Below are 113674 nucleotides of genomic sequence, written 5' to 3'. Positions count from 1 at the left end.
GCACATCGCTGGGTGGTGGTGAGACGACGCGCAATTCGTTGATCAATGAGCCGGTGATCACGCTGGATGACCGCGACGACACCCGAACAGATATTTTGCACGAATATTTTGTGGCCCCTGACAGGTTTCCCGATTTTCTGACGCTGTGCCGCGACGTGATCCCGTCGTCATACCAAGAGTTCTTGAACGTCACGCTGCGGTTCATCAATACCGACAAGGAAAGCTGGCTGTCTTATGCCACGGTTCCCCGCATCGCCGCTGTCATGTCGTTTTCTCAGGAAATGACCGCGCGGGCTGAGGCGGACATGGCGCGTATGACCCGCGATCTGGTGGACGGGATCATCGCCATTGGCGGCGCGTACTATCTGCCATATCGCCCACACCCCACCGTTGCGCAACTGGAACGCGCCTATCCCCGCGCTGCTGCATTTGCCGCCGCCAAGCGTGCCCTCGACCCTGACATGATCTTTCGAAACAACCTTTGGGACAGCTATCTGGAGCAGCTATGACCACTTTGCAAAAAATCGCGATCGGCTATTTTCTGGCCCTGATGGGGGCCGCATCGCTGAACTATATTCCCGGTCTGACCGATGCTGAAGGCCGCGCTTTCGGCATCTTTGCCCTCGATATATTTGATGATGCGCTGCATGTCGCCTCGGCGCTTTGGGCGCTGGCCGCTGCTTTGATCTCGCATCGTGCATCGCGGATGTTTCTGTTGATCTTCGGCGCGCTTTATCTGGGCGATGGGGTGTTCGGGTTCTTCACCGGCTATGGTTATCTTGACCTTGGCATCTTCACCAACGCTTCAGAGGGGATGTCGTTCACGATATTCCGTATCCTTGCGAACCTGCCGCATATCGCACTTGGCGGCTTTGCCCTGTTGTCAGTCTGGAAGCTGGACCGCGCATGATCCGTCGACTGGGCAAATGGCTGCTGCGGATTGCGATCAGTGCGGCCTTTTTGATCGCAGCATTGCTTTTGCCTGTGGCGTGGGTCGAATTTGGCTGTCGTGGCGACACGGTCGAAAACAGCTATACGTCCCTTTTGCCCCCGGAACATCACCGGGCAGAGGCGCGTACATTGCTGACCTATCCCGAATGGCACATCGTGCACGCCTATGACGATTATGCGCGGGTGATCCAAACGGACGATCCGCATGATTTCGGCTATTTTCGCGCCGTGCGCACCTATTGGTCGTCGCTTTGTGCCTTGAAGAAACAGGCAGCGTCACATTGGGGTGTGGATGGCGAAACGAAACAGCTGGTCTATGTGATCGGTGTCAGCTTTACCGCCGAACTGGCGTTAAAAGCTGCATATGAAGAAACCATAGGACGCGTTTTCACCCTTTTGCGTGGGTCAGTACACGCACCGCTGGATGATCTGTCTGCAAGCCAGGCCGCCGATTACGCTGCATTTTTGCAGCAAGTGCCGTGGTACAAATGGGATTTCGACGGTGATCGTTCCGCGCTATATCTTGCCGCGACGGATGCCTTGCGTGACCGTGAACGCCGCTTTGCGCTGGGCGCTGAATATGGGGCCAAAGCCGCCTATGCGGGGGTGATTTCTGCGGCTGTTGCCGCGACGGGTGCCGATGAATTGACCCTGCGGATGATTGTCACAGGGCCTGACCTTCGTTTCCTGAACGGCTTGGAGGGCATTGCCGTCATCGGGCGAACCGACAAGGGTACGGAAATCGAAACGATCCGGTACCGTGCGTTGACGCGGCTCTTGGCGGTTATGGCAGGACGCGGTGTGGATGTTGTTGAAATGGCAGGCAATGACGACATCATGCTGACTGTAATTTCCGACCAAGCCATAATGAACGGTGCAATTTTCAGCTTTGCACGGCAAGGATACAGGGATTATCGGCATTTGTTATTGGTCAAGCTGCCGGACCTGATGGATCAGTTGCGCGCGATTGCGGCGGGTCCCGCGCAATTGGAATATGTGCATGATTACTAAGATTGTCCTGACAGGCTTTGCCGTTGTGATTGGATGGCTCGCTGTTTTGGCAGGTGTCATGCTGGTATCCGACGCGGCACCTGCTGCATTGGTCATGTTCCCTGACCCCACGTTTCTGAACGACCTGCCACAAGGGGTGGCGATCCTGTCTCAGAACGCGGTCAGCGTGACTTTGATCAGCGAAATGAGCGGGTTTGGTGCGGCACTCTACCGCGCAGGCGCAATTGTCGTCCTACCGGCAGGACTTTTGGGGTGCGTGCCCTTGACTTCCTGAGCCTCAAAAGGTGTACCTGCCACGAGAAATTTCAGCCCTCGAAGGGGACCCGCCATGCACGCCTATCGCAGCCAAACCTGTGCCGAATTGACCAAGGAAAACGTGGGCGACACCGTCCGCCTGTCGGGTTGGGTTCACCGTGTGCGCGACCACGGTGGCGTTCTGTTTCTTGACCTGCGCGACCATTATGGCATCACCCAGGTGATCTGCGATGCCGACAGCCCAGCCTTTGTCGAGCTTGAAAAGGCGCGGTCCGAATGGTGCATCCGCGTCGACGGCACCGTCAAGGCACGCGACGAAAGTCTGGTGAACCCCAAGCTTCCCACCGGGGCGATCGAAGTTTACGCCAGCGATATCGAAGTGTTGGGTGCGGCGGCCGAGCTGCCGTTGCAGGTCTTTGGTGATCAGGAATATCCAGAGGAAACGCGCCTGCGTTATCGCTATCTCGATCTGCGCCGCGAAAAGATGCAGGCGAATATGGTCCTGCGGTCTGACGTTGTCGCCTCTATGCGCAAGCGGATGTGGGATGCAAAGTTCCGCGAATTCCAGACCCCGATCATCACCGCCAGCAGCCCTGAAGGCGCGCGTGACTTTCTGGTGCCTTCGCGCCTGCATCCCGGTAAATTCTATGCGCTGCCGCAAGCCCCTCAGCAGTTCAAACAATTGCTGATGGTCAGCGGCTTTGACAAATATTTCCAGATTGCGCCCTGTTTCCGGGACGAAGACCCACGCGCCGACCGCTCGCCCACTGACTTTTACCAGCTTGATCTTGAGATGAGCTTTGTTACCCAGCAGGACGTGTTTGACACGATCCAGCCGGTCATTGGCGGTATCTTTGAAGAGTTCGGCGGCGGCCGTAAAGTGGATCAGGATTGGCCACAGATTTCTTACAAGGACGCGGCCCTTTGGTATGGCTCGGATAAACCAGACCTGCGCAACCCGATCAAAATGCAGGTTGTCAGCGACCATTTCGCAGGGTCCGGGTTTGCGATCTTTGCAAAGCTGTTGGAGCAAGAAGGCACCGAAATTCGTGCCATTCCCGCACCCACGGGTGGCAGCCGCAAGTTCTGTGACCGGATGAATGCCTTTGCGCAAAAAGAAGGGCTGCCCGGCATGGGCTATATCTTTTGGCGTGAAAAGACAGCAGATGCAGTGGCACAGGAACTGGGCATCAGCGTCAAAGAGGCGCAAGCCAAGCTGAAATCCGGTGAGGTCGAAGGCGGCATGGAGGCAGCAGGGCCTTTGGCCAAGAACATTGGCCCTGAACGTACCGAAGCCATCCGCGAACAGCTTGGTCTGAATGTGGGTGATGCGGCGTTCTTTCTTGGTGGCAAGCCAAAAGCGTTTGAAGGCGTTGCTGGCCGGGCACGCAATGTCATTGGTGAAGACCTGGGCCTGACCGATAAAAACCGCTTTGCCTTTGCGTGGATTGTCGATTTCCCGATCTATGAAAAGGACGAGGAAACCGGCAAGATTGATTTTGAACACAACCCGTTTTCCATGCCACAGGGCGGGATGGACGCATTGCAGGGTGATCCGCTTGAGGTGCTTGGGTATCAATACGACCTGGCATGCAACGGGTATGAGTTGGTGTCCGGCGCGATCCGAAACCACAAGCCGGAGATTATGTTCAAGGCCTTTGAAATAGCAGGCTACGGTGAAGAGGAAGTGCGCAAGCGCTTCGGTGGGATGGTTAACGCATTCCAATACGGTGCGCCGCCCCACGGCGGATGTGCGGCTGGGATCGACCGGATTGTGATGTTGCTTGCCGATGCGGATAACATTCGCGAGGTCATTCTGTTTCCGATGAACCAACGCGCCGAAGACCTGATGATGAACGCACCAAGTGATCCGAGCACCGATCAATTGATGGAATTGGGTCTGCGGGTGATCCCACAGGAATAAGCAAGAAGGGCCGCGGTGAAGCGGCCCTTTTTTTGTTAGTCTTCCAGACTGTCTTTGCGTTTTTTGTCGATCAATCCGCGTTCTTCTTTTTTTCGCGCCTCGAAACGCGCGCCGTACCCTTCGATTTCGCTGGCGTCGATTACTTCTTGGGCCCGTTTGAAGACATCTTTTTCTTCTTCTTCCATGTGATGTTCGTAATCATGCTTCAGCGTTTTGAACCGGGTCAGCCAGCCGGAAGATGACATATCCATTTCGTGCAATTCTTCCATGATATCATCAAGTTGCTGGTGCTCATGAACAGAATGGCGCGCAGCATCCTGGCCCCAGGTCTTAGAAATCAGTTTGGAATAGAATGTTTCTTCTTCTGCTGCGGCGTGAGATTTTACATCGTGGTAAAAACTGTCCCATGCTTCTCGGCGCTCTTTGCTGTCGCCGCTGGTCTCAGCGATCTGATCCAGCAGTTTGCGATGTTTGTCATGGTCGTCTTTGATGGCGTCATAAATTGATGGCATGCGGTTTCCTTTCAGCTGCGTTGCTGGAAAACGCCTTCCTCTTTGATCGGTTCCATCATACGGAGGACAATGGCCAGGAATTTAGCACCCACTGCAAATCAGAATTGAAAATATGGGAAGTGGAAGCGCCGGACGCTTGATATTCGGCTAGGGCGCGCAGGCAGTGTTTTAGGTGTCGCTTATGTCAGCTACGAAATAATTGCCCATGTTTGCTACAAGGCCGCCGTCACCGGCGTGAAATGATGCGATGATTACAATGGCAAGTCCGACAAGGGATGCGGTCAGCACAATCCAATCAACTCTAAAGTCACAGTATGCTTCTTTGCAGAAACGCAGCATTTCGGGACCAGACATCGTTATTCCACTTCGACACGAACCCCCGTTCCCATTTGATAGAGGATTGCCATAAAATATGGCACCAATTGGGAAGCGGCGTGCCAGAACTCTGACTTTTTAGATTGGCGTGATCGGATGAATAGGGCTTGGCGGTCTCGGGGCATGCCCCTAACGTGATGTTATGAATAGGAATACAACATCTGACCGCCCAGTTGGCGCGCCCGTACGGGACTGGACGCCGCCAGCCATGCCGTCTGGCGAAATCCTGAACGGGCGCTACGCCCGTTTGGAACCACTGACGGCTGAGAAACACGCGGCCTTGTTGTTTCGCAGCTTTGATGGCCATGACCATATTTGGGATTACATGGCGGACGGGCCGTATTCGTCCGCGTCGCAGTACCACCGCTGGGTCCGAGATAATGCGGGGCTTTCTGATCCACTTTTTTACGCCATCCGCAATCTTGAGACCGATTGCTGGGAAGGGGTTGCAAGTTATCTGCGCATTGCACCCAAAAGCGGTTCTATCGAGGTTGGTAGCATCAGTTACAGCCCTGCATTGCAACGGACGCGTGCCGCGACCGAGGCGATGTATCTGATGATGAAATGGGCATTTGAGGCTGGATACCGTCGCTATGAGTGGAAATGCAACGCGCTCAACGCACCTTCGCGGCGGGCCGCACAGCGACTGGGCCTCAGTTTTGAGGGGGTGTTTCGACAGGCGCTGGTGATCAAGGGTCGCAATCGTGACACCGCCTGGTTTGCCGCCATCGACAAAGAATGGCCCGCGCTGAGGGAGGCCTTTGAAGCCTGGCTGTCACCCAGTAATTTTACTCCGGAAGGGGTTCAGATTGAACGCTTGGGTGATTTGACAGGACTGGTGCGGGCGACAAGCGACCCAACGCTTTAAACTCCACATCTGCTCGTGCTGCTCGGTGTAGTCAAATAGCGATTTTTTGGGCCAACCTGTTTTGGATCATTCCAGCGATTGCCGCCGCTTCAGAGCCTGATGGCTGGCCAAGCGCGCGTTTGGTGGCGAGCGCCTGCGCCGCTTGTTCAAGGCCTTCGTCGCGGGCGGAACGGGCAACGCCGCTTAGAAATTGTGCCACGTAATCCAATGCGTGTTCATCAGGCGGGTCGTCCAGCACATCGGCAATATGGGCTATGTCATCCTGATAGGCGATCTTGTCGGGAACGACCAATTCATCAGTGATTTCGCGGGGGCCTGTGGGGCGGCGGTCCGCGGGCAACAGGGCTAGAATACATTCTTGAAACGTCGCGATTGACGTTATGGGTTTGGCCAGAAATCCATCTGCACCCGCCGCCAATGCATCACCCTCAAGATGGCCGTCACCGGACATTGCCAAAATGGCTTCTACGCGTGGTTGGCATTCCGTTAATTCAGCAATCAGATCGACACCATTCCCATCCGGCAACCCCAGATCCACGATGACAACCGACGGGCGATAGACCTGCAAATGTCGCCGGGCAGAGCGCAGGCAATCCGCACGCCTGATCCGCGCACCCGAGCGCAGGCAGAGCAATCGCATCGCCTCGCAAGCAAATCGGCTGTCTTCGACAACCAGAATTGTAAGCCCAAGCAAGGGGCGCGCAGCGGTGGGCGCGGGGATGTTCGCCGCAAACGGGTCTATGGTATCCATCAAAGCCTCCAACATCTTTTAACGGACCCATGGTTACGCGGTGTTGGCTAACAGCAGGTTAATGTGACGCATTGCCCTTGGTGGCTCTGCTCGCCATAAGCAGCTTTGCAAAACAACGGAGCATTATGATGATCGGACGCCTTAATCATGTGGCCATCGCCGTGCCAGACCTTGACGCGGCAGCAGACCAATACCGCAACGCGCTGGGTGCGAAAGTTGGCGCGCCGCAGGACGAACCAGACCACGGCGTCACGGTGATCTTTATCGAATTGCCCAATACCAAGATCGAATTGCTCTATCCTTTGGGTGAAAACAGCCCAATCCAAGGGTTTCTGGAAAAGAACCCGTCGGGTGGTATTCATCACATCTGCTATGAAGTCGACGATATTATTGCCGCCCGTGATCATCTGAAATCAACGGGTGCGCGTGTATTGGGGACGGGCGAACCCAGAATTGGCGCGCATGGCAAGCCGGTGCTTTTCCTGCATCCCAAGGATTTCAACGGTGCCTTGGTCGAGTTGGAAGAGGTTTAGGGTATGGGTGTCGTCTCTGGTCTCGTTTTGTTTGCAATCATCTGGTTCATGACATTCTTTGTTGCGTTGCCGATCCGGGTGCAGACCCAAGGCGATCTAAAGGACGTGGTGCCGGGGACCCATGCGGGCGCGCCGGAACATCATCACCTTAAGAAAAAGGCGCTGTGGACCACGTTTGTCGCGGTGATTCTGTGGTGCATTATCGCGGGGATCATCCTGTCTGGCTGGATCAGCGTGGACGATATTGAGCGTTGGCTTCACCCTGTGGCAACAAGTGGAACAAGTGGGTAAACGTCGCAGCCCCCAAAATCGGGATCAGCAAGTTCAAAAGCGGTACAGACAGCGGCATCGCCATTAGAATACCGGCCAGCCAGATGGTGCCAAAGTTCTCGCGCCGCAACGCCTTGGCGCGTTTGCGCCCGACCCGTCGGATCGCGGCCATCGTGTAGTATTCACGGCCAAGCAAAAATCCGTTCAGCGCCCAGAAAATGAATATCGCGGCTGGGGCAAAAAGCAGGTAAAGCACAATCGCGAGCAGGTTTGCCCCGATCAGCACGCCCAGAAAATTCACCGTATCACGCAGGGCATCGCCAAAGGATGTCCGGTGTGCAGGCGGCAGATCGGGATAGTGTACGCCCTCAACCGCATCCGCGACGTCATCCAGAAACATCGACGTGATGGCAGAGGCAACCGGCACCATCAAAAAGATCGACAGGAAGGCCAGCAGAAATGCGGCCCCCCATGAAAGCAGGTCATTCAACCATCTGACTTCGCCCAAAACAGGCAGCCACGCCTCTTCCGGGGTGACCCACTCGATAAACCACGAAAACCCGGCAGTCGCGCCGATCAACAGCGCCAAGGACAGGCCAATACCGATCAAAAACACCCGGCGAAACTGTGCGTCTGACAATTGTCCCACCGCCAAGCCAAAAGATTGCAATATCACTGAGATACCCATGATGTGATGCTTTCGAGGTCTGGACGGGGGCGTTCGGGCGGGTGCGATGTTTCGGTGCCGATATGAATGATCCCGGCAATGCGTTCGTGATCCTCAAGCGCCAGACCGTCCCGCATGAACCCGCGATCATGCGCGGGCCAACCGCTGAGCCAATTGGCCCCCCATCCGGCGGCAAGGGATGCGTTCAGAAGTGAAAGGCAGACCGCCCCAGCAGAGTAGGTTTGTTCCAAAGGGGGAATTTTCTCGGACGGTTTTTGCACTTCGACTACAACCACCGCCAAATTACCCTGATCAAATTGATTGCGGCCTTTTTCGATCTGTTCAGCTGCGTGACCCAGTGCCGCACCACGGGTTTCCACAACGCCAGCCAGCCGCGCCATTGCGCCGCGTTCCAGAACGATAAACCGCCAAGGTTCCAATTTTCCGTGGTCCGGGGTTCGAGCCGCAGCGGTCAGCAATAGCAGTAAAGCGCCACGGTCAGGGACCGGTAATCCCAACGTTTTGGCAGGGCGCGACCGGCGGGTTTGCAAAAACAGCAAGGCATCAGGATTGGGGTCAGGCATGGGATATCTCAGTGGTTCAGTTGATTTGCCATATCGTCAATTGACTGCCGCAGGAAGGCATCAAAAGCGGGTGTCGGTTGCCGGTTGTCATGCGCAACGGCAAGTGGATCACCGGCATCAATCGCACTGCCCGCCAAAGTCGCGATTGTTGCATGTCCGCAAAATGGCACATAGGCCTCGGAATAACCGCCCTCATGCACCAAAACCAATTTTCCATCACATAGGCGTTCAGCGGTCTGTTTGATCCGTTTGGTCATCTGCGCAAAGGTTTTCACCGTGGCTTGCATCCGCGCCAGCGGGTCAATGATTGCGGCGTCAAAGCCGCAGGCGACAATGATCATATCAGGCTTGAATGCTTCAATCGCGGGGATCACGATGCGGTCCATTGCGTGCAGATAGGCGGTGTGGCCAGACCCTGCATGCATCGGCAGGTTGATGTTGTATCCATCGCCCGCACCCTTACCCCGGTCAGCCAAAGCGCCGGTATCAAGGGGATAATTCCCCTCTTGGTGCAGCGAAATCGTCAGGACGTCATCACGGTCATAATAGATCGCTTCGGTCCCGTTGCCGTGGTGCACATCCCAATCCAGGACGGCCACGCGCTTGGCCATCCCTTTGGCCTGCGCCGCTTCAATCGCGATCGCGATATTGGCCAAGAGGCAGAAACCGTTGGGAAAATCAGGCAGGCAATGATGCCCCGGTGGCCGGCAGAGCGCATAGGCGTTATGCAGCTCACCGCTCGCGACGGCATCCACGGCGGCAACAGCCAGACCTGCAGACAGGGCTGCAATTTCGTACCCCCCCTGGGCAAAAGGCGTGCGGAGGCCCAGTTCGCCGCCGCCCCCATCTGACAGGCGTTTGAATTCATCCAGATAGGACGCAGGGTGCACCCGCTCCAGCGCCTCACGAGGAGCCATTTCAGCGCTGCACACGTCCAGATCGCGGATCAATCCGGTGACGTCCATCAGGTTCTTCAATCGCCGCTTGGTCTCGGGGTTTTCTGGCAGGCCTCCTGCGGCCAAGGGCTGCACCAGACCACCGATGGGCATGGTAAAGGTGTAATTGCCGCCCGCGTGCCAAAAGCACTTCTCGTCCCAGAAAAAACCCGTTGCCATGATGGGGTGCCCTTTGTTGCTTGCTGAGGAAACTGGCCCAGAGGGGGATGATTGTCCATGGCCCCAAATGGCGTCGGTATAACGTCGGTTTTTCTGCCGGTGCACCTATGTCCTAAGAAGCTTCGGCCAGCAGCGCGGGAATATCGAGCCGATCATTCATCATGGCGAGGTTTCCGTCCGCATCCCGCGGCCAGTCGGCGGGCGCGCGATCTCGGTAAAGCTCGACACCATTTTGATCTGGATCGCGCAGATAGATCGCCTCGCTGACGCCATGATCTGCCGCCCCGTCCAAAGGGATACCTGCATCCAAAACGCGCCCAAGAACCGTCGCGAGGCTGGCGCGATCAGGATACAGGAACGCCGCGTGATAAAGCCCGGTGTGCCCTGAGGGCGGTGGCGTGGCACCGGCACTGTCCCATGTGTTCAGACCGATATGATGGTGGTACCCCCCGGCACCCAGAAACGCAGCTTGTTTGCCGTACTGCTGTGTCACCTCAAAGCCGAGGACATCGCGGTAAAAAGCAATTGCGCGGTCAAGGTCAGAGACCCTGAGGTGCACGTGACCGACTTGAGGATGGGCAGAGGTCATAACAAATTCCTTTCGATGATCCGGCAAAAGATGCCCCTGGGTGCGCAATCTGTCGAGTCGCACAGATGCAGGTCTCATGTGCAATGCTGCAAGGTTCAGTCAGCGGCAAAGCCCCTGTCAAGCGCGCGCCACCCGGCAAGGGCCAGCATCAGTGCCCCAACTGCGGCCGTCAGAAACGGTGCAGTCAGTGCGGCGTCGCGCGCCAGCGTGCCTTCGGCAATGCGCACGATAAGACCGGAAAGCAGCAATCCAACAGGCATCATGCCCCACGCCAGCAACCGATAGAGACTGTTGACCCGACCAAGCAGGGCATCGGGTATCTTGCGTTGGCGGTAAGACACGGAAACGGTGTTCCAGACCAGCCCGGTAAATTCAAACGCTGCAAGAACAACGGCGAGTGCAATCGGGCCGGGCGCATAGGCGATGCCGAGAAAGGCCGGGAAGGATGCGAGCAACATCCACTGGGCTGTCCGCTTTGGCCCAAGTCGGGTGATGACCGCATCGCCCCACCAACCGCCGGCAATGCCGCCCAGTGCCCCGGCGGCCAGGATCAGACCATAGGCGCGGGCATCAAGACCCAGATTTTCCTGCACATGCAGGACCAGGGCAATCATCACCATCTGAAACAATAGGTTCCACACCCCGGTGATCCACGCCAGCGACCGAAGCAATTGCGCGCCCCAGAGAAATTGAAACCCCTCTTTCAATTCACGCCGCCAATTGCGCGTCTGGGTTGGCGCAGGCTGAAACTGCCCTGCGATGCCCAGTACAAGAAAAACGGAAGCGACATAGGCAAGCGCCCCGACGGCGAAGGGCAGCGGCAAGGCTGCGGCAATCAAAAACGCCCCCAATGCGGGGCCGAGCAATGCGTTGCCGACCAGTTCGACGCTCCACAGCCTGCCGTTGGCTTTTTCCAAACGGTCCTGTGGCACCAGCGCGGGCAACATGGTCTGCGCCGCATTGTCTCGGAACACTTCGGCAATGCCGACAATCGTGGCAGCGGAAAGGATGGCGATATAAAGACCGGGTTGGGTCAGCGCTGTTGTCGGCGGTGCCAGCGGCACAGCAGTCCAGATTGCAACAGCCGCAAAGGCAAATGCCACACCGCGCAGCATGTCCATGCGCAGGATCAGCAATCGGCGGTCGACGCGGTCGGTGATGACGCCCGCCGGGATGGCGAAAAAAAACCAAGGGAGCCGCAGCGCGACGGCGACCAGCGCGATCAAAAGCGGGTCACGTGTCAGCAGGGAGGCCAGCCATGCCCATGCCACAGTCGCTATGCCATCTGCTAGGTTGGTCAGGCCAGATGCAGCGACAAAACGGGCGAAAGCGGTTGTGGTCATGGCGGAGGATTTTCCAAACGGTTCAACCCGATTTGGCTGATCATTCGGAGCGGAGGTCAAGGGGGAAAGCGCCAGAGATGTTTGGAAATTCTTGCGGGATGATGGGGCGATCAATCGTCATCCAAGGTCGGCTTTGAGCCCACACTGTGAATTCAGTTTTCTCGCTGCGTGCGCTCGCAGAGACATCGTCGCTGCGATCCCGCGAAAACTGCCGCTACAGCGCGGCGAGATAAACCGCCGTTCAGGCAAGGCACAGCGCGACGATAGCAATAATGGTGCAGATTTCGGACAGAGAAAATCGCTCTCAAAGGAGCTATCCGGTGGTCGGCAGACCTTAGACTTCACCCAACGTTTGGTATGGTTTGTACTTCAATTCTCAGGCCATTACGTCTTTCAGAATTACTATCTTGTTTTTACCGAAAACGCTTGCACAGGGTCAAATCGCTGTCGATAAACACCGAACCATGTTTGACGCTTCACTTGCCCGGGATACCAAGACCGCAAAGGCCGTTCTTGAAACACCTATTCGCAATGGCCTCGATCATGCCTTTTCGGCGATGACAGATAGCAATACATAAAGGCAGACTACAAAAGATAGTAAGTCTGAGATCGTTCACAATCCGAAGCGGCTGTAGGCCTCGTTGGGCACCTCGTGACGCTGCATTTCGCAGCGAATTTTGTTGTCAAACCAGGCCTCGATTTCAGCATTGCGAACAGGACTATCCTGCTTTGGATCGTCGTTCAGATCGTAAAGACGGGTATGGGTCTCTGCAAACCCCCCGCCTTGCATCGGCGGCCGCTTGGCATCCTTGAGCGCGGGAACCTTCAGGAGCGGTGCACCCTTGGTGAAGTCAAATCCGCGCACCAATTCAGCGTGCTCCAACTCGCGAACCTCAAACAGGCTCGTCGAATGCATCGGCATCAATGTATATTCGAAAATCGGCTGATCTTCCATGTCCTCTGGGTAAAGGAAATAGGTGTGATTGCCGTCAGTCGCATTAATCGCCCCGCCAAAGACGCCGAACAACGCAAGATCACGGATCTCCTCAGCCTCTCCGTTCAAAAGCGGCAACATCGATTTGCCTTGCGTGTGTTCGCAGGCCTCCAAGTCAAACAGGTCCAACAGCGTCGGCGACAGATCAATGGCTTGCGTTAGGGCTGAGACCCGAGTGTCCCATGAATCAGGCTTGCGGGCGTCATGGATCATCAAAGGAATATGCGCGATCTCGTTAAAGAACGGCATGCGCAGCTTGCCCCACCATTCATGCTCACCCAACATGAACCCGTGATCCGTGGTCAACACGATCGACGTGTCCTCCCACATGTCATTGGCATCGAGGTAATCCATCAAACGGCCAAGCTGTTGGTCACAAAACGCCACAAGCGCCCCATAGTTCGCGCGTACTTCCGCGATCTCATCGGCAGTGTCGTCGGACGAATTTCGATATTGTGGCCATGTGTAAATCGGACCAGTGTAATCGGCCCTAAATTTCTCGCGAAAGCTTTCGGGTGCGGCAAAAGGTTCGTGCGGATCAAAACATTCAAGCTGTAAAAACCAACCATCTTCTTTGCCGTTCATATCAAGGAAGTTCAGCGCCGCGTCAAAACATTGATGGATTGGGAAATCCTTGTCGGCCTTGAGCGTTGTCTCGTTGATCATACCCTGCACACGTTGGGTCGAGCGCGCGCCACCAAACTGGCGTTCGTGATACATTTCGCGAAACCGCTCCATAGGAGGTTTGACCATCGCCACCCATGCGTCGCTTTCCTGTCCACGGATGAAATCGTAAGTATTGAAGCGGTTGTGATACGTGGCACCGCCGTCTTCGAAGTAGTGATTATGATCGGACGTGAGATGCGTATAGACCCCATTTTCCCGCATCTTGACCACAAAGCTGTCGTCAAAAGGCTCTAACGGCCCCCAACTGCGGTGCAGGAAATTCAGACGCCCGGTGTGCATATCGCGACGCGCAGGCATACAAGGCATGGATCCAATATAGTGCTTGTCAAAAACGGTACATTTTTCCGCGAGCCTGTCGAAGTTTGGTGTGTCAATGGATCCGCCATAAGTGCCAAGCGCAGAGCGGTTGAGTGAGTCAAATAGAACGAAGATTGTGCGCATGATTTTAGGCCCTTTGACATCTTTGGTCTCAAATGGAGGCGTGGCGAGCCCATGCCCGCCACACCATCTTTGATCTACTCTGCAGCTGCAAAATCAATGACGGATTGGGCAAAACCGGCCGGCCATGCCTCTCCGTCAAAGGTTTCGATGACAGAGGCCTGCACGGATGCAATGAAGGCTGCCTTCTCTTCATCGGTCAGCTCGACAATGGTCATGCCTTGTTCCTGAAGTTGCTCGATGAGCCCCGCTTCCATTTCCATCCCCAGCTCTTGGGCGTAATCCATGGCTTCGGTCAGCGCACGCGTGACGGCTTCTTGGTCCTCCGCTGACAACTTTTGCCAGCTTGCTTCATTTACGACGACTGGCGCACTGGCGATCTGGTGATCAGTCCGCACCAAAGTGTCCTGCACCTCATAGAACTTATTCGCCCAGATTGTCGGCAGCGGATTTTCTTGCCCATCGACAACATTTTGGCTCAGCGCTTGGAACAGCTCGGGGAACGGAACTGGTGTTGGGTTTGCACCCAGACCGGACACCACGGCCAAAGCCATCGGGTTTGGCACCGCGCGCAGCTTGATTCCTGCCATATCGGCTGGGCTGCGTGGCTGAATACCGTTGAGCGTTACGTTTCGCACGCCTTGATAGCTGTTGCCGATGATCCGAAGCTGCGCTTCGTCAAGAAGGCGCGCATTCCACTCCCCGCCGAATTCCGGCGCCGCGACCAAACGCAGATGATCGTCATAGCTGTCAAAGAAATAGCCCGCCAGAAACACAGACATTTCCGGTACCACATCAGACAGGATCGGGTAGCTTGGCTTACCCAAGTCGATGGCACCTGTCAGCAACTGGTTGAACATCTCGCGGTCGTTGCCCAAATGGCCGCTATCGAACAACTCGATCGCAACGCGGCCATCGGTATAATCCGGGACCAACTCGGCAAATCGGGCGAAACCCATGCCGCGTGGCTCGTTTGGTTTGTCGACGTAGCCGAGCTTGAGCGTGATATCTTGCGCAAAGGCCTGCGGCACGGCGACCGACATGGCCAGAACTGCGCTGATTGCGATTTTTTTCAGAAACATGGTTTCCTCCCTATTTTTAGTTTCCGGTTCAAAGCCCGAAGGCCCTTGGAAGTGTCATGATGATGGCTGGAAACAGCACCATAATCACGAGGCTGATAATCAGTGGGATAAGGAACGGCGCAACGGCGAGAGACACACGGCTAAGCTTCCAGCCGGTGATGCCACGCATGACAAAAAGTGACAGTCCGATGGGCGGCGTGAATTGGCCAAGCATGATGGAAAACACGACACAGACACCGAAGTGGATCGGGTCAATGCCGAATTGCCCGATGGCGATAGGTGTCAGCATCGGTGCAAGGATCAGGATCAGGATCGCGTTCTCGATGATTGCGCCAAGCAGCAGCATCAGAAGGATGACGAACAACATGAACGTCCATCCCGAAGAGAATGTCGTTGAGGACCAGCCGGTGATCATCTGGGGCAAGTGCGCGTCCGTCAAAACCCACCCCAGCAGCAGCGCTGTCGCGATCAGGTAAAGCAGACGCGACGTTTCCGTCACCGATTCATATAAGACCGCATATAGGCCCTTAAGGCTCAGCCTGCGGTAGATCACGAAGGACACAAACAAAATCCAAAGCACGGCGGCGGTCGCGGCTTCTGTGGCGCTAAACACCCCCGACAACATGCCGCCAACAATCAACACAGGCGTCAACAATGCAGGAAGGGCGCCAAAGAAAGCGCGTGCAAAATTGGTCCACCCATCCCAGCTATTGTCGACATAACCGTCGCGCTTGCCGATGAAATAGACATAGACCATCAACGCGCCCGCGATGAGGAAGGCAGGCAAAATACCACCCACAAACATGCCCGTGATCGACACCCCTGACGCCACGCCGAAAATCACCATCGGCAGGCTGGGCGGCAACATCGGACCCAAGGCAGACGATGCCAGCGTTACCCCCACCGAGAAATCGGGATCGTACCCTTTGCGGGTCATGGCCTTGTATTCGATCTCTCCCAGGCCTGCGACATCTGCCAAAGCCGACCCGGACATGCCAGAAAAGATAAGGCTGGACGCGATGTTTACATGACCAAGTCCACCCGGAATGCGCCCGACAATTCGCAAAGCAAAATCAAAGATTTTGTCGGAGATGCCAGAGGCGGTGGTGATCTTACCGGCAAGCATGAATAGCGGTATCGCCAGCAACGTAAAATTCGCCATCGAGAACGAGATTTTCTGTGCGACCAGCGAGAGCGGAATGCCTTCAACAAAGAGGTAAAGCATCGACACAAGGATTGCCGAAAACGCAATCGGAAAGCCCGCGAACAGCAAGATCAGTTTGAGCGCCAGAAGATAGAGGATAAGGTTATCCATCGGTTTTACCCTGCAGCAATTTGATGCGGCCGATGATGTGGCCGACGGAATAAAAGGCCATAATTGCCGAGGCAATCGGCGCGATAATGATGATGTTACGGATTGGCCAGCGTAGCGCGGGCAGCTTGTCAAAACGCATCGACTGATACAGGTCCCAACCGGATTTCACCATCAGGACAAGGACAATCAGAACTGCAAAGTCAAACGCCAGACGGATACCCGCAACCACACGCGGCGGCACCCATTCGTCCAACATCTCGACACGCAGGTGCGTATCGCGGCGATGGACACCAATTGCGCCGATGAAAACCATCCAGATCAAAAGATGCGCCGCCAATTCTTCCGTCCATTGCAGTGGCGCGTTCAGAGCATAGCGTGTGACAACTTGTGTCACTGTCAAAGCGACAAAAACCACGAGCAGCCCTGCACCGATGATGAACTCAGGCATGCGCCGCGGGATCGTCGTGTCGATCAGCGGACCGTGATGATCTTCGTTGTCCATAGTCCCCCCTGTGACTGACAAAGAGTCAGCCGATCCCCGTGCTCAGAGGGTAAGGAAACTATATGGATATGAAAAACGAATTATTGTAACATTATGCTTAACCATTTGGTTGTGCGAGGTTGGATATGGGTAAGTTTCTGAACATTCGGCTGCGGCATATGCGGGTCTTTTTAGAGATTCTGCGCAAAGGAAGTCTTGTGAGTGCCGCCGGTTCTTTGAATGTCACGCCTGCAGCAGTCTCAAAATCCCTGCGCGAGTTGGAGGCAGAGCTTGGTGTGAGGCTTCTGGAGCGCAGCAAAAAAGGTGTCCGTGCGACCGCTGCCGGAGAACGCTTTCATCAACATGCCACTGAAAGCCTGTTGTCTTTCAATCGGGCTATTTCCGCCGTCGAAGAGCCCGAACAACGGCAACATCGGTTGCGCATTGGTGCCCTGCCAACGGCGGCGGGCTCTATCGTGCCAAATGCTCTCAAGGAATTATTCGGGCCTGACGAACGCGCCAATGTCGACGTGGTCACCGGCCACTACGAAGACCTTGCCGCCGCGCTTCGTGCTAGTGAACTGGACTTGATCGTCGGCAGGATCATCACCCGTGACACCGTCGGCCTCTCGTTCGAGCAATTATATGAGGAAAGCGTTGTTGCGGTCACGGCGCCCTCTCACCCCCTCTTTCAAACGGATGCACTTGATGTAACGGACCTGTCGAAATATCCAATTATCGTGACGCCTGTTGGGTCAACTGTGCGCGACAGCGTCGACAGCTTCTTTTTTGCCCATGGTATCAAACCGACGGCGCTCATCATTGAGACATTTAGCGACGGTCTGGCCCGCAATTTTTCAGCAATAACAGAGGCGATCTGGTTCGCCCCCGCAGGTCTGGTCGCGCAGGATCTTAAACGTGGAACACTTGCGAAATTGTCGATAGATCACGGCTCGCTTAAGACGATCATCGGATTGACCACGCGCACCAACGAAGCGCTGTCAGGTTCTGCCCGGCGTTTTGCCGACTTGCTTCGGCAGCTTGCTCATCAGACCGGAGGAGGTTGAATCATTTATTTGGATTTTCGTTTTGTTGGGCCCTCAATATGTGGTTTGAGTGCAATTATTGGGACGGTTTCCGCTAAAGTAACACCACTCACAACCGACTGCTTTGCCCGCGTCGCGATCAATGGAATGGACCGCCACGAGCTGTCGATTGGATATCCACCAAGAACGCTAAATTTAAACGGCTGCTTTGACGACATTGACCAAATCAAAGAGGTAAACCTGCCGCAACTGCGAAGAAATGCTGCGTGAGCAATAGCTACACCTGCACAAGTCCGCGTCGTCTAAGGTTTGTCGCATCTTCAATGACTGCTTTTGACTTGGGCCGCGCTGCGAATGGTGCCTCGGGCGGGTCATGGCTATTTTCTGCGACACAGCGGCAAATGACTACAGGTTTTCCATCGCTGCCAAAGTATGCGCCAATCCCAGCCGGATGTGTGTTTCGAGCGTGGCCTTGGCCTTTGGGATGTCCCGTGCAAGGGCGGCTTCAAACATCAACCTGTGTTCATCCACGGCGACAGCGCCACGATAGGTCAGCACAAGCATCTGATACCGCAGGTATTTGTCAAAGATCGTGCCATGTAGCGCCAGCAGATTCTCGGAATTACATGCACGGATCAGGGCCTGATGGAATTCCCAGTCATAGCGTTTCCACACCTCTTTTTGCGATTTGTCACCATCCAGCATCTTCTGTTCGATCAGGTGCAATTTGTGGTGTGCCGCGACCAGATTTCCTTCCCAGTCGGCATCCCCGCAGGCGATTGACGTCTCAAGCGCCGAACACTCCAGCAAGATGCGCAGCTCCGCAATCTCGGTCAGGTCATCCGCTGAAACAGGACGCACGAAGAAGCCGCGTTGTTCGGCTGCTTGCACGAACCCTTCGCTGGCAAGGCGATTGAGGGTTTCGCGCAATGTCGAGACGCTGGCAGAATAACGATCCCGCAACCCGTCGAGTTTCAGCTTCGATCCCGGAACGAGTTCACCAAAGATGATGTCTTGCTTGATCCGCTCATAGGTGCTTGCCCCGACGGTTGGAGAAGATTGGGACATGCCGTGCCTCATGAGTTGCGTGTTTTGCAGATGGTAACACGATCATCCGATATTCCTCAACAAGTGATAAAATAGGGGGATAATAAAAATCTCATATATTATTGCGAATCTGTTAAACTCTGCTAGCCTATGTCAAATTTGAAGAATGAGGAACAGATGGCGCAGCCAAAGAAATTAGCGGTCGTAGGGGCCGGCCTTGTGGGGCAGCGCCACATCGCAGCGATCAGTCAAGTGGACGGGGTTGACCTTGCTGCTGTGGTGGAACTCGGCGCGACGGAACAACCAGTGCCTGTTTTCAAATCACTCAGTGAAATGTTTGATGCCGTTGCGGTCGATGGCGTGATTTTGTCAACGCCAACGTTGTTGCACGTCGAGGGTGCGATGGAGTGCGTCCAGCGAAGCGTTCCAGTACTGATCGAAAAGCCATTGGCGGCCTCGGCAGATGATGCGCAGGAGCTCATTGTTGTTGCCCTCCGCAATGGCGTGCCAATTTTGGTGGGGCATCACAGGCGGCACAATCCGATCATCCAAAAGGCCGCACAACTCATTAAGGACGGGGCCATCGGGCAGGTCCGCGCGGCCCAGGTGACATGCTGGTTTTACAAGCCGGATGACTATTTTGACGCCGCACCTTGGCGTAAAAAGGCGGGTGCGGGGCCGATTTCTGTCAATCTTGTGCATGACGTCGATTTGATGCGTCACTTTCTGGGCGAAGTTGTCACGGTTCAGGCGCAAATGGCGCCGTCCCTGCGCGGGTTTGAAAACGAGGACCTTGCCGCCGCCGTTCTGCGGTTCGAAAGCGGAGCGGTCTGCACGATAACTGTGTCCGACAGCGTGGTGTCGCCATGGAGCTGGGAGCTGACATCACGGGAATATCCAATCTATCCGGCCACAAACGAATCTTGCTACCTAATCGGTGGCTCTGAGGGGGCCTTGTCGATTCCCGACATGCGGCTTTGGCAACATGAGGGCGGTACAAGCTGGTGGAATCCGATCACGGCCACGGCCATGCCAGTAAGTTCGTCCGATCCGTTGATCAACCAGATCGCCCACTTCGAACAGGTCATTCGCGGTGCAGCCGAGCCTTTGGTCACTGGCGAAGAAGGCTTGAAAACATTGAGTGTTGTTGAGGCGATACAGGTCGCAGCGCAGACGCAACAGACCGTCACATTGACAGGCACTGGGGGGAAGTCTTCCAACGCTGCCGAATAAAAATATCCGATATTTTGTAAAATGTATTGCGAAATGCGAAAAATGAGGCATTAATGTGCCACACAAACTGCCCTTACGGGCCTACAAACGTCTGGGAGGACAAAATGACACTTACAATGACCCGCCGTCTTGCGATGGCTACACTGATCGCCGCGGGCACAGTCGCCGCTGCCCCATCCTTTGCCGATGGCCACGCGGTTCAACTGCGCATGGCCACATCCGGTTCCGAAACCGACGCACGTTCGGTTGCTCTCGCTGAAGTCTTTGGCCCATCGGTTGCAGGCTTTGCATCCTACGAGCCGTCCTACAACGCGACCCTGTTCGACCAAGGCACAGAGCTGGACGCGATCAGCCGTGGCAACCTTGAGATGTCGATCACATCCGCACAGGAGTTGGCACAGTTCTTCCCCGAATTCTCCATCTTCGCGACGGGTTATGTGCATCAGGACGCGGCTCATCAGGTCCGCGTCTTTAACGATCCGCTGATGGACCCGTTCAAAGCGAAAGTCGAAGAAGAGCTTGGCGTGCGCCTGCTGTCCGTCATGTATCTGGGCCAGCGCCACGTAAACCTGCGCCAGACCCGCGAAGAGCTGGACGTGCAGACACCTGCCGACCTTGCTGGCGTGAACCTGCGGATGCCGGGTACAGATGCGTGGCAGTTCCTTGGGGCCGCACTGGGTGCAGCACCTACGCCAATGGCATTCACCGAGGTTTATACTGGCCTGTCCACCGGCGCGATTGACGGTCAGGACAACCCGCTTCCAACCGTTGTGGATCGCAAGTTCTACGAGGTGACCAACCAGATCGCCCTGACGTCACACCTTGTTGACCTGAACTACATCGCGATTTCCGCCGCGACTTTCAACGCGCTGACACCCGAGCAGCAGTTGACGGTTCAGCGTGCAGCTGATGCGGCGGCGTCTGTGGGTCGTCTGCGTCAGTTGGAGCTGGAAGGCAGCCTGACCGCTTTCCTCGAAGAGAATGGCGTGGAAGTCTATACACCTGATCTGGCCGCTTTCCGCACGCATGTTCAGGCCCAGTATGTCGGCAGCGAATTCGCCGCCAGCTGGCCCGAAGGTGTGCTGGACGCGATCAACGCACTCGGCAACTAAGAGCTAAAAGGGAGACCCGCCATGAAATCTGTGTTCCGGTGGGTCTCTCGCATCTCTGACGCAATCGCAGCCGCATTGTTGGCTGCGATTTTCTTTATCTTCCTGCTCCAGATCGGGTCGCGGTATTCACCCAAAATCATCGGCTATTTCGGCTGGGCAGAGACCTTTCCAGCGCTGGGAACAATTCAACCCCTTGGATGGACGCTTGAGCTGATCGCGATCCTGTGGGTTTGGGTGATCTTTTTTAGCTGCGCTTTTGTGGTGCGCGAATACGATCACGTGAAATTCGATATCATTTATCTCGCCTTATCGCGTCGCATGCGCAGGATTTTCGCGGTCATCTCTGCTGTCGCGATTGTGGCTGGGATGCTTTATGCGTTTTTGCCCACATGGGATTACATCGACTGGATGAAAATCCGCAAGACATCGACAGTGCGCAATCCGTTCACGGGTAGCAAAATCCCCATGCGGACGATCTTCAGTGTCTACGGCGCCTTCATGATCGTGGTGGCTGCCCGGTATATCTGGCTGGCGATTGACACGATCCGCAACGGCCCCCCCAAAACAGAGCTTGAGATCGTGCTGGAAGCGGAAGCTGCAGCTGAAGCGGAGAAATCGACATGAGCTTCGAACTCGCCTCCCTCCTTGTAACCCTGTTCGTGCTGGCAGGGATCGGCACGCCTATCGGGTATTCCATTTTGCTGGCCTCGATTGTGTATCTCGGTCTGTCTGGACTTGATGTCGCGCTGGCCGGTGAAAAGATCCTGCAAGGGTTTTATGGCAGTGCGATCCTGCTGGCTGTGCCGCTGTTTATCGTCGCCGCCAACATCATGAATGCGGGGTCGATCACGGACCGGCTGCTGAATTTCTGCGTCGCCATTGTCGGCCGCTTCAAGGGCGGCATGGGCCATGTGAACGTTGTGGCGTCGCTGATCTTTTCGGGCATGTCTGGGTCCGCCGTGGCCGATGCTGCGGGTATCGGCAAAATCATTATTTCGATGATGACACGTAGCGGCAAATACAGCCGTGGATATGCGGCGGCGATTACGGCTGCCTCGGCCACGATTGGCCCGATCATCCCGCCGTCCATCCCGATGGTCCTCTACGCGCTGGTGTCTAATGCATCCATCGGGTCGCTCTTTCTTGCGGGTATTTTACCGGGCCTGATCATGGGCGCCGTATTGATGGCAATGAACGGGTATCTGGCCCACAAACGCGGGTTCGAGGTCGAAGAAACAGTGCCGCTCAAAGAATTGCCGCGGGTCACCGCGAATGCGTTTCCGGCCCTGTTGATGCCAGTGATCTTGCTCTACGGGATTTATGGGGGCGTCACGACCCCAACCGAAGCCGCTGCTGTCGCCGCGTTTTATGCGCTGATGCTGGCGGCGCTGTTCTATCGGTCGTTGTCGTTCAAGGCGCTTTATCAGGTGTTCGTAGACTCTGCGCGGTCCTCTGCGGCTGTTGGGATCGTGATCGGCGGTGCGTTCATCCTGAATTTCATCGTCATCACAGAACAAATCCCCCAATCCATTTCAGGGGCGCTTGAAGGGGCCGACATCAGCCCGCTGATGTTCCTGATTATGGTCAATGTGCTGATCTTGCTGTTGGGGTGCGTTCTGGACGCCACGACGATCATCCTTGTGATCGTTCCGCTGTTCATTCCGACCTGCGAAGCTTTGGGGATTGATCTGGTCCACTTCGGCGTGTTGGTCGTGGTCAATTCGATGATCGGTCTGATCACGCCTCCCTACGGGATTTTGCTCTTTGTCATTAATGCCGTGACAGACATCCCCCTACGCGAGATCATCGCAGAAATCTGGGCCTTTTTGGCGGTTTTGATCGGAGCACTCATCGTCATGATGCTATCGCCCGATCTTGTGCTGTGGTTGCCGCGTTTGCTTGGCTATCAGGGCTGATGCTGACGATCCCGACACATATCGTTCCGGGCGATATGGCAGCCAAGTTGCTGGCCATCAAAGCCGCAGGGTTCCAAGCGATTGACCTGAGCCTAACGGACATTACGCAGTTTGACGGGACATTGGCGGACCTGTCGGCGATGGTATCTGGTGCGGACCTGAAAATTGCGTCCGTCGGGCCGCTTGATGCGGGGGTGAATCCGGCGCAGCTCGCAGCAAAGATCGCCTTGGCGAAAGAGCTGGGCAGTGATCTGCTCATACTTGATGTGGCAGACGCAGCGTGCCTGCCCGAAAGCCTTGATCCCCTTGGTGCCGTTCGCATCGCCTTGCGCCCGGCGCGCAATGCCGAAGATGCGGTGCGTGACTACGTGGCAAAGACTGCGCAGGCATCTATCGGGCTTGGCTACAATTCATTCCACGCGCTTGGCGACGGATCACGCCCCGCGCGGTTGCGGGATCTGGACGGCGCGACTGTCTTTCATGTCAGTCTGTGGGATGGGCCAAGCCTGCCGATGTTGCCTGGGCAAGGCACTTTGAACTTGGGCGGCTTCGCCCGCGTGTTGGCGCGTGCCGGATACGTCGGCCCTTGGTCTGTCGGGGTTGAACCGCAGGGGCGCGACACGGTGCTTAATGCGTACCGTTCACTGGTGACAACGCTGTCAGATGCGGCAGCGACGGAACCCTTGCTGCGCAGCGCGACGCCGGATTTACCACCCAAAGTACCGGCCAGAGGGTTCGAGTTTATCGAATTCGCGGTGGACGGAGACGGCGCGAAGGACCTGGAGACGACCCTGACGTCCATGGCGTTTCGACGCGAACGCCGCCACCTGACCAAGGCTGTCACGCTTTGGCGGCAGGGTGCGGTGAATATCGTCATCAACCAAGAAAAAGCAGGTCACGCAGGCAGCGCGTTCGCAGAACATGGGTCGTGCGTTTGTGACATGGGGCTACGGGTTCACAATGCGGCCGAAACGGTGGAACGGGCCCGCGCGTTGGGGACACACGACTTTTCGCAGGCGGTCGGTCTTGGCGAACTTAGCATTCCAGCCATTCGCGGCGTTGGCGGCAGTGTCATCCATTTCATCGATGAACAATCCGACCTGCACCGTGTCTGGGACATCGAATTTGAACCCGTCGGGACGACACAGGCGACCCCGCCCGCAGGGTTGCGCCGGATCGACCATGTGGCGCAGACGATGCGCTACGGTGAGATGCAAAGCTGGCTGCTTTATTACTTGTCGACCTTCGAAATGACCAAGTCGCCCATCGTCAACGTGGCGGACCCGTCTGGCATCGTGCGCAGTCAGGCGATTGAAACGCCCGAGGGCGACGTGCGGTTGAACCTGAACGGAGCAGCGGATGCGCAGACCATGGCGGGATCGTTCGTGAGCGGCAGACCAGGTGCGGGCGTGCAGCACATCGCAGTCCAGACCGATGATATTTTTGAAACATCCAGCCAATTGGCTGAGGCAGGGTTCGCGCGCCTGCACATCCCGCGCAACTATTACAGCGATACGCAGGCGGCCTTTGATCTGGACGACGCGCGCACAGCCCAATTACAGGCCCATAACATCCTGTACGACGAAGACGAATATGGCGGGTATTATCAGCTTTACGGGCAGGCGATCTTTGACGGGTTCTTCTTTGAAATCGTGCAACGCAAAGGGCGCTATGCAGGGTACGGCGCGCGCAATGCGCCCGTCAGATTGGCGGCACAATCCAAAGTGCGTGCGGCGGTGGCATCGTGAAAGCCGCACTGATCGGGAACGGGATTGCGGCGTCGCTGACACCAGTTTTGCACGAAGCCGAAGGGCGCGCGCATGGACTGGCGTATCGCTATCGCCGCTTTGATCTGGCGGGTGCGCCAGAGCCTGCGGTTGCCTTGCAAGATGCGGTGACAGAAGCCAAGGTTGCGGGCTATGTGGGCGTCAATGTGACCTATCCCTACAAACAACAGATCATCGCGCTGCTGGATGACCTCAGCGATGGGGCGGGCGACATAGGATCCGTCAATACGGTGGTATTTCGGAACGGCAGAGCCGTCGGGCATAATACCGATTATGTAGGTTTTCATCGGGCTTTCGTGGCCAAGATCGGTCCGTTGCAACACGACACGGTCCTCTTGCTCGGCGCAGGTGGAGCGGGCGGTGCCGTTGGTTTGGCGATGCTGGATGCGGGTGTTTCTTGCCTGTACGTTTACGACCGCGATGCCTGTGTGGCCGACGCCTTACGCGCGCGGCTGGCGCGGCTTCGCCCACAAGCGCAGGTTTTAGTCTGGTCGGGGGCAACCCTCATCGACGGGGTGATTAATGCGACTCCGATGGGCATGGCGTCCCACCCCGGTCAGGCGATTGATCTGGACGACGTTCCGCACGCCAAATGGGTCGGGGATATCGTCTACTTTCCTCATCAAACCCCGTTGCTGCACGCCGCCGCCGCGCGTGGCCTGCATGTCATGACAGGTGGCGGCATGGCGGTTGGTCAGGCGGCAGCGGCGTTCGAGCTGTTCACAGGGCTGCCCGCCGATGTCGCTCGCATGACCGCGCATTTCCACACACTTACCCAAGAGGTCCCCGCATGAGCGACGACGCAGATGCAATCCGTAATTGGTGGCGCACATCCATCATCGACATGGCCCCCGGCAAAATCGAATTTCGCGGCCACCCGATCCAAGACCTGATCGGCAACGTGTCTTTCGTGCAGATGATCTGGCTGATGACAGCGGCGCGGCTACCGGATGCTGCCGAAGCGGCCCTGCTTGAGGCCGCACTTGTTGCTGGCGTCGATCACGGCCCGCAGGCGCCTTCTATTGCAGCCGCGCGGATGACCGCAACCTGTGGCGTCGGGTTGAACAACGCCATGGCCAATGGCGTCAACATGCTCGGCGATGTCCATGGCGGCGCCGGAGAGCAATGCGCGGAGCTGTATTACGATATCGCTGCGCGGATGGATGGTGGCGCTCGCTTGGACGCGGCTGTCCAAGACGGGCTGGACGCATGGCGCGCCATCAACGGCAAGATTGTCAGCGGCTTTGGCCACCGGTTTCACAAACCTGTTGACCCGCGTGCGCCACGTTTGATGGCTTTGGTGCAGGACGCCGCGCAGGCGGGCACGGTGTCGGGGCGCTACGCTGACATTGGCGAGGCCGTGCAGTCGAACCTCAGCGCACGCAAGCCATTGGCAATGAACATCGACGGCGCCACAGCAGTGATTTTCTGTGAACTCGGTTTCCCCGCCCCACTGTCGCGCGGCTTGTTCTGCCTGTCTCGGTCCGTTGGCATTCTGTCCCACGCGTGGGAGCAAATGCAGCAAGGCGGGCGCAACAAAGGGCCAATGCCACCGGCCTATCTGCCTGATTACATCCCACCTTCAGACCCGAACGGTTAATTGGTTTGCTGCGCGCGCAAAGGCCAGTTCATCGGCCCTTGAGAGCTGCGGCGTTTATGATCGCCGGGGCGTTTCTTCTGGTGCTGAATGATGCCTTGATCAAGCTTTACGCAAGTGACCTATCCACCACCCAGATCATTGGGGTCAGGGCTTCAGCAACTGTTCTTGTTTGCCTGATGGTCATGGCCAAGACAGGCTGGGCCTTTCCGCGCTTGTGGGGCTGCGACCTTTTGATCCGCACAGGATTTACGATTGCCAATGTCTTTGCATTTGTCGCGGCAGTCATAGCCTTGCCCTTCTCGTTAGCCGTTTTCGTTGACATGACCAACATCCTGTTTGCCGCCATGCTGGCAGCTTGGGTTCTGGCTGAACGGCTGAGTATGCTTAAAGTCGTGTCAATCCTGACTGGAATGGCGGGGGCGGGCGTATTGCTGTCAGTTCAGGTTCAAGGCGCGGGCTGGTTGATAGTGTTGCCTGTTCTCAGCGCGTTGGCCGGGGCCGGACGAGAGCTTTGGACAAGAAAGTTGGGGCCCGATTTCAGCGCGAGCTTCCTGACGCTTTATGCCGCGGTCGGAATGATCGTTGTCGCGCTCGTATTTGGGGTTCAGGAGTTGGCTTTTGACCAGCCATGGGCGCTTGGAGCAACTCTTGTCGCGGGGTGTCTGCAGGGCGCTGCAATGGTGCTGATGACATATGCGTTGCAAAATGGAGAGGTTTCTTTCGTTGCGCCGTTCCGATTGACCGCGCTGGTGTGGGCCGCGCTGATTGCGTGGGTCGTCTTTGCGGAAACGCTCACGGTAATGGATTTTCTGGGGATAACCCTCATCGCGGTCGCACTCTTGTCACTCAGCAAAGGCGCACGCCCAAGCACGCCAAACCAGCCTGTGTGACCTGCGTTTCATTTGATGCGTACCAGGATTCGGCAGTAAATATGATAAAGTATAAAATACCATAGATTTCTGAATCCATAATATGTTATTACTACTGGCAGATGACATGGAGTGATTCACAATGCCAGATCAGACCGGCCAACCGCTCTATTCGCTTGCGCATCTGACGCTGATCAATGCCACCGCGCCCGAGTTGATCTATATCGCGGCGCGGGCAGGCTATGACGCTGTTTCGCCACGGTTTATCCAGATGAACGTGCCAGGAGAGTTCCGCGAAAGCCCGATTGACAAAGCCATGGTGTCGGCCACCAAAACGGCGCTGCAGACTACGGGGTTGAAGGTTCTCGACATCGAGTTGGCCCGTATCACTGAAGACTGCGACCCGCGGTCGTTCGAGGCTGCTTGCGAATTGGGTGGCGAGTTGGGCGCAACACGCATGATCATGTCCGCATGGACGCCCACCCGTGATGACCGCAACTTTATCGTCGATTGCTACGCCGAAACATGCGAGATCGCTGCCCCTTACGGATTGTCCGTTGATCTTGAGTTTCCCAGCTTTTCGCGACTGCGTACGCTGGATGAGGCACTTGATGTCGTCCGGGCAGCCGATCAGCCAAATGGCGGCATTCTGGTTGACACACTCTATTTGCACCTCAGCCGTGTCGATCTGGCTGAACTGCTCCATGTGCCCGGTGACTTGCTGAATTTCCTCCATATCTCGGACGCTCTGCCGGGGATTGCCGACACACGGCAAGGGATGATCCAGCTGGCGCGGGATGCGCGGCTTTATCCCGGTGAAGGGTGCATTGATTTTGCCGGTATCATCGAACGGATGCCGCCCCTCGATTATTCCATTGAACTTCCCAACCAATCCCGCGTCACAGAACTGGGCTTTGAAGAACATGCACGGCGCTGTCTACAGCACGCCAAGCGCACTTTCGGAGATGTCAGATCGCAGCGGCGCACCCACCCCATTCCCACACAAGAAAGCATGACAGATGGCCAGAGAGCTCACTGAAGAAGAACGTAAATTGACAGCAGACATGATCGCCCGCGCCCGCGCCGCGATGGCAGAGATTGAGGATTGGTCACAGGCCGATCTGGACCGCCTGAGCCAAGCAATCGCTTGGTATGCGGGCAATGAGGCGACATTCACGCGACTGGCGGAACAGGGCGTAGACGAGTCTGGTATTGGTGACCGCGCAGGGCGGCCTGCCAAGCGGTTCAAAATTCAGATGGTTTTGCGCGATGTGCTGCGAACGCCCTCTACAGGTGTCGTTGAGGTGGACGAGGTCAAAGGGTTGGTGAAATATGCCAAACCTGCGGGCGTAATCGCCTCGCTTATCCCGATGACGAACCCTGCGATGACGCCGCCCGTGACGGGTGTTTCGTCGGCGAACGCGCGCAACGCGGTTATCTTCTCACCCCATCCGCGCACCGCAGGCACCACGTTTGAAATGGTCGAGGTTATGCGCAAGGCTTGCGTTGCTGTTGGCGCTCCTGCGGATCTGTTTCAGTCCGTTCGCCATCCATCAATCCCCATGACCCAGCACCTGATGGAAGAATGTGATCTGACTTTGGCGACTGGCGGCAAGCCGATGGTGAAGGCGGCCTATTCGTCTGGTCGTCCAGCTTACGGCGTTGGGGCGGGCAACTCTTCTATCGTGATTGATGAGACCGCGGACATCGAGATTGCGGCCGCAAATACGCGGATTTCCAAGACCTCAGATTTCGGATCCGGCTGCTCCGCGGATGGCAACATCATCATCCAAGCCAGCATCTATGACCAGATGGTCGCGGCACTTGAGGCCGAGGGCGGTTACCTGTGCAACGCCGAAGAAAAGGCACTGCTTGAGGCGGCAATGTGGGACGAAAAGGGCAATCGCACGTTCCCCACAATCGCCTGTAAACCACAACAAACGGCGGACGTGGCGGGGTTCACGATCCCTCAGGATCGCAAATTCCTGATGGTTGAAAACCAAGGCCAAATCGGGCCGGAGCATAAGTTCTCAAAGGAGAAGCTAACAACCGTCATGGCGCTTTATCATTTCAAAACTTTTGACGACGCGCTCGACACGGTGCGGGCAATTTATGCCACTGGCGGCATCGGCCATTCCTGCGGTATTTACAGCCACAACGACGACAACATCGACGCGCTGGCACGGGTAGCCCCCGTCAGCCGGATGATGGTGCGACAGCCGCAATCAAAGGCGAATGCGGGGTCATGGACCAACGGGATGCCGATGACGTCCAGCCTTGGCTGCGGCATCTGGGGTGGCAATATTACCAACGAGAACGTCACCATGAAACACATGATGAACTACACTTGGGTGGCGCGGCCAATCGCCGAAGACCGCCCCTCTGAGGCAGAGCTTTTCGGTGAATTTTACGGACAGGAGAACGCATAATGGACGGCACCAAAGTAGACGGCAAAACCGTCGCGGAACATATCGTTGATTTTCTGGAACGCCGTGAGGTTGAACACGTATTCGGCCTGTGCGGGCATACGAATATCGCCGTTCTGGCAGCACTCGCCCAAAGCCCGATTGAGTTCATCACCGTGCGCCACGAGCAGACCGCGAGCCATGCGGCGGACGCCTATGCGCGCGTAACGGGCAAAGCGTCCGTTGTGCTAAGCCACCTCTCCCCCGGCCTCACAAACTGCGCCACGGGCGTGGCCAATGCCGCCCTTGATTGTATCCCGATGGTCGTCATCGCGGGCGATATCCCGACGCATTATTACGGCAAGCATCCGCACCAAGAGGTCAACCTGCACGCCGACGCGGCCCAATGGGAAATCTATCGTCCCTTCGTGAAACGCGCATGGCGAGTGGACCGCGCGGACCTTATGGCAGAAATTCTTGAGAAGGCATTTCACTTGGCAGAAAGCGGCCAGCCGGGGCCGGTTCTGGTCAACGTCCCGATGGATATTTTCAGCGAAGTCGTCCCGTCCGAGACCTTTGATCGTGTGGCCAAGAACACCCGCACCTTGGTAAAACCAAGCATCGACGATGACACAGCCCGCGCGATTGTCGCGAAGATTGCTGCGGCACAAAAGCCCGTCGCATATGTTGGTGGTGGCATCCTTTTGGCGCAGGCCTCTGCCGAACTGGAAGAATTCGCGACCCATATGGGGCTGCCGATTGCGCATTCCCTCATGGGCAAAGGGGCGGTGCGCGACGATCACCCGCTTGTCATGGGGATGACCGGGTTCTGGGGGACCGAACTGGTCAACCAAACCTGCCTTGCGGCGGATGTGGTTTTCGCTGTCGGCACGCGCTTCAAAGAGGCGGATTGTTCCAGTTGGTATCCGGGCTACACGTTCAATATCGGGTCCGAGGGCAACGACACGCAGGTCATTCATATCGACATCGAACCGCAAGAAATCGGACGCAATTATCCTACAGAGATTGGCGTGGTGGCCGATGCCAAGGCGGCCCTGCGGGTGCTGACGCGTGTGGCCAAGGACATGTATCCCGACGGGTTTAATCGCGCTGAGAAGAAAGCCGAGATTGCCAAATTCCGTGAGACGTTCAAAGCCTCCAACGTTGAAATGCAGACCTCTGCTGCCTTCCCGATGATGCCCGAGCGCATTCTGGCGGACGCCCGTACAGCGCTGCCCGGTGACGCGATCATCACAACGGATGTGGGCTGGAACAAGAACGGCGTTGGCCAGCAGTTCGACATCCTGACGCCGGGGTCGATCCTGACGCCGGGCGGCTTTGCCACAATGGGCTTTGGCCCACCGGCTGCAATTGGTGCAAAGCTTGCAGCACCGGACCGCGTGGTGATCAGCCTCGTCGGGGATGGTGGTTTCGGACAGAATCCGTCGATGCTGGCCACGGCCGTGGAACTGAACCTTGGGATCATCTGGCTGGTGATGAACAACAACGCGTTTGGCACCATCGCGGGCTTGCAAAAGGCGCACTACGGTTTGACCTATGGTACGACCTTCCCCGGAAGTGCTGCAGCGCCGACAAACGGGCCAGGCTATGCCGACATCGCGCGCGCTTATGGGGCCGAGGGCATCCATATTTCCGCCGCCGACGAATTGCTGCCCGCATTGCAGGCCGCCATTGCCAGCGGCAAGCCCACGGTGTTGGATGTCCCCATGATCAACAATCCGACGCCCACAACAGGGCATTGGAACATCCTTGATATCTATTCACCCGACAAGGACGTCAGCCACGTCGCAACCTGAAAGACCGCCGATGGAAAACCCGAAAAACCTGTTCAAAGCGGGCCTGAAAACAGGGCAGACGCAACTTGGCATCTGGAACACCATCGGCGGCAATACGGTGCCGGAGATGCTTGGCGGGGCGGGGTTTGATTGGGTCTTGGTCGATTGCGAACACGCGGCGATTGAAACGATCGAGGTCTTGCCCGCCTTGCAAGCGATCGGCCAGCACAGCCAAGTGTCCGCCTTGGTGCGGCCTGCGGCCAACGATCCGACCCAGTTCAAACGCATTCTGGATATGGGGGCCCAAACCCTGCTTGTCCCCTACGTCCAGACGCCGCAAGAAGCCGCCGCGGCCGTGCACGCCATGCGCTATGGCCCGCACGGCATGCGTGGCATGGCAGGCATGACCCGCGCGACCCGCTACGGGAAAGTCGACGATTACTTCCACACCGCTTGGGATGAGCTTTGTCTGGTCGTGCAGGTCGAGACAGTTGAGGGGCTGAGGAATCTGGATGCAATCGCTACAACAGACGGCGTCGATGCGGTCTTTATCGGCCCAGCTGATCTGAGCGCGAGCATGGGACTGCCCGGGCAAATGACCCATCCGGACGTCGACGCCGCAGTTGGTGACGCGATCAAGCGATTGGTCGAACTTGGTGTTCCGGCAGGCGTCATGGCACTCGACCCCGATGCGGCAGATCGTTACCTCGCCCTCGGCGCGACCTTCGTCGCCGTTGCCGTCGATCTCGTCCTGTTGGCGGATGCTGTCAAATCCATCAAAGACCGTTTCGCTTAAGGGTCTGGGTAGGGCAAATTTGTTAAACCCACTGGCCTGAACGTATCCCGCTCTATTGCCAGACTGGTCACAAAAATTTCGTCAGATACAGCAGCCCATGAATGACCGCCTCGACAACGCTCGCTGCGTTGCAACAACAAATGTGCCGCGACTGCGAGAAAGTGCTGCGCGAGCGAAGCCCGAAAAATGAACGACTGGAAAGTCCGCAACTCGGTCATGGCCGTGTTTTTCCCCAGTGTCTGCTCTATGGGCGGTGCTGTCGTTGCATACGTGACCTGTTTAGAGGTCCCGATCCATTTCGGCGGTGGAGCCCCTGGAAACATTTGACTGCGCTGCCATCGCCCTTCCAAAGGAACCTCCTGGCTGCTCACCACGTCCAATATTAAGCAGACGACGCAGATGAGCGGCAGGTGATCCATATGGTTCGTGTGCATAATTTACTGCACGTAGCGATACAGCATGAATTTCGATATGTGTCAGAATGAACTTGCCAGCTACCATCATTGCCCAGAACCTTGAATGCGTTGCACAGTTGTGCCTCTCATGGAAAAGCGGCGGCATATCGTAGAAATTGTGGCATTTTGGGAAAAAATTGGAACTGATTGTTAGCAATTGGCTATCAGTCGGTTGATCCTGGCCTTCTGTAAGAACTGACTGAAGGTCTGGATTTCCGTTATGAGGATTGCGCCAGTGGCTACGGCCAACGAGATACAAACCAAAAAAGATCTCCGGAGCCCTTGAAAGGGAAAAATTAGGTACAATGTATTTTCTGGGTATTCTCTGGATTTGCTCAGATATTTAACCCAAAAAAGACTCTACAGATACTCTTGCAGATATCCGACAGAGTCAGGGCCCTCGCCTCTGCTTTTGGTATGAGACGAACTTCTTGCTCACCAACCGTCAGTGATATTGGCTCACCTTCATCTGGATCTCGATGCTCTGGCGTATGGCGTTGAGAATGCGTTCAAACACCTGACGCGCAATTGAGTTGGGGTAGCCTGATGGCTGACTGAGTCTCTGGGTATGAATTTGTTTGCGGCGTTGCATTTTCTGGTTCTCCGAGGTTGATGCCGTGTTTCTTTTAAATGGTACTACAATGCGCTTCGGCGTTTGTCTGTGAACCAGATCACATTTGTCAAAAAATAGGGTGTGTCCGCGTATTGTGCGGTCCAATAAGTGCCGCGGGTGTCATGCCAGCAAGGCGCACCTCGAGCCAGCGTATCCGCGTCAACGCGTGCTTGCTGACTTTTGCCAACGCCTAAGGTGCTCAAAGAAATCCACCGAATGCCACAGTTGATTTTGGCTGCAGCATACTCGAGTATTACCTGGCGTGAGTGGAAGGCATCAAAAGATGCGTCCGCTAAATAGTAACGATCAAGTTGAACAAGTTGAGTGCAGCTGTTCGGATGAATGGAGTAAGTACAATGAGTTCTCTGTCAATTCGCAAAACAATTAAGAAACTTCTAACCGCTTCTTTCTGTATTGCTTTCTCGACGTTGGCATTTTTAGCGGACGCAGAAGCAAGAGAGCTTTCGAAGTTTGAGGTAAGGCGCATTCAAAAGATTTTGATCCACTACGGTCATGAAGTTGAAGTAACCGGTGTGCTCGATCTGGATACTTCGAATGCTGCAAAGCAGCTCATCTTGGAACAGTTTCCAGGTAACGAAAGCAACATTAGAATTTTGTATGAGCTCAATACAACTTTTTTGCGAGCTCAAACTGACAATGACTATTTTTCGTATTCACTGGAACCCAAGTCTGGTTCGCGCGGTGCAATTGACTATGACAAAGTGAGCAAAGCCCGTGAGAGATATCAGCGGTATCTGTCGAGTCCAGCAGTGATTTTTACCAATGTCGGTCTAATTGGGCGGGGACGCACCGTCGAGGAGGCGACCCGCGACGGGTGCTCTAAGTCTAATCGTCCGCGACGCTGCAAAGCCACGCATGTTTTGGCACCAACGCGAACTGGTTGTATTGCAAGCTTCAGGTATGACCCGTACCGTCTTTCGCTTACCCACACGAAAAGTACCAATTACGGCGAAATAATTTACAAGGGCGCAAAGGTTATTGTTTCGAACAAGAAACCAACCGTTGAGGAAGCTAAGAAGGTTTTGTGCTACAATCCGGTGAAAATTGGATGCGAAAGCCATTTTGAATTGTCCTGCAACTTTTGACATTTGTTTGGTGCCGGCTGAGTTCAAAACTGACTGCGTCCTCAATCGGATAGCTTGAACGGTAATCCCCCCATTTTTAATGGGGTTCAGCCGTAGAACTCACGCGGCTGTTTTCAGTTTCATGGCGGGTGTCATGCCGCCGATGCCCATGTTGGGTCGCTCGTTGTTGTAAGTCCAGAGCCATTCGGTTGCTTGATCCTGTGCTTCCTCAATGTTTTCGAAGATGTATTGCCCCAACCATTCGCCACGAACCGTGCGGTTATAGCGCTCAATGTAGGCGTTCTGCTGTGGCTTGCCGGGCTGGATGTATTCCAGGCGAACATTGCGCTTTGCTCGCTGCATCCCGGCGTATTCAGCTAGTCCGATTACCAAAGACGAAGCGCACATGACCATGATCAACGTCGCGAAGCGCCAACACCGGCCATTGGTGCCAAAGCAGCGAATGTCTCAAAAGTCCGCAACTCGGTCATAGCGATGAATTCGACGAACGTCTGGTGCTGGTGGAAGCTGCCGTTGAAATTGTGACCCGTTTATAGGTCCAGAGCATAAGACAAAAACAATAACCTCGGTTCTCTGAGGTACTGACCGATCGCGCGCGTCATCCCGCCACTGACGCTTTGCAGCCCGTTGATGATACCACCAAAACATCCATCCCATCCGCACCCATCTCAGGAGCGCCTTGTCTAAAACCTGAACCGAGATGTGCGACCTGCTACGCGTGATTTTGGCGTCACGAACGATCTCAGAGTGTTTTCGCAGCCTCCGAGTAATATGCTCAGAACCGACAATTCCATTGACACGTTTTGGTTGTACGCCGCAGGGTGTCCGAATTGGTTTTTTAAAGGAATTTTCAATGCGTTCATACGAAGCTGCCAGATCACTTTTTAGCTTTCTGGCATTCATGGCATGGTCGGTGGTTGTCGTCGGAGTGATTGTGGCACTGATCGGTGCTGCGGGGGCTTCTCAGTATGGTGGCAGTGGCGCAGGCCTGCTTGCGATGGTTCCAGGCATCGGTATTGGCATTACAGGGCTTATCCTTGTCGCCTTTGTGCAAATGGGCCGGGCAACCGTGGATACAGCCGAATACACGCAACAGATGCTGAGTATTTCGCGTGATCAGCTGGAAGTATCGAAGCAAGGCCTGAAACTGCAAAGTGTAGTGCCACAGACTTTCGCGGCGGCGGCGCAGACAGAGAGTGCACAGGAACCCAGAAGTTCGTTTGTGGATCAAGCTGACAAAACGTCACCTCAAGGACGAATGGTCAAGGATCTCGAGCCGGCGCAGCTGGAAGACCAGAGTACCGTTTACAGGGGCAAGACAATCAGAGACGTAAAGGGCAAGTTACTGTACAAAGGTATTCCATTCGAAACGTTACTTGCCGCCAAAGAACACATCGATATGTTGGCGGCACGGCCTGCAAGAAAGCTCCCTGCTGAATCCAACGAAACCTGAGCTGAGGTCCCCGTACGATATCCCCAACCTTTATGGGGATCAGGTATGGGGGATCATCGCTGAACATTTGGGAACATACCATCACATGAAAGGCCGTTTTGAAGCCATGACTTCACCCGCTTTCGCGGGTGATATTTCCGTCGTCTTCTTCGAAGACGCCGAAACCCTTCGAGGCTGAATTCACATGCGCGTTTCCATCTCACATGAGGTCATTCGAAAGGGTTTCATCTTCAAGACGACCTATCACGAAGTGCATTTGATGGTCGCTTTTACCCATGAGGAAAAACAGATCATCAGACAACGTGGATTGCTCAAAACCAAACTGGTGGATCGCCGTCCAGCGGATGCCAAAAACGATGCGCGCGATGAGAAGTTCGAGCTGCGTGTCGAACATCTGATGGATGGGCGGATTGATCGTTTCCTCTGCGCAACGCCCTCAAAATCCAAGATATATGAAGAAAACCTTTTGGCGGTGATGGCGCAAATGAAAACCTGGCTGGATGACAATGCCGAGACCGGCACGCGCACAGTCGTGGAAATCTGATGGCAGGTTCAAACTCGGATAACTTCAATGGGTTAATCCTGTCCTTCTTTATTATCTCCGGCATCCTCGCCCTGGCGGCTTTCCTTACGCCGGTTCTGCTGGTCGGCATTCCGGCCTATGTTTTCTATCGGCTCTACAAAGAAAGCCCACGACGTCTGGAGCGTCTGGCCCGCGAGGAAACGGAAATTCTCTACAACCACGCGCTGAGCGGACAGGTGCGCCTGAGCGACGCTGAGATCGATGCCGCCCTGTCGCATCACTGGCCGCCAGACACGCCAGAGGCTCTCAAGATCCAATTGCTGGAGATCGGGCGCGCCTTGCTCAATGACGAAGGTTTGAGTCCAGAAATCCCACCAATGCCTGCACTCTGCAACACCGTTGAGGGCGCGCGGTATCGCGACATGCTGGCGCGATCCGGGCAGGCCCGCAGCGACCGGGTCATGGTTTTGACTGCACTAGATGTCATCTCGGACAGCCTGGGCACCATTGCACAGGCCGTGCCGCCGATTGAGGGCGACGTGCTGGTCGATGTGACCCAGTTTGTGCACCCACTGGGGCAGGCGGTACAGAATGTCATCGCACCGTTTTTTGCTGACACTGACTACAACCACTTCAAGCGCTTACGGGACCGGATTGACGCTAATCTCAGTCGGACCAATCGCACCCAGCCGATCTTCCCGAGCGACTATAAGGGCGATGATGTTGTGGAGACCTATCTGGCAGGCACTCATTTGAAAGAATTGTTCCGACTCAGAACCCCATTTGAGATCCCGGAAAACAGCCGGTTTGAACACATGCACATTGTGGCTGGATCGGGTCACGGCAAAACCCAGACCCTGCAATACTTCCTGGCGAACGATCTGGAAGATGTGGTGCGGGGTGACAAATCGGTCGTGGTGATCGACAGCCAGGGCGATCTGATCAATACAATCCTGAAGGCGAAAACCCTGCCACCCGAACGGATTGTTCTGATTGATCCAGAAGACATCGCCTTTCCGGTCAGCCTCAACCTGTTCTCCGTTGGCCAGGGTCGCCTTGAAAACTACAACGCCCTCGAACGTGAGCGGCTGACCAATTCCATCATTGAGCTTTATGACTTTGTTCTGGGATCGCTGCTGTCAGCGGGCATGACCGCCAAGCAATCCGTGGTCTTTCGCTATGTTACGCGCCTGATGTTTCATATTCCTGACGCGACGATCCACACCTTACGCGAGCTGATGGAACCCGGCGGCACGGAAAAGTACCGCGATCACATTGCCAAGCTGGAAGGCACGCCGCGCCGATTCTTTGAAACCGAGTTCGACAGCAAGGAATTCACCAACACCAAAACGCAAGTGCTGCGCCGTCTCTATGGCGTGCTGGAAAATCAGACCTTCGAGCGGATGTTTACCAACCCGCAGTCGAAGTTCGACATGTTCACTGAATTGAACGCAGGCAAGCTGATCCTGATCAACACCTCAAAATCACTACTGAAAGAACAGGGCACCGAGATCTTCGGCCGCTTCTTCATTGCTCTGATCACTCAGGCCGCCCAAGAGCGTGCCACGCTGCCCGCGCGCGATCGCCTGCCTGCCATGATCTACATCGATGAGGCGCATGATTACTTCGACCAGAACATTGGCATCATCCTCAGTCAGGCGCGCAAATACCGCGTCGGGATGATCATGGCGCACCAGTTCCTGGGCCAGCTCAGCAACGGGCTGCAAGAAGCATTTGAAGCCAACACGTCAATCAAACTCGCCGGAGGTGTCTCAGCCCGTGATGCGCGCGCCTTGGCGGGGCAAATGTCGTGTGATGCCGATCTGATCCAGCGCCAGCCCAAGGGCACTTTTGCCACCTTTGTGCGGGGATTAACCGACCGCGCCGTGCCCATCAGCGTTCCATTCTTTGTTATGGAAAATCGGGAACGCGCCACAAAAGCTGAGATTGATGCAATCCGGGAACACAGCCGCAACGCCTATGCGGAACCATGGCAGAGCAAGGCTGAAGACAGCGGAACATCGGATGAGACGCGGCCGAATCCACCAGAAGAAAACGAACCCGACGATCCCGCGAACCCTTCGCCAGAGCTTTGAGCCCGCCTAATCTGGCGACATGAGCCACACAGATTCACTGCAGCACAAGAAAAAAACCGACAGCCTGGGGCGCGCAACATTCCATCACATCGTTCCATTGGCCGATGTGCGCCCCACGCCTCGTGAAATCCGCTGGTTCAAGCATATTGAGCGTCACGGGCCACTAAACTCTGCGCATCTACATGCACTCACCAAAGACACGCACCGCTGCAGGGATACAAGCCTGCGGCAATTGCAGAAATTGCGGGCCGGTGGATTTTTGATGCTACCGCGTCAACAGCGATTCACCGAGCACGCCGACTTCAACCCCTACATCTATGACCTGACCAAACAGGCGCGCGCTCATCTCATTGATCTCGGCCTGGCCGAACCCGCCGTGCGGCCAACAGGGCATTGGGGCCATGGAGCTGCCGTCTCCAGCGTGACCAGCGCGATTGAGATCGCGGCAGCGCAGGATGACGTGCGGTATATCCCAGCCCATGAAATCCTCGCCATCAAGCAAGCTTTCCTCACTATTCCGATTGGCCGTCGCAAACTGATCCCGGATCAGCTTTTTGCCTTGGATTACGGTGGTAGATATCGCGCCTTCATGTTGGAAGTAGATCGCGGAACCGAACCCAAGACATCAAGTGCGGCCCGCAAGAGTTATGCCTCATCGATTGAGATGTACCGACAGATGATTGAACAGAACATTCACCGCGCCAACTATGGCCTCAAGGCGACGGTGTTAATTCTATGGGTGTTCTCGCGACGCAGCAATGAACAGCGGTTTCTGGACTTGGTTGGCCAGTTTGGTGGCCCGGCAAAAAACCTTTTCTGCGCGCAAGTGATGCCGAATGACAGGGCCGCTCAAACCACCATCGGTTCCCATTATGAGAACAATTGGGCCAGATGCCAAAGCGCGCCAGTGCTGTTGTCCCGATCTGGTCTGAAGACCGGCTGAACCTCTTGGTCGAAAACGGGTGGCCGAAGTGTGCACCTCCGGCCACCCATACTCCTACATGAGGAGTGTCGGTCAGGCCTCCTCGCGACCCTCCATCCGTGTTTGAAGCCAGTCCAGCACTTCATCCTCGACCCATCCCACTCTGTTCGGGCCCAGCTGTACCCGCTTGGGGAATAGGCCTGCCTTTTCCAGACGTGCGACATGTTGCGGTGAATACAGAACCAACTCCTTCAGTTGGGGTTTTGAAAGTATCCTCATCACGATCTCTCCATCTCTGAAGAGCATCGCGATGCCCAAGGTTACGACAATACCCAGGCAGAGAAAGGCTAGCAGCTTGGAGTTGAAGTGGCGAGAGAGCGTTCATGGAATGCACACAAATCACTTGGTCGCCCAAATCCGGGTTTTTTCAGCAAGCGCATCAGAAATCGTGAGCAACGCTCTTATACCTGAACATTGCAGATCACCCGAAAACAACGTCAAACAAGTGACTAAAAAGAGACTAGAAATGAAGAAAGGGTTACGCGATTCCACCTAACCCTTTGATTTATTGGTGAGCCCGTCCGGGTTCGAACCGGAGACCTACTGATTAAAAGTCAGTTGCTCTACCAACTGAGCTACAGGCCCACTGGCGGTCTACTTAGAAAGGAGGCGGAGGGGGGTCAAGCCCTAAACCTGCGAATTTCTAGACACATGCTGGATAAGTGCGCTCAGCACAGTTATATGCGCCAAATGTGCAGCGCTTTGACACCTGATTTGCCCTTTATGAAAATGCACGGGCTGGGAAACGACTTTGTCGTCGTGGACGCGCGTGCGTGTGACCTGAATATTACGGCTACGATGGCCAAGGGAATCGGGGACCGGCATTTTGGCGTTGGCTTTGACCAGCTGGCGGTGATCAGCAACGGCAGCGGTGACGCATATCTGACCTTTTATAATGCTGACGGCTCTGTCTCTGCGGCATGCGGGAATGCCACACGCTGTATTGCTCGGTACTTGATGGAGGAAAGCGGGGCCGATCATCTGCACCTGACCACAGATCGCGGTGATCTGGTCGCCAGGGACGCTGGCAATGGCCTGACAGCGATCAATATGGGGCAACCGCAACTGCAATGGCATGAAATCCCTCTGGCGCACGAAATGGACACGCTTGAATTGCCCATGGATGGGGTGCCAACGGCGACAGGGATGGGCAATCCGCATTGCACCTTTTTTGTGCCTGATGTGGCAGCCATTGACCTCGCACAGTTTGGACCAACCATCGAACATCATCCACTCTTTCCGATGCGGACCAACGTACAGATTGCTCAGATCGTTGGCCCCGATCACATTCGTATGCGGGTCTGGGAGCGTGGCGTCGGCGTCACCTGGGCGTCAGGCTCTTCGTCCTGCGCGACGGGCGTTGCAGCGGCGCGCAGGGGCCTCACAGGGCGTGATGTGCGCATTGATCTGGATGGCGGCACATTGCACGTCAACTGGCGCGAGGATGGTGTCTGGATGACAGGTCCGACCATGCATGTATTCAGCGGAACGCTGACATCCGACTTTTTGATGAGCATCACATGAGCGCGCCTGTTTTCTCAAATCACGGGTGCCGGCTGAACGCTTACGAAGTTGAGGCGATGAAAGATCTGGCGGGTCAGGCAGGGCTGAAAGATGCTGTGGTGGTCAACACCTGTGCGGTGACGGCAGAGGCGGTGCGCAAAGCACGCCAGGACATCCGCAAGCTGCGCAAGGCCCACCCTGATGCACGGTTGATCGTGACAGGGTGTGCGGCACAGACCGAGCCTGACACTTTTGCCAAAATGGCCGAGGTCGACGCCGTAATTGGCAACACCGAAAAGATGCAGGCGGGCACGTGGACCGGCCTTGCCGCAGACTTTATCGGCACGACCGAGGCTGTTCAGGTGGATGACATCATGTCCGTCACTGAGACGGCTGGTCATTTGATCGATGGTTTTGGCACCCGCAGCCGCGCCTACGTGCAGGTTCAGAATGGCTGCGATCACCGCTGTACGTTTTGCATCATCCCCTTTGGGCGCGGCAATTCCAGGTCTGTTCCGGCGGGCGTGGTCGTAGATCAGATCAAGCGGCTGGTGGACAAGGGATTTAACGAGGTTGTACTGACGGGCGTTGATCTGACGTCATGGGGTGCTGACCTGCCTGCGACCCCCAAATTGGGTGATCTGGTGATGCGCATCTTGCGGTTGGTCCCTGACCTGCCCCGCCTGCGCATTTCATCAATTGATAGCATTGAGGTGGACGACAACCTGATGCAAGCCATCGCAACAGAACGACGTCTGATGCCGCATCTGCATCTGTCGCTCCAACATGGCGACGACATGATCCTCAAACGGATGAAACGACGTCATTTGCGAGACGATGCAATCCGTTTTACCGAAACGGCCATGCAATTGCGTCCCGACATGACTTTTGGGGCCGATATCATTGCGGGATTCCCGACAGAGACCGAGGCGATGTTTGAAAATTCACTGCGGTTGGTGGACGATTGCAACCTGACGTGGCTGCATGTCTTTCCCTACTCCACCCGTCCCGGTACCCCTGCCGCGCGGATGCCCGCGGTGAACGGTACCGACATCAAGTCCCGCGCAGCGCGTCTGCGGATGGCGGGAACGATCCGCGTCGTGGATCACCTGCGCAATCAAGTCGGGAAGACACATCATATCCTGATGGAAAGCCCGACAATGGGGCGCACTGAACAATTCACTCCAGTGCTGTTTGATCAACCCCGTCCCGAAGGACAGATTGTTCAGGCAAGAATTCTGTCCGCCGCCGCCGATCATCTTGCCGCATAGCATGGTGATTTTACCCGTCAAAGGACAGCTTCAGTGAATTCGACACCCCCGCTATTCGAGTCAGGTTTCCTTGGCAACGCGTCGGATGATCTGCGTGACTTGATGACAGCGCTCGCTGTCCGGCAGGACCTGCGCAAAGGCGAGACACTTTTTGTTCAGGGCGATCAGGGCGAGACGCTTTATGCTGTGCTCTCCGGTGCTCTCGAAGTCAGCGTCACATCGCCTGAAGGCCGAAAATTGAGCCTTCAGATTATGCACAAGGGCGCGGTTTTTGGCGAAATCTGCTTGTTTGATCCCGGCCCCAGAACAGCAACAATAACAGCACTCAAAGCCACATCTGTTCTGGGCATTCGAAACTCTGACGTCCTCAAGGCCCTACGGGATAAACCTAGGCTGAACATCGACATGATCCAGCTTGCAGGAAAACGTCTGCGGTGGATGGGGGCGCAGTTGAATGAACAGGTATTTTTGCCCCTGCCAGCCCGACTTGCGCGCAAAATCCTGCATTTGACCGGCAATGGACAAACCCCGACCGATAAACTGATCATGTCCCAATCGGATCTGGCCGAGTTTGTGGGCGCAAGCCGCGAAGCGGTCTCAAAAACCCTGTCGATCTGGAAGGCTGATGGCGTGATCGACCTTAATCGGGGTGGCCTGATACTGCGTGACCGAAATTCATTAACAAAAATCGCAAATATCATCGATTTTTAATCACTATGTGAGCTAGTTCACAGACGCGTCTGATCTGACGGGCAATACTCAAATCATTGAGACACACTGCTCAGGTAAGACCAAAGCCCCAGTATTAATTGCGGGTACCTGCGCATCATATAACGGTAAACGGTCAGACAAGCGCGAAAGGTGGCTAAGCCATTCTGGACCGGGGAGCCAGCTTTAAAGCAAACTCCTTCTGACCAAATTTTTTTAGTATCCCTTTCTCCCTGAGGAGCTGCTTATTTCACGCGGCTCAAACTTAACCCCTCCGGCCGTAACAGGCCGGAGGGGTCTTTTCGAGAAAATCCAAATAGCTGTCAGTCGTTTTCTTTGTGCTTGATCGGTGCCCAAAGACGCTTGTTGGTCAGATAAAGCAGCACGGATAGCAACGTCAGGAACAACACGCCGGCAAAACCGGCCTGCTTGCGATCACCCATTTTAGGTTCGGCCGTCCACATCAAGAACGCAGACACATCCTCTGCCAGATGATGTGCATCGTTCGCATGGCCATCGACAAACTCTACCTGCTCATCTTCAATAGGCGGTGCCATAGAAATCCAGCCACCGGGAAAGGCGGTGTTTTCATAAAACGTGGCACCAGCCTGTTCTTTGGTTTCACCGGTATAGCTGGTCATCAAAGCTGCGATGTATTCAGCGCCACCAGTACCTTTGAGGAACTGATTGATGCCCAATCCATAGGGTCCGTGAAACGCCGCGCGTTTTTTGGCCATCAAAGACAAATCAGGTGCGTTTTCCAGGTTGGAACCCGGAAAATGATCGACCGGAGTAGCCGAACGCGTATCATCCAGATCGGCGTCATACACGTCCCACTGCTTGGCATATTCAATTACCTGGTCTTCTGGCAGGCTCGGACCACCATCATCGCCCAATGTCCGCAGGGCGACATATTGAAGACCGTGACAGGCTGAACAGACCTCAGTGTAGATCTGCAAGCCACGCTGCAACTGGTTCACATCGTATGACCCGAAAGGCCCATCGAATGAAAAGTCGATGTTTTCAATGTGGGCGTCTCCGCCACCCGCCGCGAATGCGGCAGGTGCCAGAACAATCGCCATAGCAGCAGAGAGGATATGTTTTTTTATCATTTTCATCTGCCTTACTCCGCCGCAGTTGTCGTTGTCTTTGACGGGCCATAATGCGCGTCAAAATCGGCTTCGATGGTTTCTGGCTGCGGTGAAGGTTTCTCAATAACACCCAGCAACGGCAGGATAACCAAGAAGTACCCGAACCAGTATGCCGATGCGATAAGCGAGAAACTGGCATAGGGCTCTTCCGCTGGCATGGCACCCAGCCACATCAATGCGAAGAAGTCGATGACCAGCAGGGCAAACCACCATTTGAACATTGGCCGATAGCGGCCCGAACGCACGCTCGACGTATCCAGCCATGGAACCAGCGCCATCACAATAATCGCACCAAACATCGCCAGAACACCAAAGAACTTCGCGTCGATAATGCCACCTGTGACAAAGGAGGCGATCTGTACGACCCAAACCTCAGAGGTGAATGCCCGCAGGATCGCATAGAAGGGCAAGAAATACCATTCAGGCACGATGTGCGCAGGAGTCGCCAGCGGGTTCGCTTCAATATAGTTGTCGGGATGGCCCAGATAGTTCGGCATAAAGCCGACAACAGCAAAGAAAATCGCAAGGATCACGGCCAGCGCAAACAAATCTTTGATCACGAAGTAGGGCCAGAAAGGCAGCGTGTCTTTCTCTGCCTCTTCTTTCGATCCGCGGCGCACTTCTACACCTGTCGGGTTGTTGTTGCCTGTGGTGTGAAACGCCCAGATATGCACGATCACCAGACCCGCAATCACGAAGGGCAGCAAATAGTGCAGGCTGAAGAAACGGTTCAGCGTGGCGTTATCCACCGCAGGTCCGCCCAGCAGGAAGGTCTGCAATGATTCGCCCACAAACGGGACAGCGCCAAACAGACCCGTAATGACTGTGGCACCCCAGAACGACATCTGACCCCAAGGCAGGACGTAGCCCATGAAACCGGTTGCCATCATCAGCAGGTAAATCAACATGCCAATGATCCAGGTAATCTCACGCGGCGCCTTGTAAGAACCATAGTACAGGCCCCGGAAGATGTGCGCATAAACAGCGATAAAGAACAGCGAAGCACCGTTGGAATGCAAATAACGCAGCATATAGCCGCCGTTCACATTGCGCATGATGTGTTCAACAGATGCAAACGCCTGATCAACGTGAGGTGTATAATGCATCGCCAGAACAATACCGGTAACGATCTGCAAACCCAGACAGAACGTCAGAACAATGCCCCAGATCCACATCCAGTTCAGGTTCTTGGGTGTCGGGATCATCAATGTGTCGTAGAGCAGGCCAACGACATTCAGGCGGCTTGAAAGCCACTTTTCGCCCTTGGTCTTTGGCTCGTAATGGTCGTGCGGAATTCCAGCCATCTATCTGCTCCCTTAACCCAGCTTAATTGTTGTGTTGTCCGCCCAAGACGCAGGCGGGATCGGCAGATTTTCCGGGGCCGGACCTTTGCGGATACGGCCAGACAAGTCGTAGTGAGAGCCGTGGCACGGGCAGAACCAGCCGCCAAAATCCCCGGCATCAGCCAGCGGGACACACCCAAGGTGGGTGCAAACACCCATCTGAACGATCCAGGCACCCGGCGCTTCGCCCTCTGGTGACGGCATCACACGGTTTTCGTCGGTAGCTAATGCGTTGGGGTCAGAAATATTCGCATTCCGCGCACTTTCGTCAGGAAGCGTGCCGACGGCTGCCTCATCCTGCGCTTTTGCCTCTTGGATCTCAGCACCACTGCGGTGGCGGATAAAAACGGGCTTGCCCAGCCATTTGACGGTCAATTGCGTGCCAGGTTCAACACCGCCTACATCCACACGGATAGACGATAGCGCAAGCACATCGGCTGACGGGTTCATCTGGTTCACCAGGGGCCAAACGGCAGCACCAACGGCGACAACACCTGTACCGGCAGTCGCATAATAGAGGAAATCCCTCCGGTTGCCTGCGTGATCATCTGCTTGAGACACGAGTTTTCTCCACTTCTTGGCCAATCAGTGACCATCAGACATAGGGGCAACACGTCACATGTTACCCGACTTCAATTCGGTATCTACCGGGACAGGGCGCGCCCGTCCAGATGTCAAAGCCGCGCAAAGGGTCGCAGGGGGTCCGGGTTATGCAAAAAAACACCGCAATCAGGCCTGGATTACCCCTTTGGCGGTTGGGTTGCCTGCATTGAGGCACGCGAATCGAATTTCTCGAACCAGGCCGATAACGCGTCGTTGTCTGTGCGCCATCCCCGCGCATCCAAACGAAAATCGACGTAACCAAGGGCGCAGCCAACAGCGATCTGACCCATATCCAACGGTCCGGACAGATGGCTCATCCAGCGGGTGTTCAGCGCAGCACAGGCGCGGGCGATCTTATCCCACTGACCATCAACCCACGCGTCCATTCGCATGTTTTCGGGCCGCAGCCGCGTTTCATAAACCATCAGCAGCGCCGCATCCAAGATGCCGTCGGCCGTCGCCTCAAGCGTCAGCGTGTCCCAGTGCCGCGCGCCGGACCCGTACAATTTACCGCCAGCCCGATCGTCGAGATAGGCACAAATCACCCGGCTGTCATACAGCGTTGGCCCGTCAGGCCGTTCAAGTGCTGGTACTTTCCCCAACGGATTTTTGGGAAGCAACCCGTCGGCAGGCGCAAGTGGCGTGCCGGATTGATTTTGCAGCGTCACATCGTCCAACTGCTTGGTTTCATGCAAGAGCACCATCACTTTGCGGACATAAGGCGAGGTGGCGGAATAGGCGAGTTGCATCATGTATCCTTTGTTGGCTCGCACGAAGTATCACCTCGTGTTCCTCTATGTGCAATCATTCTTCCCCGACCCCACGCATCAACGCGGCAATTACATCCGTTTCTGCGCCAAAACCGTATCCCGCAACATGATCAGCCGCTGACAGCCGCACAGCGTCAGGCTTGTTCTGGTTCAGCTTCCATGTCCCATCCACACCTGTGACCTGCATCCGACACGGCACAATCTGACGCATCATCTTGTCCAAAACCTCTTTGGTCATCTTGGCAGTCTTCCAAGGTTTTTTGGGCAATAAACGATCCTCGTAGAAAGCCGATTGTCGGTCCAACAGATCGCGCAGTTCTTCTTGTGGGCGCAGCTCAAGAACACCGGTCAGATGCACGGCGACATAATTCCACGTCGGCACCTGATCAGGGACACCGTACCAATCGGGTGAAATGTAGGTGTCTGGGCCGGAAACAGCGATTTTCACACTCATCGGTTCGCGTAATGCGCGCGCAATCGGATTTGAACGGACCAAATGCAGGTCGGCCACATTGCCCGCCTCATTCAACAAAAATGGAATATGGGCAATCAGCGGACCATTTTTGGCATTAGCTGCCAATACCCCAAACCCCCGCTCGCGGGCATAGCCCAGGTTACGGGCAGCATCCGCATCATGATAAATCGGGTTTGGGTGCATCGTGACTGTCCTTCCGCTCTGACCCTTTTGCTATTGCAGGTTTCGCCGGGCCTTGGCAACGTGGCACCATTCTCAGGGCGGGGTGAAATTCCCCACCGGCGGTAAGTGGTCAGTCCCACAGGAGCCCGCGAGCGCTTGTGACCTCTCTTCGAGAGGCACAGGGACAGCAGATTTGGTGTGAACCCAGAGCCGACGGTCATAGTCCGGATGAAAGAGAATGCGTGGACAAGAAGCGGGCTCTGGCCTGCCCCATGTCTTCGTGATCGCCTTGGGTGGACGTGTCGAGACCAAACAAGGAGATCACATATGACACAGCTAAGTTCCGCCCTCACCCGCTTTGCCTTTGTCAAAGCGCAATGGCACGCCGATATTGTCGATTGTGCCTTGGACGGTTTCACCGAGATTATTGCCCCCGAGTTTGTGGATGTCTTCGACGTTCCGGGCGCGTTTGAAATGCCTTTGATGGCTCAGACCCTTGCCAAAACAGGTAACTACAGCGCAATCGTCTGTGCCGCCTTTGTGGTCGATGGCGGAATATATCGGCACGATTACGTGGCCAGTGCTGTTGTTGATGGATTGATGCGTGTCGGACTGGATCTTGGAGTGCCGGTGCTCTCGGTGTCATTGACGCCGCATCAATATCAAGAAACCGATCATCACAATGCGATTTATCGCAACCATTTTGTGTCCAAGGGACGCGAGGCCGCAGAGGCCGCCCTAAGCATTGTCGAAGCGTATGAGGAGCTAGAGACCTGATCGTCCCATATCAGCCACCTCACCCGAGGTAGTCGCGCAATTCCGGCGGCGGATTGTCCAGCAATATCCCCGCTGGTTGCGGCGCTTGCGCTATCCCGCCTTCGACAAAAATGACCTGATCGGCGATCCGCCTTACATCCTCTGGCGCATGCGTGACCATGATCAACGTGGCCTTGGTTTCGGACACAAGATCGCACATCAGATCCAGCATATCGTTGCGCAAGGCTGGTCCCAGGGCGGCAAACGGCTCGTCCAGCAAAACCAGTGGTCTGGCTTGCACCAGAACCCGCGCCAGCGCCGCGCGGCTTTGTTGTCCACCCGACAATGCACCGGGCCTTTTGCCTGCGTGGTCCGATAGACCCACGCGATCAAGCGCATCTGTCACGCGGTCGTTGTCTGCTGCGCTCAGGCGCAGATTCGCACGCAGGCCAAGGCCAACATTTTGCGCCACGGTCAGATGGGGAAACAGGTTGTTGTCCTGAAAAAGCATGGTCATTGGTCGTGCGCCCGGCACCGCATCGGTGATGTCGCGCCCGTCCCAGATGATCCGCCCCTGATAAAGTGGAATGAACCCACAGATCGCGCTGAGCAGTGTTGATTTGCCCGCACCCGACGGGCCGATCACCGCATACTTTTGCCCCTGATCAAGGGTCATATCTGCCGCCAGAACAAAATCCCCTTGCCGAATGACGGCGTTCTCAAGCCTCAGCATGCCAGCGTCCTCCCTTATCGCAGATCCAAAAAACGCCAAGCGCCAAGACCAGCAAGATAAGCGCCGCACCCGCGGCAGCCTCCATCCGGTATGCCCCCATCAGACGGTACATTTGCAAAGGCAATGTTGCCCGATCCGGGTCCGCAAAAAGTGCGATAACGCCCAGATCACCAACTGACAAAGCGCCCGTGAGCCCGGCTGCAAATCCAATTTGCGCCCGCAAGCGCGGCAGGATCAACCATCGCCAAAGCGGCCAACCCCGCATTCCCAGGCTTTCACCCAACCGCCCATAATCCTGCACCGTGTCGCGCAGCCTTGGCACCATGATGCGCAGGGCAAAGGGCATCGCCATCAACGCATTTACCAACGCGGTAACAGGCAATGCCAATTGCACAGGGTCAGCCAAAGGATTGATCAGGATGAACCACCCTGTCCCGATCATCAACGGCGATGCGGAAAGCCCCAACAGTCCTATCGCCTCGACCCCGCCAGTGCGGCGGGACGCAATCCATCCGGCCATGGGCAGCGCCAGCAGGCCCAGAACAACGACACTGATTGTGGCCACATAAACCGATGTGCCCGCCGCGTGCCAAACGGACACCGGCACCTGGCCAAGCCCGGCAAGACCGCGCAGCACAACCGCCCCCAACGGCAGCAACAAGAACAGTGCGGATAACACAATGATGCCAATATCCAGACTGCGTTGCAGACCACTCTCGGCGTCCCAGCGTTGCACGGGCCGGTCTATCCCACCACCGATGCTGATCGCGGGAATCACCGACAAAGCAATCAATGCCGCCCCTCCGGCAAGGACCAATTGCACCACCGCAAGCGATGCCGCACGGCCGAGATCAAAATCAAACTTGAACGCCTGATAAATTGCCAATTCAACAGTTGTGGCACTCGGCCCCCCTCCAAGCGTCAGTGCCACTGCAAAGCTGGTCAGGCAGATGACAAAAACCAACGCCGCCACCCCCGGCACAATCTGTTTGAGCAATGGCCATTCCAAGGTGCGAAAAAGCGATTCAGGCGTCAGGCGCAATTGTGCGGCCAATCTGAACCGTTCTGCCGGGATGGTTTGCCACCCCTGCAACAACAACCGGGTGGCCAGTGGCAAATTAAAGAACACATGGGCCAAAACCACACCATGCAGTCCGTAAATGGAAACGCCTGGCAAACCGACCATCGCCAGCCCGGTATTCAACCAACCGCTCCTGCCAAACACGGTCACGAGGCCAAGCACGGCAACAATCACAGGCAGGATAAATGGCGCACCCAGAAGCGTGACCAGAACGCCGCGCCCCATGAACTGACGCCGCGCCAATGCTCGGGCAAGCGGAATGGCCAACAGGACCGACAACACTGCTGACAAAACCGATTGAACAACCGTAAACCGGATCGCAGCCCAATCACCGGGGGCCAGGCCAGCCCCCGGTTGAACACGCGTCGCGATGCCAATAAAAGCCAGCAAAACCGCCGCTACCACCAAGGCAGCGGCGGCGATGCCAAACCGTGTGGTTACTGAGTCAGCGCGCTGCGCCATGCTTCGATCGCTTTGTCTTGCAGGGCGGCTGCTTCGGATTCGTCATAAAACAGCACCTTTTCCGGCAGCGGCAATTCGGACCATCCTTTGGGCCAGCTTTCTCGCGGCAATGCGGACGGCAGCGACCAGTTGGCCGTCGGGATGATCGTCTGAAACTCAGACGACATCACATAGGCCATAAATTGATCTGCCAACTCGGGCTGATCCGTTTTGGCGATCTTGGCCACCGTTTCAACCATGAAGTAATGCCCTTCCGCGAACAGCGCGGCGTGTTTGGTAAAATCTTCCTCGGCGAACATGTGATAGGCTGGCGATGTTGTATAGCTCAGCACCATGTCGGCCTCACCATCCGTAAACATGCCATAGCTGGCTGACCAATCCTTGGTCACGGTCAGGATCTTTGGGGCAAGTTTGGTCCATGCCGCCCCCGCATCATCACCATAAACCGACTGAACCCAAAGAACGAGCGCCAGACCAGAGATCGAGGTGCGCGGATCCTGGATGACGATCTTTACATCATCAGGCATGGCCAGCAGGTCGTCAAAGCTGGCAGGCGGGGTCGCCATGAGCGTTTCGTCATAGATGAACGCCGTGTGGCCATAGTTGAATGGCAAGAAGGTGTCGTCAGTCCAGTCAATCGGCAACGTCAGCGCGCTGTTGTCCTGACCATGCGGCGCGAACAGGCCCGTCGCACGCGCCTTTGCAGTCACATCCGACGTCAACCCAATGACAACATCCGCCTTGGTGCGCGCGCCTTCCAACAAAAGCCGTGGCAGCAGATCGCCGGTCGAAAACTCCAGATCGCAATCGCAGATCTTTTCAAATTCCGCCTCAATCACCGGGCCTGGGCCCCATTCAGACGTAAAATAATCGCCCGCATAGACAGTAAGTATGGGTGTTTCGGCATAGGCCGCATGGGTAAAAATTGGGGCCCCCATGATGGCCGTCGCAAGTGCAAGATACTTCATCGCATCCTCCTTTTGCGGCGAAAGGAAAAAGGTGGATGGATGTCCAGACCTTCCCTCCGCCGGTGTTAACCGGTTCAGGTTCTACGGGTCAGCTTTCGCAATCTCAGCACAATCAGTGCCCCCCGAGGTAGAACCAGAGGTAGGAGGTGTGTGTCAGGGATGCAAGCCAAATCCCCTTGAGGCAAATCGTCCCGCCCGCTAAGGATCATGCCAACAGGAGTACATCCCATGTCGATCAACAGCTTTGGCCATCTTTTCCGCGTGACCACCTGGGGCGAAAGCCATGGACCAGCGATTGGTGCCACTGTCGACGGCTGCCCCCCCGGCGTGAAGGTCGATGCCGAGATGATCCAGCACTGGCTCGACAAACGTAAACCGGGTCAAAACAAATACACCACGCAGCGGCGCGAAGCGGATGAGGTGCGCATCCTGTCCGGCGTCTTTGAAGGGGTCACAACAGGGACGCCTATTCAGTTGATGATCGAAAACACAGATCAGCGGTCCAAGGACTATGGCGACATCAAAGACAAGTTTCGCCCCGGTCATGCCGATATCACCTATTACCAAAAATACGGCATTCGCGATTACCGCGGCGGCGGGCGGTCATCAGCCCGCGAAACGGCGTCTCGTGTGGCCGCCGGTGGGTTGGCGCGCGAAGCGATCAAGGCAATGGCACCAGCCGTCCAGATCACCGGATACATGGTGCAGATGGGACCGCATCAGATTGACCGCGCTGCGTTTGACTGGGACCAGATCAACCAGAACCCATTTTGGGTCCCGGATGCCAAGGCCGCAAAAGCATGGGCAGACTACCTTGATGGATTGCGCAGATCGGGATCATCCGTCGGCGCAATTATTGAGGTCGTCGCACGCGGCGTGCCTGCGGGCCTTGGCGCGCCTGTCTATGGCAAGCTCGACACCGATCTTGCCGCCGCAATGATGAGCATCAATGCCGTCAAAGGTGTGGAAATTGGCGAGGGCATGTCCGCCGCAATGCTGACCGGCGAATTGAACGCTGATGAAATCAGTATGGGGCCGGATGGCCCGGTTTATTCCTCAAACCACGCTGGCGGCATTCTGGGCGGGATCAGCACCGGGCAGGACATCGTTCTGCGGTTTGCGGTCAAACCCACCTCAAGCATTCTGACCACCCGCAAAACCATTACCAAGTCGGGCGAAGATACTGAAATAATCACCAAGGGCCGCCACGACCCCTGTGTCGGTATTCGCGCGGTCCCGGTGGGCGAAGCGATGATGGCCTGTGTGATACTGGACCATCTGCTGTTGCACCGCGGCCAGATCGGTCAAAACCGCGGCCAGATCGGTTAATTCCCAGCCCTATTTGGCCGCCGCAGTCAAAACATCATCCACGCCCTGAACACTTTGGTCCAGCACGCCCAATGGCAAACGGGACCGCGCCAGAACACGCAGGCCGATGTACTGCGTCAAAAGCAGATTTGCCAAACGATGCTTTGTCTCTGGTTCAAGCCGATCAAAACTGCGCTCATCTTCCAGCGCTTTTCTGAATCCAGACTGCATTTTTGTCATCCCTTTTTGCACTGATCTTGCAATCTTCGGATCATCCACGGCGTCGCCAGTAGCAGCAGTACACAACAAACACCCACGGTAATCCGCATCAGCAACAGCGCGAACCACACTTTCGAACAACATCAATATCCGCTGTTTTCCATCGTTTATTTCAGGGCTTTCCAAAAGCTCTACTGCCCCGTCAACGACTGCCGCTTCGTACCGGTCTAGGACCAGCAGAAAAAGGTTTCTCTTGTCCTTGAACGCTTTGTAGAGGCTGCCTCGGGTCAATCCCATACCATCCAAAAGGGCCGGCAAAGACGCACCTTCATATCCGTGTGCCCAAAAGACCTGCATCGCCTTTTCAATCGCATCATCTGGTTCAAACTCTCTCGGGCGCGCCATCTCGTCCTCCTCAATGTCTTCAACAGTTAGTTAGGAACCAACTGTTACACAACTCACGCTCTTGTGTTTTGTACTATGTGGTTCCTAACTTTATTTGATCCCTACAGCAATACAAACCCAGCTCAAAGGACAAACCAATGAAATCCCTATTTGCACTCACATTGACAGCAATAATCGCTTTCGGCCCGGTATCCGCTGCCTATGCAGATACCTCTGGAACATTCACGGGTGCCAGCGACCACGTAACCAAAGGTGGCGTGACAATCACCAAGAATGCCGACGGCACGGCGACCGTCACTTTCGATCAAAGCTTTTCGCTGGATGGCGCACCTGACCCGCGCGTGGGTTTTGGCAAAGACGGCAGCTTTGTCTCAGTCGCCGACCTGGGCGCGCTGAAAAACCTCAACGGCGCACAAAGCTATGTCGTGCCTGCATCTTTGAACATTGATGACTACAATGAACTTTATATCTGGTGCCTGGAATTTGCGGTGCCTTTGGGCGTCGCGCAGTTAAACTGAACCGCTGCAACTTCGCTTGATCTTTAACGATTGCGGGCGCATTAAGCGGCCATGCCCAGCGCCCTGACACAGAATATTCCCGGCCGCGCCATTGCCCTCAAGCTTGGCGCGGTTTTTCTGTTCATGGTTATGGCCGCACTGATCAAAGCGGCATCTGGTGACGTCCCCCCCGGTCAGGCGGTCTTTTTTCGCTCTCTCTTTGCCATTCCGGTGATTGGTCTGTGGCTGTGGCAACAGGGGCATTTGCACGACGGGCTATACGTCAACAACCTGCTTGGCCATGTTTGGCGCGGCTTGTTTGGTACAACTGCGATGGGGCTGACTTTTGCAGGGCTTGCGCTGCTGCCATTGCCCGAGGTGACAGCGATCGGATATGCCACGCCGATGTTTACCGTGCTGTTTGCTGCGATTTTCTTAGGCGAAACCGTTCGCCTGTTTCGTCTTTCTGCCGTTGCCCTTGGGCTGGTCGGTGTGATGATTGTACTGGCACCGCGCCTCAGCATCGGAACAGACCTGGGCACAACCGCAACCCTTGGGGCGCTGATGGTTCTGACCGCATCGATCCTGCGCGCGTTGGTGCAAATTCACGTCAGACGGTTGGTACAGACCGACAGCACCTCGGCCATCGTATTTTATTTTTCCCTGACCGCGACGTGCATTTCCCTGCTTTCATTGCCGCTGGGTTGGGTTTTCCCCATCCCGTCACTGGCATGGACATCGCCGGGCATTGAGGTTCTGACACTGATCATCTGTGCAGGTCTGATCGGCGGTGTTGCACAAATCATGATCACTTCATCCTATCGTTTTGGCACCGCATCCATGCTGGCACCTTTCGATTATGCCTCAATGATATTCGCCAGCATCATCGGCTGGGTCGTGTTCAGCGAAGTGCCAACGCGCGCGATCCTGATCGGGGCATCTTTGGTCATTGCAGGTGGCGTTTTGATCATCTGGCGCGAACGCCAGTTGGGGCTGGAACGCGGGCGTGCGCGATCCGTGACTGATCCCAAAGCCTAAGGCTTTACCTCGCGATGCAACTGCCTATGGTGCCGTTCAATCACCCATAGGGAGCATGCCATGTCTGACGCGGATCAAAACCAGCACAAAGAAAAGATGAAGGAACGCCAGGCCGCCCAGCGCGCCAAGGTTTCCGACCTGCAAGACCCGGAAAAAGGTCTGGTGCTGGTTCATACCGGTGCTGGCAAAGGCAAATCATCCAGCGCCTTTGGCGTCGTGGTGCGCGCATTGGGCTGGAAGCAGAAGGTGGGCGTCGTCCAGTTCATCAAAGGCAAATGGAAAACCGGCGAACGGATATTCTTTGATCGCTTGGGCGAGGTCACCTGGCACACCATGGGCGAAGGCTTCACCTGGGATACCCAGGACAAGGAACGCGATATCGCCGCCGCTCAAGCGGCTTTTGCCAAGGCGCGGGAACTGATGGAAAGCGGTGACTATGATCTGATTGTGCTCGACGAGATTAACATCGCGATGCGGTATGAGTATGTATCGGTCGCGGATGTGCTGGCGGGACTGGATGCCCGTGACAAACGCACGGGCGTGATCCTGACTGGTCGCGACGCAAAGCCGGAACTTTGCGACTACGCCGATCTGGTGACGGAAATGACCGAGGTCAAACACCCCTTCAAGGCAGGGATCAAAGCGCAGAAGGGTGTGGATTACTGATATGCTGGAAAAAGTTGCACTGGTTACAGGTGCTGCGCGGGGCATCGGCTTTGCGACCGCGCGGCTTTTTCTGGACGCAGGCTGGCTGGTTGCCGTCCTTGACCGAGACACCGAGGCGCTAAACTCCGCAGTGCAGGATTTGGGCCAGGGTGCCGGTGGTTTTGACTATGACGTTTCAGATCCAAGTGCAGTCGATGCCGCCATCAAAGATATCATGGCCAGATTTGGACGCATTGATGCGTTGGTCAACAATGCCGGCGTCGCGGATTTTGGACCTATTGAAGAAACCGACTTTGCCCGTTGGCGGCGGGTGATGGAGACAAACCTGGACGGTGTTTTCCTCATGTCTCAGGCCGCAACCCCAGCGCTCAAACAAACGCAAGGCGCAATCGTCAATATCGCATCTATTTCCGGCTTGCGTGCATCCACGTTACGGGTGGCCTACGGCACCTCTAAGGCGGCGGTGATTCAGCTGACAAAACAACAGGCCGCAGAATTGGGCGAACATGGCATTCGCGCCAACTGTGTTTGCCCCGGCCCTGTGCGGACCAAGCTGGCAATGGCCGTGCACACACAAGACATCATCGACGCCTACCACGATGCGATCCCACTGAACCGCTATGGTTCCGAACAGGAGATCGCGGAAGTGATCGTGTTCTTGTGTTCGGATAAGTCCAGCTATGTCACCGGGCAGGTCATTGCATCTGATGGCGGGTTTGAAAGCACTGGCGTGGGCCTGCCGGCGCTACGGGGATAAACGCCAGATGATCTGACATCCCCTTCGCCCGAGCAGCCAAAACGACCAAGGGTGAAACCCACATTTCATGGAACCTGGAATTTGGACTTGCGATTAGGGTCAGGTTTGGGTTTTCACATCTGCGCAAAGTCGAGAACGGCTGCGGCCCAGCTCCGGCGCTGGGCCGTTCTCAGCCATTTCAGCGCTAAAGCCGCACCAGTTTCTCATAGCTCTCAGCAATATCGCGTGTCAGTGCGCCGACCTCAAAGTTATAGTCGCCAATCTGACCAACGGGCGTGACTTCGGCAGCCGTGCCAGTCAGCCAGCACTGCTCAAATCCTTCCAGCTCTTCTGGCATGATATGACGCTCGTGCACCTTGATGCCCTTGTCTTTCAGCATCCCCACGACTGTCTGGCGCGTGATGCCGTTCAGAAAACAATCAGGGTCGGGTGTATGGACTTCACCATCCTTGACGAAAAAGATGTTCGCGCCTGTCGCCTCGGCCACATAACCGCGATAGTCGAACATCATCGCGTCTGAACATCCCTTGGCCTCTGCCGCGTGCTTGGACATCGTGCAAATCATATAGAGCCCGGCCGCCTTGGCATGGCTGGGAATTGTCTCTGGCGAAGGGCGCTTCCATTTCGAGATGTCGAGCTTGGCACCCTTCATCTTGGCATCACCGTAATAGGCACCCCATTCCCAGGCAGCGATGGCCAGCCGCACGGGGTTGCGTGCGGAAGCCACACCCATGTCCTCTCCAACGCCGCGCCATGCGATGGCCCTGACATAGGCATCCTGCAACCCCGAAGAGGCCAGAACCTCGACCTTCGCGGCCTCAATCTCATCAATTGTATAGGGCACGTCAAAGTCGATCATATTCGCCGACCGCTTCAGCCGCTCAGAATGTTCCCGGCTCTTGAATATCTTGCCGTTATAGGCGCGCTCGCCCTCAAATACCGAAGACGCATAATGCATCGCATGGGTCAGAATGTGGATATTGGCATCGCGCCAAGGCACCATCTGACCGTCCATCCAGATGTGACCATCCCGATCATCATACGCGCCCGCCATGGTATTTCCCTTCAAGTAATTGGTATATCTTTGCATTTATTGCGCAAAATACGTCCGATACGGACATAAAGTTGCGCAAAACCTGAAATTGGATAGCCTTTGAGGCTTGGAATGTCAACAACACTGACTTAAACTCGTTCCAACGAAAAACGAGGCGCATGATGGCAGACGGACGCGGACCTTCCACCAACAGCGGCGAAAGCCTTTTGTTTCTGACGGACGAGCAACTGCGCCAAGGCATTGAGGCGATGTTTTTCGCCTATCGCGGCTTTACGGCTGACCCGGATCGCATTTTGGTCGATATGGCATATGGTCGGGCACACCACCGTGCGGTCCACTTTGTAAACCGGGCACCGGGCACCACAGTGAACAACCTTTTGAACATATTGGGTGTCACCAAACAATCACTGAACCGTGTGTTGCGCACCCTGATTGCCGATGGTCTGGTGATCAGTAAGGTTGGGCGCAACGACAAACGCGAACGGCATCTGTTTCTGACGGACAAAGGCCGCGCGTTGGAACAGAAACTGTCAGATGCACAGCGCGCCCGCATGCGCGCGGCGTTTCGCGATGCTGGGCCCGATTCCGTGGCCGGATTTCGAAAGGTTTTGGAAGCAATGATGGATCCGGAAATGCGAAGAAGTTACACGCAATTGAAGGAGAATGGTGCATGACCGATATGGACGCCCATCTGCTGATCGTTGATGACGATGAACGCATCCGCACGCTGCTTCAGAAATTCCTGATGCGAAACGGTTTTTTGGTCACAGCCGCCCGCGACGCGGGCCATGCGCGTCGGATCCTGACGGGGCTCGATTTTGATCTGATCGTACTCGACGTGATGATGCCCGGAGAGGACGGTTTGTCGTTGACCCGTTCGTTGCGCGAAACCATGCAAACGCCGATCCTGTTGCTGACCGCCAAAGGCGAAACCGGCAACCGCATCGAAGGGTTGGAAGCGGGTGCCGATGATTATCTGCCCAAACCGTTTGAGCCCAAAGAGCTGCTATTGCGGATCAATGCCATCCTGCGCCGGATGCCTGATACGAAGGCAGAAGATGCCGCACCCAAGGTGATGTCCCTGGGTGCCATCCGCTATGACCTTGAACGTGGTGAGATGTGGCATGGCGATGAGCTTGTCCGTCTTACCGCTACTGAAATCCAATTGATGAAAATATTCTCAGCCGAGCCCGGATCACCCCTGAGCCGCGCAAAGCTGGTTGAAGAATTGGGACGGGATCGTGGACAGGCCCAGGAACGTGCTGTGGATGTTCAGATAACGCGGTTGCGGCGCAAGATCGAAGACAATCCGAAACAGCCCCGATATCTTCAAACCGTGCGCGGTGCAGGGTATATGCTGGCCCCTGATTAAAGCGATTTCCGAGTTCCATTTGACCACGCCAATATTGGACGACCTGCTGGCATTGCCGGGCTGGCCGGATTAAAGTCCCGCAAATAGTGAATTGAGAGGCTGCGATGAGCGATACCCCCGTTGAAGAGATGAATTTTGAAACTGCGATGGCAGAGCTTGAGAAAGTGCTGGGTCAGCTTGAACGGGGTGATGTGGCATTGGACGAAAGTATCGCACTTTACGAACGTGGGGCGAAATTGAAGGCGCGCTGCGAGGCCAAGTTGAAAGAGGCCGAAGAAAAGGTTGCCGCAATCACTTTGGATGGGGACGGCAACCCAACAGGGGCGAAATCTGTTGAAGGGCTTTGAAGTTTCCGAAGTTGTCGACCTGAAGAGATATCCCTTTTCTGTTGCCCTTAAGAACGCGCAGGAAGCTGCAAGTGACCAAATCAGCCACCTGATCAGCGGTAGGACAGGCCCTGTGTCGGACGCGATGCGCTACGCGACGACCGGTGGAAAAGGGTTACGCGCATTTCTTGTTCTTGAGACTGCCCGGCTGCATGGCATCAGTGGCAGCGCAGTGCTGCCCGCAGCTGGTGCCATTGAGGCGTTGCATTCATATTCGCTGATCCATGATGATCTTCCCTGTATGGACGACGACGACCTTCGCCGGGGCCAGCCAACCGTTCACCGTAAATGGGACGAAGCAACCGCTGTGCTCGCCGGTGATGCGCTCCAATCAATTGCCTTTCAGCTTGTCAGCATGTCACGCTGCGCCCCCGAACATACGCTGATTTTGGTCCGGAGTCTGGCGACGGCAGCAGGGGTGCAGGGCATGGTGGGCGGGCAAGCCATGGATATTGCGGCGGAAACAGCGCCCAAGCCTTTATCACTGGACGAAATCACCGCGCTGCAAAAAGGCAAAACCGGGGCTTTGATAGAATGGTCTGCGATGGTTGGGCCGCGCATGGTCGGTGATCCCGGCCACAAATTACGCGTCTATGCAGAAAACCTAGGCCTTGCCTTTCAAATTGCCGATGACATCCTTGATGTTGAAGGTGATGCCGCCATCGTTGGCAAAGCCACCGGAAAAGACGCTCATGCTGGCAAGGCCACATTTGTTTCACACCTCGGCCTTGATGGGGCCAAACGCCGCGCCCAAGACCTCGTGCAATCCGCATGCGATGCCTTATCAATGTATGGCGAGGACGCAGAAACCTTGCGAGAGGCGGCTGCCTTCGTTATTGCCCGCCAAAGCTAAGCTGCCGACCCAAGGAAGGCCAACATGACCGACACGCCCGAAACACCCTTGCTCGATCAGATTTCACGCCCTGCTGATCTAAAGGCACTGTCGGACGCGCAATTGATCCAATTGTCAAAAGAACTGCGCAGCGAAACGATTTCCGCAGTGTCGGTTACTGGCGGGCATCTGGGTGCCGGTCTGGGCGTTGTGGAATTGACTGTGGCGCTGCATGCCGTTTTTGACACCCCCCGTGACAAGATCATCTGGGATGTGGGTCATCAGTGTTACCCCCACAAAATTCTGACTGAACGCCGTGACCGGATCCGCACCCTGCGTATGAAAGACGGGCTAAGCGGCTTCACCAAGCGCAGCGAATCCCCCTATGACCCCTTTGGGGCCGCGCACAGTTCGACCTCGATCAGTGCTGCACTTGGTTTCGCAGTGGCGCGCGATCTGGGCGGTGTGGTGCCAGAGGGACTTGGTGATGCAATAGCCGTCATTGGTGACGGGTCCATGTCGGCGGGCATGGCCTATGAGGCGATGAACAACGCAGGCCACCTCAAGAAACGCATGATCGTTATTCTGAACGACAACGAAATGTCGATCGCCCCCCCGGTTGGCGCGATGTCATCGTACCTCAGCCGCCTTTATGCCGAAGAGCCGTTTCAGGATCTGAAAGCTGCGGCCAAAGGTGCCGTCAGCCTGCTGCCTGAACCCTTCCGCGAGGGTGCGCGCCGCGCCAAGGATATGCTCAAGGGCATGGCCGTGGGCGGGACATTGTTCGAGCAATTGGGCTTCTCCTACCTCGGGCCAATCGACGGCCACGATTTGCACCAGCTGCTGCCCGTTTTGCGCACTGTAAAACAACGCGCCACCGGGCCGATCCTGATCCATGTCCTGACTAAAAAGGGCAAAGGGTATGGCCCCGCCGAAAAGGCACGCGACAAGGGTCACGGCGTGTCCAAATTCAATGTGGTGACAGGTGAACAAAAGAAAGCACCCTCAAATGCACCAAGCTACACATCCGTGTTTGCGCAAAGCCTGATGGCTGAGGCGGCAGAGGATGACAAGATTTGCGCTGTAACGGCTGCGATGCCAGATGGCACAGGCCTCAATCTGTTTGCCGAACGCTATCCCAGCCGGTGTTTTGACGTGGGCATTGCCGAACAACATGGCGTGACCTTTTCCGCAGCGCTTGCCGCTGGTGGGATGAAACCGTTTTGCGCGATGTATTCGACCTTCCTGCAGCGCGGGTATGATCAGGTGGTGCACGACGTCGCCATCCAGCGTCTTCCCGTGCGCTTTGCTATTGATCGCGCGGGGCTGGTGGGGGCCGACGGGGCCACCCACGCAGGTGCCTTCGACGTGGCCTTCCTTGCCAATCTGCCCGGATTTGTCGTCATGGCTGCCGCTGACGAGGCCGAGCTAAAGCACATGGTTGCGACCGCCGCCGCCTATGACGACGGCCCGATTGCGTTCCGTTTCCCCCGCGGCGAAGGCAATGGCGTGAATATGCCTGAACGCGGCATACCGCTTGAGATTGGCAAGGGCCGGATCATCAAACTTGGGTCAAAAGTTGCGCTTTTGTCGTTCGGCACACGGTTGGCCGAAGTCGAAAAAGCGGCCGAAGCTCTGGCAGCCAAGGGCATCACGCCCACAATCGCGGACGCACGGTTTGCCAAGCCGCTGGACCGGGACCTTATCCTGTCGCTTGCCGCAGACCATGAGGTCTTGATCACCATTGAAGAAGGGGCCATCGGCGGTTTTGGCAGCCATGTGGCGCAACTCCTTGCCGAAGAAGGTGTCTTTGATCAGGGGCTCAAATATCGGTCCATGGTTCTGCCTGACATCTTTATTGATCAGGCGAACCCGGCGGATATGTACGCCGTTGCCGGGATGAATGCGGAACAGATTGAAGCCAAGGTGCTGGATGTGCTGGGTGTTGCCAGCCTGAATTCACAACGCGCTTGATCCGGCTTCCTTGATGGGGCTTACTTGTTTCGCTGTTCTAAAAGAGCATCCATTCTTTTTTCGATGGCCAGCAACCTGTCAGCGACTTCAACCCGATAGGCGTCGGTCTCTGCGTTGGTTTCTTCGTGATGCGCATCTTGCATCGAATTGACAATCAAACCGACCAGCAGGTTTACCACGGCGAAAGTCGTTACCATGATGAACGGCACAAAGAACATCCACGCCAATGGATAAACCTCCATCACTGGGCGCACGATGCCCATTGACCAGCTTTCCAATGTCATGATCTGAAACAGTGAATATCCACTTCGGCCCAATGTGCCGAACCATTCTGGAAAGCTCATGCCGAACAGCTTTGTCGCGATCACTGCACCGATATAAAAGATCAGCGCCATCAGCAAAAATACCGATCCCATACCCGGCAAAGCATTGACGAACCCTTCAACCACCCGGCGCAAACGCGGAACCGTGGACACCAGCCGAAGCACCCGCAAGATGCGCAATGCCCGCAGCGCCGAAAACCCTTGCGTCACGGGAACCAGCGAAATGCCGACGATCACAAAGTCAAAGATGTTCCAGCCATCGCGAAAAAATCTGAACCGATACGCAAACAGCTTTGCCGCAATTTCGACCACAAAAATGGCAAGGCACAGCCTGTCCAAAAACAGGATTATCCCCCCCGCACGGGACATGATGGCCGCAGATGTTTCCATCCCCAACAGGATCGCATTAAAGATGATGACGGCCATAATGAAATTGCCGAATCCGGCTGTTTCAAGAAATGATTCTACGCGGTTTTTCACTGATTTCGCCTGCTGGTTCAATTGCGCCTATATGGCCATCTTGCCCAAGGCCAACAAGGACCTGTCGTCAATCTTATCCTGTCTAACGCTTCGTGGACCAGAACAGCCGCCGTTCAGGTGACATCCTTTAACATGGCGGCCAATCCCGTTTTGTAGTCGGGATATGTGGGCCGCCACCCAAGGTGTTCTTTGGCACGATCATTGCGCACCTTCTTGCTTTCGGCATAAAAACTGCGGGCCATCGGGCTCATTTCTGCGGTTTCAAAATCGACAGCTTCTGGCAAGGGCAGACCTAGCAATTCTGCGGCATGTCCGATCACGTCCTGAGGGGGGGCCGGATCATCATCACACAGATTATAGATCGCCCCAGGGTGCGGTGCCGCAATCGACAGCTCCAGCGCCTGCGCAATATCGTCCACATGAATGCGTGAAAAAACCTGTCCCTTTTTGATGATACGGCGGGCAGTACCATTTCGCACTTTGGCAAAGGGCCCCCGCCCGGGTCCATAAATACCCGCCAACCGAAATATATGCAGGGGCAGGTCGGGGATGGATTGCCATTCCGCCTCGGCTTTCACCCGGGCATGGCCGCGCTTGGTTGACGGTGTCAGGGCTGTGTCTTCATCGACCCAAGCCCCTTGATGGTCACCATAGACACCCGTGGTCGACAGATAGCCAACCCACCGAAACCCGGACGCCGCATCAGCAATTTCGGATCTCAAAGCATTCAGAACCGGATCGCCGTCGTTATCTGGCCCTGCCGAAATCAAGACATGCGGTGTTCTTGAGATCAGTTTGGAGATGTCATTGCCCGGCCACAGCAGCGGTTCAACACCTGATGCTGCGATGGCTGGCATCTTTTCAGCGCTGCGGGTCGTTCCAATGATCCGCCACCCTTGCGGAACCAACCGTTTGGCCAATGCGCGGGCACTAAAACCATGACCAAATGAAAGCAAAGTTTTATCCATGTGCGTTTACATGGCCCGCAACCGCGGGTTCATCAAGAATAAAGCAAACCCTGGATGCGGAAATGGCCCTCATTTTGTATTGAGTGGTTCTATGCGCGCCCGTTCTGCACGCCAATCACAGCGGCGGTATGATGCTGACCGAACTTGCCGAGAGAATACCCAAAAGGAAATGCTTCAACTACGATGCAATTCGCTTCTGGGCTGCATGCTCAAATCCTTCGACCCAGCGCTGCACGACCTCAACTGCCATGCCCTCATTATAGGCAATCTGCGCCTCGCGTAACTGCCGCATCGCCGAGGCCACTTCGATTTCTGACAAACCTTCGTCTTGGGCTGAAAAAATCTTGGGGTGATCAGTGCTCAACATTTCGCCTGAAAGGGTCAATTCCTCGGTCATTTTTTCGCCGGGGCGCAACCCGGTAAACTCGATCTCAATATCACCTTCACGGTTGTCCGCGTCACGCACCGTATAACCCGCACTTTCGATCACCTGACGCGCCAGGTGATAAATCAAAACCGGCTTGCCCATATCAAGCACAAATACTTCGCCACCCTGCGCCATGGCACCTGCTTGCAGGACCAAATTGACTGCCTCTTGAACGGTCATGAAATAGCGCGCGACCGACCGATCCGTCACGGTAAGTGGCCCACCACGGCTAAGCTGATCCTGAAACAGCGGGACAACTGATCCTGATGAACCAAGCACATTTCCAAAGCGCACAATCGAAAAGATCGTCCGCCCGCCGCTTCGACCGGAGCGGGCAAGATCCTGTATTACCAGTTCCGCAAGACGCTTGGACGCCCCCATCATGTTGGTTGGGCGCACGGCCTTGTCAGACGATATTAATATGAACCGCTCGACATGCGCCTTGACCGCTTGTTCAGCGAGCACTTGGGTCCCAAACACATTGTTCACCAATCCTGTCAGCGGATTGGCCTCAACCAAGGGAACATGCTTATACGCAGCCGCGTGCAAAACGACCTGAACAGCATGCTCTGCCATAGTCTTGCTGACCAGCCGTGCATCCGTGATTGATCCCAGTACCGACACAATTTCGATGTCCATACCCTTGGTCTGATGCCGAAATTCCATATCGGCCTGATACAATGCCAACTCGCTCAGTTCATAAAGGACAAGCTTCGCGGGACGGCATTCCAGCACCTGACGGCACAGCTCTGAACCGATGGACCCTCCCGCACCGCTCACCAGTACGACTTTACCCCTATAGCAAACCGCACCATCAGCTATTGAACCGGCAACCTCGTCGCGATTGAGAAAACTGTGGGCCGAGATCGGCTCTAACTTGTCTACCAGCGCCTCTTCGCCAATCAATTGTGCAAACGACGGGAGCGTCTGAACTTCCAATCCCATTCCCTTCAAGCGTCGCGCTATCTGGGCCTGCTTTGGTGGGCTCAACGAAGGAACCGCCAGCAAAACGCGGTCAATCTTCTTTGCAATGGCAATCTCGGCAATGCGCAGTGGCGTATAGACGGGCAGGTGCGCCACCATCAGACCCTGTAGGGCTGCGTTGTCATCTACAAATGCAACAGGTTCGATCTTTTCGTGACCGCGCAAGGCGGAAACCAGTTGGATCCCGGTTGTGCCGGCACCATAAATAAGCACCCTGCAACGTGGTGCAGACCGTCGATAGAGCGCCAAAACCAACTGCAACAATACTGCGCGGCTGATGACAATCGACGCAAAAAGCACAACACCAAACACAAGATGCAGCGCCAGTGGAAAATCAAGATGCCCGATACCCGACAGAATGGTTGAGGCGATGGCGAGAAGCAGCGCATAGACGGCGGTCACCCCAATTGCTGCAGTTTCATAGGCTTTCAGCCGAATTGAGCACACACCGAGCCAATGAGAGGCGGCCGCACCACTGACCAGAACATAGGGCAGTACCGGAAAATAAATGATAAGACTGGCACCCAGCCCAGCAGGCAAGCCCACCGCCGCCAGCGCACATAGCATCGATAACATGATCAGAATTGCGTCGAGAAACAGCATAATCATGCGTTTTTGGGGCTTTGTCAGGGCCTTGATCAGGTCTAACACGGGATAATGCCTTTTACTCTTCAACGCTTCGCAACCTTTGCTTCAAACCTCAAACAACAGTTTTCATGACCCCCCCGAAAGCTCGGCACCCGGCATTGGCCACCGTGCCTACGACTCTATTTTGCAAAGGTGAAAAGATGATGCAACCTTAAGTAGATTTATATTCTACTTTTACGCTTAAAAAGGTTAACAATAGTTTTAAATACGAGATCGATATCAAACCAGATCGATTGGTTGCGCTGGTAGATCAAATCAAGACGCGCCTTTCGCGGCACGCAGATCCGGCAATAGATATCATCCGTTTCATCTGGCGATTCACATCGCCCTAACAACCGTTCTTCGTGTTTGTGGAACCGGATCGTGGCCAACCCCGTCACACCCGGACGCGATTTCAGGACCTCGTCATAAATGTCAGGAAACCGTTCTACATATTCGCGCAACGGCGGACGCGGCCCGACAAAGCTCAGATCACCGCGCAGAATGTTCCAAAGTTGAGGGAATTCATCCAACCTTTTGCTGCGCAACCACGCACCTGTCCGCGTAACCCGTGCCAATTTGTCACCGCCTGACACGCCTCTGTCGAAATCAACCACGGTCATTGTTCTTAATTTCCATAGGCTGAACGGTTCGCTCTGCCCTCGCATCCGTTCGGCCACATGAAACAGCGGTCGCCCCTCTTTGATCAGCAAATAGGCCAGCAGGCAAAGCAGGACCGGCCCAAGAATGACCACCAATATGCTGGCAAAGAACAGGTCAAAGATACGCTTGCGCAAGGTCATGTTGGTGCCCTCTGTCGTTCTGGGTAAATCGACGCCATTCCGCCACCAGACCGGCAGCGGTAGAAATCAGCGCGCCGCCGCGCACATGTTGTCCAAGCCGCCCGGTCGAAAGCTCAACGTCTTCGATCACATTCTCAGCGGCTTTGCGCGGCACCCATGGCAAGTCGGCAGCATCCAAAAGCCTGCCCATTTCAACCGTGCCCGGTGCAGCAACATTCATGATATCCGGTAAACCGACCACTTGGGTCAGACGGCAAACAACACTCGCCAATGCCTCTGGGCCAATGTAGCTGCGCCGTGGGGTCCGCCCATCAGACAGTTGATCGATTGCCATATCAGCGGTCCAGCCGCCCAAAATGCTATCTGCGCCAGCAACGTTTCCAATCCGAAGCACGGTCGTCTGCTGTCCAATGTCCAAGGCTTCCTTCAGCCCGGCCTTTTCCATGTCAAGCTTGGCCCGCCCATAGTCTGATAGCGGTTCGCATCTGCCGCTTTCATGCAGAACGCCACCCGCCCGTCCATAAACCGAAGCGGAGGACACCAAAAACACCCGCCCAACTCCGGCACCATGCGCTGCATGCACGGCGGCCAAGGCCAGATCTGTGTTCAACGATAATGCATCACCACTTTGGCTAGCATGGCGTGGTGTCACCCCGGACAAACAAACCACGGCGCGCGCGTGTTCAAGGTGTTTGCGCGCCGCATCAAGATCGCGACAAAGATCGAAAGAGACAAACCCCGGCCGTTCATATCGGCTGTGACACACCAGATCATCCGGAACCGGCCACATCTGACGAAGCATTTGGCCCAGTTTTCCAGATGCCCCCAACAACACGACTTTGCCAGTTCCGCTAGACAGGTTCGCAATCACTTGTGCCGGGCCTCGTTTCGTATCATTTGCGCAACCAATCACACCTTTAGATAGAATTAGATTGAACGCCTTACCTTTTGCGTGTTTTAAGCAATAAGACTGCAAACAATTAACGCCTGATTAACAATGAAGAGCGGTTGCGCAGATATGGGCCCAAGTTTCAGAATACTCGTCTGCATTCTGCTGACGGTCACCTTGGCCGGGTGCGGCTCGTTGCCCCGTGGGGCAGCGGTCGAAAGAGAAATATTAAAGAACGCGAACCAACCGGCCGCCGACATTGCCGTGTACCCTGTAACCCGCAATTTTTTGCCAAACGTTGCGACATGGCCCCATAGTGGATCGCGCAGATACAGTTGGATCAGCCACAGTCACGGATCAAACGCCCAGGTGATCCGCCCCGGTGACAGCCTGGATTTGTTGGTCTGGGACAGCGGTGAAAATTCTTTGCTGACGGGGGCCGAACAGCGCGTTGCGACACTGCCTTCGATCCGTGTGTCCGAAAGCGGGAGCATCTTTGTGCCTTACGTCGGCAAGGTAAAGGTATCCGGCCGCACCCCCGACAGCGCCCGCGCATTGATCCAGCGTCAGGTTGAAGCGATTGTGCCCTCTGCACAGGTGCAGCTTGCGATGGCCGAGGGGCGTGCAAATTCAATCGATCTGGTCGGTGGCGTCAATAATCCCGGCAACATCGTCATGCCAGATCAGAATTTTTCGGTACTGTCGGCCATTTCCGCAGGTGGCGGCGTCAGCAGCACCTTGGAAAACCCTCAGGTCAAACTTGTCCGCGGCCAAAAAATCTATGCCACGTCCGTTGACCGGCTTTATGACAATCCGTCCCTCGACACCCGTCTGCGCGGTGGCGACAAGGTCATCGTGGAGGGCGACCGCCGCTACTTCCTGTCGCTCGGTGCCGCCGGACGCGAGGCGCAATTCTCTTTTAACCGCGATGACGTGTCTGCCCTTGACGCGCTGGCCATCATTGGCGGCGTGAACGACAGCCGCGCCGACCCCCAAGGCATCCTGATCCTGCGCGAATACAGTTCAACTGCCCTCAGCGATGGCATCCGGGGGCCTGAAAAAACCCGGGTTGTGTTCACCCTAGATCTGACCACATCAGACGGATTGTTCTCGGCAGGGAATTTTCACCTTCTGTCCGGCGATTTGGTGCTGGCGACGGAAAGCCCGATCACAAACACACGCACCATTCTGGGTCTGGTCGGGTCGGCATTTGGTCTGATTTCGGTCGGCAACAACATCTCTGACTAAGGGATTTCTATCTGTTTCCCGCGAGGCACCAGCGCGTTGATCTGTGCAATATGCTGCGGCAGGCATCTGGTCAGAAAGTCGTATTTTTTAATGACGTGATCTCTTGCCGCCTGGCGCAGATGTGCAAACTCCTCGGGTCGGGCAAGCACATCAACAACGCGTGACGCAATCGCATTGTGATCAAAGAAATCAACCAAAAGCCCGGTCTCTCCGTCTGTAATCGCCTCGCGCACCGGGGCCACATCAGAGGCCACGATGACCGCCCCCATCGACATCGATTCCAACAGCGACCAGGACAGCACAAAGGGCATCGTCAGATAGATATGACACCTGCTGATCTGGATGATTTTTTGATAATCCGGATATGGCACCTGACCCAGAAAGTGCACGCGGTCCCAATCAATGTCAGCACCAACTTCAGCTTCCATTTCGGCGCGCATCCCGGCCCGGTGTTTGCTTTTGCCGCCATAAGACGTGTCATTGCCCCCGACAATCAGCACCCGCGCATTTGGGCGTTCTTTCAATATCCCCGGCAGCGCCCGCATAAAGACGTGAAAGCCGCGCGCTTTTTCCAGATTGCGTGCGACGTAAGTGATCACCTCATCATCTCGGGTCAGTTCGCGCCCCAATCGACCCAGCCCCAATGTTACCTTCGGATTGGGCCGCAACTTGTCAGTACGAATGCCATCGTGGCAGACGTACATGCGGTCATGAAAGCTGCTTGGGAATTGGTCACGCTGCCAGAGGGTCGGACAATGCCCCATATCGACAGTCTCGATGTTGGCCAGCGGCACCGCATTGCGCGCCTGCATCAGGAATGGCGTATGGTCCGAGATCGGCTCATCGGGGTCAAACCCGACCAACCCTCCGCCAAGGTTATAATAGAATTCAAACAAGCCGATAACTGGCACATCGGGCCAGATCTGCTTGATAAACGTCAATTCGCCCCAACCCACGTGGCCGATCACGATGTCAGGCTTGAAACCCTCTTTGGTCTCAAGCTCTTTGGCGGCCAGCGCCGCACCAAATCCGTTCCCTGTTGCCTCTTCCCACACCCGCGACAATCCGTAGGACTCTTTGGTGGCGCTGCGGTGCGTCTTGTACAAACGGGTCTCAATCCCATTAAGGCTAGGCGCGTTTTTGCGCTGCGTGAGAAAATATATCTTATGCCCCCCACGCGCTGCGAGCCATTGCACCAATTCACGGTATTGGCCCGGCATGTTCTGGTGCACAAAAAGGAAATTCATTCAGGATCCCTGCTCGGATATTGGGTGTTGCCAGAAAATCAAAGCAGCCAAAGGTTAGCAACCGCTCAACAATTCAGCGCTTTCGTGCCTGCAGCCGCGCGCGCATCCGCGCCTTGCCCTCTGGGGTCCCGTCGTGGAACGACCCAAACAGCTTGTCCCAGGGCACATCCAGATTGCCATAATTCACTTCGAAATACCTGTGATGTATCTGGTGGTGAAACATGCCCAGATGCACCCGCTTTGCATTGCGAAACCACAAACCTTCGAAACCAGTGTGCGTGGTGACGGCCAGCAACGCGTAGAACATCAGATGAAAGATCAGATGTACCGGATGCGTCGGCAAAACAAAGTGGATGATCACAGTGCCAAAATACATGACATGCTCAATCGGATGCATCGACAGCCCGGACCAGGGCCCAACATCGGTATTGCGGTGGTGCAAAGCGTGAAACCGATAGAGCAGATTGGAATGCAGCAGGCGGTGGATCCAGTAAAAGTAAAAACTCTCCCACACCGGAATGAGAAAGAAGAACGCGATGAACCAAATGGGCGTCTCGCTGAACGACGTAAGCGGCGCATAGCCATTTGCCAGCGCCCACCAAAGCAACACCTCAAATCCTGACCAGATTGTCACACCAGAGGCGAGCGACCAGAACATGTTGTCTTTGATCTGCGCATCAAAGCTGAAGACCCGCCCCTTGCGCGGAAATGGGCGTGGATCATATTTTTTGTCCGTGCCTTGCACTGCATAGGTATGGAACCACAGATGCAGACCGCCAGCGACCACCAGCAACAAGAAAAAGTTGCGGAGAAATATCAGCGCAATCCACGAAATGCCCAATATTAGGGTCTGGTTCAGGTCTGGACTGAACCAAAGATAACTCACCCACGCCAATCCAAGGATCGCCATATTGATGGTGAGGAAAAACCAGCCGTCCGCATACCATTTGAGCGTCGCCAGAGGTTTCGGCGGCCATTGCCACAGCGGCGAAACCGCGATCGGTACCTCAGGCACATGATTCCATTCCTGCCGCGTGTCCGTCATTTTGCGTACATCCGTTTCTTGCGCGCGCGGGTGTCCGTCGTTGCGGCTTCGGTTCCGTCATGAAAGGTGCCAAACCATCGATCCCAGGGCATTTCCTGATTGCCATAATTACATTCATAATACCGGTGATGCAGCGTGTGATAGAACGTGCCCAGCGCGAGGCTGCGCTTGTCCCGGATCAACAGATCCTCGTATCCAGTATGCGACATCGCTGCCCCCGGCCCCTGATACAACACGTGAAAAATCAAATGCACCGGATGCGACGCGACAATCCAGTGAACGCACAACGAGGTCAGATAGATAAAATGCTCAACCGGGTGCATGGAAAGACCCGACCACGGCCCGATGTTGATATTGCGGTGATGCAGCGAATGATAGCGCGTGTAGAAAAATGGCACATGCAGCAAACGATGCACCCAATAGAAATGGAACGCTGACCACACGGGCAGCAGAACGATCCACACCACAAACCAAACCGGATTTTCCGCCAGGGTGATGACCGGCGCATATCCATTGGCCATCAACCACATCGTGACAACCTGAAACCCGGTCAACTGCGCCACACCGCTGGTCAGCGTCCAGAACATGTTGTCCTTGACCTGATCAGCGAATTTGAAAGCACGGTTGTTCTTGGCTTGATCGCGGCCATCAAACTTCAGCGTCTTGGCCTGCCCCCGATACATGTAGAAATACCAGTGCAGCGCGCCCGCGATACCCCCGACCAATGCCAAATTCACGACATAGGTTTGAAATATCCAAACAAGTCCAAAGCTGCGCGCCACATCTAGCGGTGGATAAAGCCAATAATAGCCACCGATTGCCAAAAGCAGCAAAAGCATCCGTTCGCTCAACGTCAGCCAATTTCGACGAAACCAGCCTGCAATATGCGCGATACCCGTACCTTTGGCAAAGATCGATGGATCCTCCAGCGGCAAAGGCGGATGGTAGTTCCATACCGCGTTTTTTGGCGCTTCATCTTGCATAATCGGACCCTTCGCTGTCCAATATCGCCTTCAGCTCCGCCAGATGTCTTGTGTCCTGATCAGCATATTCTTCCAATTCACGCGCCGTTTTTTCGGCAATGTCATCAGGAATACGGCGCAGGGGCTGACCCGTCTGCAGCGCCCGAATATACGTTTCTGCGGCACGTTCGAAATAATAGAGCCTGTTAAAGGTATCCGCGACCGTATCGCCGATCACCAAAACGCCATGGCTGCCCATGACCATCACTTTCTGTTTGGGGTCCTTGAGAAGTTTGGCACAGCGCGCGCCTTCATCCTCAAACGCCAGCCCGCCGTAATCCTCATCAATCACCACACGATTGTAAAAGGTACAACAATTCTGATCTATGGGCGGAAGGCGGCTGTCCTGCAGACACGCCAGAACTGTCGCGTGGATGGAATGGACATGCATGACACAGCGTGCATGCTCGCAGGCCCGATGGACCCCACCGTGCAACCCCCAGGCCGTCGGATCTGGCGCATTAGGGCCTGAAAGCGTCTCTGAATCTTCGGCATCAATCATCAGCAAATCGCTGGCTTTGATACGGCTGAAATGTACCTGATTGGGATTCATCAAGAACTGCGTGCCCGCATCGTTGACCGCCAGAGAAAAGTGGTTTGCGACCCCTTCATGCATGTTCAACCGCGCGGTCCACCGAAACGCCGCGGCAAGATCAACACGCTCCTGCCAATGGTCCATGTTGGACCTGATCTGTGTTACGCTCATTGCACTGCCCCCTTCAAAATCAAATCGGCCTGCTTGCCACCCAGGCATAGCCATTTTCGCACAACACATAGGCTTCTCTCAGCCCATGTGGCTTGTCAGTTGGTCCTTGTAAAATCATCCCTCCAGCGGCCTCCGCTTTCGCGCAAACTGCCTCTGGATCGCTTTCATAGAGCCTTATTTCGACCCCAGTGCCCCGAGGCGGGCTTTCCGGTAAGAGGCCAAGCAAAGGGTTAGAATGATAGGTCCCATCACTGTGCAGTTGAAAAATCTGATCCCCATAGGTCATGATCGCGAAATCAGAACTTACACGGTGCCCTTTCATCCCAAAAACAGTCTCTAAAAAGGCGACTTCGCGCTTCACGTCCCGGACAAGCAAATTCAATCCAATGCCACGCAGGCTGGCCCCAAAATCTTCGGCGGCGACCGTCTCAAAATTCATCGGCGTTCCTTTGCGTCGCATCAGCTTGAACATGCCTAAACCCTGTGGCACCTTTGGACATGACGCAAGATAATTTTCCCTCATGGCCCGATGTCGCCGCCCAGCTTGTGAACGTGGCTGCGGGGCGTACACCAGCAGACACCATCATTACCGGTGGCATTTGGGTCAACGTGCACACCCGCGAAGCGCTGCCTGATCACGACATTGCCATCGCTGCCGGGCGGATCGCTTTTGTCGGTCCGGATGCCGGCCATTGTCGCGGCGACGACACCACGATCATCAAGGCCAATGGCCGCTATATGATTCCCGGCTTGTGTGATGGGCATATGCACATCGAATCCGGCATGCTGACCCCGGCAGAATTTGCCCGCGCGGTGATCCCGCATGGCACCACATCAATGTTCACCGATCCACATGAGATCGCCAATGTGCTGGGCCTCAAGGGCGTCAGGATGATGCATGACGAGGCGCTGATGCAGCCGGTCAACATCTTTACCCAGATGCCCTCCTGTGCGCCCTCTGCCCCCGGAATGGAAACGACGGGCTTCGAAATATCCGCCGCAGACGTGGCTGAGGCGATGCAATGGCCCGGCATCATCGGTCTGGGCGAAATGATGAACTTTCCGGGTGTCAGCAACGCAGCCCCGCAAATGCTGGCCGAAATCGCAGCAACCCAGAAAGCAGGCAAAACCGTTGGTGGGCATTATGCGTCACCCGACCTCGGCCCCCCTTTTGCCGCGTATGTGGCTGGCGGCCCTGCGGACGACCACGAAGGAACCTGCGAAGCAGACGCTATCGCCCGAATGCGTCAGGGGATGCGATCCATGATCCGTCTCGGCTCTGCCTGGTATGACGTCAAGACTCAGATAACCGCGATTACGGAAAAGGGGCTCGATCCGCGCAACATGATCCTGTGCACGGACGATTGCCATTCCGGTACCCTTGTCAATGAAGGCCACATGAACCGTGTCGTACGGCACGCAATTGAGTGCGGGTGTGATCCATTGATCGCCCTGCAAATGGCGACGATCAACACAGCAACTCACTTTGGGCTTGAACGTGAAATCGGGTCCATCACACCGGGCAGACGGGCGGATATCATCCTGACGCCAGACCTGAAAACACTCAAGATAGAGACTGTTATCGCCCGCGGGCAGGTCGTTGCGCAGGATGGCGAATGCCTTGTTGATTGTCCGCACTACAACTGGCCCGATACCGCGCGCCAGACGGTGAACATGGGCAAGATCCTGACAGCCGCCGATTTTCATATCGCCGCACCCCAAGGGGCAAACGCCGTCACGGCAAACGTGATCGGCGTCGTCGAAAATCAGGCCCCGACCAAGGCGCTGCAATTCGAATTGCCCGTCACCGAAGGGCGGGTGCAGGGCACCGGCGAAGTCTGCCAGATTGCGCTGGTTGAACGCCATCGCGCGACCGGTACTGTGGTCAACGCATTTGTTTCAGGTTTTGGATATGAGGGGTCGATGGCAATGGCATCGACCGTTGCACATGACAGCCACCACATGATCGTCGTTGGCACCGGTGCGGACCAGATGGCATTGGCCGCGAACCGCCTGCGCGAGGTGGGGGGTGGCATCACCATCTTCCGCAATGGTCAGGAATTGGCCCTGGTTGCATTGCCAATTGCCGGTCTCATGTCTGACAGCCCCGCCACCGAAGTCGCAGCCAAGGCCGAGCAGATGATGCAGGCGATGCGCGACTGCGGCTGCACGTTAAACAACGCCTACATGCAACACTCCCTCTTGGCGCTGGTCGTGATCCCGGAATTGCGGATATCCGATCTTGGCCTCGTAGATGTGCGAAAGTTTGAATTTGTCCCCTTATTAGAGCCGCTTTAATGACAAAAATACTGACACCCAATGCCACCCCATCCGAGAAATTTCACGACGCCACGGCCGCTGTCGACCGTCTGACCGAGCTTTACGTCCAGGCAACGACATTCCTGCGCGATCAGTTCTCGGCCGCCATGGAGAGCACCCCATCAGGTGTCCGCATCCGCGCATACTATCCAGAGGTTAGGTTTCGCACATCCAGCTATGCCCATGTCGACAGCCGTTTGTCCTTTGGCCATGTGTCATCGCCCGGAACTTTTTCCGCGACCATCACGCGGCCTGACCTGTTTCGCAATTACCTTATCCAACAGATTGGCCTGCTGATTGAAAATCACGACCAACCCGTGATCATCTGCGCGTCGGATACACCCATTCCAGTGCATTTCGCTGTGACGGGCGAAAGCGCGATCAATATCCCACAAGACGGGGCTGCCGATTTCACCCTGCGCGATATTTTTGATGTGCCAGACCTCAGCACCACAAATGATGACATTGTAAACGGCACGTTTTCACCCGTTAACGATGAACGCCCCCTTGCCCCCTTTACCGCCCAGCGGGTCGATTATTCGCTGGCCCGTTTGGCGCATTACACGGCAACCGATCCTGAACATTTTCAGTGTCACGTGCTTTTCACCAACTACCAGTTCTATGTGACAGAATTTGAAGACTTTGCCCGCACCCAGTTGAATGACCCTGAAAGCGGCTACACCTCGTTTGTCTCGACCGGCAATGTTGAGATCACTGATGGGGATACACTGATCCCGGACACGCCCAAGACACCGCAAATGCCAACCTACCACCTGAAACGCGCCGATGGGTCTGGCATCACTCTGGTGAACATCGGCGTCGGTCCCAGCAACGCCAAAACAGCAACCGATCACATCGCCGTCCTGCGCCCCCATGCCTGGCTGATGGTGGGGCACTGTGCCGGTCTGCGCAACACCCAGGCGCTGGGTGATTTTGTGCTGGCCCACGCCTACCTACGGGAAGATCACGTATTGGACGACGATCTGCCGGTTTGGGTACCAATCCCGGCACTTGCGGAAATTCAAATCGCCTTGGAAAAGGCCGTTGCTCAAGTCACCCAGCTCGAAGGTTACGAATTGAAGCGCATCATGCGCACCGGCACGGTGGCAACCATCGACAACCGCAACTGGGAACTGCGGGATCAATCCGGTCCGGTCCAACGACTAAGCCAGTCGCGCTCCATCGCGCTGGACATGGAAAGTGCCACGATTGCCGCCAATGGTTATCGTTTCAGGGTGCCCTATGGTACGCTTCTTTGCGTCTCGGACAAGCCTCTTCACGGTGAATTAAAGCTGCCGGGAATGGCGTCTGACTTCTATAAAACGCAGGTTTCGCGCCATTTGATGATCGGTATCCGCGCAATGGAATTGGTCCGCGGCACCCCGCTTGAACGCATTCACAGCCGGAAATTGCGCTCATTTGACGAAACGGCCTTTCTCTGAAGGCGAAAAACCGCAGAAAAACGCATATTTCCGCATTTTCCGGGCCACTATTCGTTGTGTTATCCTACAACATACCGTTACATTCTGCGCATGAGGCCCTATATTCGGGCGGTCTAAGGAGAATAAAAGATGGCAACCAAACCAATGACAAAGACTCAGCTCGTCGCCGCACTGGCAGACGACATGGGCGCAGACAAGAAATCAGCAGGCGCGGCACTCGAAGCGGTATGTAACCTGATCACACGCGAAGTGTCAGGTGGCGGCGCAGTCACCCTGCCCGGCGTTGGCAAAATCTATTGCCGCGAACGCCCGGAACGCATGGTTCGCAACCCTGCGACTGGCGAACAGTTCAAGAAAGACGCGGACAAGGTCGTGAAAATGACCATAGCAAAAGCGCTGAAAGACAGCGTGAACGGCTAAGTCTGAACAACAGTATCAGACGTGGGAATGGGTCGCCTCTGGCGGCCCATTTTCGTTCGCATAATTGCAATTGCAATATGTCAGATGACATATATATGATCTAACGGCATCCGCCGCTGAAGGTATCCATTTTAGGGTTTTTATGTTCGCCCCCATTCACCCCCAACAGGAACAGCGGCTTGAAACGCTAGGTCAATACGGCATCCTTGATACCCCTCAAGAAGCAGACTTTGACGATATCGTCGAACTGGCGTCCCAAATCTGCGAAACCCCAATTTCCCTCATCAGCCTCGTTGCCGACACGCGCCAATGGTTCAAAGCCAAGGTTGGCGTGAGCGAGACTGAAACTCCTTTGGAAAGCTCAATCTGCTCTCATGTGATCTTGGAAGATGATTTCGTAGAGATCCCCGATCTGTTGGCGGATCAGCGGACTGCAGACAATCCACTGGCCCATGACGAAGCTGCCATTCGGTTCTATGGAGGTGCAAAACTCGTCGCACCAAACGGAATGCCGATCGGCACCCTGTGCGTCATCGACACCAAACCGCGGCATCTGACGGAACTGCAACGCAACGCGCTGCGTGTTCTGTCAAAACAAGTGATGAAAATGCTTGAGCTGCGGCTTGCATTGCACAATCAGAAGATCCTGCAGGCCGAAATGGACCACCGCGTCAAAAACTCACTGCAATCCATCGCCTCGGTCGTGCGCATCTACAGCCGGACGGTTGACGACGAGAACGCAAAAGATGCGCTTTCAGCCCTGCAGCGCCGCATAGATGCCGTGGCGACACTGCATTCAGAACTGCAAACCGCAGAAAAGCCAAACCTGGTCGATACGCGCCTCTACATGCAACGCGTTATTGAGCTTTTGCAGGATGGTGCCCCCGAAAACATCGCGATTACGTCCAACATCGACCCGGTTATCGTATCTTCAGAACACGCCACCAATCTGGCAATAATCGTCAGCGAATTTGTCGCCAATTCGATCAAACACGGCTTTCCAAATGAAAGAGCGGGCAAGATCACCATCGCACTTCGCGATCTGGTCGATGCTAATTTCCGCTTGGAATGCCGGGACGACGGGATTGGATCATCGTCACTTGCCGATGAAACACCAACCCGACCCCAAGGCATCGGCATGAAATTGATGACCGCAGCGGCCTCGGGCCTGGGCGGCACCACCAAAAACGACCTTACCCAAGACGGCAGCCAGCTGACCGTGGACTTCGCAATCCCCACTCACATTTGACCACCATGCTTGTTCTCACCGTGGAATTCAGAAAAGGTGCGCCAGACATCGGATCCGAGGCAATTTTATGGACGTGCGCGCAATATTGGTCGGGCTTGCATTTGCCCTCATGTGGTCGTCCGCGTTCACCTCTGCGCGGATCATCGTTGCAGACGCGTCACCCCTTCTTGCGCTGTCCCTGCGCTATCTGATCTCTGGCCTGCTGGGCGTTGGAATCGCCCTCATGCTGGGCCAAAACTGGAAGCTGAGCAAAGCCCAATGGCGCGCCACAATTATTTTCGGCATCTTGCAAAACGCCATCTATCTGGGTTTGAATTTTGTTGCGATGCAGACAGTTCAGGCGTCGCTGGCTGCCATCATCGCATCAACGATGCCACTGTTGGTTGGACTGGCCGCATGGGTGTTTCTGGGGGAACGACTGCGGCCGCTGGGGGTCGCTGGTTTGGCCGCTGGCGTTGTGGGCGTTGCGATTATCATGGGTGCCCGGCTTGATGGCGATGTTGACCTGATCGGGGTGATGTTATGCGCAATCGGGGTTATCGCACTGACGATCGCAACATTGCTGGTGCGTGGGGCAACATCGGGTGGGAATTTCATGATGATTGTCGGCCTGCAAATGCTGGTCGGTTGCGTGGCTCTAAGTCTGGCCACATTCCTGTTCGAAACACCTCGGATTGATCCGACCCTGCGTCTGGCAGCGGCCTTCACCTACACCTGTCTTGTTCCGGGCCTTGCGGCCACTGTGGCGTGGTTTTGGTTGGTCAATCGCATTGGGGCCACGCGCGCCGCGACATTCCATTTTCTCAATCCATTCTTTGGCGTCGCCATCGCCGCGCTGATGCTGAACGAAGCACTGGGGACATCGGACATATTGGGCGTTACGATCATCAGCCTTGGCATTCTGGCCGTCCAGATTTCCCGCCAAAACAAGACCTAAAGGCCAAACACGACATCACCTGCCGCGCAATGCAATTCCCCAGTCCTCAAATTCTGATGTAAAATGCCGGTATGAACCACTCTTCCCAGCAATCAGAGCATCCACCCCCCAAAGCGTATGCGTTTTTGCTCTTGCCGGGTTTTTCTACGTTGGGTTTCTCCTGTGCGCTGGATGCGCTGTCTTTGGCCAATCATCACCCGTCCGGGCGTAAATATTACAAATGGCGGCTTATCTCGGAAACCGGTGCGCCTGTTGCCGCCTATAATGGCGTTACGGTCAATGTCGATTCAGCGCTGACTGAACTTGCCCGTGAAGAGACCCTGATCGTATGCGCAGGTGAAAATGCCGGCCATGGCAGCACCAAGGTGCTTTTAAACTGGCTGCGCCGCGAAACCCGGAAGGGAATGGATTTCGGCGCGTTGTCCTCGGGCACCTATACCCTTGCCCTTGCCGGGTTGATCGGGGGCAAACGGGTGACGACCCATTGGGAATACAAGACAGCATTGGCCGAAATGTTGCCGGATGTGATTATGGAAGACACGATATATTCTGTTGATGGCCGCGTATTCACCTCTGCTGGCGGGGCAGCTTCAATGGATATGATGTTGCACCGCGTCCATGCAGACTATGGCGTCAAAATCGCAACCTGGGTCGCCGATCAGATGGTCTATACCGTGCCACGCGCACACAGCCACGGCCAACGCATGTCACTTCAATCCCGTCCCGAAGTACGAAACGCAAAACTGCTACTGGCCATGCAGATCATGGAAAACAATCTGGAAGATCCGCTGATCCCCGATGAAATTGCCAGCATCGTCTCCCTCTCCACAAGGCAGCTTGAGCGGCTTTTTGCAAAATACATCCAAACCTCACCCAAGCGATATTACCTGCATCTGAGGCTTGAAAAGGCGCGCAATCTGCTGCGCCAAACTGATCTTTCCGTAACGGATGTATGTGTGGCATGTGGCTTCAAGTCGCTCTCGCATTTCTCCAAAAGCTATCGCGCTTCTTTTGGTATCCCGCCCGGCATGGAAGCATCGGACGGCAAGGTTCTTTGGTCCGACGTCAGCAAAAAGTAGTGTCAAACAAGGGCTTTTTGAGCACTTTCACCTCTTTCTGAAAACAGCAATCGAAGCAAGGTCATCCTTATGCGTTGCGTCCGCGTCGGCACCATAGATGTTGACATCATGGCGCTGCAAACCTTCGATATGCGGCTCTAACAAGGCGAATTTCTCGGCAAAGCCACGCGCCACAAAGTGTTCCGCGTTCACAGCCAATACAAAAATAGCACCGCGTCGGGCGATGCGCAAAAGCTCATCCAAGGAATCCGGTCCCACATGCCCGTGGGTAAAAGTGCCTGAACTTACGATCGCGCCATAGACATTATCAGCAATATCCAGCGGTTGGGTCAAATCTGCTTCGATGGTCTTGCGATACAGGCCCTTTTGCCGCGCGATGCCCAGCATTTCTGGCGACATATCCAGTGCATCCATTTCCAACATCGCCCTGATCGGAATACTTTGCGCCAACAACCCGGTGCCCGCGCCAACATCCAGCACAGGCCCGGACCCTCTGAATGCTTCGCAAAAGATCAACCCAACCATGCGCGGCAGTTGATAATCCATATCCGTTGCAAAGCTGTCATCGTAGGTCTTTGCCCAATCCGCATAGAGACGACGGTTATCCTCGGGCGTCTCTATTGCATAGGCGGCATCAAGATCCGGATTTTTTTCAGGCATCAAAGGCTCCCTTTTCCAATCGGAAGCCTAAGCACGGCCGTTCAATTCAGCAACGGTTTGATCGCATTCACAATCGCAGACGATTGCGGCTTGGTCGATGAACCCCAGGTCCCCATCACATCCCCATCTGGCCCAATCAGCACTTTGTTAAAGTTCCATTTCGGCACGAACCCCACCTCAGCTGCGAGTGCTTTGTAAAAGGGATGCGCTTGCGCACCACGGACATGGGTGATGTCGGTCATCGGCAGGTTGAGGCCGAAACTGATCTCACAGAATTCCTTGACCTTTTCTGCGCTGGCCAGTTCCTGATTGAAATCATCCGATGGCACAGCCAGCACCACCAGACCACGTGCCTCATATTGGTCATAAAGCGCCTGCAGCCCGGCGTATTGATAGGTGAAACCACATTGGGACGCTGTATTCACCACCAGCACCGGACGACCTGCCCAATCGGCAAGGTTCAAAGTGCCCCCATCGATGTTAGAAAATGTCACATCGCGTGGCGCGGCAATACCTGATGTCGCCCCCAGCAAAGACATCACCACGACTAAAATCCAACGCATCGCCATTCCTCGTATATATGTGCTTTGTGGTAAACATACGAATTCACATCACATAGAGTTGCATAGATATGACAAACCCTTTGAATTTCCATGCCACGCCCCATCTAATGCCAAGCAACAGTTTGCGAAAGGAACGCCATGCCCCGCTATGAGAAAAACCCCGATGCCGTCGCCGCCCTATCGCCCGAAGAATTCTATGTGACTCAGGAAAGCGGCACAGAACGCCCCGGAACTGGCAAGCTGCTGAGAAATAAGGAACCCGGCATATACGTCGATATCGTATCAGGTGAACCTTTGTTTGCATCTACAGACAAATACGAATCCGGATGCGGATGGCCCAGTTTCACCAAACCGATTGAACCCGCCCATGTCAGTGAACTGCGTGACGCGTCGCTTGGAATGATCCGCACCGAAGTTCGCAGCACCCATGGCGATAGCCACCTTGGCCATGTGTTTCCCGATGGACCGGCCGACCGTGGCGGCCTGCGCTATTGCATCAATTCCGCATCATTGCGGTTTGTGCACCGTGACGACATGGATGCCGAAGGATACGGCGATTACCTGAACCAAGTGGAGGACGTAGCATGACAACCGAACGCGCAGTATTGGCCGGCGGATGTTTCTGGGGAATGCAGGATTTGATCCGCAAACGCCCGGGCGTGATTTCAACCCGCGTGGGATATACCGGCGGCGACGTGCCAAACGCGACCTATCGAAACCACGGCACTCATGCCGAAGGGATCGAAGTGATCTTTGACCCCACCAAAACATCGTACCGCGAACAATTGGAATTCTTTTTCCAGATCCATGACCCAACAACGGAAAACCGTCAGGGAAACGACCGCGGCATGAGCTATCGCTCCGCCATTTACTATGTCGATGAAGATCAAAAAGCCGTCGCACTTGATACAATCGCGGATGTCGAGGCATCAGGCATTTGGCCCGGCAAAGTCGTAACCGAGGTCGAACCGGTCAGCGATTTCTGGGAAGCCGAACCAGAGCATCAGGATTACCTCGAACGGGTGCCAAACGGCTATACTTGCCACTTCCCCCGTGCCAATTGGGTTCTGCCCAAACGCGCCGCAGCTGAATAAATGTGTGGGCCGGGGGGCAATGCCTTACCCTTCGGCCACGCGCGGCCTGCCTGCGGCCTCAACGGTGATGGTCGCTTCAATAAAGACGTCCCGCGATTCAACACCTGCTTTGCGAATGTCGCGTTTGACACTCACCTGAATATCAGCGGCACCTGCCGCACGGGCATCTGCCTCTGCTTTGTCGCGCAAAACAGTCTCTAACATGGCCATCGCACTATCCTGGTCGCCAAAGTCCTGTGGCCCATCCATCAGATGAACCCGAAATTTTCCCTCGCTTGGTGACGTTACCGTCCCGCTTTGTCGCATTGTAACGCGCCCGACAACCGCACCAATTGCATTGGCCACCCCAGCGTGTTCCGGCAAGATCATCTTTGATCCAACCAATTGGCCAACTGCGGGATAATAGCTTGAGGCAGAAGCACCCAAACCGATCACCGGCACGTTCAAACCAGTCTCTAACTTGACCAGCCCGACGTGCCCGGTCATGCCGCGTTGCATCAGGACATGGCTTGCCAACACCTCTGGTGCCAGATCAAAACTGGGGTTCTCTTCGGCAAAAGCAGTCTCTAACAAGGCCAATGCCGTCTGACGCGTCAGCCGATCAACGATCATCTCTGCCACAGCCTCAGCACTGGTCGACAGCATATTGCCTGATCCCGTGCGCCTGCGCCCAAACAAAAGCAACGCCTTGCGCGCCGCCCCGGCATCCCAATGAAGCACGCGCCCCAGTGCATGGCTCGCATCCGACGGCGTCACCCCCGAAATCTGCACCAGACCGCGCTCTACCAACCGCTTGAGCGCACCCTGCTCAATCCGCGCGCGCAGGATATCACCCAATGGATGCACCCCATCACCGATCCGCTCCAGCAGTGCTGCTTCCCTCGGGCCAATCCCCTCATGGGTCTGCCCCGGCACGGCACGAATAAACCGCCCATCATATTCACCCGGTGTGACGCTGCGCAGTTGCGCATCAAGGGCGGCGTGGACAACATCAGCGGCATCGATCGCAATCAGGGACACCGGCACCAGCCGTTTTGGCCCCAAAGTCACACCACCCGACAGACCTTCAGAGATGAAATGAACCTCACTGTCACCCCCCAACCCGGTAGTGCGCATGGCAACGGCTTCGACCATTGTACGATAGGCACCGACCCGCGCGCCCGCCGGATCAATGGCAGGCCGTCCACCTTTCAACAGCGCAATATCCGTGGTTGTCCCGCCAATATCACTGACCAACGCATAATCCGCACCGGTCATCCAACGTGCGCCCACAATCGACGCGGCCGGGCCACTCAGAATGGTTTCAATCGGGCGTTCGCGGGCCTGTGCACTTGAAATCAGCGCACCATCACCGCGGACCACCATAAGCGGCGCGGTAATGCCAAGTTCCGTCAACGTATCCTCGGCGCGCCCGATCAAACGATCAATCATACCAATCAACCGCGCATTCAGCACCGCCGTCATCGCGCGTTTTGGACCATTCAGTTTCGCGGACAGTTGATGTGACGATGATACGGGCCGGCCAGTGACCTCGGCAACCAACGCGGCCGCGCGCAATTCATGCGCCGGGTTACGCGTGGCAAATTGACTGGCGACAGCAAAGCCACTGACATCGTCCTTATGAGTCTCTAAAAAGGCGATTAACGCCTCTTCGTTCAGCTTCCTGGCCTCGCCGCCCGCGTGATTGTGCCCGCCCGCCAGAACCACATAGGGATCACCCTTTAACGCTTCGGCCAAACCATGCGCTGTCAGATCGCTTTCCTTGAATCCGATGTAGATCAGGGCGACACGCCCACCCTGCCCCTCGACCAGCGCGTTTGTGGCCAGTGTGGTCGACAGCGATGCCATCGACACCTCTTCAGGGCTGATCGCCGCTTCGGCCAGAACAGCACGGACAGCCCCGCCAACACCGATCGCCAAATCATGCCGCGTGGTCAACGATTTCGCTGAGGCAATCACCGCCTCATCGTCACGGATCAGGACCGCATCCGTATATGTTCCGCCTGTATCAACACCCAACAGCAACGCCACTGGCTTCTCCTCGCTCATGTCATGGATGGTTTAGAGATTATCCGCGACAGGTCCACCCCGTTTGCGTCAAGCTTTGGACAGACGGTCAATCGCCCAACGCGCAGCATCTGACACCGCCGCGTCTGCATCATCTGTCAATGGCCGTGCGGCACCTCGCAGGTCTTTCATCCCCGAATTGCCGATTGCGTATAGCACGTTGCGGATAAATCGGTTCCGACCAATGCGTTTGATCGGCGACCCCGAAAACCGTGCCCGAAAGGCGGCATCGTCCAACGCCACAAGCTCAACCAGATCGGCGGGTTTCACGGCTGGCCCATGATATCGCATGTCACTCGCGGCGACTGCATATTTGTTCCATGGACAGACTGCCAGACAATCGTCACACCCGTATATGCGGTTGCCCATCCTGGCACGCAGATCAAGCTCCACTGGTCCTGAATGTTCAATCGTCAGATATGAAATACAACGCCGCGCATCCAACTTGTAAGGCATCGGAAATGCATTCGTAGGACAGATATCCTGACAGGCCGTACAAGACCCGCAATGATCCGTTTCTGGCGCGTCTGCCTCAAGATCCAATGTCGTAAAAACAGACCCTAAAAAGGCCCAATTGCCCCAATCACGGCTCAAAACATTCGTATGCTTGCCCTGCCAGCCAAGGCCGGACGCCTGCGCCAGGGCCTTTTCCGGCACCGGGGCGGTGTCCACAAACACCTTTACCTCGCAGGTCTCCTGCGCAATCAGCCAGCGCGCCAACCGCTTCAACCGCTTTTTGACAATGTCATGGTAGTCACGCCCCTGCGCATAAACCGAAATCGCCCCCTTCTCGGGATGCTTCAGCACCTCAAGCGGATCATGTACCGGCGCATAGGATTCCGCCAACATGATCACCGACCGCGCCTCGGGCCAAAGCGCCGCCGGATTGCCACGCCACGGCATACGCTCCTCCAGCCACCCCATCTGCCCATGGTATCCGGCCTCTACAAACGCGGCCAACCGCTCTGGTACATCTGGCACATCCCAGGGTTTGCACACCCGGCACGCGGCAAACCCTTCGGCCAGCGCCTGTTCGACCAATCTGTCTTTCAGGGTCCGTTCCATATTCTTTTCGCCAAAAATACTCGGGGGTCCGGGGGAAACCCCCGGAAATCAGCCTCTAGAAATCAAGGTCATTATAGTGCTTTGGCGGCGGAAATCCCGACACCTGATCCGCAAGCAGCGCCCGAAAGGCAGGGCGGGATTTGATCTTGGCATACCAGTCCTTCACCCCTTCACTGCGGTTCCAATCCACATCCGAAATATAGTCGAGCGATGACAAATGCGCCGCCGCCGCGAAATCTGCCAGGGTCATCTTGTCACCTGCCAACCAGCGACGGTGATCCAAAAGCCATGCCATATAGTCGAGATGATATTTGATCGCCTTGGCACCCGCTTTGACATTGGCGCTGTCAGGGTACCCTTGCTTCATCATCTTCTTGTTGACCCGCTCATACAAGAGTTTCGATGTCACCTCAGAATGAAACTTGTCGTCAAACCAACTGACCAGACGCCGCACTTCCAGGCGCTGCACCGGATCGCTTGGCAACAGTGAAGGTTCGGGGCGTGTTTCTTCGATATATTCGCAGATTGCAGCGCTTTCTGACATCATGATGCCATCAAGACGCAGCACCGGCACCTTGCCCGCCGGGTTGCGGCGCATGAAATCGGGGTCCTGTTCCCAATATCGTTCCTCGACCAGCTCTACTTCGACCTTCTTTTCAGCAAGGCTCAGACGGACCTTGCGGCAAAACGGGGAAAGCGGGACATGAAACAAGCGGGCCATAATGAGGTTCCGGTGCAAAAAGGATGGTGCCCTTCAATGCCCGGTATCGATAAGCAATTCAACTCTCGAAACAATCGGCGCGTCCGTCCGCGCGAATCGTTGCCGCCCCGCTGATGATTTGCCGTGTCCGTTTGCGAACCGCCGTCGACGGGCTGGACGCAGACCGCGTTTTGGGAGAAGGCAGGATTGCCGCCAGTCGCGCGGCCTGCGTCGGCGTCAGCTGTGCAGGCTCAACACCAAAATAATGCCGTGCCGCCGCATCTACACCAAACACACCCTCGTCAAATTCAGCGACGTTCAAATACACTTCAACAATGCGGCGTTTGGTCCAGATCGCCTCTACCAAAGGGGTTATCAGCGCTTCCATCGCTTTGCGCGCCCATGACCGACCGTGCCACAAAAACACGTTCTTGACTGTCTGTTGGCTCAGCGTGGACGCGCCGCGGGACGATCCCTGGGCAATGGCCAGCTTGATCGCAACCAGATCAAACCCCCAGTGTTCACAGAAATTGGCGTCTTCTGCGGCCACCACCGACCGTGCCATCACCGGGGCAATATCCTCAATCGCGACCCAGGAATGCTTGACCGTCCCCAAGCGGCGCTTTTCCGAAAAGATGTAGGCATTGGTTGGCGGGTTCACGAACACCGTCAGCACGACAAGGAAGACAACCACAAGAAATGCCATCGAAACCGCCCTTAAGACCACGCGCCATACACGTCGTTTTATCGAACGCTTTGCAGGTGCTTTCGCCTTGGTCTTGGTCTTGGAGGTATTGGAGGTATTGGAGCGCCGAGCCATGCCTAGCTATAAAGTGAAACCGCAATTGAACTCAATCATAACAACCTTGTTTTGATGCGAGATGCCCGTGATCCTGCATGGTGCGCCAAAAAAGTCCCAATCACTGCAGATCCTTTGGCCAAAGGATGTACTTCGTCACCTGCAAAAAGGTTGCAGGATTGCGGGTCATCAGCAGGTATCCGGGTGGTACAGCAGTGGCTCAAGCGGCCAATAGCTGTGCCTCGTACCGGCGCACAACCGGACGAACCAATTCCCAACCAGCGTCTGCATTCACTTTGAAATCTGGAAACAGCATCAGGATTTCGCCCATCGCATCCGCATCCTGTCTGATCATTGCATGTGAAGGAAAGTAGCTTTCAGACGGGATGCCGCCGCCAAAAATGATCTGATGCGTGTCGAACAACAGATGAATGTATTCAACCATGCCGCCCAACACCTGTTTGATCGAATGACCGTTCACCAGATGCTTTGCGGCAACCAGAACTTCGTCCTGACCAAAATACAATTCCGCCTGCCACCCCGTAATCAACAACCGGTGTTGCGGCGATACAAGTAAAGGCACGTCATTACCGACAGCCCCCGCAGCAAACAGGATCGGGGCAAATTCCCCGCTTGCGCAATACCGGTCGCGGATGATCATTCGGATCGGTTGTGCGCCATTGTCCAATGTCGTGACAAGGTCGCCAACACACAGATCTTCAATCAAGTGCGGACCATCCGGCGTTTCAATCAGCGTTCCGGGCGTAAAACAGGTCGGCCCAAAGGCACCAACAGGTGTTTGTGTGCTGGTGTTCACAAATGTCGAACTGACAAATGTACCATCCTGCAAGACCTGCCCGTCCGTCGGGGTAAACACCGCCGGACCACTTGCCAGATAAAATGTGACCCCGGTGTACGTCACGTTCCCGACACCGGGCACGTTGATCGTCAATGTATCGTTCTGCCAAACGCTGGTGATCTGAACGCCGTTAAAGGTATCGCCCGTATTTGGCTGGATCAATCCATTGTCATTGTTGTCAATGAACTCGACGCGCTGAAAGGTGACAGCGGTCCCGACCGCAGGCGGATTGCCGGGGTCAATTGTATAAAACTGATCTTCGTAGGCCGTTGGCATCTGAACACCCTCATTGGAAACAATCTTGGGTATGCTGGACAAATTGGTTCGAATTTGGGCAAAATCTTAGTCAATTAAGGCGAAAAATCTACGCATCTGACGTCCCTCGTCTCCGACCAGACCGGTTGGCGGTCTGGTCGGACAACACGTCATAGCAAAAATCACTCAGCAGGAATCGCCGATTGGTCATTGCTGAGTGGCGCAGGAAGATGCGCCAACATCTCTTTCGGGCAGACCTGCAAGAAGTGATGCTTTTCCGTGTCCCAGTGCTGCAAGATATCGGCGGCGCGTCGGCTACCGGTCTCTTTTAGGTGCATTTCCAGCATTTCTTCGACCTGGTTCAACCAAAGATCGACGGTGACCGGACAGGTCACAATGGTTTCACGGTTCATCAGCGCCACCGCACGACCCTTTGGATCATAAAGATAGGCCATCCCACCAGTCATGCCTGCGCCAAAGTTTGCGCCGATTTCACCCAGGATCACGGCAACCCCGCCGGTCATATATTCACACCCGTTGCTGCCACAGCCTTCAATCACAACTTTTGCACCCGAATTTCGGACCGCAAAACGTTCTCCGGCACGGCCCGCAGCAAAGAGGTAGCCGGCGGTCGCCCCATAAAGAACGGTGTTACCGACAATGGTGTTATCGGACGCAACAATCGGGCTGGCCATTGCCGGCCTGACGACAATGGTGCCGCCAGACAATCCTTTGCCCACATAATCGTTCGCGTCACCCGAAACTTCCAGCTTCAGACCCTTGGTGGCAAACGCCCCCAGCGATTGGCCTGCTGACCCCGTCAACTTGATGGTCAGGTGATCAGGCTGCAACGAATTGTTCATGCCGAACTTGCGCACGATATGGCTCGATGTTCGGGTGCCCACGGTGCGATGCGTATTCTGAACGGCATAGCTAAGTTGCATCTTTTCCCCGTCTTCAAGGAATCGCGCCGCATCACGGACAATCTTGGCATCCAGCGTATCCAGCACCGCATTGCGCGGCTTGTCGCGGTCATAGACGTTTTCATGCGCGCCATCGACAGTGATCAACAGCGGATTGAGGTCCAGATCATCCAGATGCGCGGACCCTCGGCTCACCTGCGTCAAAAGATCGGCACGGCCAATCACGTCGCCAAGCGACCTGGCACCGATGCTCGCCAGAATCTCGCGCACTTCGGTGGCATAAAAGGTAATCAGATTGACCACCTTGTCGGCATTGCCGGTGAACTTTTCGCGCAACGCCTCGTCTTGCGTGCACACACCAACGGGGCAGGTGTTCGACTGGCACTGACGCACCATGATACAGCCCATCGCGATCAAGGCTGCGGTGCCGATGCCGTATTCTTCGGCGCCCATCATCGCTGCCATGACGATATCGCGCCCGGTGCGCAGACCGCCGTCGGTGCGCAGGGTGATCCGGTCGCGCAGGTTGTTCATGCTCAGCACCTGATGCGCCTCTGTTAGGCCCATTTCCCACGGTAGACCGGCATATTTGATGCTTGTCGCGGGGGATGCACCTGTGCCGCCGTTGTGGCCCGAAATCAGGATAATGTCTGCCTTGGCCTTGGCCACACCTGCGGCAATCGTCCCTACGCCGCTGGACGCGACCAGCTTTACCGTCACCTTGCAGCGCGGGTTGATCTGCTTGAGGTCATAGATCAGCTGCGCCAAATCCTCGATCGAATAGATATCGTGGTGCGGCGGTGGTGAAATCAGCGTCACACCCTTGGTCGAATGGCGCAGCCGCGCAATCAGTTCGGTGACCTTCATCCCAGGCAATTGGCCCCCCTCACCGGGCTTGGCCCCCTGCGCGACCTTGATCTCCAACTCTTCGCATTGGTTCAGGTATTCGGCCGTGACACCAAAGCGCCCCGATGCCACCTGTTTGATCTTGGCTGACGGGTTATCGCCATTCGGTTCCGGGATGAAATGCGCCGGATCTTCGCCGCCCTCACCACTGTCTGACTTTGCGCCAATGCGGTTCATCGCAACATTGAGCGTCTTATGCGCCTCAGGGCTGAGCGCCCCCAGCGACATGCCCGGCGTCACAAACCGCTTGCGGATTGATGTGATGCTCTCAACCTCTTCAAGACCAATGGGCGCACCCAAAGGCTTGATGTCCAGCAGATCGCGCAGATGGATCGGCGGGTTCGACTTCATCTTTGCCGAATACTGCTTCCACATTTCATATGAGGCTCTGTTACAGGCCATTTGCAGCATATGCATGGACGACGCTTCCCATGCATGCGTCTCGCCTGAGGTGCGCGCTTTGTAAAAACCGCCGATAGGCAGGACAACGCCATCGCCTTGCCAGCCCTTTGCGTGAACAGCCTCTGCTTTGCGTTGAATACCGGTGACGCCGATGCCTGAAATGCGGCTGGTCATGCCGGGAAAATATTCTGCCACCATCGCCCGGCTCAATCCGACCGCTTCAAAGTTAAGCCCGCCGCGATAGGACGAAATCACACTGATCCCCATCTTGGCCATGATCTTTAGCAGACCCTGATCAATCGCCGTGCGATACCGATGAACAGCCTGAGTTAGAGACACATCAAGCAACCCGCGACCAATCCGGTCCGCCAATGAATCTTCGGCCAGATAGGCATTCACAATGGTCGCGCCGCAGCCGACGAGGACGGCAAAGTAATGCGGATCAACACATTCCGCAGACCGCACATTCAAAGAACAGAACGTCCGCAGGCCGTTGCGCACCAGATGCGAATGCACCGCACTTGTGGCCAAGATCATTGGCATACCAACACGGCCCTCGTCGCTCATTTGATCGGTCAGGACCAGATGCCCGGCACCCGACCGCACCGCATCCTCTGCTTCGGCTCTGATACGGGCCAATCCATCGCTCAGATGCCCGGCACCGGGTTCAAACGAACAGTCAATTGTCACCAGATCAGCGTTAAAATGCTGCGTAATTTCGTCAAACTGGGCATTGCCCACGAAAGGGCTGTCCAGCACCAGAATTTCGGTTTGGCTGCTGTCTTCGTCCAGCACGTTCTTGAGGTTCCCGAACCGCGTCTTCAGGCTCATCACGCGGTACTCACGCAAGGAATCAATTGGCGGGTTTGTAACCTGAGAAAAGTTCTGCCGAAAGAAATGGCTAAGCGGGCGATACTGCTCTGACAGGACGGCAGACGGGGTATCATCACCCATGCTGGCCAACGTTTCTTTGGCATCTTCGGCCATCGGGGCAAGGATCTGTTCCAGATCTTCGATGGTATAGCCCGCCGCGACCTGCCTGCGCCGCAATTCATTGCCTTCAAACAATGGCTTTTCCGTCACCGCGCCCAGCGCATCATCAAGTTCGACAATCTTGCCGACCCAGTCGCCAAAAGGCTGATGCGCGGCCATCTTGTCTTTGATTTCGGTGTCGTGAAACAGCTTGCCTTCGCGCATATCAACGGCGATCAACTGCCCCGGCCCCAAGGCTCCTTTCTGAACGACGCTCGCCTCGTCCAGCGGCACCATCCCTGCCTCTGACCCGGCAATCAGCATGCCATCGGACGTTACCACATAGCGCATCGGGCGCAGACCACTGCGATCAAGACCCGCACAAACCCACCGCCCATCGGTCATCGCCAAGGCCGCCGGACCATCCCAGGGCTCCATCACAGAGTTACAATAGGAATACATATCGCGCCACGCCTGCGGCAACTCGACCGCCTGCTTTGACCAGCTTTCCGGCACCAGCATCGTCTTAGCCATCGGCGCATTGCGCCCGGCACGCACCAGCACCTCAAACACCGCATCCAGCGCAGCAGAATCGGATGACCCAGCCGCGACAATCGGCTTGATATCACCCGCCATGTCCCCAAACGTCGCCGAAGCCATGCGAATTTCGTGGCTCTTCATCCAGTTCAGGTTGCCTTTGAGCGTGTTGATCTCACCATTATGCGCAAGCATGCGAAACGGCTGCGCCAGCCACCACTGCGGAAAGGTGTTGGTCGAATACCGCTGATGATAAATTGCAAAGGCGCTGATGAACCGGTCATCTTTGAGGTCCGGATAGAATTCCGCGACCTGCTCGGCCAGCATCATACCCTTATAGATAATACTGCGGCACGACATTGACGCGATGTACATCTGCGGGACCTGTGCGGCGATCGCGGCCTTTTCGATCCGGCGACGGATCACATAAAGCTCACGCTCAAACGTGTCTTCGTCAACACCCTTGGCATTCGAGATCAGGATCTGTTCAATCTCGGGCCGGGTCGCATTGGCCTTTTCGCCCAGAACCGAAATATCCACCGGCACATGGCGCCAGCCATAGATATAATACCCCATCCGCAACACTTCGGTTTCAACGATGATTCGGCAGGTTTCCTGAGCTGCAAAGTTTGTGCGGGGCAAGAAAACCTGACCAACCGCAATCAGTTCGTCCTCACGCGGGCTATGTCCCGTGCGGCGGACTTGATCATAAAAAAACGGCACCGGAATTTGCACGTGAATACCCGCGCCATCACCCGTCTTGCCGTCAGCATCAACAGCGCCCCGGTGCCAGATCGCCTTAAGCGCTTTGATCCCGTTCAACACCACATCGCGGCTTTTGGACCCGTCGATGTTCACGACCAACCCCACCCCACATGAGGAATGTTCTTCCTCGGGTGAATAAAGCCCCTTTTCGGCCATCATCGCACGTTTGGCTTCTTCGCGGGCCACCCATGCGTCATCATATTGCGTCTCAGATGCATCAAAATCGCGTGTCATCGGACTTAACTTTCTTATACGGGCGCAAAAAGCGCGATTGTCTCATCAGTAGTCAGGCGCTTGTGATCGCCTGCCAACGCATACCCCTGCGGACATTTATCCACGAAAAATTCCAACTTGAGCGGCGCGTCCGCAGCGTTCTCAAACAGGCCCGCCGCGAGGTGTTTTGCGCCATCATGCAACGTGCCGTACCAAAGCGTCGATCCGCAGACCTCGCAAAACCCGCGCTCTGCCCAATCAGAAGACTGGAACGACTTTGCCGGGCCTTCGATGGTCTCGCTGCCGGGGTCCGTTGCCAACGACATGAACATCGACGACGTATGCTGGCGGCACATGTCGCAATGACAGGCTCTGACAATGGAGTTTGTTGTGGTTGCCGTAACTTTGACAGCGCCGCACAAACATTGACCATTGATCTTTTCACTCATCGGATACCCCCTCTGTCTCGGGGTTTTTCGCCCGATACTCTGCGGCGGTCGCGCGGCGATGTTGTCCGGCCATCGCCATCGATGCCATCGCTTCATCCACATAAATCTCGCCTTGCAATGGCCAGGTCCGACTTTCATCAAACAATCCGGGCATCAAATCATAGGGCGCGCCTTCTTTGTGGTCCCGCATCCAAAGATGGCTGCCACATGTTTCGCAAAACGCTCTTTCCGCCAGCTGTGAGGATCTGTAGCGCCGCACCGGGCCCGTAACGGTGATCGTCTCGTGATCGGCCGGGAAACCGGCCCAAAGTGACCCGGACCAGCGTTGGCACATTCGGCAATGGCAGACCCCGACCCAACCTGCGGGGGCCTCAAGCTGAATTTTCACTGCACCACAAAGACAGCGGCCCTCAATTTGGTCAGCCATCGGAAATGCCAACACTTTCCAGAACCTCAGCTTCGGTCATCTTCTTGCGACGTCCGGCAAAGGAATGGCTCTTGGGTTTGTGATCCACATAGACTTCGGTGGCGAATTTCATGGTTTCCATGCTGTCCAGCGCGCCGACCGACAGGCTTAACAAGCCATGCATCGGGCCTGACGCTGTCAAACGCCAGAACATATTTGACCCGCAGGTGCCGCAAAAGCCCCGCTCGGCCCATTCAGAGGATTGATAGGCGCGCAGGGTGTCGGCCTGGGTCCATGTGATGCCGCCGGGCGGTACATAGATTCCCATCTCAATCCCACCGGAGATTTTGCGACACATGCCGCAATGGCATGCGCCGTATTCGGTTGGTGCCTCAGCAAGCTCAAATCGCGTGGCACCGCATAAACATCCACCTGTTTTTGATCCGCTCATGTCACTTCTCCCTGATGATTGCTTCGCTTAAAGAATTCTAAATCTTCTGGCTGAAAAGGGTCAGCCTTTGTGCCGTGCCCAATGGCAAATGACGGTGCCAATACTGACGCAATACCGACGTTGCACAGACACCGAAACCATGGTCATTCCGCTGCCAGTGCCGCAGGTTCATCCAAACGTTTCAGGATCGCTTCGGCACAATCGCGCCCGTCCTTGATGGCCCAGACGACCAACGATGCGCCGCGCACAATATCACCCACGGCATAAACGCCGTCTATCGCGGTTGCTCCGGTCACATAATCGGCCTTGATCGTTCCCCACCGGTTTGTCGGCAGGTCTGGCTCGTTCCAAAGCGTTGGCAGATCCTCAGGCTCAAATCCCAGCGCCATAATCACCAGATCAGCGTCTTCCACATAATCCGCACCTTCGATCACTTCGGGCGCTTGACGGCCTGATACGTCGGGCTGGCCCAGACGCATCTTTTGCACCATCACGCCTTTAACCGGGTCCCCGACAAATCCTTTGGGCGCGCTCAGCCATTCAAACACCACGCCTTCTTCTTCGGCGTTGGCGACCTCGCGCTGACTGCCGGGCATATTGGCGCGGTCACGGCGGTAGAGACATTTCACACTCTCCGCACCCTGCCGGATCGACGTGCGCACACAATCCATCGCCGTATCGCCACCGCCAATGACAACAACCTTCTTGCCATTTGCGTTCAAACGCCCGCTTTCAAATTCCTCAACCGTATCACCAAAGCTTTTGCGGTTGCTGGCGGTCAGAAAATCAATCGCGCTTTCGACACCGAAACCTCCGATGCCCGGCGCACGAATTTCCCGTGTTTTATAGACACCCGTCGCAATGATCACCGCGTCATGTTTGGCGCGCAGATCGGCAAATGAAATGTCGCGGCCGACATCACAGTTCAGCTCAAAGGTCACGCCGCCCTCGGCCAGCTGATCATTGCGGCGCATAACGATGTCTTTTTCCAGCTTGAAACCGGGGATCCCATAGGTCAGCAAGCCGCCCGCACGGTCATAGCGGTCATAGATCGTGACTTGCACACCTTGCCGGCGCAGAACATCAGCAGCGGCCAGACCGCCGGGTCCCGCACCAATGATGCCAACGCTTTCAGCGCGCTCAACACTGGGCTTGATGGCCTGCACCCAACCTTTTTCCCACGCCGTATCAGTGATGTATTTTTCAACTGACCCGATCGTGACCGTGCCGTGGCCGGATTGCTCGATCACGCAATTGCCTTCGCACAGGCGATCTTGCGGGCAGATGCGTCCGCAAATCTCGGGGAAGGTGTTGGTGGCCTGACTGATCTCATAGGCCTCTTGCAAACGCCCCTCTGCCGTCAGTCGCAGCCAATCGGGGATATTGTTGTGCAAGGGGCAGTGCGACTGACAATAGGGGACACCACACTGGCTGCACCGGCTGGATTGCTCCTTGGCCTTGGTATCCGCGTACTCGGCATAAATCTCGTTGAAATCTGTGCGCCGTAGGTTCGGCGGACGTTTCTCGGGCATATCCCGCTCAACGCTCGTAAATTTCAGCATCGGCTGCTCAGCCATGATTCCGCCCCTCAGTCAAACCATTGGATGTCCGGGGTATTACATCAGAGCGCAAAGATAAAGGCAGCATTGCTGACCTATATGTCGCTTTATTTCTTCATTGGTTGTGTTGTGGCAAATTATTGCGCTAAATTAAATCCGATACGGACCTATTATCTAATATCCAGCGATCAAAGCCGCCAGCGCCAACAGGCCCACAACGATTCGCCACCACCCAAAAAGAGCGTATCCGTGCTTGCTGACATAGCCCAGCAGCCATTTCACCACCAAAACCGCGGTAATGAACGCCATGACAAACCCAACTGCAATCTCACCCAGTGCCGAGGCATCCAGGACATCGCGGTTCTTATAAAAGTCATAGGCAAACGCCCCTGCCATCGTCGGCATCGACAGGAAAAACGAAAACTCCGCCGCTGCGCGTTTGCTCGCCCCCAACATTAATGCGCCTACAATCGTAGCACCCGATCGCGACACGCCGGGGATCATGGCAAGGCATTGAATAAACCCGATTTTAATCGCCATCGGCAAGGGAAACTCCATCGCCTCATGGTGTGAAGGCTCAGGCGCGACACGGTCCACAAAGATCAGAACAATCCCACCAAGGATCAGCATCACCGCGATCAGAACCGGTGTTTCAAACAGCACTGTCTTGATGAAATCATGCGCCAGAACGCCAATGAAAACCGCAGGTAGAAACGCGATCAGCACCGACAGAATGAACCGCCGCGACTGCGGATCATGCGGCGCAGAACTGAACACAGCCCAAAGACGCGCAGCATAGATCGTTAGGATAGCAAGGACCGCACCCAGTTGAATTACCACCTCAAAGGTCTTGCCCGCGCTGTCAAAGCCAAGAAAGTGGCCCGCCAACAGGATGTGACCGGTCGAAGAGACGGGAATGAACTCCGTCAGCCCTTCCAGCAAACCCAGAAATGCAGCAACAAGCGTGGTCGACTGATCCATCAACTGCGACGCAGGTTCCGGGCAGAATCTTTGATCGCATCAAATTGCCCAGAGGGGCGGAACCGCCAAAGGTAATCGGGCAAGACAGATGTCATCGACACAGGGTCGATACCCAAGGTATCAAATCCCATCGCGTCATCGGCGACGACAGTATCGTTTTTGAGGTTCTTCAGCTGGTCACGGGTCAGCATGTTATTGGTGAACAATCCAAATGTGACTGCCTGAAGCATGTCAAAACCAAACGCCATCATCCGCGCAATCGGGTTCGGCATATTCAGGATCAGACGGCGGCGATGGATCACGTCCAACATCCGCTGCATCAGCCCACGGAATGTGTCGACGTCTGGGCCGCCCAGCTCATAAATACCGCCCTTGGCCGCGCCTTTGACAGCCATTTCAGCGGCCTTGGCGACATCATCCACATAGACCGGCTGAAACAGCGTATCGGCACCGGCAACAGGCAAGATCGGGCTCATTCGGGTCATTCCTGCAAAGCGGTTGAAAAACCCGTCTTCAGGCCCGAACACAATGGACGGGCGCAGGATTACGGCATCTGGCATATGGTCCAGCACACCTGCCTCACCTTCGCCCTTACTGCGGGAATAGTCGCTGTCAGACTCAGGATCGGCCCCGATCGCTGAGATATGAACCATCCGCGAAACACCGCTTTGCGCAGCAATGCGGGCGATACGCTCCGGCGCTTCGGCCTGCACTGCATCAAAGACATTCTTGCCATTTTCAACCAGAATACCAACGCAGTTCACGACGGCATCGGCACCCTGCATCGCAGCACGCACAGACGCATCATCCCGCACATTGCACAGGATCGGCTCGACCTGACCAACGACACCGTAGGGCCGCACAAACATCGCCTCATTTGGGTTGCGCACGGCAACCCGAACGCGCCAGCCCGCCTTGGCCATACGCCGCACAATATATCGCCCGACAAACCCCGACCCGCCATAGATGGTTACCAGCTTTGACATGATGATGCTCCTGCGCGCAAAAAACTCACCAATAGGATGTACCTGCCGCGCCACCCCCGGACAAGCCGGAATTGCAGTTGGCGAGGTGGCAAAGGTCAGAACCTTCGTATATCGAGGCAAATTTCCATTGACACACGCCCGCCCCGCGCCTAGATGCACGGCTCACGTGACCTGCCCAGGTGGCGGAATGGTAGACGCGCTAGCTTCAGGTGCTAGTACTGGCAACGGTGTGGAGGTTCGAGTCCTCTCCTGGGCACCATCAATCCCGAACATAGATGCACAAAACCATTGAAAAACAACGGTTTTTGTGCTATCCAGTTGAACATAGATACTCGCCGATACCCACAAAATCACATGCATTTGTGGGTACCAGTGTGGGTATCGTGACAGATTTCGATAGAATCGGAGTTTCGGTACCCACAATGCCACTATCTGACTTACAAATACGCAAAGCAAAACAACAAGATAAGGTGTATCGCCTTAGCGACGGTTGGGGCCTGCATTTGGCAGTGAAGCCCTCTGGCTCAAAACTGTGGCAGTTGCGATACCGTTACCTCGGAAAAGAGAAAACATTCAGCATCGGCCAGTATCCCGTGATCTCGCTGGCTGACGCACGAAAGAAGCGTGATGAAGCCAAGCTGCTCATCGCAGAGGGCAAAGACCCCTCAGTTGAAAAGCAGCTCACTCAAATCGACGCCGAGACAAGAGCCCGCATGACCTTCAAAGAAGTCGCCGACGAATACTATGAGAATCTTGTAGACCGTGGCCTGGCCGTTGCTACCCTGCGCAAGAAGCGCTGGCATATCGAAGACCTTGCCAGGCCGCTGCATACGCGCCCGATAGACCAGGTCACAGCGGCAGAGCTGTTGCATCTCTTGAAACCCATTGAACGAAGTGGTCGGCGAGAAACAGCAAAGAAGTTGCGCTCAACTATCTCAGCGATTTTTCGGCTCGCCATGGTGACCATGCGAGCCCCGGCTGACCCGTCAGCGGCGCTCAAGGACGCCCTACTGCCCCCTAAAGTGAGAGGACGAGCCGCCATCACAGATGAAAAGGAATTTGGCCAACTACTTCGTCGGTTGGATGAATACACTGGTTGGCCAGTGATACCAGCAGCAATGAAGTTCCAAATTTTGACGTGTACTCGCCCTGGTGAAGCCAGAGGCGCACGTTTGCATGAGTTTGATCTTGAAAACCGTACTTGGACCATACCGCCAGAACGAATGAAAATGCGCCGGGAGCACAAGATACCGTTGTCTAGCCAAGCTTTCAATATTGTGAGGGAGAATTGGTCTGAGATTAAGGGCATGGAACTGCTATTTCCCTCACTAATTTCCAACCGCAAGCTGTTGTCTGAGAACGCCTTCAACACGGTGCTGAGGCGGCTGGGATATTCAGGTGATGAGGTGACGGCCCATGGTTTCAGGGTGACGGCCAGCACCATCTTGAACTCGCGAGAGTTCAACCCAGACGTGATCGAAGCGGTGCTTGCACACCAAGACACTAATGCGATCAGGCGGACATACAATCGAACAACTTACTGGGATCAACGGGTGGAGCTGATGCAGATTTGGGCCGATCTTTGTGATGAATTCAAGGCCTAAACCGAGTTATTGATCAACCTTCACCCAGTGTGAACACGGATCGAAAATCCTCGTGTCGGTGGTTCGATTCCGCCCCGGCACCACTAAATGAGACTTATAGTTTTCTTGAAATTCTTAGGCTCGTAATAGGCTCTGAATTTTCTCTTTGAAAGCATTCTTGCTGACCTCTTCGACTTGAGCACTATTCAGATATTCGAACTGTTTGACTTGAAAACGGGCCTCTCGCCAACCGAACTGAGGGCTGCTACCCTTTCTCTGCCTAGGTAATGTCGTAACCTTGGGCATCGCGATGCTCTTCAGAGATGGAGAGATCGTGATGAGGATACTTTCAAAACCCCAACTGAAGGAGTTGGTTCTGTATTCACCGCAACATGTCGCACGTCTGGAAAAGGCAGGCCTATTCCCCAAGCGGGTACAGCTGGGCCCGAACAGAGTGGGATGGGTCGAGGATGAAGTGCTGGACTGGCTTCAAACACGGATGGAGGGTCGCGAGGAGGCCTGACCGACACTCCTCATGTAGGAGTATGGGTGGCCGGAGGTGCACACTTCGGCCACCCGTTTTCGACCAAGAGGTTCAGCCGGTCTTCAGACCAGATCGGGACAACAGCACTGGCGCGCTTTGGCATCTGGCCCAATTGTTCTCATAATGGGAACCGATGGTGGTTTGAGCGGCCCTGTCATTCGGCATCACTTGCGCGCAGAAAAGGTTTTTTGCCGGGCCACCAAACTGGCCAACCAAGTCCAGAAACCGCTGTTCATTGCTGCGTCGCGAGAACACCCATAGAATTAACACCGTCGCCTTGAGGCCATAGTTGGCGCGGTGAATGTTCTGTTCAATCATCTGTCGGTACATCTCAATCGATGAGGCATAACTCTTGCGGGCCGCACTTGATGTCTTGGGTTCGGTTCCGCGATCTACTTCCAACATGAAGGCGCGATATCTACCACCGTAATCCAAGGCAAAAAGCTGATCCGGGATCAGTTTGCGACGGCCAATCGGAATAGTGAGGAAAGCTTGCTTGATGGCGAGGATTTCATGGGCTGGGATATACCGCACGTCATCCTGCGCTGCCGCGATCTCAATCGCGCTGGTCACGCTGGAGACGGCAGCTCCATGGCCCCAATGCCCTGTTGGCCGCACGGCGGGTTCGGCCAGGCCGAGATCAATGAGATGAGCGCGCGCCTGTTTGGTCAGGTCATAGATGTAGGGGTTGAAGTCGGCGTGCTCGGTGAATCGCTGTTGACGCGGTAGCATCAAAAATCCACCGGCCCGCAATTTCTGCAATTGCCGCAGGCTTGTATCCCTGCAGCGGTGCGTGTCTTTGGTGAGTGCATGTAGATGCGCAGAGTTTAGTGGCCCGTGACGCTCAATATGCTTGAACCAGCGGATTTCACGAGGCGTGGGGCGCACATCGGCCAATGGAACGATGTGATGGAATGTTGCGCGCCCCAGGCTGTCGGTTTTTTTCTTGTGCTGCAGTGAATCTGTGTGGCTCATGTCGCCAGATTAGGCGGGCTCAAAGCTCTGGCGAAGGGTTCGCGGGATCGTCGGGTTCGTTTTCTTCTGGTGGATTCGGCCGCGTCTCATCCGATGTTCCGCTGTCTTCAGCCTTGCTCTGCCATGGTTCCGCATAGGCGTTGCGGCTGTGTTCCCGGATTGCATCAATCTCAGCTTTTGTGGCGCGTTCCCGATTTTCCATAACAAAGAATGGAACGCTGATGGGCACGGCGCGGTCGGTTAATCCCCGCACAAAGGTGGCAAAAGTGCCCTTGGGCTGGCGCTGGATCAGATCGGCATCACACGACATTTGCCCCGCCAAGGCGCGCGCATCACGGGCTGAGACACCTCCGGCGAGTTTGATTGACGTGTTGGCTTCAAATGCTTCTTGCAGCCCGTTGCTGAGCTGGCCCAGGAACTGGTGCGCCATGATCATCCCGACGCGGTATTTGCGCGCCTGACTGAGGATGATGCCAATGTTCTGGTCGAAGTAATCATGCGCCTCATCGATGTAGATCATGGCAGGCAGGCGATCGCGCGCGGGCAGCGTGGCACGCTCTTGGGCGGCCTGAGTGATCAGAGCAATGAAGAAGCGGCCGAAGATCTCGGTGCCCTGTTCTTTCAGTAGTGATTTTGAGGTGTTGATCAGGATCAGCTTGCCTGCGTTCAATTCAGTGAACATGTCGAACTTCGACTGCGGGTTGGTAAACATCCGCTCGAAGGTCTGATTTTCCAGCACGCCATAGAGACGGCGCAGCACTTGCGTTTTGGTGTTGGTGAATTCCTTGCTGTCGAACTCGGTTTCAAAGAATCGGCGCGGCGTGCCTTCCAGCTTGGCAATGTGATCGCGGTACTTTTCCGTGCCGCCGGGTTCCATCAGCTCGCGTAAGGTGTGGATCGTCGCGTCAGGAATATGAAACATCAGGCGCGTAACATAGCGAAAGACCACGGATTGCTTGGCGGTCATGCCCGCTGACAGCAGCGATCCCAGAACAAAGTCATAAAGCTCAATGATGGAATTGGTCAGCCGCTCACGTTCGAGGGCGTTGTAGTTTTCAAGGCGACCCTGGCCAACGGAGAACAGGTTGAGGCTGACCGGAAAGGCGATGTCTTCTGGATCAATCAGAACAATCCGTTCGGGTGGCAGGGTTTTCGCCTTCAGGATTGTATTGATCAGATCGCCCTGGCTGTCGATCACCACGACCGATTTGTCACCCCGCACCACATCTTCCAGATCGTTCGCCAGGAAGTATTGCAGGGTCTGGGTTTTGCCGTGACCCGATCCAGCCACAATGTGCATGTGTTCAAACCGGCTGTTTTCCGGGATCTCAAATGGGGTTCTGAGTCGGAACAATTCTTTCAAATGAGTGCCTGCCAGATAGGTCTCCACAACATCATCGCCCTTATAGTCGCTCGGGAAGATCGGCTGGGTGCGATTGGTCCGACTGAGATTAGCGTCAATCCGGTCCCGTAAGCGCTTGAAGTGGTTGTAGTCAGTGTCAGCAAAAAACGGTGCGATGACATTCTGTACCGCCTGCCCCAGTGGGTGCACAAACTGGGTCACATCGACCAGCACGTCGCCCTCAATCGGCGGCACGGCCTGTGCAATGGTGCCCAGGCTGTCCGAGATGACATCTAGTGCAGTCAAAACCATGACCCGGTCGCTGCGGGCCTGCCCGGATCGCGCCAGCATGTCGCGATACCGCGCGCCCTCAACGGTGTTGCAGAGTGCAGGCATTGGTGGGATTTCTGGACTCAAACCTTCGTCATTGAGCAAGGCGCGACCGATCTGCAACAATTGGATTTTGAGAGCCTCTGGCGTGTCTGGCGGCCAGTGATGCGACAGGGCTGCATCGATCTCAGCGTCGCTCAGGCGCACCTGTCCGCTCAGCGCGTGGTTGTAGAGAATTTCCGTTTCCTCGCGGGCCAGACGTTCCAGCCGTCGTGGGCTTTCTTTGTAGAGCCGATAGAAAACATAGGCCGGAATGCCGACCAGCAGAACCGGCGTAAGGATAGCCGCTAGGGCAAGAATGCCGGAGATAACAAAGAAGGACAGGATTAACCCACTGAAGTCATCCGAGTTTGAGCCTGCCATCAGATTTCCACGACGGTGCGCGTGCCGGTTTCGGCATTGTCATCCAGCCAGGCCTTCATTTGCGCCATCACCGCCAGAAGGTTTTCTTCATAGATCTTGGATTTCGAGGGCGTGGCGCAGAGGAAACGATCAATCCGCCCATCCATCAGATGTTCGACGCGCAGCTCGAACTTTTCATCGCGGGCATCGTTTTTGGCATCCGCTGGACGACGATCCACCAGCTTCGTTTTGAGCAAGCTACGTTGTTTGATGATCTGTTTTTCCTCATGGGTAAAAGCGACCATCAAATGCACCTCATGATAGGTCTTCTTAAAGATGAAACCCTTTCGAATGACTTCATGGGAGATGGAAACACGCATGTGAATTCAGTCTCGAAGGGTTTCGGCGTCTTCGTAGAAGACGACGTACATATCATCCGCGAAAGCGGATGAAGTCATGGTTTCAAAACGGCGTTTCATGTGATGATATGTTCCCAAATGTTCAGAAATGGCCCCCCATACGCGATCCTCATAGAGGTTGGGGGTATCGTATGGGGTTGAGGTCATGGACTTTGTTTTGGTTCGAGGGAGGAGGAAACGTTCTCCATTTTTTCGATGTGCCGTTTCGCGCTACCGAACTCGAAAAACCCTATTTTTCCGACAAAGTATTTACCGCCCTCGACTCTGATTTTTTCTCCTCTGTAGTCTATGATCTCTTCAGTGGATTCTGCCTTTTGCAGTCTGATGAGCTGCGACTTGGCTAGCTCGGGGTCCTCTTCCGACGGTGTCGCTGAGTCAGCAAATGAACTCTTGGGGTCAGGTGCAAATTCTTTCTGCGCCGCCGCTGCGAAAGTCTGTGGCACTGCACCGTGAAGCTTCAATCCTTGCTTCGATACTTCTAGCTGGTCACGCGAAATACTCAGCATCTGCTGCGTGTATTCGGCTGTATCTACGGTTGCCCGGCCCATTTGTACAAAGGCGACAAGGATAAGTCCTGTTATGCCAATACCGATGCCTGGAACCATCGCAAGCAGCCCTGCGCCACTGCCACCATACTGAGAGGCCCCCGCAGCACCGATCAGTGCCACAATCACTCCGACGACAACCACCGACCATGCCATGAATGCCAGAAAGCTAAAAAGTGATCTGGCAGCTTCGTATGAACGCATTGAAAATTCCTTTAAAAACCAATTCGGACACCCTGCGGCGTACAAGCAAAACGTGTCAATGTAATTGTCGGTTCTGAACATATCACTCGGAGGCCGCGAGTGCGCTCTGAGATCATTGATGACGCCAAAATTCTGCGAAGGTGGTCACACATCTCGTTTCAGATTTTAGACAAGGTGTTCCTGAGATAGGCGCGGATGGGATAGACGTTTTGGTGGTATCTCCAACGGGCTGCTAAGCTTCAGTGGTCGATGAAACGCGTGTTTGGTTGGTATCTCAATTGGCCAAGAAACCTTTTGATTGCCTTGGCCGTAATGGCAGGTTCAAGAATACGGCCCCTCACGCAAGAGGGGCCGAAAGTGCACTATAAAACGAAATCAATTGCGGCTTGCGCTTTCGCTGCAGCAGTGAAAATGGCTTTCTTGTCATTTTTCAGAACAGACAACCAGTTTCCCAGGTATTGCGCATGATCTTCGCGAGGCGATGAGGAGATACCGAGCCTAGCGCAGAAGAACGCGGAGCCAATCTCGGCCACAAGCTCTTCCATTGCGTAGGCTGCATTTCCGAACCTGTTGCGCAAATCCCGATCGCATCGGGACGGATGCCCCGTCCAGTGCGTCAGCTCATGCAGCAACACAGCAAAGTAGTTTTCGCTGCGCGTGCCAGAGACGGTATCAAAGAACCGCCTACTCTCAGGCATGGTGATCCGGTCGTCGGTGGGGCTGTAATATGCTTGTGCACCAGCCTCCCGAATATCCACGCCGGTCTTTGCGATCATCGCATCAATCACCGCGATACGTTCAACCGGCTCGGCAGAACCCGTTAGCGCTGGCAGGTCGTACCCGTCCACCTGGTCGGCATTGAAGACATTGAAATACTTCAACACGCGGTAGGATTCATCTTCACCATCGGCGCGCTCTCTCGTCACTTGTTTGTAGAAGATGACAGGGGTCGATTTCTGCCCCTTCTGCACCGACGCGCCTTTCTCGCGCCACTGCCGATACGTGCCCCAGATGCCGGTTGCGAACCCCTGTACCTGTGCCGTGACCCAGAGATTGATGATGTTTACACCGCCGTATTCGCTGCCAGAAGCGATGTTGCTTGGCACCGTATTTGTGCCAGTTCGGTTCCAGGGCATGATTGGCTTCCCTGGATCAGCCTCGATGGAAGACACCAACGTATTGGTGACTTCCGCGTATATATCGCGTGCCATTGCAGTCTCCGATTTTTGTGGGGAACACCTGCACATATGATACCATTTCGGTGGAATTCTCGCCATTCCACCAAGCGGCCCAAAAATGAAGCAACACATTGTAGTTAATGTATAAAACGCAAGAAATGGCTGATCCTTTTCACCCATCTAACCCTTGAGACTTTGGTTAGATCGATGTCCGAAACATGTGAGGCACATCCAACGAATGGCGACGAATTGCTGAGATTGCAGCCAATAACGTGCCGCGAGCATCACGGTGAGACTGGCTGGGCCATACGACTTAGCCGTCGTCTTCGATTTGAACCGCCATTGAGAGAGCCTCGAAGTAAATTGCATTCACGGGTTCCGCTTCCCAGATTTTGGGCGTTTTTGGCAGCCAAGGGGTGATGGCAGGAAAGCGTTTCGCCAGAACCTTAGCTTCGTCATATTTGTTGGCAAACTGCTGGTTGCGTTGTACCAGATGATGCGGGGTGGCGCTGTCGGTCAATTCCTGCACCAGGGCATTTAGAATCTCTAGTGAGCTCCCGGATTTGCGCGTTGGCTTGAACGGATCCTCAGTCACCACAAGATCCGGCTCAAAACGGGCCACAGCTCTGCGTAACAGGGATCGGCCCTTGGGCGCTGACAGGCTCGCCGCCCGTGAACACTGCCAGTCCTTCAACCTGCCATCGATCAGAAAAATGTAAGCCACTTTGCCGGAGGCAACGGCGACACTGAGAATGCGCTTTCGTTTAGTCGTCATAGACCGCGCTGTGATCTTCTTCCAAACGCGCTCTCAGACCGTCCAATGTCCGTTTCCTGTTGTTGGCGGGCCCATAATGGGACTGCGGCTCTGGCAAGTCAGAGAGGTGACAAAAGACATCTGCTTTGACCTCATCAAATATCCCGGCAAAGAGACTTTCGAAGCTGCGGCCATAGATCATCGACAAGGTGCAGATATCACGCACGCTTGGGCGCTGTCGGCCATTCTCAAGGTTTGAGATTTTGGTTTTGTTGGCACCCATGAGATGAGCGCAGTCGACCTGTCTGAGCCCCGAATTTCGTCGGGCCGCCCTCAGGTCGAGGGTGAATTCCTGGATCATAAAAATGAACTTATGTGAAGCTGGTATATCCCCAGTTTACAGCAAGTAGAAAAATCGCAAAGCCCCGACCGGATTCAAAAACGGCAACCATCCCAATCTGTCTTACCTACTCCGATCACTCATGGCGTTCGGTTTGGTATCGGAATGGTGAAACCATTCCGAACGCCAGGAATCAGAGCAGGCAGTGGTTCTAGAGCGTTAAGGTTTTCAGAGGAAATCTTAGTCGATTGCAGGGCAAATGCTACAGGTATTGCGGCCAATGGACCGCAACAGGCACAACGCATGCCACCAGCAAAGATGACTCTTTGCCAAAGACTCGGTAGAATGTGTAACGGAGCCAAACGGCGGGCAGGCCGCCTGAACAGCTTCAAATCTTCCTCGTCAATGTCCGCGATCCGAATTACCGTCCTTGCACCTAAGCCGGTGTTTTCGACACCTTCATGAGCCAGTATTCTGGACCCATGACTGAAGAACAACGCTTTGAACAATTCATTGAGCTGTGCAAACGCATCTTCGAGCGCATGGAGCGCGAAGGGTCGTGGCCCTGGCCGGAGGAAGAGATCGACAAGCCGCCCAAAGAAGGCGGCACTATTACCAGTGAATAACGAAAACCACATATGACCACATGTTTTGGATACACCCGCGTATCCACCGCCAAACAAGGCGAAGGGGTTTCCCTGGAGGTCCAGAAGGAAGAAATTACCCGCTACGCTGAAAAGCACGGGCTGACGATATCGCGCTGGTTTGAAGAAAAAGAAACCGCAGCCAAATCCGGGCGACCGGTCTTCAATGCCATCATGCGCGATCTCAATAATCACAAGGCTGATGGGCTGATCGTCCACAAGATTGACCGCTCTGCGCGCAACTTTCGCGACTGGGCCAAAATCGGTGAATTGTCAGACCAGGGCGTTGCCATCCATTTCGTCACTGAGAGCCTGGATTTCCAGTCCCGCGGCGGCAGGCTCACAGCAGACATCCAGGCGGTGATTGCATCAGATTATATCCGGAACCTGCGGGAAGAGGCCATCAAGGGAATTCGGGGACGGTTAAAACAGGGACTCTATCCCCACATGGCACCGCTTGGGTATTTGAACCAGGGCGGTGGCAACCCAAAAACACCGGATCCGGCACGTGCGCCATTGATCACGGATGCGTTTACTCTCTATGGCACAGGAAAATTTTCTATTCGCGGGCTGTGTGATGAAATGGACAAGCGAGGCTTGCGATCGAGAGCTGGCAAAGCTTTGACCCGCACGAGTATGGAGCAAACGCTTTCCAATCCGTTTTATTGTGGGATCGTTCGGGTCCGAAAAACCGGTGAGACTTTCAAAGGCGTTCATCAACCTTTGATACCAGCCTCCTTGTTCCAGCGGGTTCAGGATTTGAAGTCAGACAAGTATCACAGAAAAAAGTTGCGACACTTCCACACCTACCGAGGTCTGTTTGTATGTGCGGCTTGTAGCAACAAATTGATCGCAGAACGACAGAAAGGGCATGTGTACTACCGGTGCCACACAAATGGCTGTGTCACACAATGTATACGAGAGGAAATCATTGAGAGAGAGGTGCAATACGGATTCGAACAAATAAGCTTCTCAAAGCCCAATTTTGAGCGGCTGAAGGGCAACATTACAACCTGGTTCGAAGACCGTCGACATGCGTTTGGCACCTCCAATGCGTTGACCCTGCGAAAATCGGAAATCAAGGCGCGGATCGGCACTCTCACAGATGCTTTGATCGATCGACTAATCGACAAGGAGGCGTTTGCCGAGCGCAAACAGCACCTTCTGATTGAATGTCAGAAAATTGATGACCAACTAGAAAAAATGAATGATTTGACCGCCGAAGCTGACAAGCTCGCCAAATTTCTCGAACTGGTAAAAAGCCTTGCTGAGCTTTACCAAATTGCAAATCCGTCGGAAAAACGATTGATCGTGGAATTGGCAACCTCGAACCGATTGGTGGACGGAAAAAATGTAGCGTTGCAGCCTTCAAATTGGCTTCTGACAGTCGATATGGCTGTGACTGTCCTATGCGGTGGGGATTACCGGGACACAGATCGAACCCCTACGCAGGTGCATGAACGACAACTTGAGAAGTTATGTGAGGCTTTGGCTGAAGTTCAAATTGATGATCAGCTGCCAAGAATGATGGAAATCTTCGATCATTATATTGGAAACTCCCCCATTTCCACAAAGAAAAAGAAAACGACACAGCTCGGATTTTGACTTCAGGCATCCGGTGGTGGAAATCCTTCCGCAACAGTCCCGGTCAGTTCTTCCCAAGCTCAATCAGGTCGTTCAATCCTGGCGATTTCTCAGCAAAAATGGCCCGCCCCATTGGGACAGGCTAGTCACTCAAAACAACGCCATCTGCTCCTCATCTGGGTCGCCAATCCCATAGATGTGCCGGGCCATGGCGAGGGTTTTTGTGCCCGAATAGAGTGGTTTCTCCGTATGGTGGTTCACAAGATGCCACCCGCCCCAAATCTTCAGGCCTGCCGCCTGATGTGCGACGTCGAGACGGCCCGGCCCGCAACTGCCACCGAAGATCCCGAGGACGTGTTCGATAGCGGTTGTCAGCACTGCGTCCGACATCCCTTTTGCAACCTCGTCCGCATACCATTTGGGGAGGGCGCGTGTGGCAATACGGAATGCCTCTTCCTTATCGGCTTGGGAAAGCGGGCGTTGTTCGCGCACCGTCAATACTCGCTCGCCCGCATGATGGTCAGGACCCGATGGGTGATATCCGGGTTCGCCTTGTCTGGCGAATGTGCGCTCAGGGTCAGATCGAAATAATCAATTTTCCAGAACAGCTTTTCGCCATTGAGGATGAGTGCGCCGAAATCATGCTCGCCATGCGGGTCGTTTTCCACGTTGAACTGGTCAAAATCAGCGACGGCTCGTCTTGCTTTGATCAGGTACTCTTCACCCCTGTTTTTGAGGCCTGCTGTCACCACGACAGTCACATGCTCCCCGTGACCTTGTCTGACGGCATCATTAAGCCGCACGATGCGGTTCAGGCGGAACTCTTTGTCGAGCTTCCAGAAAGGTGCAGCTTCAGACCCGCAGTCATCGCAGACGTAAGTGTCACAGACCGTTTTGAGGGTCCATGTGCGGGTCAGCAGGCTCCAACAGGTTTCACCATCGCGAACGATATGGGTTTGACCACAATCACTGCAGACCGGGTAGACCCCGACAAAACCCTCGATTGCCGTTTCAGCAATTTGTCCCATGATCATCTCCTTCTCGTAGGGTGGCCGCCCGAAACCATTTCAGGCGCACCCCTCGACAGGAGATGTGTGGAACCAAAGATCTGATCTGACCTCAGGATATCAAAGGCCCGACATCCACAAAGCCCACCTAAGGTGCAGAAACGACAACCGCCGGATTGAAACGGGAGGCAGTGTTTTGTGCTGAGTAGGCATGCCTCACACTGAAGGCATGACTTGGAACCGAGACAGCGTCGCCACAATCGGGACCGCCTACAGTCGCTATGGGAACAGGCCGTTTGGCATCCGCCTCGCGGACCGACTTCAGCATATCTATATCCTGGGCCAGACCGGGACCGGTAAATCCACCCTGTTGGGCAACCTGATGCGCCAGGACCTACGCCAGGGCCACGGGTTTTGCCTTGTTGATCCGCATGGTGATCTGGCACAGCAGATTGCGCAAATTTCGCCTCCCGATGCCATCATCTGGAATATTGCCGATCCCGACTGTCCTTTTGGCTACAACCCGATGACACGGGCATCGGAAAAGTTCCGACCCCTCATTGCATCCGGTCTGATCGATACGCTTAAAAAGCAATGGGCCGATGCCTGGGGTGCGAGAATGGAGCATCTTTTGCGCTATTCGATCTTGGCGCTGCTGGATCAGCCAAGGACCGATGTCCGCGACATCATGCGGATGTTTCTAGATGATGGGTTTCGCAGAGAGATCCTGACGCAGGTCACAGACGAGCAGGTTCGCCTGTTCTGGAAGAAAGAATTCCCTGCGATGAATTATAAGAACGCCGCCGATGGCGTGGCCCCAATTGCCAACAAGCTTGGTGCGTTTCTGGCCCATCCTGTGGTGCGTCGCGCCCTATGTGAGCCCGAAACCCCATTGCGGTTGCGCAAGATCATGGACGAGGGGCGAATCCTGATCGTCAATCTCGCCAAGGGCCAGCTTGGCAGTGATACCTCCAACGTATTGGGTGGGATGATAACATCCGGTTTGGCACATGCCGCCTACAGCCGACACAACGTCCCGGAGCCAGAGCGCCGCCCGTTTTTCCTCTATGTGGATGAATTCCATTCGTTCACCACCGACGCCATGGTCGAAATGCTGTCTGAGCTCCGCAAATATGGCTTGTCGCTCACGCTGGCCAATCAGTATTTGGGGCAGATTGACGGCGATGTATTGGACTCGATCCTCGGCAATGTCGGCACGGTGATTGCTTTTCGCACCAGCCCGATGGATGCACCACGCCTCACACGGCACTTTGATGGAGTTGAGCCGCGTGATTTGATCGCTATGCCTAACTACAGAATGATGGTGCGGCTGATGGTCAACGGAGAGCGGACGACGGCGTTTTCCGCTTGGGGTACATGAGCAACGACCTTTTGAAAGCGAGACCTGATGGGGTCGTCTAATCGCATGGTGTTTTGCAAGTACTTTTTCTCATAATCCAGCAATCGCGGTACCTTTTCGGGCTCCAACGTAGATTTGCAAAGCTGGTCTTGCACTTTGCTCGTGTGTAGCCAGTCTCAAGCTACCCCGTCTGGGTTGAAATTCCCTGCTAACAGGGAAATTTACAGGGTAAAACTGCTTGTTTCACCGGCATTCGACTTAGTGGCCCTGAGTTCGGAAAAGAAAACAATGGCTTGCAAGCGAATTCCCTTAGCTAATTAACAGGGAAATTTCTTTGACTGAACAGGGTAAGTAATTTTCAAAGCAGAGAATGGTTTGCCTTCGTATTGAAGAAATAGGGCACCTGTTGGCACCCTGTTTAGAGTTGGTTCAGAACTTGCCACTGACTTTGAGGCCTGCGGTGAAGCCACTGGGGTCTGCGGCATTGAAGGTGGCAAATCCGGATGTTTTTAAGCCGTTATCGGCTTCACCGTCAAAGCTCATGCTGAACTCACCCGAGCCATCGAAGTCTTTCCGGAATTCGGAGGTGATGGTTACGTCGTGCAGCCCCACTGTCCTTGTAGAGACTGGTTCGCATCCGTCTGACACCACCGCGATGGGCTATGCCGCACTTTTTTCGTGAACTTCATTCTCAAGGCCAACAGAGGACACAAAATCAAGCTTAGGAAAGCTTGCGATCGCTGCCGCCAATCTTGACGGAATACTGCTCACGATCTCGTTGTATGCTGCAATTTCAGTATTAATGTTCCGCACGTCTTCGTCGATCTTACGCTCAATCTCGGAAGCGCTGTTCTGTGCGGACATGAACCCTCCAATATTATGGAGTTGGGGAAATCTTGCGGCCAAGTTAGCTAGCAAAATTGAGGGCTTCTGGCTGCTCGCAAGATCGCCTGCGGCATTTCTAAGTTCCCGCGCAATACCTCCATGAATCTTGCCTTCTTCGGAAGCAACCGTGTTCGCCAAAGAAACCAGCGTTGATTGGAGATCGTATTTCCGATTGACCGAAGCCACAAAGCTAGCACGAAATGAGTCTATCTTTGACGTCAATGCTACAAGGATGTTGTGGATTAGTAGTACATACACCCCTCCACCAACACACACCCCGAGAATGGAGATAAAAAAATATTGCGCATACCCTGCAAAGGTGTTGTCCCCCCCATGTGCTATTAAACCCAGTACAATACCAATTGGCATAATTAGAAGCGCACCGAGTGCGCTTTTCGCCTTGTCTACTGATGAATGTTTCTGCTCTTCCGCCAATTACCTCGTCCCCTTATCAAAATAGAAAGGCTCTTTACGTCGAGAGCTTTCAGCATTCACTCTATCGTCTTTCAAAATCACTTGGCCAGCACGAACTGCCACGGTCTCTTGTTGTCGTTTGATAGGCTCTCATCCCATGCGGAGACAGAGATACTGCAGACGCAAACAGCAGGTTTTGATTGAGTCTGCTCTGGGCTGATTGTGTTGAAAAACTCTGAAATTTGAAATCCGCGATTTTTGCGCAGCTGCCCATTAAGCCCAAAAGTCAGAACAGATCGACCGTAAGAGGCATAGTGCGGGCACAGGAGCCGCAGCCGGCCAAATTGGCCGACCCCCTCGCCTCCAAAAGTTGGTCACTCTCTAAGGCGAAAAATTATTCGATTTTCGTCAATAACGGGGTTTTTCAACACAATCGGCTCAAACCTGCCGTTAGACGCAAATTGCATGAAGGTCGGCTTTGGGCCGAGAAGGTCGGTTAGAATGATGCGTGGCAAGCAGTTCATGCCGCAACGCGGAAGGCCGGTCAGAGCCCTTTTGCAACATTTGGCTCGGTCACAAAATTCGATACAGATGAGAATTTCGCGACTCTCCGGGCGCTGTGCTATGCTTGTGACGCAAGGTGCCGGATAAACTGGTGCCGAAAGAAAGGGAGGATTAAATGGCCAGCCAATATCACGGTGGATGCGACCACGTGCGTGTAAGCGCTTCCGCCGAACCGATCGACAACCATGAATGCCACTGCAATGTCTGCAAATCGGTGACCGGCCAGCAGCACACACATGTGGCTTTCTTCAACTGGGGTGATTTGACAGCCGATCGTCCCGAGAAGATGGCTAGGCAACCGTTCAACAAGGACAACCCAGACGGTCCGCTGGAGCTTTGCACCTGCTCTGAATGCGGGGCAGCTCTCATGCTGGACGATAAGGAGAAGCGCATCCGGGTCGCCGTGCCAAATGTAATGGGCTACGACGATGCGGCGTTTCCTGATGCAACCTATCACGCGTTCTGGGACGAGAGCAAAGGCTACCCTAAACCATCGGATGGTCGCCCGGTCTACGAGGCATTGCAACCCAGCTTTGCCTGGCCAGCCGGGACCTGATAGCCTGCCCAAGTGAGTGCCTGGCTCCGCTGAGCGGCCGTCCGACAATATCGGCCGGATGGCTCGCAGAGAGCCCAAAACGGACAGACTTTAAGTTGACCCTGAAAACCCTCTCGCAAGACAAATTGCGGCTTTCCTGCTAT

General features: G+C 55.3%; 115 protein-coding genes, 2 tRNA genes, 1 pseudogene and 2 riboswitches (1 of these 120 cut by a window edge). Of the genes and pseudogenes, 56 read left to right on the top strand and 62 right to left on the bottom strand.

Translation table 11 applies throughout. The annotated features are described in order from the left end of the window. The 5 genes in view from C1J02_RS01630 to aspS are tightly spaced (at most 54 nt apart) and all read left to right on the top strand, a layout consistent with a single transcriptional unit that may run on beyond the window. Nucleotides 1-509 carry the 3' portion of an FAD-dependent oxidoreductase gene (locus C1J02_RS01630; protein WP_114876845.1) on the top strand. The gene continues 979 nt to the left of window position 1, outside the view, so 509 of the gene's 1488 nt are visible here — the last part of the coding sequence; the start codon falls outside the window, past its left edge; it ends in the stop codon at nt 507-509. Further along, nucleotides 506-910 carry a DUF4383 domain-containing protein gene (locus C1J02_RS01625; RefSeq protein ID WP_114876844.1) on the top strand — a complete coding sequence of 135 codons (405 nt, stop codon included), beginning with the start codon at nt 506-508 and terminating at the stop codon, nt 908-910. Before C1J02_RS01630 ends, C1J02_RS01625 begins: the two co-directional genes overlap by 4 nt. After that, the gene (locus tag C1J02_RS01620; protein ID WP_254693182.1) at nt 907-1962 is read left to right on the top strand and encodes a hypothetical protein; all 1056 of its coding nucleotides are present in this window, start codon (nt 907-909) and stop codon (nt 1960-1962) included. The genes C1J02_RS01625 and C1J02_RS01620 overlap by 4 nt, the downstream gene beginning before the upstream one ends. Continuing rightward, nucleotides 1952-2236 carry a hypothetical protein gene (locus C1J02_RS01615; protein ID WP_114876843.1) on the top strand — a complete coding sequence of 95 codons (285 nt, stop codon included), beginning with the start codon at nt 1952-1954 and terminating at the stop codon, nt 2234-2236. Before C1J02_RS01620 ends, C1J02_RS01615 begins: the two co-directional genes overlap by 11 nt. Nucleotides 2237-2290: 54 nt before the next feature. After that, complete coding sequence (gene aspS / locus C1J02_RS01610) at nt 2291-4141, top strand: aspartate--tRNA ligase (protein ID WP_114876842.1); 1851 nt, start codon at nt 2291-2293, stop codon at nt 4139-4141. A 35-nt stretch (nt 4142-4176) separates the two neighbouring features. On the opposite strand, the gene C1J02_RS01605 is transcribed toward aspS, so the two are convergent. Then, nucleotides 4177-4653 carry a hemerythrin domain-containing protein gene (locus tag C1J02_RS01605; RefSeq protein WP_114876841.1) on the bottom strand — a complete coding sequence of 159 codons (477 nt, stop codon included), beginning with the start codon at nt 4651-4653 and terminating at the stop codon, nt 4177-4179. 517 nt (nt 4654-5170) lie between these two features. Here C1J02_RS01605 and C1J02_RS01595 point away from each other — a divergent pair. Continuing rightward, on the top strand, nt 5171-5896 hold the full coding sequence (locus C1J02_RS01595; RefSeq protein ID WP_114876839.1) for a GNAT family N-acetyltransferase: 726 nt from the start codon (nt 5171-5173) through the stop codon (nt 5894-5896). A 31-nt stretch (nt 5897-5927) separates the two neighbouring features. On the opposite strand, the gene C1J02_RS01590 is transcribed toward C1J02_RS01595, so the two are convergent. Beyond that, nucleotides 5928-6647, bottom strand: coding sequence for a response regulator (locus C1J02_RS01590; protein ID WP_114880309.1), 720 nt, complete (start codon nt 6645-6647; stop codon nt 5928-5930). Nucleotides 6648-6775: 128 nt separating this feature from the next. Between C1J02_RS01590 and mce the strand changes: the two genes are divergently transcribed. Together mce and C1J02_RS01580 are read left to right on the top strand one after the other, a co-directional pair. Further along, the gene (mce, locus tag C1J02_RS01585; RefSeq protein WP_114880308.1) at nt 6776-7180 is read left to right on the top strand and encodes a methylmalonyl-CoA epimerase; all 405 of its coding nucleotides are present in this window, start codon (nt 6776-6778) and stop codon (nt 7178-7180) included. Nucleotides 7181-7183: 3 nt separating this feature from the next. Then, nucleotides 7184-7471: a DUF1467 family protein gene (locus tag C1J02_RS01580; RefSeq protein WP_114876838.1), complete on the top strand. Its 288-nt coding sequence runs from the start codon at nt 7184-7186 to the stop codon at nt 7469-7471. Here the strand turns inward: C1J02_RS01580 and C1J02_RS01575 are convergent. The 9 genes from C1J02_RS01575 to C1J02_RS01535 form a co-directional block, all read right to left on the bottom strand. Beyond that, the gene (locus C1J02_RS01575; protein WP_114876837.1) at nt 7410-8138 is read right to left on the bottom strand and encodes an EI24 domain-containing protein; all 729 of its coding nucleotides are present in this window, start codon (nt 8136-8138) and stop codon (nt 7410-7412) included. The genes C1J02_RS01580 and C1J02_RS01575 overlap by 62 nt on opposite strands. Then, on the bottom strand, nt 8123-8701 hold the full coding sequence (locus C1J02_RS01570; protein ID WP_114876836.1) for a nitroreductase family protein: 579 nt from the start codon (nt 8699-8701) through the stop codon (nt 8123-8125). Before C1J02_RS01570 ends, C1J02_RS01575 begins: the two co-directional genes overlap by 16 nt. 8 nt (nt 8702-8709) lie before the next feature. Further along, on the bottom strand, nt 8710-9816 hold the full coding sequence (locus tag C1J02_RS01565; protein ID WP_114876835.1) for a class II histone deacetylase: 1107 nt from the start codon (nt 9814-9816) through the stop codon (nt 8710-8712). 112 nt (nt 9817-9928) lie between these two features. After that, nucleotides 9929-10405 carry a VOC family protein gene (locus C1J02_RS01560; protein WP_114880307.1) on the bottom strand — a complete coding sequence of 159 codons (477 nt, stop codon included), beginning with the start codon at nt 10403-10405 and terminating at the stop codon, nt 9929-9931. A 95-nt stretch (nt 10406-10500) separates the two neighbouring features. Next, nucleotides 10501-11748 carry an MFS transporter gene (locus C1J02_RS01555; RefSeq protein WP_114876834.1) on the bottom strand — a complete coding sequence of 416 codons (1248 nt, stop codon included), beginning with the start codon at nt 11746-11748 and terminating at the stop codon, nt 10501-10503. A 613-nt stretch (nt 11749-12361) separates the two neighbouring features. Then, a complete protein-coding gene (locus C1J02_RS01550; protein WP_114876833.1) occupies nt 12362-13870 on the bottom strand; it encodes a sulfatase in 1509 nt (502 codons plus the stop codon). A gap of 74 nt (nt 13871-13944) precedes the next feature. Continuing rightward, nucleotides 13945-14949, bottom strand: coding sequence for a TRAP transporter substrate-binding protein (locus C1J02_RS01545; RefSeq protein WP_114876832.1), 1005 nt, complete (start codon nt 14947-14949; stop codon nt 13945-13947). 28 nt (nt 14950-14977) lie between these two features. After that, nucleotides 14978-16264, bottom strand: coding sequence for a TRAP transporter large permease (locus C1J02_RS01540; RefSeq protein WP_114876831.1), 1287 nt, complete (start codon nt 16262-16264; stop codon nt 14978-14980). After that, on the bottom strand, nt 16257-16766 hold the full coding sequence (locus C1J02_RS01535; RefSeq protein WP_114876830.1) for a TRAP transporter small permease: 510 nt from the start codon (nt 16764-16766) through the stop codon (nt 16257-16259). Before C1J02_RS01535 ends, C1J02_RS01540 begins: the two co-directional genes overlap by 8 nt. A gap of 125 nt (nt 16767-16891) precedes the next feature. Between C1J02_RS01535 and C1J02_RS01530 the strand changes: the two genes are divergently transcribed. Continuing rightward, complete coding sequence (locus tag C1J02_RS01530) at nt 16892-17812, top strand: LysR substrate-binding domain-containing protein (RefSeq protein WP_114876829.1); 921 nt, start codon at nt 16892-16894, stop codon at nt 17810-17812. Nucleotides 17813-18196: 384 nt separating this feature from the next. Here C1J02_RS01530 and C1J02_RS01525 read toward each other — a convergent pair whose 3' ends face one another. After that, complete coding sequence (locus C1J02_RS01525) at nt 18197-18859, bottom strand: GntR family transcriptional regulator (protein ID WP_114876828.1); 663 nt, start codon at nt 18857-18859, stop codon at nt 18197-18199. A gap of 156 nt (nt 18860-19015) precedes the next feature. Here C1J02_RS01525 and C1J02_RS01520 point away from each other — a divergent pair, with 156 nt between their 5' ends. The 12 genes from C1J02_RS01520 to C1J02_RS01465 all read left to right on the top strand — a co-directional run bounded on the left by C1J02_RS01520 (nt 19016) and on the right by C1J02_RS01465 (nt 32352). Continuing rightward, entirely contained in the window at nt 19016-20071 is a 1056-nt protein-coding gene (locus tag C1J02_RS01520) for a Gfo/Idh/MocA family protein (protein WP_114880306.1), read from the top strand. 104 nt (nt 20072-20175) lie between these two features. Next, nucleotides 20176-21183 (top strand): TRAP transporter substrate-binding protein DctP, encoded by a 1008-nt coding sequence (gene dctP / locus C1J02_RS01515; protein ID WP_114876827.1) that lies wholly within the window; start codon nt 20176-20178, stop codon nt 21181-21183. Between the two features lie 21 nt (nt 21184-21204). Next, complete coding sequence (locus C1J02_RS01510; protein ID WP_114876826.1) at nt 21205-21807, top strand: TRAP transporter small permease; 603 nt, start codon at nt 21205-21207, stop codon at nt 21805-21807. Next, nucleotides 21804-23099, top strand: a complete 1296-nt coding sequence (locus tag C1J02_RS01505) for a TRAP transporter large permease (protein WP_114876825.1) — start codon at nt 21804-21806, stop codon at nt 23097-23099. The genes C1J02_RS01510 and C1J02_RS01505 overlap by 4 nt, the downstream gene beginning before the upstream one ends. Next, nucleotides 23099-24847 (top strand): bifunctional sugar phosphate isomerase/epimerase/4-hydroxyphenylpyruvate dioxygenase family protein, encoded by a 1749-nt coding sequence (locus C1J02_RS01500; protein ID WP_114876824.1) that lies wholly within the window; start codon nt 23099-23101, stop codon nt 24845-24847. The genes C1J02_RS01505 and C1J02_RS01500 overlap by 1 nt, the downstream gene beginning before the upstream one ends. Further along, nucleotides 24844-25680, top strand: a complete 837-nt coding sequence (locus tag C1J02_RS01495; protein ID WP_254693181.1) for a shikimate dehydrogenase — start codon at nt 24844-24846, stop codon at nt 25678-25680. The genes C1J02_RS01500 and C1J02_RS01495 overlap by 4 nt, the downstream gene beginning before the upstream one ends. Next, entirely contained in the window at nt 25677-26486 is an 810-nt protein-coding gene (locus tag C1J02_RS01490; protein ID WP_114876822.1) for a citryl-CoA lyase, read from the top strand. Before C1J02_RS01495 ends, C1J02_RS01490 begins: the two co-directional genes overlap by 4 nt. A 56-nt stretch (nt 26487-26542) precedes the next feature. After that, complete coding sequence (locus C1J02_RS01485) at nt 26543-27376, top strand: DMT family transporter (protein WP_114876821.1); 834 nt, start codon at nt 26543-26545, stop codon at nt 27374-27376. 121 nt (nt 27377-27497) lie between these two features. Beyond that, on the top strand, nt 27498-28394 hold the full coding sequence (locus C1J02_RS01480) for a sugar phosphate isomerase/epimerase (RefSeq protein WP_114876820.1): 897 nt from the start codon (nt 27498-27500) through the stop codon (nt 28392-28394). Further along, nucleotides 28375-29784 carry an aldehyde dehydrogenase family protein gene (locus C1J02_RS01475; protein WP_114876819.1) on the top strand — a complete coding sequence of 470 codons (1410 nt, stop codon included), beginning with the start codon at nt 28375-28377 and terminating at the stop codon, nt 29782-29784. The genes C1J02_RS01480 and C1J02_RS01475 overlap by 20 nt, the downstream gene beginning before the upstream one ends. Further along, complete coding sequence (locus tag C1J02_RS01470; RefSeq protein ID WP_114876818.1) at nt 29784-31577, top strand: thiamine pyrophosphate-binding protein; 1794 nt, start codon at nt 29784-29786, stop codon at nt 31575-31577. Before C1J02_RS01475 ends, C1J02_RS01470 begins: the two co-directional genes overlap by 1 nt. 10 nt (nt 31578-31587) lie before the next feature. Continuing rightward, nucleotides 31588-32352, top strand: a complete 765-nt coding sequence (locus C1J02_RS01465) for an HpcH/HpaI aldolase/citrate lyase family protein (RefSeq protein ID WP_114876817.1) — start codon at nt 31588-31590, stop codon at nt 32350-32352. A gap of 900 nt (nt 32353-33252) precedes the next feature. Here the strand turns inward: C1J02_RS01465 and C1J02_RS21010 are convergent. Beyond that, nucleotides 33253-33399 (bottom strand): hypothetical protein, encoded by a 147-nt coding sequence (locus C1J02_RS21010; protein WP_205389848.1) that lies wholly within the window; start codon nt 33397-33399, stop codon nt 33253-33255. A gap of 377 nt (nt 33400-33776) precedes the next feature. On the opposite strand from C1J02_RS21010, the gene C1J02_RS01455 reads away from it, so the two are divergent. Beyond that, nucleotides 33777-34526 (top strand): hypothetical protein, encoded by a 750-nt coding sequence (locus C1J02_RS01455; protein ID WP_114876815.1) that lies wholly within the window; start codon nt 33777-33779, stop codon nt 34524-34526. A gap of 99 nt (nt 34527-34625) precedes the next feature. Here the strand turns inward: C1J02_RS01455 and C1J02_RS01450 are convergent. Further along, a pseudogene (locus C1J02_RS01450) lies at nt 34626-34856 on the bottom strand (transposase); the annotation flags it as partial. Nucleotides 34857-35379: 523 nt separating this feature from the next. On the opposite strand from C1J02_RS01450, the gene C1J02_RS01445 reads away from it, so the two are divergent. From C1J02_RS01445 to C1J02_RS01430, 4 genes are all read left to right on the top strand, one after another. Then, a complete protein-coding gene (locus tag C1J02_RS01445) occupies nt 35380-35979 on the top strand; it encodes a hypothetical protein (protein WP_114876814.1) in 600 nt (199 codons plus the stop codon). Nucleotides 35980-36163: 184 nt separating this feature from the next. Continuing rightward, nucleotides 36164-36523, top strand: coding sequence for a hypothetical protein (locus C1J02_RS01440; protein WP_114876813.1), 360 nt, complete (start codon nt 36164-36166; stop codon nt 36521-36523). After that, the gene (locus C1J02_RS01435; protein WP_205389847.1) at nt 36523-38598 is read left to right on the top strand and encodes an ATP-binding protein; all 2076 of its coding nucleotides are present in this window, start codon (nt 36523-36525) and stop codon (nt 38596-38598) included. Before C1J02_RS01440 ends, C1J02_RS01435 begins: the two co-directional genes overlap by 1 nt. 19 nt (nt 38599-38617) lie before the next feature. Continuing rightward, on the top strand, nt 38618-39541 hold the full coding sequence (locus tag C1J02_RS01430) for a replication-relaxation family protein (RefSeq protein WP_114876764.1): 924 nt from the start codon (nt 38618-38620) through the stop codon (nt 39539-39541). Nucleotides 39542-39613: 72 nt separating this feature from the next. On the opposite strand, the gene C1J02_RS01425 is transcribed toward C1J02_RS01430, so the two are convergent. Continuing rightward, entirely contained in the window at nt 39614-39799 is a 186-nt protein-coding gene (locus C1J02_RS01425; RefSeq protein ID WP_015500682.1) for an AlpA family transcriptional regulator, read from the bottom strand. Between the two features lie 290 nt (nt 39800-40089). Continuing rightward, nucleotides 40090-40165: transfer RNA gene (locus C1J02_RS01420), tRNA-Lys, on the bottom strand. A gap of 117 nt (nt 40166-40282) precedes the next feature. Between C1J02_RS01420 and dapF the strand changes: the two genes are divergently transcribed. The 3 genes from dapF to C1J02_RS01405 are packed head-to-tail and all read left to right on the top strand — an operon-like array spanning nt 40283 to nt 43065. Continuing rightward, a complete protein-coding gene (dapF, locus tag C1J02_RS01415; RefSeq protein ID WP_162798203.1) occupies nt 40283-41104 on the top strand; it encodes a diaminopimelate epimerase in 822 nt (273 codons plus the stop codon). Continuing rightward, nucleotides 41101-42354: a tRNA (N(6)-L-threonylcarbamoyladenosine(37)-C(2))-methylthiotransferase MtaB gene (gene mtaB / locus C1J02_RS01410; RefSeq protein WP_114876811.1), complete on the top strand. Its 1254-nt coding sequence runs from the start codon at nt 41101-41103 to the stop codon at nt 42352-42354. The genes dapF and mtaB overlap by 4 nt, the downstream gene beginning before the upstream one ends. A 33-nt stretch (nt 42355-42387) precedes the next feature. Next, the gene (locus C1J02_RS01405; protein ID WP_368073761.1) at nt 42388-43065 is read left to right on the top strand and encodes a Crp/Fnr family transcriptional regulator; all 678 of its coding nucleotides are present in this window, start codon (nt 42388-42390) and stop codon (nt 43063-43065) included. A 320-nt stretch (nt 43066-43385) separates the two neighbouring features. Here C1J02_RS01405 and C1J02_RS01400 read toward each other — a convergent pair whose 3' ends face one another. The 5 genes from C1J02_RS01400 to C1J02_RS01380 form a co-directional block, all read right to left on the bottom strand. After that, nucleotides 43386-44174 (bottom strand): cytochrome c1, encoded by a 789-nt coding sequence (locus tag C1J02_RS01400; RefSeq protein WP_114880304.1) that lies wholly within the window; start codon nt 44172-44174, stop codon nt 43386-43388. Nucleotides 44175-44185: 11 nt separating this feature from the next. Next, nucleotides 44186-45517 (bottom strand): cytochrome b, encoded by a 1332-nt coding sequence (gene petB, locus C1J02_RS01395; RefSeq protein ID WP_114876810.1) that lies wholly within the window; start codon nt 45515-45517, stop codon nt 44186-44188. Nucleotides 45518-45529: 12 nt separating this feature from the next. Beyond that, nucleotides 45530-46117 (bottom strand): ubiquinol-cytochrome c reductase iron-sulfur subunit, encoded by a 588-nt coding sequence (gene petA, locus C1J02_RS01390; protein ID WP_114876809.1) that lies wholly within the window; start codon nt 46115-46117, stop codon nt 45530-45532. A gap of 179 nt (nt 46118-46296) precedes the next feature. Next, complete coding sequence (locus C1J02_RS01385) at nt 46297-46908, bottom strand: glutathione S-transferase (RefSeq protein ID WP_114880303.1); 612 nt, start codon at nt 46906-46908, stop codon at nt 46297-46299. 55 nt (nt 46909-46963) lie between these two features. Continuing rightward, a complete protein-coding gene (locus C1J02_RS01380) occupies nt 46964-47587 on the bottom strand; it encodes an FMN-binding negative transcriptional regulator (protein WP_114876808.1) in 624 nt (207 codons plus the stop codon). Between the two features lie 64 nt (nt 47588-47651). After that, nucleotides 47652-47810, top strand: a riboswitch (FMN riboswitch). An 83-nt stretch (nt 47811-47893) separates the two neighbouring features. Here C1J02_RS01380 and C1J02_RS01375 point away from each other — a divergent pair. Further along, entirely contained in the window at nt 47894-48343 is a 450-nt protein-coding gene (locus C1J02_RS01375) for a 6,7-dimethyl-8-ribityllumazine synthase (protein ID WP_114876807.1), read from the top strand. A 19-nt stretch (nt 48344-48362) separates the two neighbouring features. Here C1J02_RS01375 and C1J02_RS01370 read toward each other — a convergent pair whose 3' ends face one another. From C1J02_RS01370 to C1J02_RS01360, 3 genes are read right to left on the bottom strand one after another with little or no spacing between them, the layout of a single operon-like run. Then, nucleotides 48363-49055 carry an ATP-binding cassette domain-containing protein gene (locus C1J02_RS01370; protein WP_114876806.1) on the bottom strand — a complete coding sequence of 231 codons (693 nt, stop codon included), beginning with the start codon at nt 49053-49055 and terminating at the stop codon, nt 48363-48365. Then, nucleotides 49042-50598 carry a thiamine/thiamine pyrophosphate ABC transporter permease ThiP gene (locus C1J02_RS01365; RefSeq protein WP_114876805.1) on the bottom strand — a complete coding sequence of 519 codons (1557 nt, stop codon included), beginning with the start codon at nt 50596-50598 and terminating at the stop codon, nt 49042-49044. Before C1J02_RS01365 ends, C1J02_RS01370 begins: the two co-directional genes overlap by 14 nt. Then, nucleotides 50574-51536, bottom strand: coding sequence for a thiamine ABC transporter substrate binding subunit (locus C1J02_RS01360; protein WP_114880302.1), 963 nt, complete (start codon nt 51534-51536; stop codon nt 50574-50576). The genes C1J02_RS01365 and C1J02_RS01360 overlap by 25 nt, the downstream gene beginning before the upstream one ends. 64 nt (nt 51537-51600) lie before the next feature. Beyond that, nucleotides 51601-51701, bottom strand: a riboswitch (TPP riboswitch). 93 nt (nt 51702-51794) lie between these two features. Here C1J02_RS01360 and aroC point away from each other — a divergent pair. Beyond that, nucleotides 51795-52895 (top strand): chorismate synthase, encoded by a 1101-nt coding sequence (gene aroC / locus C1J02_RS01355; RefSeq protein WP_114876804.1) that lies wholly within the window; start codon nt 51795-51797, stop codon nt 52893-52895. Nucleotides 52896-52904: 9 nt separating this feature from the next. On the opposite strand, the gene C1J02_RS01350 is transcribed toward aroC, so the two are convergent. Then, nucleotides 52905-53498 carry a TetR/AcrR family transcriptional regulator gene (locus C1J02_RS01350; RefSeq protein WP_114876803.1) on the bottom strand — a complete coding sequence of 198 codons (594 nt, stop codon included), beginning with the start codon at nt 53496-53498 and terminating at the stop codon, nt 52905-52907. Nucleotides 53499-53635: 137 nt separating this feature from the next. Between C1J02_RS01350 and C1J02_RS01345 the strand changes: the two genes are divergently transcribed. The 4 genes from C1J02_RS01345 to C1J02_RS01330 are packed head-to-tail and all read left to right on the top strand — an operon-like array spanning nt 53636 to nt 56456. Beyond that, nucleotides 53636-54016 (top strand): DM13 domain-containing protein, encoded by a 381-nt coding sequence (locus C1J02_RS01345; protein ID WP_114876802.1) that lies wholly within the window; start codon nt 53636-53638, stop codon nt 54014-54016. 51 nt (nt 54017-54067) lie between these two features. Next, a complete protein-coding gene (locus tag C1J02_RS01340) occupies nt 54068-55033 on the top strand; it encodes a DMT family transporter (protein ID WP_114876801.1) in 966 nt (321 codons plus the stop codon). Between the two features lie 60 nt (nt 55034-55093). Beyond that, nucleotides 55094-55699 carry a cob(I)yrinic acid a,c-diamide adenosyltransferase gene (gene cobO, locus C1J02_RS01335; RefSeq protein ID WP_114876800.1) on the top strand — a complete coding sequence of 202 codons (606 nt, stop codon included), beginning with the start codon at nt 55094-55096 and terminating at the stop codon, nt 55697-55699. Between the two features lies 1 nt (nt 55700). Next, nucleotides 55701-56456 carry an SDR family NAD(P)-dependent oxidoreductase gene (locus C1J02_RS01330; protein ID WP_114876799.1) on the top strand — a complete coding sequence of 252 codons (756 nt, stop codon included), beginning with the start codon at nt 55701-55703 and terminating at the stop codon, nt 56454-56456. A 184-nt stretch (nt 56457-56640) separates the two neighbouring features. On the opposite strand, the gene C1J02_RS01325 is transcribed toward C1J02_RS01330, so the two are convergent. Beyond that, on the bottom strand, nt 56641-57510 hold the full coding sequence (locus C1J02_RS01325) for a branched-chain amino acid aminotransferase (protein WP_114876798.1): 870 nt from the start codon (nt 57508-57510) through the stop codon (nt 56641-56643). Nucleotides 57511-57671: 161 nt separating this feature from the next. On the opposite strand from C1J02_RS01325, the gene C1J02_RS01320 reads away from it, so the two are divergent. The 5 genes from C1J02_RS01320 (at nt 57672) to dxs (ending at nt 62074) form a co-directional block, all read left to right on the top strand. Then, nucleotides 57672-58184, top strand: coding sequence for a MarR family winged helix-turn-helix transcriptional regulator (locus C1J02_RS01320; protein WP_114880301.1), 513 nt, complete (start codon nt 57672-57674; stop codon nt 58182-58184). Next, the gene (locus C1J02_RS01315) at nt 58181-58882 is read left to right on the top strand and encodes a response regulator (RefSeq protein WP_114876797.1); all 702 of its coding nucleotides are present in this window, start codon (nt 58181-58183) and stop codon (nt 58880-58882) included. Before C1J02_RS01320 ends, C1J02_RS01315 begins: the two co-directional genes overlap by 4 nt. 104 nt (nt 58883-58986) lie before the next feature. Then, a complete protein-coding gene (locus tag C1J02_RS01310; protein ID WP_114876796.1) occupies nt 58987-59229 on the top strand; it encodes an exodeoxyribonuclease VII small subunit in 243 nt (80 codons plus the stop codon). Further along, nucleotides 59216-60121, top strand: coding sequence for a polyprenyl synthetase family protein (locus C1J02_RS01305; protein ID WP_254693180.1), 906 nt, complete (start codon nt 59216-59218; stop codon nt 60119-60121). Before C1J02_RS01310 ends, C1J02_RS01305 begins: the two co-directional genes overlap by 14 nt. 24 nt (nt 60122-60145) lie before the next feature. Beyond that, entirely contained in the window at nt 60146-62074 is a 1929-nt protein-coding gene (gene dxs / locus C1J02_RS01300; protein ID WP_114876794.1) for a 1-deoxy-D-xylulose-5-phosphate synthase, read from the top strand. A 20-nt stretch (nt 62075-62094) separates the two neighbouring features. Here dxs and C1J02_RS01295 read toward each other — a convergent pair whose 3' ends face one another. The 5 genes from C1J02_RS01295 to C1J02_RS01275 all read right to left on the bottom strand — a co-directional run bounded on the left by C1J02_RS01295 (nt 62095) and on the right by C1J02_RS01275 (nt 67557). Beyond that, entirely contained in the window at nt 62095-62877 is a 783-nt protein-coding gene (locus C1J02_RS01295) for an ion transporter (RefSeq protein ID WP_302622759.1), read from the bottom strand. A 113-nt stretch (nt 62878-62990) separates the two neighbouring features. Further along, nucleotides 62991-63845: an SDR family oxidoreductase gene (locus C1J02_RS01290; protein WP_114876792.1), complete on the bottom strand. Its 855-nt coding sequence runs from the start codon at nt 63843-63845 to the stop codon at nt 62991-62993. Nucleotides 63846-64023: 178 nt separating this feature from the next. After that, the gene (locus tag C1J02_RS01285) at nt 64024-65907 is read right to left on the bottom strand and encodes a nucleoside-diphosphate sugar epimerase/dehydratase (protein ID WP_114876791.1); all 1884 of its coding nucleotides are present in this window, start codon (nt 65905-65907) and stop codon (nt 64024-64026) included. A 158-nt stretch (nt 65908-66065) separates the two neighbouring features. After that, the gene (locus tag C1J02_RS01280) at nt 66066-66686 is read right to left on the bottom strand and encodes a sugar transferase (protein WP_114876790.1); all 621 of its coding nucleotides are present in this window, start codon (nt 66684-66686) and stop codon (nt 66066-66068) included. Beyond that, the gene (locus C1J02_RS01275) at nt 66661-67557 is read right to left on the bottom strand and encodes an NAD(P)-dependent oxidoreductase (protein WP_205389845.1); all 897 of its coding nucleotides are present in this window, start codon (nt 67555-67557) and stop codon (nt 66661-66663) included. The genes C1J02_RS01280 and C1J02_RS01275 overlap by 26 nt, the downstream gene beginning before the upstream one ends. A 387-nt stretch (nt 67558-67944) precedes the next feature. Here C1J02_RS01275 and C1J02_RS01270 point away from each other — a divergent pair, with 387 nt between their 5' ends. Continuing rightward, nucleotides 67945-68823, top strand: a complete 879-nt coding sequence (locus C1J02_RS01270) for a polysaccharide biosynthesis/export family protein (RefSeq protein ID WP_254693179.1) — start codon at nt 67945-67947, stop codon at nt 68821-68823. Here C1J02_RS01270 and C1J02_RS01265 read toward each other — a convergent pair. The 5 genes from C1J02_RS01265 to C1J02_RS01245 all read right to left on the bottom strand — a co-directional run bounded on the left by C1J02_RS01265 (nt 68820) and on the right by C1J02_RS01245 (nt 73282). Then, nucleotides 68820-70070, bottom strand: a complete 1251-nt coding sequence (locus C1J02_RS01265; RefSeq protein ID WP_114876787.1) for a glycosyltransferase family 4 protein — start codon at nt 70068-70070, stop codon at nt 68820-68822. The two genes, C1J02_RS01270 and C1J02_RS01265, sit on opposite strands and share 4 nt — an antisense overlap. Nucleotides 70071-70143: 73 nt before the next feature. Continuing rightward, on the bottom strand, nt 70144-71115 hold the full coding sequence (locus C1J02_RS01260) for a sterol desaturase family protein (RefSeq protein WP_114876786.1): 972 nt from the start codon (nt 71113-71115) through the stop codon (nt 70144-70146). Next, nucleotides 71112-72098, bottom strand: a complete 987-nt coding sequence (locus C1J02_RS01255) for a sterol desaturase family protein (RefSeq protein WP_114876785.1) — start codon at nt 72096-72098, stop codon at nt 71112-71114. Before C1J02_RS01255 ends, C1J02_RS01260 begins: the two co-directional genes overlap by 4 nt. Then, on the bottom strand, nt 72088-72843 hold the full coding sequence (locus tag C1J02_RS01250; protein WP_114880300.1) for a class II aldolase and adducin N-terminal domain-containing protein: 756 nt from the start codon (nt 72841-72843) through the stop codon (nt 72088-72090). Before C1J02_RS01250 ends, C1J02_RS01255 begins: the two co-directional genes overlap by 11 nt. A gap of 19 nt (nt 72844-72862) precedes the next feature. Further along, nucleotides 72863-73282 carry a glyoxalase/bleomycin resistance/extradiol dioxygenase family protein gene (locus tag C1J02_RS01245; RefSeq protein ID WP_114880299.1) on the bottom strand — a complete coding sequence of 140 codons (420 nt, stop codon included), beginning with the start codon at nt 73280-73282 and terminating at the stop codon, nt 72863-72865. A 59-nt stretch (nt 73283-73341) separates the two neighbouring features. On the opposite strand from C1J02_RS01245, the gene ade reads away from it, so the two are divergent. The 6 genes from ade to C1J02_RS01215 all read left to right on the top strand — a co-directional run bounded on the left by ade (nt 73342) and on the right by C1J02_RS01215 (nt 80289). After that, nucleotides 73342-75141 carry an adenine deaminase gene (gene ade / locus C1J02_RS01240; protein WP_114876784.1) on the top strand — a complete coding sequence of 600 codons (1800 nt, stop codon included), beginning with the start codon at nt 73342-73344 and terminating at the stop codon, nt 75139-75141. Next, on the top strand, nt 75141-76604 hold the full coding sequence (locus C1J02_RS01235; RefSeq protein WP_114876783.1) for an AMP nucleosidase: 1464 nt from the start codon (nt 75141-75143) through the stop codon (nt 76602-76604). Before ade ends, C1J02_RS01235 begins: the two co-directional genes overlap by 1 nt. Nucleotides 76605-76733: 129 nt before the next feature. Further along, entirely contained in the window at nt 76734-77024 is a 291-nt protein-coding gene (locus C1J02_RS01230; protein WP_114876782.1) for an HU family DNA-binding protein, read from the top strand. Between the two features lie 142 nt (nt 77025-77166). Continuing rightward, nucleotides 77167-78273, top strand: a complete 1107-nt coding sequence (locus C1J02_RS01225; RefSeq protein WP_114876781.1) for a histidine kinase dimerization/phosphoacceptor domain -containing protein — start codon at nt 77167-77169, stop codon at nt 78271-78273. 67 nt (nt 78274-78340) lie between these two features. Continuing rightward, a complete protein-coding gene (locus tag C1J02_RS01220) occupies nt 78341-79210 on the top strand; it encodes a DMT family transporter (RefSeq protein WP_114876780.1) in 870 nt (289 codons plus the stop codon). A gap of 71 nt (nt 79211-79281) precedes the next feature. Then, nucleotides 79282-80289: a GlxA family transcriptional regulator gene (locus tag C1J02_RS01215; protein WP_114876779.1), complete on the top strand. Its 1008-nt coding sequence runs from the start codon at nt 79282-79284 to the stop codon at nt 80287-80289. Between the two features lie 27 nt (nt 80290-80316). Here C1J02_RS01215 and C1J02_RS01210 read toward each other — a convergent pair whose 3' ends face one another. Together C1J02_RS01210 and C1J02_RS01205 are read right to left on the bottom strand one after the other, a co-directional pair. Beyond that, nucleotides 80317-80949, bottom strand: a complete 633-nt coding sequence (locus C1J02_RS01210) for a class I SAM-dependent methyltransferase (RefSeq protein ID WP_114876778.1) — start codon at nt 80947-80949, stop codon at nt 80317-80319. A 41-nt stretch (nt 80950-80990) separates the two neighbouring features. Beyond that, entirely contained in the window at nt 80991-81518 is a 528-nt protein-coding gene (locus tag C1J02_RS01205; RefSeq protein WP_205389844.1) for a glutathione peroxidase, read from the bottom strand. Between the two features lie 132 nt (nt 81519-81650). On the opposite strand from C1J02_RS01205, the gene msrB reads away from it, so the two are divergent. Continuing rightward, complete coding sequence (gene msrB / locus C1J02_RS01200; RefSeq protein ID WP_114876777.1) at nt 81651-82100, top strand: peptide-methionine (R)-S-oxide reductase MsrB; 450 nt, start codon at nt 81651-81653, stop codon at nt 82098-82100. After that, entirely contained in the window at nt 82097-82606 is a 510-nt protein-coding gene (gene msrA / locus C1J02_RS01195; protein ID WP_114876776.1) for a peptide-methionine (S)-S-oxide reductase MsrA, read from the top strand. Before msrB ends, msrA begins: the two co-directional genes overlap by 4 nt. Before the next feature lie 24 nt (nt 82607-82630). Here the strand turns inward: msrA and C1J02_RS01190 are convergent, their stop codons facing one another. The 12 genes from C1J02_RS01190 to C1J02_RS01135 all read right to left on the bottom strand — a co-directional run bounded on the left by C1J02_RS01190 (nt 82631) and on the right by C1J02_RS01135 (nt 97901). Next, nucleotides 82631-84637 (bottom strand): hydantoinase/oxoprolinase N-terminal domain-containing protein, encoded by a 2007-nt coding sequence (locus C1J02_RS01190; RefSeq protein ID WP_114880297.1) that lies wholly within the window; start codon nt 84635-84637, stop codon nt 82631-82633. 66 nt (nt 84638-84703) lie between these two features. Next, nucleotides 84704-85738, bottom strand: coding sequence for a tRNA epoxyqueuosine(34) reductase QueG (queG, locus tag C1J02_RS01185; protein WP_114876775.1), 1035 nt, complete (start codon nt 85736-85738; stop codon nt 84704-84706). 55 nt (nt 85739-85793) lie between these two features. Beyond that, nucleotides 85794-86459 carry a glutathione S-transferase family protein gene (locus tag C1J02_RS01180; protein WP_114876774.1) on the bottom strand — a complete coding sequence of 222 codons (666 nt, stop codon included), beginning with the start codon at nt 86457-86459 and terminating at the stop codon, nt 85794-85796. Between the two features lie 58 nt (nt 86460-86517). Continuing rightward, on the bottom strand, nt 86518-87258 hold the full coding sequence (mtgA, locus tag C1J02_RS01175; protein ID WP_114876773.1) for a monofunctional biosynthetic peptidoglycan transglycosylase: 741 nt from the start codon (nt 87256-87258) through the stop codon (nt 86518-86520). A gap of 199 nt (nt 87259-87457) precedes the next feature. After that, a complete protein-coding gene (locus C1J02_RS01170; RefSeq protein ID WP_114876772.1) occupies nt 87458-88372 on the bottom strand; it encodes a Hint domain-containing protein in 915 nt (304 codons plus the stop codon). Nucleotides 88373-88533: 161 nt separating this feature from the next. Then, entirely contained in the window at nt 88534-93090 is a 4557-nt protein-coding gene (gene gltB, locus C1J02_RS01165; RefSeq protein ID WP_114876771.1) for a glutamate synthase large subunit, read from the bottom strand. A 14-nt stretch (nt 93091-93104) separates the two neighbouring features. After that, on the bottom strand, nt 93105-93518 hold the full coding sequence (locus tag C1J02_RS01160; RefSeq protein WP_114876770.1) for a GFA family protein: 414 nt from the start codon (nt 93516-93518) through the stop codon (nt 93105-93107). Further along, nucleotides 93511-93945, bottom strand: a complete 435-nt coding sequence (locus C1J02_RS01155) for a GFA family protein (RefSeq protein ID WP_114876769.1) — start codon at nt 93943-93945, stop codon at nt 93511-93513. Before C1J02_RS01155 ends, C1J02_RS01160 begins: the two co-directional genes overlap by 8 nt. Further along, nucleotides 93938-94375, bottom strand: a complete 438-nt coding sequence (locus C1J02_RS01150; protein ID WP_114876768.1) for a GFA family protein — start codon at nt 94373-94375, stop codon at nt 93938-93940. The genes C1J02_RS01155 and C1J02_RS01150 overlap by 8 nt, the downstream gene beginning before the upstream one ends. Nucleotides 94376-94518: 143 nt before the next feature. Continuing rightward, nucleotides 94519-95952 carry an NAD(P)-dependent oxidoreductase gene (locus tag C1J02_RS01145; RefSeq protein ID WP_114876767.1) on the bottom strand — a complete coding sequence of 478 codons (1434 nt, stop codon included), beginning with the start codon at nt 95950-95952 and terminating at the stop codon, nt 94519-94521. A 156-nt stretch (nt 95953-96108) separates the two neighbouring features. Then, complete coding sequence (locus C1J02_RS01140; RefSeq protein ID WP_114876766.1) at nt 96109-96915, bottom strand: undecaprenyl-diphosphate phosphatase; 807 nt, start codon at nt 96913-96915, stop codon at nt 96109-96111. Further along, entirely contained in the window at nt 96915-97901 is a 987-nt protein-coding gene (locus tag C1J02_RS01135) for a complex I NDUFA9 subunit family protein (protein WP_114880296.1), read from the bottom strand. Before C1J02_RS01135 ends, C1J02_RS01140 begins: the two co-directional genes overlap by 1 nt. 173 nt (nt 97902-98074) lie before the next feature. On the opposite strand from C1J02_RS01135, the gene C1J02_RS01130 reads away from it, so the two are divergent. From C1J02_RS01130 to C1J02_RS01120, 3 genes are all read left to right on the top strand, one after another. Continuing rightward, nucleotides 98075-98160: transfer RNA gene (locus tag C1J02_RS01130), tRNA-Leu, on the top strand. A 163-nt stretch (nt 98161-98323) separates the two neighbouring features. Beyond that, entirely contained in the window at nt 98324-99505 is a 1182-nt protein-coding gene (locus C1J02_RS01125; protein ID WP_114876765.1) for an integrase arm-type DNA-binding domain-containing protein, read from the top strand. 316 nt (nt 99506-99821) lie between these two features. Further along, on the top strand, nt 99822-100007 hold the full coding sequence (locus C1J02_RS01120) for an AlpA family transcriptional regulator (RefSeq protein ID WP_015500682.1): 186 nt from the start codon (nt 99822-99824) through the stop codon (nt 100005-100007). A gap of 72 nt (nt 100008-100079) precedes the next feature. Here the strand turns inward: C1J02_RS01120 and C1J02_RS01115 are convergent, their stop codons facing one another. From C1J02_RS01115 to C1J02_RS01080, 8 genes are all read right to left on the bottom strand, one after another. After that, nucleotides 100080-101003, bottom strand: coding sequence for a replication-relaxation family protein (locus C1J02_RS01115; protein ID WP_114876764.1), 924 nt, complete (start codon nt 101001-101003; stop codon nt 100080-100082). Nucleotides 101004-101022: 19 nt separating this feature from the next. Continuing rightward, complete coding sequence (locus C1J02_RS01110) at nt 101023-103098, bottom strand: ATP-binding protein (protein WP_205389843.1); 2076 nt, start codon at nt 103096-103098, stop codon at nt 101023-101025. Then, nucleotides 103098-103457 carry a hypothetical protein gene (locus C1J02_RS01105; RefSeq protein ID WP_114876763.1) on the bottom strand — a complete coding sequence of 120 codons (360 nt, stop codon included), beginning with the start codon at nt 103455-103457 and terminating at the stop codon, nt 103098-103100. The genes C1J02_RS01110 and C1J02_RS01105 overlap by 1 nt, the downstream gene beginning before the upstream one ends. Nucleotides 103458-103463: 6 nt before the next feature. Next, the gene (locus tag C1J02_RS01100) at nt 103464-103643 is read right to left on the bottom strand and encodes a hypothetical protein (protein ID WP_114876762.1); all 180 of its coding nucleotides are present in this window, start codon (nt 103641-103643) and stop codon (nt 103464-103466) included. Continuing rightward, entirely contained in the window at nt 103640-104245 is a 606-nt protein-coding gene (locus C1J02_RS01095) for a hypothetical protein (RefSeq protein ID WP_162798201.1), read from the bottom strand. Before C1J02_RS01095 ends, C1J02_RS01100 begins: the two co-directional genes overlap by 4 nt. A 362-nt stretch (nt 104246-104607) precedes the next feature. Continuing rightward, complete coding sequence (locus C1J02_RS01090; protein ID WP_205389842.1) at nt 104608-105603, bottom strand: ArdC family protein; 996 nt, start codon at nt 105601-105603, stop codon at nt 104608-104610. 133 nt (nt 105604-105736) lie between these two features. Then, entirely contained in the window at nt 105737-106045 is a 309-nt protein-coding gene (locus tag C1J02_RS01085; RefSeq protein WP_205389841.1) for a hypothetical protein, read from the bottom strand. Nucleotides 106046-106187: 142 nt separating this feature from the next. Continuing rightward, nucleotides 106188-106538, bottom strand: a complete 351-nt coding sequence (locus C1J02_RS01080; RefSeq protein WP_114876758.1) for a helix-turn-helix transcriptional regulator — start codon at nt 106536-106538, stop codon at nt 106188-106190. A gap of 461 nt (nt 106539-106999) precedes the next feature. Between C1J02_RS01080 and C1J02_RS20755 the strand changes: the two genes are divergently transcribed. Together C1J02_RS20755 and C1J02_RS01075 are read left to right on the top strand one after the other, a co-directional pair. Continuing rightward, the gene (locus tag C1J02_RS20755; RefSeq protein ID WP_162798200.1) at nt 107000-107143 is read left to right on the top strand and encodes a hypothetical protein; all 144 of its coding nucleotides are present in this window, start codon (nt 107000-107002) and stop codon (nt 107141-107143) included. Between the two features lie 12 nt (nt 107144-107155). Then, nucleotides 107156-108766: a recombinase family protein gene (locus C1J02_RS01075; protein ID WP_114876757.1), complete on the top strand. Its 1611-nt coding sequence runs from the start codon at nt 107156-107158 to the stop codon at nt 108764-108766. Nucleotides 108767-108895: 129 nt separating this feature from the next. On the opposite strand, the gene C1J02_RS01070 is transcribed toward C1J02_RS01075, so the two are convergent. Both C1J02_RS01070 and C1J02_RS01065 read right to left on the bottom strand, forming a co-directional pair. Further along, complete coding sequence (locus tag C1J02_RS01070; RefSeq protein ID WP_114876756.1) at nt 108896-109237, bottom strand: hypothetical protein; 342 nt, start codon at nt 109235-109237, stop codon at nt 108896-108898. A 2-nt stretch (nt 109238-109239) separates the two neighbouring features. Then, entirely contained in the window at nt 109240-109773 is a 534-nt protein-coding gene (locus C1J02_RS01065) for a DUF3768 domain-containing protein (protein ID WP_114880295.1), read from the bottom strand. Between the two features lie 190 nt (nt 109774-109963). Between C1J02_RS01065 and C1J02_RS01060 the strand changes: the two genes are divergently transcribed. Then, nucleotides 109964-111133, top strand: a complete 1170-nt coding sequence (locus C1J02_RS01060) for a type IV secretory system conjugative DNA transfer family protein (RefSeq protein ID WP_254693177.1) — start codon at nt 109964-109966, stop codon at nt 111131-111133. Between the two features lie 408 nt (nt 111134-111541). On the opposite strand, the gene C1J02_RS01055 is transcribed toward C1J02_RS01060, so the two are convergent. Both C1J02_RS01055 and C1J02_RS01050 read right to left on the bottom strand, forming a co-directional pair. Continuing rightward, nucleotides 111542-111724 carry a hypothetical protein gene (locus C1J02_RS01055; RefSeq protein WP_114876755.1) on the bottom strand — a complete coding sequence of 61 codons (183 nt, stop codon included), beginning with the start codon at nt 111722-111724 and terminating at the stop codon, nt 111542-111544. Between the two features lie 48 nt (nt 111725-111772). Continuing rightward, nucleotides 111773-112432, bottom strand: coding sequence for a LemA family protein (locus C1J02_RS01050; protein ID WP_114876754.1), 660 nt, complete (start codon nt 112430-112432; stop codon nt 111773-111775). A 658-nt stretch (nt 112433-113090) separates the two neighbouring features. Here C1J02_RS01050 and C1J02_RS01045 point away from each other — a divergent pair. Continuing rightward, nucleotides 113091-113531, top strand: a complete 441-nt coding sequence (locus tag C1J02_RS01045; RefSeq protein WP_114876753.1) for a GFA family protein — start codon at nt 113091-113093, stop codon at nt 113529-113531. Nucleotides 113532-113674: the final 143 nt, after the last annotated feature.

The organism is Sulfitobacter sp. SK011, from assembly GCF_003352065.1.
GTDB lineage: Bacteria > Pseudomonadota > Alphaproteobacteria > Rhodobacterales > Rhodobacteraceae > Sulfitobacter.
The sequence above is the reverse complement of the archived record's forward strand: the minus strand, read 5'-3'. Positions and strand labels throughout refer to the sequence as shown.

What these genes read in the sequence shown, in the direction of transcription:
- C1J02_RS01625 (WP_114876844.1), top strand. Translation starts at nt 506, where the DNA reads ATGACCACTTTGCAAAAAATCGCGATCGGCTATTTTCTGGCCCTGATG.
- C1J02_RS01620 (WP_254693182.1), top strand. Translation starts at nt 907, where the DNA reads ATGATCCGTCGACTGGGCAAATGGCTGCTGCGGATTGCGATCAGTGCG.
- C1J02_RS01615 (WP_114876843.1), top strand. Translation starts at nt 1,952, where the DNA reads ATGATTACTAAGATTGTCCTGACAGGCTTTGCCGTTGTGATTGGATGG.
- aspS (WP_114876842.1), top strand. Translation starts at nt 2,291, where the DNA reads ATGCACGCCTATCGCAGCCAAACCTGTGCCGAATTGACCAAGGAAAAC.
- C1J02_RS01605 (WP_114876841.1), bottom strand. Translation starts at nt 4,653, where the DNA reads ATGCCATCAATTTATGACGCCATCAAAGACGACCATGACAAACATCGC.
- C1J02_RS01595 (WP_114876839.1), top strand. Translation starts at nt 5,171, where the DNA reads ATGAATAGGAATACAACATCTGACCGCCCAGTTGGCGCGCCCGTACGG.
- C1J02_RS01590 (WP_114880309.1), bottom strand. Translation starts at nt 6,647, where the DNA reads ATGGATACCATAGACCCGTTTGCGGCGAACATCCCCGCGCCCACCGCT.
- mce (WP_114880308.1), top strand. Translation starts at nt 6,776, where the DNA reads ATGATCGGACGCCTTAATCATGTGGCCATCGCCGTGCCAGACCTTGAC.
- C1J02_RS01580 (WP_114876838.1), top strand. Translation starts at nt 7,184, where the DNA reads ATGGGTGTCGTCTCTGGTCTCGTTTTGTTTGCAATCATCTGGTTCATG.
- C1J02_RS01575 (WP_114876837.1), bottom strand. Translation starts at nt 8,138, where the DNA reads ATGGGTATCTCAGTGATATTGCAATCTTTTGGCTTGGCGGTGGGACAA.
- C1J02_RS01570 (WP_114876836.1), bottom strand. Translation starts at nt 8,701, where the DNA reads ATGCCTGACCCCAATCCTGATGCCTTGCTGTTTTTGCAAACCCGCCGG.
- C1J02_RS01565 (WP_114876835.1), bottom strand. Translation starts at nt 9,816, where the DNA reads ATGGCAACGGGTTTTTTCTGGGACGAGAAGTGCTTTTGGCACGCGGGC.
- C1J02_RS01560 (WP_114880307.1), bottom strand. Translation starts at nt 10,405, where the DNA reads ATGACCTCTGCCCATCCTCAAGTCGGTCACGTGCACCTCAGGGTCTCT.
- C1J02_RS01555 (WP_114876834.1), bottom strand. Translation starts at nt 11,748, where the DNA reads ATGACCACAACCGCTTTCGCCCGTTTTGTCGCTGCATCTGGCCTGACC.
- C1J02_RS01550 (WP_114876833.1), bottom strand. Translation starts at nt 13,870, where the DNA reads ATGCGCACAATCTTCGTTCTATTTGACTCACTCAACCGCTCTGCGCTT.
- C1J02_RS01545 (WP_114876832.1), bottom strand. Translation starts at nt 14,949, where the DNA reads ATGTTTCTGAAAAAAATCGCAATCAGCGCAGTTCTGGCCATGTCGGTC.
- C1J02_RS01540 (WP_114876831.1), bottom strand. Translation starts at nt 16,264, where the DNA reads ATGGATAACCTTATCCTCTATCTTCTGGCGCTCAAACTGATCTTGCTG.
- C1J02_RS01535 (WP_114876830.1), bottom strand. Translation starts at nt 16,766, where the DNA reads ATGGACAACGAAGATCATCACGGTCCGCTGATCGACACGACGATCCCG.
- C1J02_RS01530 (WP_114876829.1), top strand. Translation starts at nt 16,892, where the DNA reads ATGGGTAAGTTTCTGAACATTCGGCTGCGGCATATGCGGGTCTTTTTA.
- C1J02_RS01525 (WP_114876828.1), bottom strand. Translation starts at nt 18,859, where the DNA reads ATGTCCCAATCTTCTCCAACCGTCGGGGCAAGCACCTATGAGCGGATC.
- C1J02_RS01520 (WP_114880306.1), top strand. Translation starts at nt 19,016, where the DNA reads ATGGCGCAGCCAAAGAAATTAGCGGTCGTAGGGGCCGGCCTTGTGGGG.
- dctP (WP_114876827.1), top strand. Translation starts at nt 20,176, where the DNA reads ATGACACTTACAATGACCCGCCGTCTTGCGATGGCTACACTGATCGCC.
- C1J02_RS01510 (WP_114876826.1), top strand. Translation starts at nt 21,205, where the DNA reads ATGAAATCTGTGTTCCGGTGGGTCTCTCGCATCTCTGACGCAATCGCA.
- C1J02_RS01505 (WP_114876825.1), top strand. Translation starts at nt 21,804, where the DNA reads ATGAGCTTCGAACTCGCCTCCCTCCTTGTAACCCTGTTCGTGCTGGCA.
- C1J02_RS01500 (WP_114876824.1), top strand. Translation starts at nt 23,099, where the DNA reads ATGCTGACGATCCCGACACATATCGTTCCGGGCGATATGGCAGCCAAG.
- C1J02_RS01490 (WP_114876822.1), top strand. Translation starts at nt 25,677, where the DNA reads ATGAGCGACGACGCAGATGCAATCCGTAATTGGTGGCGCACATCCATC.
- C1J02_RS01485 (WP_114876821.1), top strand. Translation starts at nt 26,543, where the DNA reads ATGATCGCCGGGGCGTTTCTTCTGGTGCTGAATGATGCCTTGATCAAG.
- C1J02_RS01480 (WP_114876820.1), top strand. Translation starts at nt 27,498, where the DNA reads ATGCCAGATCAGACCGGCCAACCGCTCTATTCGCTTGCGCATCTGACG.
- C1J02_RS01475 (WP_114876819.1), top strand. Translation starts at nt 28,375, where the DNA reads ATGGCCAGAGAGCTCACTGAAGAAGAACGTAAATTGACAGCAGACATG.
- C1J02_RS01470 (WP_114876818.1), top strand. Translation starts at nt 29,784, where the DNA reads ATGGACGGCACCAAAGTAGACGGCAAAACCGTCGCGGAACATATCGTT.
- C1J02_RS01465 (WP_114876817.1), top strand. Translation starts at nt 31,588, where the DNA reads ATGGAAAACCCGAAAAACCTGTTCAAAGCGGGCCTGAAAACAGGGCAG.
- C1J02_RS21010 (WP_205389848.1), bottom strand. Translation starts at nt 33,399, where the DNA reads ATGCAACGCCGCAAACAAATTCATACCCAGAGACTCAGTCAGCCATCA.
- C1J02_RS01455 (WP_114876815.1), top strand. Translation starts at nt 33,777, where the DNA reads ATGAGTTCTCTGTCAATTCGCAAAACAATTAAGAAACTTCTAACCGCT.
- C1J02_RS01445 (WP_114876814.1), top strand. Translation starts at nt 35,380, where the DNA reads ATGCGTTCATACGAAGCTGCCAGATCACTTTTTAGCTTTCTGGCATTC.
- C1J02_RS01440 (WP_114876813.1), top strand. Translation starts at nt 36,164, where the DNA reads ATGCGCGTTTCCATCTCACATGAGGTCATTCGAAAGGGTTTCATCTTC.
- C1J02_RS01435 (WP_205389847.1), top strand. Translation starts at nt 36,523, where the DNA reads ATGGCAGGTTCAAACTCGGATAACTTCAATGGGTTAATCCTGTCCTTC.
- C1J02_RS01430 (WP_114876764.1), top strand. Translation starts at nt 38,618, where the DNA reads ATGAGCCACACAGATTCACTGCAGCACAAGAAAAAAACCGACAGCCTG.
- C1J02_RS01425 (WP_015500682.1), bottom strand. Translation starts at nt 39,799, where the DNA reads ATGAGGATACTTTCAAAACCCCAACTGAAGGAGTTGGTTCTGTATTCA.
- mtaB (WP_114876811.1), top strand. Translation starts at nt 41,101, where the DNA reads ATGAGCGCGCCTGTTTTCTCAAATCACGGGTGCCGGCTGAACGCTTAC.
- C1J02_RS01400 (WP_114880304.1), bottom strand. Translation starts at nt 44,174, where the DNA reads ATGATAAAAAAACATATCCTCTCTGCTGCTATGGCGATTGTTCTGGCA.
- petB (WP_114876810.1), bottom strand. Translation starts at nt 45,517, where the DNA reads ATGGCTGGAATTCCGCACGACCATTACGAGCCAAAGACCAAGGGCGAA.
- C1J02_RS01385 (WP_114880303.1), bottom strand. Translation starts at nt 46,908, where the DNA reads ATGCAACTCGCCTATTCCGCCACCTCGCCTTATGTCCGCAAAGTGATG.
- C1J02_RS01380 (WP_114876808.1), bottom strand. Translation starts at nt 47,587, where the DNA reads ATGCACCCAAACCCGATTTATCATGATGCGGATGCTGCCCGTAACCTG.
- C1J02_RS01375 (WP_114876807.1), top strand. Translation starts at nt 47,894, where the DNA reads ATGACACAGCTAAGTTCCGCCCTCACCCGCTTTGCCTTTGTCAAAGCG.
- C1J02_RS01370 (WP_114876806.1), bottom strand. Translation starts at nt 49,055, where the DNA reads ATGCTGAGGCTTGAGAACGCCGTCATTCGGCAAGGGGATTTTGTTCTG.
- C1J02_RS01365 (WP_114876805.1), bottom strand. Translation starts at nt 50,598, where the DNA reads ATGGCGCAGCGCGCTGACTCAGTAACCACACGGTTTGGCATCGCCGCC.
- C1J02_RS01360 (WP_114880302.1), bottom strand. Translation starts at nt 51,536, where the DNA reads ATGGGGGCCCCAATTTTTACCCATGCGGCCTATGCCGAAACACCCATA.
- aroC (WP_114876804.1), top strand. Translation starts at nt 51,795, where the DNA reads ATGTCGATCAACAGCTTTGGCCATCTTTTCCGCGTGACCACCTGGGGC.
- C1J02_RS01350 (WP_114876803.1), bottom strand. Translation starts at nt 53,498, where the DNA reads ATGGCGCGCCCGAGAGAGTTTGAACCAGATGATGCGATTGAAAAGGCG.
- C1J02_RS01345 (WP_114876802.1), top strand. Translation starts at nt 53,636, where the DNA reads ATGAAATCCCTATTTGCACTCACATTGACAGCAATAATCGCTTTCGGC.
- C1J02_RS01340 (WP_114876801.1), top strand. Translation starts at nt 54,068, where the DNA reads ATGCCCAGCGCCCTGACACAGAATATTCCCGGCCGCGCCATTGCCCTC.
- cobO (WP_114876800.1), top strand. Translation starts at nt 55,094, where the DNA reads ATGTCTGACGCGGATCAAAACCAGCACAAAGAAAAGATGAAGGAACGC.
- C1J02_RS01330 (WP_114876799.1), top strand. Translation starts at nt 55,701, where the DNA reads ATGCTGGAAAAAGTTGCACTGGTTACAGGTGCTGCGCGGGGCATCGGC.
- C1J02_RS01325 (WP_114876798.1), bottom strand. Translation starts at nt 57,510, where the DNA reads ATGGCGGGCGCGTATGATGATCGGGATGGTCACATCTGGATGGACGGT.
- C1J02_RS01320 (WP_114880301.1), top strand. Translation starts at nt 57,672, where the DNA reads ATGGCAGACGGACGCGGACCTTCCACCAACAGCGGCGAAAGCCTTTTG.
- C1J02_RS01315 (WP_114876797.1), top strand. Translation starts at nt 58,181, where the DNA reads ATGACCGATATGGACGCCCATCTGCTGATCGTTGATGACGATGAACGC.
- C1J02_RS01310 (WP_114876796.1), top strand. Translation starts at nt 58,987, where the DNA reads ATGAGCGATACCCCCGTTGAAGAGATGAATTTTGAAACTGCGATGGCA.
- dxs (WP_114876794.1), top strand. Translation starts at nt 60,146, where the DNA reads ATGACCGACACGCCCGAAACACCCTTGCTCGATCAGATTTCACGCCCT.
- C1J02_RS01290 (WP_114876792.1), bottom strand. Translation starts at nt 63,845, where the DNA reads ATGGATAAAACTTTGCTTTCATTTGGTCATGGTTTTAGTGCCCGCGCA.
- C1J02_RS01280 (WP_114876790.1), bottom strand. Translation starts at nt 66,686, where the DNA reads ATGACCTTGCGCAAGCGTATCTTTGACCTGTTCTTTGCCAGCATATTG.
- C1J02_RS01265 (WP_114876787.1), bottom strand. Translation starts at nt 70,070, where the DNA reads ATGAATTTCCTTTTTGTGCACCAGAACATGCCGGGCCAATACCGTGAA.
- C1J02_RS01260 (WP_114876786.1), bottom strand. Translation starts at nt 71,115, where the DNA reads ATGACGGACACGCGGCAGGAATGGAATCATGTGCCTGAGGTACCGATC.
- C1J02_RS01255 (WP_114876785.1), bottom strand. Translation starts at nt 72,098, where the DNA reads ATGCAAGATGAAGCGCCAAAAAACGCGGTATGGAACTACCATCCGCCT.
- C1J02_RS01250 (WP_114880300.1), bottom strand. Translation starts at nt 72,843, where the DNA reads ATGAGCGTAACACAGATCAGGTCCAACATGGACCATTGGCAGGAGCGT.
- C1J02_RS01245 (WP_114880299.1), bottom strand. Translation starts at nt 73,282, where the DNA reads ATGAATTTTGAGACGGTCGCCGCCGAAGATTTTGGGGCCAGCCTGCGT.
- ade (WP_114876784.1), top strand. Translation starts at nt 73,342, where the DNA reads ATGACGCAAGATAATTTTCCCTCATGGCCCGATGTCGCCGCCCAGCTT.
- C1J02_RS01235 (WP_114876783.1), top strand. Translation starts at nt 75,141, where the DNA reads ATGACAAAAATACTGACACCCAATGCCACCCCATCCGAGAAATTTCAC.
- C1J02_RS01230 (WP_114876782.1), top strand. Translation starts at nt 76,734, where the DNA reads ATGGCAACCAAACCAATGACAAAGACTCAGCTCGTCGCCGCACTGGCA.
- C1J02_RS01225 (WP_114876781.1), top strand. Translation starts at nt 77,167, where the DNA reads ATGTTCGCCCCCATTCACCCCCAACAGGAACAGCGGCTTGAAACGCTA.
- C1J02_RS01220 (WP_114876780.1), top strand. Translation starts at nt 78,341, where the DNA reads ATGGACGTGCGCGCAATATTGGTCGGGCTTGCATTTGCCCTCATGTGG.
- C1J02_RS01215 (WP_114876779.1), top strand. Translation starts at nt 79,282, where the DNA reads ATGAACCACTCTTCCCAGCAATCAGAGCATCCACCCCCCAAAGCGTAT.
- C1J02_RS01210 (WP_114876778.1), bottom strand. Translation starts at nt 80,949, where the DNA reads ATGCCTGAAAAAAATCCGGATCTTGATGCCGCCTATGCAATAGAGACG.
- C1J02_RS01205 (WP_205389844.1), bottom strand. Translation starts at nt 81,518, where the DNA reads ATGGCGATGCGTTGGATTTTAGTCGTGGTGATGTCTTTGCTGGGGGCG.
- msrB (WP_114876777.1), top strand. Translation starts at nt 81,651, where the DNA reads ATGCCCCGCTATGAGAAAAACCCCGATGCCGTCGCCGCCCTATCGCCC.
- msrA (WP_114876776.1), top strand. Translation starts at nt 82,097, where the DNA reads ATGACAACCGAACGCGCAGTATTGGCCGGCGGATGTTTCTGGGGAATG.
- queG (WP_114876775.1), bottom strand. Translation starts at nt 85,738, where the DNA reads ATGGAACGGACCCTGAAAGACAGATTGGTCGAACAGGCGCTGGCCGAA.
- C1J02_RS01180 (WP_114876774.1), bottom strand. Translation starts at nt 86,459, where the DNA reads ATGGCCCGCTTGTTTCATGTCCCGCTTTCCCCGTTTTGCCGCAAGGTC.
- mtgA (WP_114876773.1), bottom strand. Translation starts at nt 87,258, where the DNA reads ATGGCTCGGCGCTCCAATACCTCCAATACCTCCAAGACCAAGACCAAG.
- C1J02_RS01170 (WP_114876772.1), bottom strand. Translation starts at nt 88,372, where the DNA reads ATGCCAACGGCCTACGAAGATCAGTTTTATACAATTGACCCCGGCAAT.
- gltB (WP_114876771.1), bottom strand. Translation starts at nt 93,090, where the DNA reads ATGACACGCGATTTTGATGCATCTGAGACGCAATATGATGACGCATGG.
- C1J02_RS01160 (WP_114876770.1), bottom strand. Translation starts at nt 93,518, where the DNA reads ATGAGTGAAAAGATCAATGGTCAATGTTTGTGCGGCGCTGTCAAAGTT.
- C1J02_RS01155 (WP_114876769.1), bottom strand. Translation starts at nt 93,945, where the DNA reads ATGGCTGACCAAATTGAGGGCCGCTGTCTTTGTGGTGCAGTGAAAATT.
- C1J02_RS01150 (WP_114876768.1), bottom strand. Translation starts at nt 94,375, where the DNA reads ATGAGCGGATCAAAAACAGGTGGATGTTTATGCGGTGCCACGCGATTT.
- C1J02_RS01145 (WP_114876767.1), bottom strand. Translation starts at nt 95,952, where the DNA reads ATGGCTGAGCAGCCGATGCTGAAATTTACGAGCGTTGAGCGGGATATG.
- C1J02_RS01140 (WP_114876766.1), bottom strand. Translation starts at nt 96,915, where the DNA reads ATGGATCAGTCGACCACGCTTGTTGCTGCATTTCTGGGTTTGCTGGAA.
- C1J02_RS01135 (WP_114880296.1), bottom strand. Translation starts at nt 97,901, where the DNA reads ATGTCAAAGCTGGTAACCATCTATGGCGGGTCGGGGTTTGTCGGGCGA.
- C1J02_RS01125 (WP_114876765.1), top strand. Translation starts at nt 98,324, where the DNA reads ATGCCACTATCTGACTTACAAATACGCAAAGCAAAACAACAAGATAAG.
- C1J02_RS01120 (WP_015500682.1), top strand. Translation starts at nt 99,822, where the DNA reads ATGAGGATACTTTCAAAACCCCAACTGAAGGAGTTGGTTCTGTATTCA.
- C1J02_RS01115 (WP_114876764.1), bottom strand. Translation starts at nt 101,003, where the DNA reads ATGAGCCACACAGATTCACTGCAGCACAAGAAAAAAACCGACAGCCTG.
- C1J02_RS01110 (WP_205389843.1), bottom strand. Translation starts at nt 103,098, where the DNA reads ATGGCAGGCTCAAACTCGGATGACTTCAGTGGGTTAATCCTGTCCTTC.
- C1J02_RS01105 (WP_114876763.1), bottom strand. Translation starts at nt 103,457, where the DNA reads ATGCGTGTTTCCATCTCCCATGAAGTCATTCGAAAGGGTTTCATCTTT.
- C1J02_RS01100 (WP_114876762.1), bottom strand. Translation starts at nt 103,643, where the DNA reads ATGACCTCAACCCCATACGATACCCCCAACCTCTATGAGGATCGCGTA.
- C1J02_RS01095 (WP_162798201.1), bottom strand. Translation starts at nt 104,245, where the DNA reads ATGCGTTCATACGAAGCTGCCAGATCACTTTTTAGCTTTCTGGCATTC.
- C1J02_RS01090 (WP_205389842.1), bottom strand. Translation starts at nt 105,603, where the DNA reads ATGGGTGAAAAGGATCAGCCATTTCTTGCGTTTTATACATTAACTACA.
- C1J02_RS01080 (WP_114876758.1), bottom strand. Translation starts at nt 106,538, where the DNA reads ATGATCCAGGAATTCACCCTCGACCTGAGGGCGGCCCGACGAAATTCG.
- C1J02_RS20755 (WP_162798200.1), top strand. Translation starts at nt 107,000, where the DNA reads ATGACTGAAGAACAACGCTTTGAACAATTCATTGAGCTGTGCAAACGC.
- C1J02_RS01075 (WP_114876757.1), top strand. Translation starts at nt 107,156, where the DNA reads ATGACCACATGTTTTGGATACACCCGCGTATCCACCGCCAAACAAGGC.
- C1J02_RS01065 (WP_114880295.1), bottom strand. Translation starts at nt 109,773, where the DNA reads ATGGGACAAATTGCTGAAACGGCAATCGAGGGTTTTGTCGGGGTCTAC.
- C1J02_RS01060 (WP_254693177.1), top strand. Translation starts at nt 109,964, where the DNA reads ATGCCTCACACTGAAGGCATGACTTGGAACCGAGACAGCGTCGCCACA.
- C1J02_RS01045 (WP_114876753.1), top strand. Translation starts at nt 113,091, where the DNA reads ATGGCCAGCCAATATCACGGTGGATGCGACCACGTGCGTGTAAGCGCT.